The 114,039-nt window shown below is 71.9% G+C and carries 96 protein-coding genes, 2 pseudogenes and 1 riboswitch; of the genes and pseudogenes, 43 read left to right on the forward strand and 55 right to left on the reverse strand.

The annotated features are described in order from the left end of the window. Positions 1-386: 386 nt before the first annotated feature. From SMA5143A_RS15280 to SMA5143A_RS15290, 3 genes are all read left to right on the forward strand, one after another. Entirely contained in the window at positions 387-824 is a 438-nt protein-coding gene (locus tag SMA5143A_RS15280; protein WP_107463474.1) for a gamma-glutamylcyclotransferase, read from the forward strand. A gap of 162 nt (positions 825-986) precedes the next feature. Next, the gene (locus SMA5143A_RS15285) at positions 987-1,811 is read left to right on the forward strand and encodes a purine-nucleoside phosphorylase (protein ID WP_107463475.1); all 825 of its coding nucleotides are present in this window, start codon (positions 987-989) and stop codon (positions 1,809-1,811) included. Positions 1,812-2,082: 271 nt separating this feature from the next. Continuing rightward, a complete protein-coding gene (locus tag SMA5143A_RS15290) occupies positions 2,083-3,714 on the forward strand; it encodes a phospho-sugar mutase (protein WP_107463549.1) in 1,632 nt (543 codons plus the stop codon). Positions 3,715-3,878: 164 nt separating this feature from the next. Here the strand turns inward: SMA5143A_RS15290 and SMA5143A_RS15295 are convergent, their stop codons facing one another. Both SMA5143A_RS15295 and SMA5143A_RS15300 read right to left on the reverse strand, forming a co-directional pair. Beyond that, positions 3,879-5,672, reverse strand: coding sequence for a hypothetical protein (locus SMA5143A_RS15295; protein WP_107463476.1), 1,794 nt, complete (start codon positions 5,670-5,672; stop codon positions 3,879-3,881). A 185-nt stretch (positions 5,673-5,857) separates the two neighbouring features. Then, complete coding sequence (locus tag SMA5143A_RS15300; RefSeq protein ID WP_258193549.1) at positions 5,858-6,412, reverse strand: PH domain-containing protein; 555 nt, start codon at positions 6,410-6,412, stop codon at positions 5,858-5,860. Positions 6,413-6,867: 455 nt separating this feature from the next. Here SMA5143A_RS15300 and deoC point away from each other — a divergent pair, with 455 nt between their 5' ends. The 3 genes from deoC to SMA5143A_RS15315 are packed head-to-tail and all read left to right on the forward strand — an operon-like array spanning position 6,868 to position 10,156. After that, positions 6,868-7,818 (forward strand): deoxyribose-phosphate aldolase, encoded by a 951-nt coding sequence (deoC, locus tag SMA5143A_RS15305; protein WP_107463550.1) that lies wholly within the window; start codon positions 6,868-6,870, stop codon positions 7,816-7,818. Between the two features lie 21 nt (positions 7,819-7,839). Continuing rightward, positions 7,840-9,276, forward strand: coding sequence for an aldehyde dehydrogenase family protein (locus tag SMA5143A_RS15310; RefSeq protein ID WP_107463551.1), 1,437 nt, complete (start codon positions 7,840-7,842; stop codon positions 9,274-9,276). Then, complete coding sequence (locus SMA5143A_RS15315; protein WP_107463478.1) at positions 9,269-10,156, forward strand: aldehyde dehydrogenase family protein; 888 nt, start codon at positions 9,269-9,271, stop codon at positions 10,154-10,156. The genes SMA5143A_RS15310 and SMA5143A_RS15315 overlap by 8 nt, the downstream gene beginning before the upstream one ends. Before the next feature lie 96 nt (positions 10,157-10,252). Here SMA5143A_RS15315 and SMA5143A_RS15320 read toward each other — a convergent pair whose 3' ends face one another. Next, a complete protein-coding gene (locus SMA5143A_RS15320) occupies positions 10,253-10,663 on the reverse strand; it encodes a hypothetical protein (protein WP_107463479.1) in 411 nt (136 codons plus the stop codon). A 127-nt stretch (positions 10,664-10,790) separates the two neighbouring features. Here SMA5143A_RS15320 and SMA5143A_RS15325 point away from each other — a divergent pair, with 127 nt between their 5' ends. Continuing rightward, positions 10,791-11,420 carry a uridine kinase family protein gene (locus tag SMA5143A_RS15325; protein ID WP_107463480.1) on the forward strand — a complete coding sequence of 210 codons (630 nt, stop codon included), beginning with the start codon at positions 10,791-10,793 and terminating at the stop codon, positions 11,418-11,420. A 250-nt stretch (positions 11,421-11,670) separates the two neighbouring features. Here the strand turns inward: SMA5143A_RS15325 and SMA5143A_RS15330 are convergent, their stop codons facing one another. Further along, positions 11,671-12,429 carry a SigE family RNA polymerase sigma factor gene (locus tag SMA5143A_RS15330; protein WP_107463481.1) on the reverse strand — a complete coding sequence of 253 codons (759 nt, stop codon included), beginning with the start codon at positions 12,427-12,429 and terminating at the stop codon, positions 11,671-11,673. Between the two features lie 276 nt (positions 12,430-12,705). On the opposite strand from SMA5143A_RS15330, the gene afsQ1 reads away from it, so the two are divergent. The 5 genes from afsQ1 (at position 12,706) to SMA5143A_RS15355 (ending at position 16,631) form a co-directional block, all read left to right on the forward strand. Beyond that, complete coding sequence (gene afsQ1, locus SMA5143A_RS15335) at positions 12,706-13,383, forward strand: two-component system response regulator AfsQ1 (protein WP_055515961.1); 678 nt, start codon at positions 12,706-12,708, stop codon at positions 13,381-13,383. Continuing rightward, positions 13,281-14,981 (forward strand): ATP-binding protein, encoded by a 1,701-nt coding sequence (locus tag SMA5143A_RS15340; protein ID WP_375136489.1) that lies wholly within the window; start codon positions 13,281-13,283, stop codon positions 14,979-14,981. The genes afsQ1 and SMA5143A_RS15340 overlap by 103 nt, the downstream gene beginning before the upstream one ends. Before the next feature lie 41 nt (positions 14,982-15,022). Further along, a complete protein-coding gene (locus SMA5143A_RS15345) occupies positions 15,023-15,667 on the forward strand; it encodes a hypothetical protein (protein ID WP_258193539.1) in 645 nt (214 codons plus the stop codon). Positions 15,668-15,754: 87 nt separating this feature from the next. Then, positions 15,755-16,306, forward strand: coding sequence for a VanZ family protein (locus SMA5143A_RS15350; protein WP_107463483.1), 552 nt, complete (start codon positions 15,755-15,757; stop codon positions 16,304-16,306). A 124-nt stretch (positions 16,307-16,430) separates the two neighbouring features. Next, positions 16,431-16,631 (forward strand): PspC domain-containing protein, encoded by a 201-nt coding sequence (locus tag SMA5143A_RS15355; RefSeq protein WP_055515954.1) that lies wholly within the window; start codon positions 16,431-16,433, stop codon positions 16,629-16,631. A gap of 76 nt (positions 16,632-16,707) precedes the next feature. On the opposite strand, the gene SMA5143A_RS15360 is transcribed toward SMA5143A_RS15355, so the two are convergent. Beyond that, complete coding sequence (locus SMA5143A_RS15360; protein WP_107463484.1) at positions 16,708-17,079, reverse strand: ATP-binding protein; 372 nt, start codon at positions 17,077-17,079, stop codon at positions 16,708-16,710. Between the two features lie 139 nt (positions 17,080-17,218). Continuing rightward, positions 17,219-18,379, reverse strand: coding sequence for an adenosine deaminase (locus SMA5143A_RS15365; protein ID WP_107463485.1), 1,161 nt, complete (start codon positions 18,377-18,379; stop codon positions 17,219-17,221). Between the two features lie 113 nt (positions 18,380-18,492). Here SMA5143A_RS15365 and SMA5143A_RS15370 point away from each other — a divergent pair, with 113 nt between their 5' ends. Then, positions 18,493-19,263: an alpha/beta hydrolase gene (locus SMA5143A_RS15370; RefSeq protein ID WP_107463486.1), complete on the forward strand. Its 771-nt coding sequence runs from the start codon at positions 18,493-18,495 to the stop codon at positions 19,261-19,263. Positions 19,264-19,289: 26 nt separating this feature from the next. On the opposite strand, the gene SMA5143A_RS15375 is transcribed toward SMA5143A_RS15370, so the two are convergent. Further along, positions 19,290-20,252, reverse strand: a complete 963-nt coding sequence (locus tag SMA5143A_RS15375; protein ID WP_181361866.1) for a LysR family transcriptional regulator — start codon at positions 20,250-20,252, stop codon at positions 19,290-19,292. A gap of 63 nt (positions 20,253-20,315) precedes the next feature. Here SMA5143A_RS15375 and SMA5143A_RS15380 point away from each other — a divergent pair, with 63 nt between their 5' ends. Further along, positions 20,316-21,584 carry an MFS transporter gene (locus tag SMA5143A_RS15380; protein WP_107463488.1) on the forward strand — a complete coding sequence of 423 codons (1,269 nt, stop codon included), beginning with the start codon at positions 20,316-20,318 and terminating at the stop codon, positions 21,582-21,584. A 146-nt stretch (positions 21,585-21,730) separates the two neighbouring features. Then, positions 21,731-22,741 (forward strand): sigma-70 family RNA polymerase sigma factor, encoded by a 1,011-nt coding sequence (locus SMA5143A_RS15385; RefSeq protein WP_107463489.1) that lies wholly within the window; start codon positions 21,731-21,733, stop codon positions 22,739-22,741. Here the strand turns inward: SMA5143A_RS15385 and SMA5143A_RS15390 are convergent. The 14 genes from SMA5143A_RS15390 to SMA5143A_RS15460 all read right to left on the reverse strand — a co-directional run bounded on the left by SMA5143A_RS15390 (position 22,634) and on the right by SMA5143A_RS15460 (position 40,648). Further along, positions 22,634-23,023, reverse strand: a complete 390-nt coding sequence (locus SMA5143A_RS15390; RefSeq protein WP_107463553.1) for an STAS domain-containing protein — start codon at positions 23,021-23,023, stop codon at positions 22,634-22,636. The two genes, SMA5143A_RS15385 and SMA5143A_RS15390, sit on opposite strands and share 108 nt — an antisense overlap. Positions 23,024-23,068: 45 nt before the next feature. Beyond that, entirely contained in the window at positions 23,069-24,352 is a 1,284-nt protein-coding gene (locus SMA5143A_RS15395) for a thymidine phosphorylase (RefSeq protein ID WP_107463554.1), read from the reverse strand. A 101-nt stretch (positions 24,353-24,453) separates the two neighbouring features. Then, positions 24,454-24,846 carry a cytidine deaminase gene (locus SMA5143A_RS15400; RefSeq protein WP_107463490.1) on the reverse strand — a complete coding sequence of 131 codons (393 nt, stop codon included), beginning with the start codon at positions 24,844-24,846 and terminating at the stop codon, positions 24,454-24,456. After that, positions 24,843-26,117 (reverse strand): ABC transporter permease, encoded by a 1,275-nt coding sequence (locus SMA5143A_RS15405; protein WP_107463491.1) that lies wholly within the window; start codon positions 26,115-26,117, stop codon positions 24,843-24,845. Before SMA5143A_RS15405 ends, SMA5143A_RS15400 begins: the two co-directional genes overlap by 4 nt. Next, on the reverse strand, positions 26,114-27,238 hold the full coding sequence (locus tag SMA5143A_RS15410) for an ABC transporter permease (protein WP_099969561.1): 1,125 nt from the start codon (positions 27,236-27,238) through the stop codon (positions 26,114-26,116). The genes SMA5143A_RS15405 and SMA5143A_RS15410 overlap by 4 nt, the downstream gene beginning before the upstream one ends. Further along, on the reverse strand, positions 27,238-28,854 hold the full coding sequence (locus SMA5143A_RS15415) for an ABC transporter ATP-binding protein (protein ID WP_107463492.1): 1,617 nt from the start codon (positions 28,852-28,854) through the stop codon (positions 27,238-27,240). Before SMA5143A_RS15415 ends, SMA5143A_RS15410 begins: the two co-directional genes overlap by 1 nt. Positions 28,855-29,081: 227 nt before the next feature. After that, positions 29,082-30,137 (reverse strand): BMP family lipoprotein, encoded by a 1,056-nt coding sequence (locus SMA5143A_RS15420; protein ID WP_107463493.1) that lies wholly within the window; start codon positions 30,135-30,137, stop codon positions 29,082-29,084. Between the two features lie 649 nt (positions 30,138-30,786). Continuing rightward, on the reverse strand, positions 30,787-31,845 hold the full coding sequence (locus tag SMA5143A_RS15425) for a BMP family lipoprotein (RefSeq protein WP_180303952.1): 1,059 nt from the start codon (positions 31,843-31,845) through the stop codon (positions 30,787-30,789). A 395-nt stretch (positions 31,846-32,240) separates the two neighbouring features. Then, entirely contained in the window at positions 32,241-33,494 is a 1,254-nt protein-coding gene (locus SMA5143A_RS15430; protein ID WP_107463494.1) for an amidohydrolase, read from the reverse strand. 779 nt (positions 33,495-34,273) lie between these two features. Then, entirely contained in the window at positions 34,274-35,470 is a 1,197-nt protein-coding gene (locus SMA5143A_RS15440; RefSeq protein WP_107463495.1) for a low temperature requirement protein A, read from the reverse strand. Positions 35,471-35,657: 187 nt separating this feature from the next. Further along, positions 35,658-36,821 (reverse strand): hypothetical protein, encoded by a 1,164-nt coding sequence (locus SMA5143A_RS15445; protein WP_107463496.1) that lies wholly within the window; start codon positions 36,819-36,821, stop codon positions 35,658-35,660. Positions 36,822-36,865: 44 nt separating this feature from the next. Further along, the gene (locus SMA5143A_RS15450; protein WP_107463497.1) at positions 36,866-37,810 is read right to left on the reverse strand and encodes an N-acetylneuraminate synthase family protein; all 945 of its coding nucleotides are present in this window, start codon (positions 37,808-37,810) and stop codon (positions 36,866-36,868) included. Between the two features lie 13 nt (positions 37,811-37,823). Further along, positions 37,824-39,281, reverse strand: a complete 1,458-nt coding sequence (locus SMA5143A_RS15455; protein WP_107463498.1) for an N-acylneuraminate cytidylyltransferase — start codon at positions 39,279-39,281, stop codon at positions 37,824-37,826. A 35-nt stretch (positions 39,282-39,316) separates the two neighbouring features. Further along, a complete protein-coding gene (locus SMA5143A_RS15460; RefSeq protein ID WP_107463499.1) occupies positions 39,317-40,648 on the reverse strand; it encodes a DUF6716 putative glycosyltransferase in 1,332 nt (443 codons plus the stop codon). Between the two features lie 198 nt (positions 40,649-40,846). On the opposite strand from SMA5143A_RS15460, the gene SMA5143A_RS15465 reads away from it, so the two are divergent. From SMA5143A_RS15465 to SMA5143A_RS15480, 4 genes are all read left to right on the forward strand, one after another. Beyond that, on the forward strand, positions 40,847-41,824 hold the full coding sequence (locus tag SMA5143A_RS15465) for a glycosyltransferase family 2 protein (protein ID WP_107463500.1): 978 nt from the start codon (positions 40,847-40,849) through the stop codon (positions 41,822-41,824). Continuing rightward, positions 41,821-43,155 (forward strand): alpha-2,8-polysialyltransferase family protein, encoded by a 1,335-nt coding sequence (locus SMA5143A_RS15470; RefSeq protein WP_107463501.1) that lies wholly within the window; start codon positions 41,821-41,823, stop codon positions 43,153-43,155. The genes SMA5143A_RS15465 and SMA5143A_RS15470 overlap by 4 nt, the downstream gene beginning before the upstream one ends. A 7-nt stretch (positions 43,156-43,162) precedes the next feature. Then, the gene (locus tag SMA5143A_RS15475; protein WP_181361867.1) at positions 43,163-44,356 is read left to right on the forward strand and encodes an acyltransferase family protein; all 1,194 of its coding nucleotides are present in this window, start codon (positions 43,163-43,165) and stop codon (positions 44,354-44,356) included. A 166-nt stretch (positions 44,357-44,522) separates the two neighbouring features. Continuing rightward, positions 44,523-45,461: a class I SAM-dependent methyltransferase gene (locus SMA5143A_RS15480; RefSeq protein ID WP_107463502.1), complete on the forward strand. Its 939-nt coding sequence runs from the start codon at positions 44,523-44,525 to the stop codon at positions 45,459-45,461. Positions 45,462-45,617: 156 nt separating this feature from the next. On the opposite strand, the gene leuE is transcribed toward SMA5143A_RS15480, so the two are convergent. Continuing rightward, positions 45,618-46,274: a leucine efflux protein LeuE gene (leuE, locus tag SMA5143A_RS15485; protein WP_107463503.1), complete on the reverse strand. Its 657-nt coding sequence runs from the start codon at positions 46,272-46,274 to the stop codon at positions 45,618-45,620. Between the two features lie 68 nt (positions 46,275-46,342). Beyond that, positions 46,343-47,923 carry an acyl-CoA mutase large subunit family protein gene (locus SMA5143A_RS15490; RefSeq protein WP_055540561.1) on the reverse strand — a complete coding sequence of 527 codons (1,581 nt, stop codon included), beginning with the start codon at positions 47,921-47,923 and terminating at the stop codon, positions 46,343-46,345. A gap of 255 nt (positions 47,924-48,178) precedes the next feature. On the opposite strand from SMA5143A_RS15490, the gene SMA5143A_RS15495 reads away from it, so the two are divergent. Beyond that, positions 48,179-49,081 (forward strand): L,D-transpeptidase family protein, encoded by a 903-nt coding sequence (locus SMA5143A_RS15495; protein WP_258193541.1) that lies wholly within the window; start codon positions 48,179-48,181, stop codon positions 49,079-49,081. A 310-nt stretch (positions 49,082-49,391) separates the two neighbouring features. Here the strand turns inward: SMA5143A_RS15495 and SMA5143A_RS15500 are convergent, their stop codons facing one another. The 4 genes from SMA5143A_RS15500 to SMA5143A_RS15515 all read right to left on the reverse strand — a co-directional run bounded on the left by SMA5143A_RS15500 (position 49,392) and on the right by SMA5143A_RS15515 (position 54,029). Beyond that, on the reverse strand, positions 49,392-50,630 hold the full coding sequence (locus SMA5143A_RS15500) for a hypothetical protein (RefSeq protein ID WP_107463505.1): 1,239 nt from the start codon (positions 50,628-50,630) through the stop codon (positions 49,392-49,394). Further along, positions 50,630-51,316, reverse strand: coding sequence for an RNA polymerase sigma factor (locus tag SMA5143A_RS15505; RefSeq protein ID WP_107463506.1), 687 nt, complete (start codon positions 51,314-51,316; stop codon positions 50,630-50,632). The genes SMA5143A_RS15500 and SMA5143A_RS15505 overlap by 1 nt, the downstream gene beginning before the upstream one ends. Positions 51,317-51,690: 374 nt before the next feature. Then, the gene (locus SMA5143A_RS15510; protein WP_107463507.1) at positions 51,691-52,602 is read right to left on the reverse strand and encodes a hypothetical protein; all 912 of its coding nucleotides are present in this window, start codon (positions 52,600-52,602) and stop codon (positions 51,691-51,693) included. Positions 52,603-53,399: 797 nt separating this feature from the next. Further along, positions 53,400-54,029 carry an RNA polymerase sigma factor gene (locus SMA5143A_RS15515; RefSeq protein ID WP_181361868.1) on the reverse strand — a complete coding sequence of 210 codons (630 nt, stop codon included), beginning with the start codon at positions 54,027-54,029 and terminating at the stop codon, positions 53,400-53,402. 317 nt (positions 54,030-54,346) lie between these two features. Between SMA5143A_RS15515 and SMA5143A_RS15520 the strand changes: the two genes are divergently transcribed. After that, on the forward strand, positions 54,347-56,869 hold the full coding sequence (locus tag SMA5143A_RS15520) for an FG-GAP-like repeat-containing protein (protein ID WP_258193542.1): 2,523 nt from the start codon (positions 54,347-54,349) through the stop codon (positions 56,867-56,869). Positions 56,870-57,056: 187 nt separating this feature from the next. Here the strand turns inward: SMA5143A_RS15520 and SMA5143A_RS15525 are convergent, their stop codons facing one another. The 5 genes from SMA5143A_RS15525 to SMA5143A_RS15545 all read right to left on the reverse strand — a co-directional run bounded on the left by SMA5143A_RS15525 (position 57,057) and on the right by SMA5143A_RS15545 (position 61,630). After that, the gene (locus SMA5143A_RS15525; RefSeq protein WP_375136490.1) at positions 57,057-57,494 is read right to left on the reverse strand and encodes a hypothetical protein; all 438 of its coding nucleotides are present in this window, start codon (positions 57,492-57,494) and stop codon (positions 57,057-57,059) included. 187 nt (positions 57,495-57,681) lie between these two features. Continuing rightward, on the reverse strand, positions 57,682-58,254 hold the full coding sequence (locus SMA5143A_RS15530) for a hypothetical protein (RefSeq protein WP_107463510.1): 573 nt from the start codon (positions 58,252-58,254) through the stop codon (positions 57,682-57,684). Between the two features lie 128 nt (positions 58,255-58,382). Further along, positions 58,383-58,949, reverse strand: a complete 567-nt coding sequence (locus tag SMA5143A_RS15535; protein ID WP_107463511.1) for a hypothetical protein — start codon at positions 58,947-58,949, stop codon at positions 58,383-58,385. Positions 58,950-59,033: 84 nt separating this feature from the next. Beyond that, entirely contained in the window at positions 59,034-59,867 is an 834-nt protein-coding gene (locus SMA5143A_RS15540; protein WP_107463512.1) for a DUF4328 domain-containing protein, read from the reverse strand. A 167-nt stretch (positions 59,868-60,034) separates the two neighbouring features. Then, on the reverse strand, positions 60,035-61,630 hold the full coding sequence (locus tag SMA5143A_RS15545; protein WP_107463513.1) for a beta-N-acetylhexosaminidase: 1,596 nt from the start codon (positions 61,628-61,630) through the stop codon (positions 60,035-60,037). 224 nt (positions 61,631-61,854) lie between these two features. Between SMA5143A_RS15545 and SMA5143A_RS15550 the strand changes: the two genes are divergently transcribed. The 5 genes from SMA5143A_RS15550 to SMA5143A_RS15570 all read left to right on the forward strand — a co-directional run bounded on the left by SMA5143A_RS15550 (position 61,855) and on the right by SMA5143A_RS15570 (position 66,148). After that, the gene (locus SMA5143A_RS15550; RefSeq protein ID WP_107463514.1) at positions 61,855-62,469 is read left to right on the forward strand and encodes a 2-oxo-4-hydroxy-4-carboxy-5-ureidoimidazoline decarboxylase; all 615 of its coding nucleotides are present in this window, start codon (positions 61,855-61,857) and stop codon (positions 62,467-62,469) included. A gap of 262 nt (positions 62,470-62,731) precedes the next feature. Next, positions 62,732-63,112, forward strand: a complete 381-nt coding sequence (gene sdhC / locus SMA5143A_RS15555; protein WP_099969586.1) for a succinate dehydrogenase, cytochrome b556 subunit — start codon at positions 62,732-62,734, stop codon at positions 63,110-63,112. A gap of 5 nt (positions 63,113-63,117) precedes the next feature. Continuing rightward, complete coding sequence (locus SMA5143A_RS15560) at positions 63,118-63,609, forward strand: succinate dehydrogenase hydrophobic membrane anchor subunit (protein WP_055713301.1); 492 nt, start codon at positions 63,118-63,120, stop codon at positions 63,607-63,609. A gap of 23 nt (positions 63,610-63,632) precedes the next feature. Continuing rightward, positions 63,633-65,387 carry a succinate dehydrogenase flavoprotein subunit gene (gene sdhA, locus SMA5143A_RS15565; RefSeq protein ID WP_099969587.1) on the forward strand — a complete coding sequence of 585 codons (1,755 nt, stop codon included), beginning with the start codon at positions 63,633-63,635 and terminating at the stop codon, positions 65,385-65,387. After that, complete coding sequence (locus SMA5143A_RS15570) at positions 65,387-66,148, forward strand: succinate dehydrogenase iron-sulfur subunit (protein ID WP_107463515.1); 762 nt, start codon at positions 65,387-65,389, stop codon at positions 66,146-66,148. The genes sdhA and SMA5143A_RS15570 overlap by 1 nt, the downstream gene beginning before the upstream one ends. 112 nt (positions 66,149-66,260) lie before the next feature. On the opposite strand, the gene SMA5143A_RS15575 is transcribed toward SMA5143A_RS15570, so the two are convergent. The 3 genes from SMA5143A_RS15575 to SMA5143A_RS15585 all read right to left on the reverse strand — a co-directional run bounded on the left by SMA5143A_RS15575 (position 66,261) and on the right by SMA5143A_RS15585 (position 67,741). Continuing rightward, positions 66,261-66,524: a TM2 domain-containing protein gene (locus tag SMA5143A_RS15575; protein WP_055517347.1), complete on the reverse strand. Its 264-nt coding sequence runs from the start codon at positions 66,522-66,524 to the stop codon at positions 66,261-66,263. A 334-nt stretch (positions 66,525-66,858) separates the two neighbouring features. After that, positions 66,859-67,257: a DUF2752 domain-containing protein gene (locus SMA5143A_RS15580; RefSeq protein ID WP_107463516.1), complete on the reverse strand. Its 399-nt coding sequence runs from the start codon at positions 67,255-67,257 to the stop codon at positions 66,859-66,861. Further along, on the reverse strand, positions 67,250-67,741 hold the full coding sequence (locus tag SMA5143A_RS15585; protein ID WP_107463517.1) for a TM2 domain-containing protein: 492 nt from the start codon (positions 67,739-67,741) through the stop codon (positions 67,250-67,252). Before SMA5143A_RS15585 ends, SMA5143A_RS15580 begins: the two co-directional genes overlap by 8 nt. Before the next feature lie 434 nt (positions 67,742-68,175). Here SMA5143A_RS15585 and SMA5143A_RS15590 point away from each other — a divergent pair, with 434 nt between their 5' ends. Then, positions 68,176-68,967: a hypothetical protein gene (locus SMA5143A_RS15590; protein ID WP_107463518.1), complete on the forward strand. Its 792-nt coding sequence runs from the start codon at positions 68,176-68,178 to the stop codon at positions 68,965-68,967. A gap of 13 nt (positions 68,968-68,980) precedes the next feature. Here SMA5143A_RS15590 and SMA5143A_RS15595 read toward each other — a convergent pair whose 3' ends face one another. Then, the gene (locus tag SMA5143A_RS15595; RefSeq protein ID WP_107463519.1) at positions 68,981-69,379 is read right to left on the reverse strand and encodes an Imm32 family immunity protein; all 399 of its coding nucleotides are present in this window, start codon (positions 69,377-69,379) and stop codon (positions 68,981-68,983) included. Beyond that, the gene (locus SMA5143A_RS15600) at positions 69,376-76,662 is read right to left on the reverse strand and encodes a polymorphic toxin-type HINT domain-containing protein (RefSeq protein ID WP_258193543.1); all 7,287 of its coding nucleotides are present in this window, start codon (positions 76,660-76,662) and stop codon (positions 69,376-69,378) included. Before SMA5143A_RS15600 ends, SMA5143A_RS15595 begins: the two co-directional genes overlap by 4 nt. Before the next feature lie 519 nt (positions 76,663-77,181). Between SMA5143A_RS15600 and SMA5143A_RS15605 the strand changes: the two genes are divergently transcribed. The 6 genes from SMA5143A_RS15605 (at position 77,182) to SMA5143A_RS15630 (ending at position 83,956) form a co-directional block, all read left to right on the forward strand. After that, complete coding sequence (locus SMA5143A_RS15605) at positions 77,182-80,679, forward strand: DNRLRE domain-containing protein (protein WP_107463521.1); 3,498 nt, start codon at positions 77,182-77,184, stop codon at positions 80,677-80,679. A 173-nt stretch (positions 80,680-80,852) separates the two neighbouring features. Continuing rightward, the gene (locus SMA5143A_RS15610) at positions 80,853-81,263 is read left to right on the forward strand and encodes a VOC family protein (RefSeq protein WP_055538330.1); all 411 of its coding nucleotides are present in this window, start codon (positions 80,853-80,855) and stop codon (positions 81,261-81,263) included. Positions 81,264-81,392: 129 nt separating this feature from the next. Further along, positions 81,393-81,818, forward strand: a complete 426-nt coding sequence (locus tag SMA5143A_RS15615; RefSeq protein ID WP_107463522.1) for a hypothetical protein — start codon at positions 81,393-81,395, stop codon at positions 81,816-81,818. 5 nt (positions 81,819-81,823) lie between these two features. Beyond that, entirely contained in the window at positions 81,824-82,441 is a 618-nt protein-coding gene (locus SMA5143A_RS15620) for a thiol-disulfide oxidoreductase DCC family protein (protein WP_107463523.1), read from the forward strand. A gap of 60 nt (positions 82,442-82,501) precedes the next feature. Further along, on the forward strand, positions 82,502-83,257 hold the full coding sequence (locus SMA5143A_RS15625) for a TetR family transcriptional regulator (RefSeq protein WP_107463524.1): 756 nt from the start codon (positions 82,502-82,504) through the stop codon (positions 83,255-83,257). A gap of 90 nt (positions 83,258-83,347) precedes the next feature. Beyond that, on the forward strand, positions 83,348-83,956 hold the full coding sequence (locus SMA5143A_RS15630) for a Uma2 family endonuclease (RefSeq protein WP_107463525.1): 609 nt from the start codon (positions 83,348-83,350) through the stop codon (positions 83,954-83,956). Here the strand turns inward: SMA5143A_RS15630 and SMA5143A_RS15635 are convergent. After that, positions 83,949-85,039 (reverse strand): annotated as a pseudogene (locus SMA5143A_RS15635) (MMPL family transporter); the annotation flags it as partial. The gene SMA5143A_RS15630 and the pseudogene SMA5143A_RS15635 sit on opposite strands and share 8 nt — an antisense overlap. Between SMA5143A_RS15635 and SMA5143A_RS15640 the strand changes: the two are divergent. Next, positions 84,965-85,615, forward strand: a pseudogene (locus tag SMA5143A_RS15640) (sensor histidine kinase); the annotation flags it as partial. The pseudogenes SMA5143A_RS15635 and SMA5143A_RS15640 sit on opposite strands and share 75 nt — an antisense overlap. Positions 85,616-85,675: 60 nt before the next feature. Here SMA5143A_RS15640 and SMA5143A_RS15645 read toward each other — a convergent pair. The 3 genes from SMA5143A_RS15645 to SMA5143A_RS43865 all read right to left on the reverse strand — a co-directional run bounded on the left by SMA5143A_RS15645 (position 85,676) and on the right by SMA5143A_RS43865 (position 89,017). Next, the gene (locus SMA5143A_RS15645; protein WP_107463526.1) at positions 85,676-87,232 is read right to left on the reverse strand and encodes an ABC transporter substrate-binding protein; all 1,557 of its coding nucleotides are present in this window, start codon (positions 87,230-87,232) and stop codon (positions 85,676-85,678) included. A 179-nt stretch (positions 87,233-87,411) separates the two neighbouring features. Then, on the reverse strand, positions 87,412-88,758 hold the full coding sequence (locus tag SMA5143A_RS15650) for a metallophosphoesterase (protein WP_107463557.1): 1,347 nt from the start codon (positions 88,756-88,758) through the stop codon (positions 87,412-87,414). A gap of 16 nt (positions 88,759-88,774) precedes the next feature. Further along, positions 88,775-89,017 carry an SCO4848 family membrane protein gene (locus tag SMA5143A_RS43865; RefSeq protein ID WP_055518845.1) on the reverse strand — a complete coding sequence of 81 codons (243 nt, stop codon included), beginning with the start codon at positions 89,015-89,017 and terminating at the stop codon, positions 88,775-88,777. A gap of 121 nt (positions 89,018-89,138) precedes the next feature. On the opposite strand from SMA5143A_RS43865, the gene SMA5143A_RS15660 reads away from it, so the two are divergent. Further along, on the forward strand, positions 89,139-90,446 hold the full coding sequence (locus tag SMA5143A_RS15660) for a D-alanyl-D-alanine carboxypeptidase (RefSeq protein ID WP_375136491.1): 1,308 nt from the start codon (positions 89,139-89,141) through the stop codon (positions 90,444-90,446). A gap of 123 nt (positions 90,447-90,569) precedes the next feature. Here SMA5143A_RS15660 and SMA5143A_RS15665 read toward each other — a convergent pair whose 3' ends face one another. After that, a complete protein-coding gene (locus SMA5143A_RS15665; RefSeq protein WP_107463528.1) occupies positions 90,570-91,436 on the reverse strand; it encodes a YihY/virulence factor BrkB family protein in 867 nt (288 codons plus the stop codon). Between the two features lie 448 nt (positions 91,437-91,884). Here SMA5143A_RS15665 and SMA5143A_RS15670 point away from each other — a divergent pair, with 448 nt between their 5' ends. After that, positions 91,885-92,079 carry a hypothetical protein gene (locus SMA5143A_RS15670; RefSeq protein ID WP_107463529.1) on the forward strand — a complete coding sequence of 65 codons (195 nt, stop codon included), beginning with the start codon at positions 91,885-91,887 and terminating at the stop codon, positions 92,077-92,079. 49 nt (positions 92,080-92,128) lie between these two features. Beyond that, positions 92,129-92,884, forward strand: a complete 756-nt coding sequence (locus SMA5143A_RS15675) for a decaprenylphospho-beta-D-erythro-pentofuranosid-2-ulose 2-reductase (protein WP_107463530.1) — start codon at positions 92,129-92,131, stop codon at positions 92,882-92,884. 104 nt (positions 92,885-92,988) lie between these two features. Here the strand turns inward: SMA5143A_RS15675 and SMA5143A_RS15680 are convergent, their stop codons facing one another. Next, positions 92,989-93,570, reverse strand: a complete 582-nt coding sequence (locus tag SMA5143A_RS15680) for a 2'-5' RNA ligase family protein (RefSeq protein ID WP_107463531.1) — start codon at positions 93,568-93,570, stop codon at positions 92,989-92,991. Between the two features lie 163 nt (positions 93,571-93,733). Further along, a complete protein-coding gene (trpS, locus tag SMA5143A_RS15685) occupies positions 93,734-94,747 on the reverse strand; it encodes a tryptophan--tRNA ligase (RefSeq protein ID WP_107463558.1) in 1,014 nt (337 codons plus the stop codon). A gap of 100 nt (positions 94,748-94,847) precedes the next feature. On the opposite strand from trpS, the gene SMA5143A_RS15690 reads away from it, so the two are divergent. The 3 genes from SMA5143A_RS15690 (at position 94,848) to SMA5143A_RS15700 (ending at position 97,305) form a co-directional block, all read left to right on the forward strand. Further along, entirely contained in the window at positions 94,848-95,531 is a 684-nt protein-coding gene (locus tag SMA5143A_RS15690) for an RNA polymerase sigma factor (RefSeq protein WP_107463532.1), read from the forward strand. Next, positions 95,518-96,429, forward strand: coding sequence for a hypothetical protein (locus SMA5143A_RS15695; RefSeq protein WP_258193544.1), 912 nt, complete (start codon positions 95,518-95,520; stop codon positions 96,427-96,429). The genes SMA5143A_RS15690 and SMA5143A_RS15695 overlap by 14 nt, the downstream gene beginning before the upstream one ends. Before the next feature lie 117 nt (positions 96,430-96,546). After that, on the forward strand, positions 96,547-97,305 hold the full coding sequence (locus tag SMA5143A_RS15700; protein WP_107463534.1) for a hypothetical protein: 759 nt from the start codon (positions 96,547-96,549) through the stop codon (positions 97,303-97,305). Positions 97,306-97,707: 402 nt separating this feature from the next. Here the strand turns inward: SMA5143A_RS15700 and SMA5143A_RS15705 are convergent, their stop codons facing one another. The 4 genes from SMA5143A_RS15705 to SMA5143A_RS44995 all read right to left on the reverse strand — a co-directional run bounded on the left by SMA5143A_RS15705 (position 97,708) and on the right by SMA5143A_RS44995 (position 102,306). Then, positions 97,708-99,156, reverse strand: a complete 1,449-nt coding sequence (locus SMA5143A_RS15705; RefSeq protein ID WP_107463535.1) for a glycine hydroxymethyltransferase — start codon at positions 99,154-99,156, stop codon at positions 97,708-97,710. 31 nt (positions 99,157-99,187) lie between these two features. Further along, positions 99,188-99,275: riboswitch (ZMP/ZTP riboswitch) on the reverse strand. Positions 99,276-99,361: 86 nt separating this feature from the next. Next, entirely contained in the window at positions 99,362-100,546 is a 1,185-nt protein-coding gene (locus tag SMA5143A_RS15710; protein ID WP_107463536.1) for a glutathionylspermidine synthase family protein, read from the reverse strand. Positions 100,547-100,567: 21 nt separating this feature from the next. Continuing rightward, on the reverse strand, positions 100,568-100,945 hold the full coding sequence (locus SMA5143A_RS15715; protein ID WP_107463537.1) for a hypothetical protein: 378 nt from the start codon (positions 100,943-100,945) through the stop codon (positions 100,568-100,570). A gap of 107 nt (positions 100,946-101,052) precedes the next feature. Next, positions 101,053-102,306, reverse strand: coding sequence for a helix-turn-helix transcriptional regulator (locus tag SMA5143A_RS44995; protein ID WP_258193550.1), 1,254 nt, complete (start codon positions 102,304-102,306; stop codon positions 101,053-101,055). A 63-nt stretch (positions 102,307-102,369) separates the two neighbouring features. Between SMA5143A_RS44995 and SMA5143A_RS15730 the strand changes: the two genes are divergently transcribed. Next, positions 102,370-103,665 (forward strand): epoxide hydrolase family protein, encoded by a 1,296-nt coding sequence (locus SMA5143A_RS15730; RefSeq protein WP_107463538.1) that lies wholly within the window; start codon positions 102,370-102,372, stop codon positions 103,663-103,665. A gap of 46 nt (positions 103,666-103,711) precedes the next feature. On the opposite strand, the gene SMA5143A_RS15735 is transcribed toward SMA5143A_RS15730, so the two are convergent. Then, positions 103,712-104,500, reverse strand: a complete 789-nt coding sequence (locus tag SMA5143A_RS15735) for a TetR/AcrR family transcriptional regulator C-terminal domain-containing protein (RefSeq protein WP_107463539.1) — start codon at positions 104,498-104,500, stop codon at positions 103,712-103,714. 121 nt (positions 104,501-104,621) lie between these two features. Here SMA5143A_RS15735 and SMA5143A_RS15740 point away from each other — a divergent pair, with 121 nt between their 5' ends. Continuing rightward, positions 104,622-105,776 carry an FAD-dependent oxidoreductase gene (locus tag SMA5143A_RS15740; protein ID WP_107463540.1) on the forward strand — a complete coding sequence of 385 codons (1,155 nt, stop codon included), beginning with the start codon at positions 104,622-104,624 and terminating at the stop codon, positions 105,774-105,776. A gap of 15 nt (positions 105,777-105,791) precedes the next feature. Here SMA5143A_RS15740 and SMA5143A_RS15745 read toward each other — a convergent pair whose 3' ends face one another. The 3 genes from SMA5143A_RS15745 to SMA5143A_RS15760 form a co-directional block, all read right to left on the reverse strand. After that, complete coding sequence (locus SMA5143A_RS15745) at positions 105,792-106,640, reverse strand: hypothetical protein (RefSeq protein WP_107463560.1); 849 nt, start codon at positions 106,638-106,640, stop codon at positions 105,792-105,794. 198 nt (positions 106,641-106,838) lie between these two features. Beyond that, a complete protein-coding gene (locus SMA5143A_RS15750; protein ID WP_107463541.1) occupies positions 106,839-107,828 on the reverse strand; it encodes a malate dehydrogenase in 990 nt (329 codons plus the stop codon). Positions 107,829-108,820: 992 nt separating this feature from the next. Continuing rightward, positions 108,821-110,104, reverse strand: coding sequence for a helix-turn-helix domain-containing protein (locus tag SMA5143A_RS15760; protein ID WP_181361870.1), 1,284 nt, complete (start codon positions 110,102-110,104; stop codon positions 108,821-108,823). A gap of 524 nt (positions 110,105-110,628) precedes the next feature. On the opposite strand from SMA5143A_RS15760, the gene SMA5143A_RS15765 reads away from it, so the two are divergent. Further along, entirely contained in the window at positions 110,629-111,162 is a 534-nt protein-coding gene (locus SMA5143A_RS15765) for a peptidoglycan-binding domain-containing protein (RefSeq protein WP_107463543.1), read from the forward strand. A gap of 176 nt (positions 111,163-111,338) precedes the next feature. Here the strand turns inward: SMA5143A_RS15765 and SMA5143A_RS15770 are convergent, their stop codons facing one another. From SMA5143A_RS15770 to SMA5143A_RS15780, 3 genes are all read right to left on the reverse strand, one after another. Next, on the reverse strand, positions 111,339-111,827 hold the full coding sequence (locus SMA5143A_RS15770) for a helix-turn-helix domain-containing protein (protein ID WP_107463544.1): 489 nt from the start codon (positions 111,825-111,827) through the stop codon (positions 111,339-111,341). A 339-nt stretch (positions 111,828-112,166) separates the two neighbouring features. Continuing rightward, complete coding sequence (locus SMA5143A_RS15775; protein WP_107463562.1) at positions 112,167-112,682, reverse strand: DUF3017 domain-containing protein; 516 nt, start codon at positions 112,680-112,682, stop codon at positions 112,167-112,169. 262 nt (positions 112,683-112,944) lie between these two features. After that, positions 112,945-113,799 carry a bifunctional methylenetetrahydrofolate dehydrogenase/methenyltetrahydrofolate cyclohydrolase gene (locus SMA5143A_RS15780; RefSeq protein WP_055521975.1) on the reverse strand — a complete coding sequence of 285 codons (855 nt, stop codon included), beginning with the start codon at positions 113,797-113,799 and terminating at the stop codon, positions 112,945-112,947. Between the last annotated feature and the right edge of the window lie 240 nt (positions 113,800-114,039).

Raw genomic sequence — 114,039 nt, forward strand, 5'->3', positions numbered from 1 at the left:
CGGCCGGGGCATGGGCCCAAAGAGGAGGGGACAGAAGAGGGCAGGGGGAAGAGGCCGAGGGAGCGCGCGCGAACGAACGGGGGACCGATCGCAGGGGCGCTCGTGCACCAAGGGGTGCGCCCGCGGAGGGCTCGTGAACCGGGCAGAGGGTTCGAGGGGAGGGGTGTGCGGGCAGCGGCGGGACGCCGGAGGCGCGCTCGGCGGCCAGCGGCCGGGCGCCGCGGACACGCGGGCGCGTCCGGGACGCGCCGGATCGGCCCGGAGGGCCGTCCAGGGGCGCGGGGAACTGCGCGACCAGCCACAACGGACCCGCATCCCGACGACGCGCCCCCTCCCCCACCCCCTCCCGCCCCACCCACCCCAGCGGAGCGCTTACGCTCTCCCCCATGTCGCTCTACGCCGCCTACGCCGGCAACCTCGACGCCCGCCTGATGTCCCGCCGCGCCCCCCACTCCCCGCTGCGCGCCACCGGCTGGCTGAACGACTGGCGCCTCACGTTCGGCGGCGAACACATGGGCTGGGAGGGCGCCCTCGCGACGGTGGTCGAGGCCCCCCGCTCCCAGGTCTTCGTGGCGCTGTACGACATCGCCCCGATGGACGAGGAGGCGATGGACCGCTGGGTGGGAGTCGGCCTCGACATATACCGCCGGATGCGCGTCCGGGTGCACACCCTGGAGGGTGAGGAACCGGCCTGGGTCTACGTCCTCAACGGCTACGAGGGCGGCCTCCCCTCCGCCCGCTACCTCGGCGAGATCGCCGACGCCGCGGAGTCCGCGGGAGCACCCCACGACTACGTGATGGAACTGCGCAAACGCCCGTGCTGAGGACCGGGGGCGGGGCCGGGGCGGCACCCCGCCCCACCTCCGTCCCACACCCCCTCCGGCCCCACCTGGAGCCCCCCTTGGCGGGAAACGACAAGACAACGATCCCAATCCCGTGAGGCTTGCCATCTACGCGCGTAGGCCCAGACCGGATACTCTCGTCGCGTGAACGCTTCTCTTCTTCCGGACGACATCCAGGACGACCCCTACGCCGCCGCCGACGCCGCCGCCGCGCGCCTGCGGGAGCTCACGGGCGCCGAGACCCACGACGTCGCCCTCGTGATGGGCTCCGGCTGGGCCCCGGCCGTGGACGCGCTCGGCGCCCCCGAGGCCGAGTTCCAGGTCACCGAGCTGCCCGGCTTCCCGCCCCCGGCGGTGGAGGGCCACGGCGGCAAGATCCGCTCGTACAGGATCGGTGACAAGCGCGCGCTCGTGTTCCTGGGCCGCACCCACTACTACGAGGGCCGCGGTGTCGCCGCCGTCGCGCACGGCGTCCGTACGGCCGTCGCCGCCGGCGTCAAGACGATCGTCCTGACCAACGGCTGCGGTGGTCTCCGCGAGGGCATGCGCCCCGGCCAGCCGGTCCTGATCAGCGACCACCTGAACCTGACGGCGACGTCGCCGATCGTCGGCGCGAACTTCGTCGACCTGACGGACCTGTACTCGCCGCGGCTGCGCGCCCTGTGCAAGGAGATCGACCCCACCCTGGAGGAGGGCGTCTACGCGCAGTTCACGGGCCCGCACTACGAGACCCCGGCGGAGATCCGCATGGCCCGCGTCATCGGCGCGGACCTGGTCGGCATGTCGACGGTCCTGGAGGCCATCGCCGCGCGTGAGGCGGGCGCGGAGGTGCTGGGCATCTCCCTGGTCACGAACCTCGCCGCCGGCATGACGGGGGAGCCCCTCAACCACGAGGAGGTCCTCCAGGCGGGCCGCGACTCGGCGACCCGCATGGGCGAGCTGCTGACGCGGGTGCTGGACCGTCTGTAGCCGCGGTGGAGCGGGGGACTCGGGTACATGGCCGGGTGCGGGTGGTATGTGGTTGCTCGCGCGGTTCCCCGCGCCCCTGAAAAGCGACCGGGGCCGCGCCCGTGCTTCTCAGGATGGAGGGCGGGCCGCAGGCCCGTTCCCTTGAGGGGCGCGGGGAACAGCGCGAACGACCACGACGGACCCGCACCCGCCAAAACCACAGGCACCCCCGAGCCATCAGGCGCCCGGCCCCGAACCCGACGCTGACGAACAAGAGAGGTTGGACCCCGACGTGCAGGACGAACTCATCGCACGGGCCAGGACCTGGCTCGCCGAGGACCCCGACGCGGAGACCCGCGAGGAACTCGCCGGCCTCATCGACGCCGGGGACACCGCGGAGCTCGCCGCACGCTTCAGCGGCACCCTCCAGTTCGGCACCGCCGGCCTCCGCGGGGAACTCGGCGCCGGCCCGATGCGTATGAACCGCTCGGTGGTCATCCGCGCCGCGGCCGGTCTCGCCGCGTACCTGAACAAGCAGGGCTCGGCCGGCGGCCTCGTCGTCATCGGCTACGACGCCCGCCACAAGTCGGCGGACTTCGCCCGCGACACCGCCGCGGTCATGACCGGCGCCGGTCTGCGCGCCGCCGTCCTGCCCCGCCCGCTCCCGACCCCGGTGCTGGCCTTCGCCATACGGCACCTGGGCGCGGTGGCCGGCGTGGAGGTCACGGCCAGCCACAACCCGCCCCGCGACAACGGCTACAAGGTCTACCTCGGCGACGGTTCGCAGATCGTGCCCCCGGCCGACGCGGAGATCGCTGCCGAGATCGACGCCGTACGCTCCCTCGCCGACGTGCCCCGCCCCGACGGCGGCTGGGAGACCCTCGACGACAGCGTCCTCGGCGCCTATCTGGCCCGTACGGACGCCGTCCTCGCCGACGGCTCCGCCCGGACCGCGCGCACCGTCTACACGGCGATGCACGGCGTCGGCAAGGACACCCTGCTCGCGGCGTTCGCCCGGGCCGGGTTCCCGGAGCCGGTGCTGGTCACGGAGCAGGCCGAGCCGGACCCGGAGTTCCCGACCGTGGCCTTCCCCAACCCGGAGGAGCCCGGCGCGATGGACCTGGCCTTCGCCAGGGCCCGCGAGACGGACCCCGATCTGATCGTCGCCAACGACCCGGACGCCGACCGCTGTGCCGTGGCCGTCAAGGACGGGACGGACTGGCGGATGCTGCGCGGCGACGAGGTGGGCGCGCTCCTCGCCACCCATCTGGTCCGGCGCGGCGCCCAGGGCACCTTCGCCGAGTCGATCGTCTCCTCGTCCCTGCTCGGCCGGATCGCCGAGAAGGCGGGCCTGCCCTACGAGGAGACCCTCACCGGCTTCAAGTGGATCGCCCGCGTCGACGGTCTGCGCTACGGCTACGAGGAGGCCCTCGGCTACTGCGTCGACCCGGAGGGCGTCCGCGACAAGGACGGCATCACCGCCGCTCTGCTCATCACGGAACTGGCCTCGCAGCTGAAGGAGGAGGGCCGCACCCTCCTGGACCTCCTCGACGACCTCGCCGTGGAGCACGGGCTGCACGCCACCGACCAGCTCTCCGTCCGCGTCGAGGACCTCTCGGTCATCGCCCGCGCCATGGAGCAGCTCCGTGAGCAGCCGCCGACCACCCTCGCGGGCCTCGCCATCACCAGGGCCGAGGACCTCACCCGGGGCACGGACCGGCTCCCGCCCACGGACGGCCTGCGCTACACGCTCGACGGCGCCCGCGTGATCGTCCGCCCCAGCGGCACGGAGCCCAAGCTCAAGTGCTACCTGGAGGTCGTCGTCCCGGTCGCCGCCCACGCCGACCTCCCCGAGGCTCGCGCGACGGCCACGGACCTCCTCGCGAAGATCAAGCAGGACCTCTCGGCGGCCGCGGGCATCTGAGCCCCGGCACCCCGCCCCGCCCGAGCAGCACGGAAGCCCCGGCCGACGACATCACCCTCGTCATCGGCCGGGGCTTTTGTCGTGTCCGATCCGCCCTCCCGGGCACCCGAGAAACCCCGGCGGGCCCCCCACGTCCGCCGGCCGCGGTCTCCGGGGCCGGCGCCCTACGGCACCAGCACCAACGCCGCCACCCACACCAGCCCCAGCACCACGCCCAGCGGCCACAGGGCCCGGCCCCGGGCGGGTTCGTCGCTCGGGGCCGTGGGCCGCAGTGCCGGGTCCTGCCACATCGCGGTGATCTCCGCGGCCGTCCGCTCGTACGGGTGGACCAGTCCGAACCGCCGCTCCAGCCGGCCCCAGCGGGGCGCGTGCGCCGTCCAGGCGGAGCCGAACCGGGGCCGGCGGCTGTCCAGCTTCAGCTCGCCGCCCTCGCACCGCACCGTCATGAGGTGGTCCCACTCGATGTGGCGGACCCCGCGCAGGCCGTTGAACCACAGTCCGTCACGGTCGGCGGTGATGCGCCACGCCGCCATGCGCGGCAGCAGCATGACGCCGACGAACCCGAGGAGGACGCCCGGGACGTACCGCCATCCGCCGCTCTCGGACAACACCATCAGCGCCGCCCACAGCACGACCACCAGACAGACGGCCCGGTCCAGCCAGCCGGCCCGCCACCGCCGTACCGCCCCGGACGCCAGCCGCTCGGTGAGCCCGTCGGCGGCGGCCGCGCGCCGGTCCGCGTACACCGCGGACCGGCGGGCCCGTGCCTTCTCCGCCGCGGTCCGCAGCCGTACCGCCCGCTCGGACAGGGCTCGCACCGGCGCCATGGACGACTCGACGACGAACTCCTCGTCCCCCGAGCCGCCACCGCCGCTCCCCGGCTCCCGCGCGCCCTCCGAAGCCTCCCGCTCTCCCGCGCCCGGGGCTTCCTCGCCCTGGGCCTCGTCGGCGCCGTTCCGCGCGTCCTCGGGGGCGCTGACGATCACGAGTTCGCCGCCGTCGTACGGCGCTCCGTAGAGGACGGCCTCGCGCAGGGGGCCGGGCTGTGCCGCCTCCTCCGCGCCGGCGTCGAGGGAGTCGAGGAGCGCCTCCATCTCCTTCTCCTTGAGCAGGCGGGCCTCCTCGTCCTCCTCGTCCTCCTCGTCGTCGTACCACTCCTCGGCGGTGACGGTGAACATCGGCCGCAGCGCCGCCACGTCGTCGGCGGTGAAGACCTCCACGTCACCGTTGGCCCCGTCGCGCACGAGGACCCGCAGGACGGGAGCGGGGGCGCCGCGCAGCCCGGCGGCTCGGCGTCGGGCCAGCCGACCGGAGGCCAGCGCGGTGAGCCCCCAGCCGACCGTGAACCACCCGGCCAGCACGGCCTCCCGCCGGTCGGCGGGTGCCTCCCACCCGGACGCGACGAGGACGAACGCCCCGCCGAGGGCCGCGAGCACCAGCCCCAACGCGATGAGGAACCGCCCGCGCCGCAACGGCCCGACCCCCTCCGGCACCACGGCGGTGACACCCTCGGCGGCACTCAGGGCCCACATCCGCTGCGTCCGCCGCGCGCTCATCCGGAACTCGGCGAGCGCCCAGGCGGCGTTCACCAGCAGGAAGCCCACGAGGAGCGGCAGGTCGTGCGTGCCGCCGTACCAGGCGAGGACGAGGGTCAGTACGGGGCCGGAGACCCGCAGCGCCTCGGGGCGCGCCAGGGTCCACACCAGGTGCAGGGGGACCAGCGCGGCGAGGACGGGCGGTACGTCGCGGGAGTTGGCCAGCCAGAACCCGGCCGTCAGCCCGACCATGGCCAGGGCGAGCAGATGCAGGGACCGCATCCGCACCGGCACCCACACCGGGGGCTGCGCCCGCGCCCACAGCCGCGCCTTCTCGCCGCTCCAGGCCGGGCAGCCCTCGGGCACGGCGGACTCGGGCAGCCTGCGCGACGGCCGCCCCGGGGACTCGATGTTCGTGCTCATGGCTACCCAGACACTCGGACCGCAACGGTGCTCATCATTCGTACGACCGTACGGCCCGGCGCTGACGAGCTCTCAGTACGGGTGCCCTTCGCGGGGGACGGCGGCGGCTAGCGTCGGCGGCTCCCGTCCGCCCCGGAGCCCTCGTCAGGCGTTCCGCGCCCCCGCGTTCACCCCAGCGCGATCACTCACCCGAGCGCGATCAGGATCGTCAGCAGTACGGCTCCCGCCGCCGCCGGCGCCATGATTTCCCAGGCCCAGCGGACGGTCGGCTCCCCCTGCGAGCCGGGTGCCTTCGCACGGGCCTCGCACAGCTCGCGCAGGTCGGCCATGATCTGGTCGGTCTCGGCGCGGACGGTCCGCTCCTCCAGCGACGTACGGCCGCTGCTGTCGCCCTTGGCGGCCCTGCCGGACTCCCGGGCCTGCTGCCGGGCGACCTTCTTGCGGGCGCGCAGCGACACGGGGACGGCCCAGAGCTGGTACTTGGTCCCGGCCTCGTCGATCACCTCGTTGGAGTAACCGGAGCGCAGCGAGACGACCGAGGCCCAGGGCAGTTCGATCACCCGGAACGGGTTGCGCACCCGGAGGCGGTCGTCGTTGGCGAAGACGGCGGGCCGTACCGAGAAGGCGACCACCAGCGGCACGGCCAGCAGCAGCGCGGCCAGGGTCAGCCAGGGCGTACGTCCTTCTCCGGTGAACACCGCGTCCGTGCCGAGCCAGACGAAGAGGCCGAGGAGCAGCACACCGCCCGCGAGACCGCCGGGCGACCGGTAGGCACGGTCCTGGTAGACCGGCTTGGCGGGGGTGGCCGAGGGGGCGGGCTTCGCGGGCTCGGCGGGCCGCGGGGCCGCGGGCGTCTGCCGGGGCCGGGCTTGCGCTGTGTCGGGAGCGGGCTCGGTCTTCGGGGTCTCCGAGGACGGCGTGCCCTCCGATGACGTCGAGGCCGCCGAGCGCTTCCGGGTTTCCGGCTGCTCCTGGGACGACGGTCGATCCGGGGTGGTCATACGTCCGATTCTGCACGACACCTCACGTCCACCCCGCACACGGCCCCGGCCCGCGCCTCCCCGGCCTCGGCCGACGCCCCCGCAGGCCCCCGGGCCCCGCCGGAAGCCGCCGCCCTTTTCCTCCCCCCGCCCCCCTCCGAAAGACTTCGGGGGTGTACACCCGCTACGCGCGTAGATATGCTCGTCTGGTGACCATGTCCACTGCCGCACCCCACGCCCTAGCCGACGTCACCGCGTCCGACAGCACACTGCGCCGCTTCCTCCACGGACTGCCCGGTGTGGACGCGGTCGGCCTGGAGGCGCGCGCCGCCTCCCTCGGTACCCGTTCCATCAAGACGACCGCCAAGGCGTACGCCATCGACCTGGCCATCTCCATGGTCGACCTGACGACGCTGGAAGGCGCGGACACCCCGGGCAAGGTCCGGGCGCTCGGCGCCAAGGCGGTCCACCCCGACCCCATCGACCGCACGACCCCGTCCACGGCGGCGGTCTGCGTGTACCCCGACATGGTCGCCACCGCCAAGGCGGCCGTAGCGGGGTCCGGCGTGAAGGTCGCCTCGGTCGCCACCGCCTTCCCGGCGGGCCGCGCCCCCCTGTCGGTCAAGCTGGCCGACGTGCGGGAGGCAGTCGCCGCCGGCGCCGACGAGATCGACATGGTCATCGACCGGGGCGCGTTCCTCGCGGGCCACTATCTGAAGGTCCACGAGGAGATCGTCGCCGTGAAGGAGGCCTGCGGCGCCGCCCGTCTGAAGGTCATCTTCGAGACCGGCGAGCTCTCGACGTACGACAACATCCGCCGCGCCAGCTGGCTCGGCATGCTCGCGGGCGCGGACTTCATCAAGACCTCGACCGGCAAGGTCGCGGTCAACGCCACTCCCGCGAACACCCTGCTCATGCTGGAGGCCGTCCGCGACTTCCGCGCCCAGACCGGTGTCCAGGTCGGCGTGAAGCCGGCCGGCGGCATCCGCACGTCCAAGGACGCGATCAAGTTCCTGGTCCTGGTCAACGAGACGGCGGGCGAGGACTGGCTGGACAACCACTGGTTCCGCTTCGGCGCCTCCTCGCTCCTCAACGACCTGCTGATGCAGCGCCAGAAGCTGGCCACCGGCCGCTACTCCGGCCCCGACTACGTGACGGTGGACTGAGACCCCATGACCATGGAAAAGATGTCACCCGTATTCGAGTACGCCCCGGCCCCCGAGTCCCGCGCGATCGTCGACATCGCGCCCTCGTACGGCCTGTTCATCGACGGCGAGTTCACGGAGGCGGCCGACGGCAAGGTCTTCAAGACCGTCAGCCCCGCCTCCGAGGAGGTCCTCTCCGAGATCGCCCGGGCCGGCGAGGCCGACGTCGACCGTGCCGTGCTGGCGGCCCGCAAGGCGTTCGAGAAGTGGTCGGCGCTGCCCGGCTCGGAGCGCGCGAAGTACCTCTTCCGTATCGCCCGCATCATCCAGGAGCGCAGCCGTGAGCTGGCGGTCCTGGAGACGCTGGACAACGGCAAGCCGATCAAGGAGACCCGCGACGCCGACCTGCCCCTGGTCGCCGCGCACTTCTTCTACTACGCGGGCTGGGCCGACAAGCTCGACCACGCCGGCTTCGGCGCGAACCCCCGGCCGCTGGGCGTCGCGGGCCAGGTCATCCCGTGGAACTTCCCGCTGCTGATGCTGGCGTGGAAGATCGCCCCGGCCCTGGCCACGGGCAACACGGTCGTCCTCAAGCCCGCCGAGACCACCCCCCTGTCGGCGCTGTTCTTCGCGGACATCTGCCGCCAGGCGGGCCTGCCCAAGGGCGTCGTCAACATCCTCCCCGGATACGGCGACACGGGCGCGGCCCTGGTCGCGCACCCCGACGTCAACAAGGTGGCGTTCACCGGCTCCACGGCCGTCGGCAAGGAGATCGCGAAGACGGTCGCCGGCACCCGCAAGAAGCTCACCCTGGAGCTCGGCGGCAAGGGCGCGAACATCGTCTTCGACGACGCCCCGATCGACCAGGCCGTCGAGGGCATCGTGGGCGGCATCTTCTTCAACCAGGGCCAGGTCTGCTGCGCGGGCTCCCGCCTCCTGGTGCAGGAGTCGATCCAGGACGAGCTGCTGGACTCCCTGAAGCGCCGGCTCTCGACGCTCCGCCTCGGCGACCCGCTCGACAAGAACACGGACATCGGGGCGATCAACTCCGAGGAGCAGCTGACCCGGATCACCTCGCTCGTCGAGAAGGGCGAGTCGGAGGGCGCCGAGCGCTGGTCCCCGGCGTGCGAACTGCCGTCGGCGGGCTACTGGTTCGCGCCGACGCTGTTCACGAACGTCACCCAGGCGCACACCATCGCCCGCGACGAGATCTTCGGCCCGGTGCTGTCGGTGCTCACCTTCCGTACCCCGGACGAGGCCGTCGCCAAGGCCAACAACACCCAGTACGGCCTGTCGGCGGGCATCTGGACCGAGAAGGGCTCCCGGATCCTGGCCGTCGCGAACAAGCTCCGCGCGGGCGTCGTCTGGTCCAACACGTTCAACAAGTTCGACCCGACCTCGCCGTTCGGCGGCTACAAGGAGTCGGGCTTCGGCCGCGAGGGCGGCCGCCACGGCCTGGAGGCGTACCTCGATGTCTGACCGCCTGTCTGTTTTCAAGACCTACAAGCTGTACGTCGGCGGGAAGTTCCCGCGTTCCGAGAGCGGCCGGGTGTACGAGGTGAGCGACGCAAAGGGCAAGTGGCTGGCCAACGCACCGCTCTCCTCCCGCAAGGACGCCCGTGACGCGGTGGTCGCCGCTCGCAAGGCGTTCGGCGCCTGGTCCGGCGCCACGGCGTACAACCGGGGCCAGGTCCTGTACCGGGTCGCGGAGATGCTGGAGGGCCGCAAGGGCCAGTTCGTGCACGAGGTCGCCGACGCCGAGGGCCTGTCGAAGTCCAGGGCCGCCGCCCAGGTGGAGGCGACGATCGACCGCTGGGTCTGGTACGCGGGCTGGACCGACAAGATCGCCCAGGTAGTCGGCGGAGGAAACCCGGTGGCGGGCCCGTACTTCAACCTCTCCTCCCCCGAGCCGACCGGTGTGGTCGCCGTCCTCGCCCCGCAGGAGTCGTCCTTCCTGGGCCTGGTCTCGGTGGTCGCCCCCGTGATCGCCACGGGCAACACGGCCGTCGTGGTCGCCTCCGAGACGGCCCCGCTCCCGGCGCTGTCGCTGGCCGAGGTCCTGGCCACGTCCGACGTGCCCGGCGGTGTCGTGAACGTCCTGTCCGGCCGTACGGCGGAGATCGCGACGCCGCTCGCCGCGCACCAGGACGTCAACGCGATCGACCTGGCCGGCGCGGACGACGTCCTCGCCAAGGAGCTGGAGATCGCCGCGGCCGACAACCTGAAGCGGGTGCTGCGTCCACAGCCTGTGGACGACTGGTCGGCGACTCCGGGCATCGACCGCCTGACGGCGTTCCTGGAGACGAAGACGGTCTGGCACCCCACGGGGTCGCTGGGCGCGTCGGGTTCCTCGTACTGACGCACGCCGGGGCAGGCGCGGGCCGGCCCGTGGACGACAGGGGTCGTCCACGGGCCGGCCGCGCGGTTTCCCGCGTCCTCTCGCAGGGGGCTGGGCTCAGCGCAGGCCGCCCAGCGCCTGCCCCGCCACCGGGATGCTCCCGATCGACGGCGCCTGCGCCACCGGGCCGGTCAGGTCCCTCGATTTGACGGCCCGGAAGTCGGCGACCTGGGTGCCCACGCCGTTGTCGAGCGGGTCGACGCCCGTGCCGGCGAGGGGGTTGGGCTTGAGGCCGGCGACCGGGCCGGTGACGTGGCCGACCGTGCCGGTCAGTGTCCGGAGGTCCGCCTGGGGGTCCACGGAGCCGAGCGTCGAGGCGGGCCGGGTGCGCAGCACGTCGACGACGGGGGCGGCGCCGTCCGCCGCGGCGGCCGTACCGGCGCCCGCGCCGAGTGCGACGCCCGCGGTCGTGACGGCGAGCAACGCGCGCCGGGCGAAGGGGGACTGGGGGGCCGAGTGTCGAGCCATCAGCGTGGTCACTTTCTACTGCGGAAAGTAAGCATGGAGGCACACACGGTAGTTGAGGTGTGATGTGCGCTCCAAGAGCGACCCGCCGACTCGGCGAGGGCGGCGCGATGCCTCACACTGGACTCTCGTGAGTCCGCATCCCCCGATACCGACCCGGGTCGTCCTGCTGTCCGGTCCGTCCGGCTCAGGCAAATCCCTCCTCGCCGCCCGCTCCGGCCTGCCCGTGCTGCGGCTCGACGACTTCTACAAGGAGGGCGACGACCCGACGCTGCCGCTGGTGGAGGGCAGCACGGACATCGACTGGGACCATCCACTGTCCTGGGACGCGGACGCCGCCGTCGCGGCGATCGAGGAGCTGTGCCGCACGAGCCGTACGACCGTCCCGGCGTACGACATCTCGCTCAGCGCGCGCACCGGCTGGGAGTCCCTGAGCATCGAGCGGACCCCGCTGTTCATCGCCGAGGGCATCTTCGCCGCGGAGATCGTGGGACGCTGCCGCGAACTCGGCGTCCTCGCGGACGCGCTGTGCCTGACCCGGGGTCCGGTGACGACGTTCCGCCGCCGCTTCCTGCGCGATCTGCGGGAGGGCCGTAAGTCGGTGCCCTTCCTGCTGCGGCGCGGCTGGCGGCTGATGCGTCTGGAGCGTTCGATCGTGGCCCGGCAGACGGAGTTGGGCGCCCACGCCTGCGACAAGGACGAGGCGCTCGGACGGCTGGCGTCGGCCGCGGCGGGCCGCCGCGCCCAGGCGCCGGCATAGACAGCGGGCCCCAGGCCAGCTAAGCGACATACAAAAAAAGCGGGACTGGACGGACCCCCCGGCCCTCCAGTCCCGCTTCCCCCGTTGTCCCCCGTCGTGACCCCGTGTCCCCCGTGGTCCCGTCGGTTTTCCCCGATTCCCCCGATTCCCCCCGGTTGTCGCGGCGGCGCTCCCCCGCGCCACCGCGATCTCCCCTGGATCCCCCGTGATCCCCCTTGCGTCCCCCGCTTTTCCTGCTCCCCCCAGACCTTCAGGCGACAAGCTCCCCGAAGGACTCCTCCTCGTCACGGCCGAAGCTGAGGACCTCGTCCTCACGCAGGCGGCGCAGGGACCGCCAGATGCTGGACTTCACCGTGCCGACACTGATGTCGAGGATCTCCGCGATCTCCGGGTCGGTGCGGCCCTCGTAGTAACGGAGGACCAGCATCGTCCGCTGGAGTTCGGGGAGCCGGGCGAGCGCCTGCCACAGGACGGCGCGCAGTTCGGTGCCGCGCATCGCGTCCGTGTCGCCGGCGGTCTCCGGCAGCTCCTCGGTCGGGTACTCGTTCAGCTTGCGGCGGCGCCACGCGCTGATGTGCAGGTTGGTCATGGTGCGGCGGAGGTAGCCCCCGACCGCGGCCTTGTCACTGATCCGGTCCCACGCCCTGTACGTCGAGAAGAGGGCGCTCTGGAGGAGGTCCTCGGCCTCGAAGCGGTCACCGGTCAAGTGGTAGGCGGTTGCGTACAGGGAGGCACGACGCTCCTGGACGTAGGCGGTGAACTCCGCCTCCGACACAGAACGGCGCTCCCCCGTGCCCTCCCCGTACGCGGCCCCCGTTCCCCCGTGGGCCACCCCCGTGGCGCTTCCCCCCACATGTGCGTCAACCACCGACATGTACGTGGTGTGCTGACGCCCGGTACCGCGAGCGCACCCCCGCCCGCTCACGGCACCGGACTTCTCCGTGTTCCGGATGACGTCGTGGAGACGCGTGACAACTGCGCTAGTGCTGTTGCTGTGCAGCGTGTTCATCTCGCGCCCCCCGTCGTGGAGTTCCGGTCTCTCACCCCGCTTCGGCGCTCGACCGCCGCGGTGCTTCCTGCTCGTGCCGAAAAGATTGCCCGGCCACTTTCATGGCCGTGTCCGCCGACTGTCACAGACCTGTCACAGGGGCCGACCCCAGGGAAGACACAGCGCGCTCACAGAGAAGAGTCGTACGGCTACGCGAACGGCACGATCGTGTGCGGGTGTCGCGTGGGAGCGCTTCAACGGTCGATTCGTGGCCATGCCATGGGCCAGAATGAGCCCGTGCCTTCCCTGTTGCTGATCGAGGACGACGACGCCATCCGCACGGCCCTGGAGCTCTCACTGACGCGCCAGGGGCACCGTGTCGCCACCGCCGCCACCGGCGAGGATGGTCTCAAGCTGCTGCGCGAACAGCGGCCGGATCTGATCGTTTTGGACGTGATGCTGCCCGGCATCGACGGCTTCGAGGTGTGCCGTCGTATCCGGCGCACCGACCAGCTGCCGATCATCCTGTTGACCGCCCGCAGCGACGACATCGACGTCGTGGTGGGTCTGGAGTCCGGTGCGGACGACTATGTGGTCAAGCCCGTGCAGGGGCGGGTGCTGGACGCCCGTATCCGCGCGGTGCTGCGGCGCGGTGAGCGCGAGGCCAATGACGCGGCGACCTTCGGCAGCCTCGTCATCGACCGCGCGGCCATGACCGTGACGAAGAACGGCGAGGACCTCCAGCTGACGCCGACCGAGCTGCGGCTGCTGCTGGAGCTGAGCCGGCGCCCCGGACAGGCCCTGTCCCGGCAGCAGTTGCTGCGCCTGGTGTGGGAGCACGACTACCTGGGCGACTCCCGGCTGGTCGACGCGTGCGTCCAGCGGCTGCGCGCGAAGGTCGAGGACGTGCCGTCCTCGCCGACCCTGATCCGTACGGTCCGTGGTGTGGGCTACCGGCTGGACGTTCCTCAGTGACAAAGGCTCGAGGGGGGATCCGCGGCTGGTCCGCGACGCGTACGAAGGTCCAGTCCCGGATTCGTTTCACCAGCCTGCGGCTGCGACTGGTGGTGGTGTTCGGGCTGGTGGCGCTCACGGCAGCCGTGTCGGCGTCCGGTATCGCGTACTGGCTCAACCGGGAGGCCGTGCAGAGCCGTGCGCAGGACGCGGCGCTGAACGACTTCGAGCGTGAGCTGCAAAGCCATGTGAGCACGCTCCGCCCGAACCCCTCCCAGGACCAACTGCGGATCGCCGCACGGAAGATGGCCGACGGCGGTGAGCGCTTCGGTGTGCTCCTCCTCGACGAGGACGCCTCCGGCAGGACCGTGTCGGGTTCCTCGACCGACAACGCGCTGAACGGTTTCTCCCTCGACGACGTGCCCGCGTCCCTGCGGAAGGCCGTCAACAAGCGGCAGAAGATCACCTCCGGGAACCAGCACCCGTACCACGTGTACTGGCAGCGGGTCATCGACGGCGACACCCCGTATCTGGTGGGGGGCGCGAGGATGATCGGCGGCGGTCCGACCGCCTACATGCGCAAGTCGTTGGAGAAGGAGGCCGAGGACCTCAACTCGCTGGCCTGGTCGCTGGGGATCGCGACGGCTCTGTCGCTGATCGGCTCGGCGCTGCTCGCGCAGGCCGCCGCGACGACCGTGCTGAAGCCGGTGCAGCGGCTCGGGGTGGCCGCGCGGCGGCTCGGCGAGGGCAAGCTCGACACCCGGCTGCGGGTCTCCGGCACGGACGAACTGGCCGATCTCTCACGGACCTTCAACCTCGCGGCCGAGTCCCTGGAGAAGAAGGTCGACGACATGAGCGCCCGCGAGGAGGCGTCCCGCCGCTTCGTCGCCGACATGTCGCACGAACTCCGTACACCGCTGACGGCGATCACCGCCGTCACGGAGGTGCTGGAGGAGGAGCTGGACGCGGAGACCGGCAGCGTCGACCCGATGATCGAGCCCGCCGTACGGCTCGTGGTGAGCGAGACCCGGCGGCTGAACGACCTGGTCGAGAACCTGATGGAGGTGACCCGCTTCGACGCGGGCACGGCCCGGCTGGTCCTCGACGACGTGGACATCGCCGACCAGATCACCGCCTGCATCGACGCCCGCGCCTGGCTGGACGCGGTGGACCTGGACGCCGAGCGCGGCATCATGGCCAACCTCGACCCGCGCCGCCTGGACGTGATCCTCGCCAACCTCATCGGCAACGCCCTCAAGCACGGCGGTTCCCCGGTGCGGGTCTCGGTGCGCGAAGGCGACGAGAACGACGCGGACCTGTTGATCCAGGTGCGGGACCACGGGCCCGGCATCCCCGAGGACGTCCTCCCGCATGTGTTCGACCGCTTCTACAAGGCGAGCGCCTCCCGGCCGCGCTCCGAGGGCAGCGGCCTCGGCCTGTCCATCGCGCTGGAGAACGCCCACATCCACGGCGGCGGGATCACCGCCGCCAACTCCCCCGAGGGAGGCGCGGTCTTCACCCTCCGCCTGCCCAGGGACGCCGCCTCGCTGATCGCGGGGGAACGCGACGGGGACCAGGGCGACTGCGGCACGCAGGACACCGAGGGGGACGGGCAGTGACGATACGAGAGGTGCCGGCGAGAGACACACGGGTACGGCGGATGCGGACGCGAGAGCGACAGGGGCGGGCCGCGCGGGTGCGGGGCATACGGATCCTGGCCGCGGGAGGGGTGCTCACCGGCCTGCTGGCGGGCTGCGGGATCCGGGCCACCCAGGTGCCGACGGACTTCGGCCCCGCGCCCTCGATGGTGCCCTGCGAGTCGTCGATGACGGACCTCGCGACGCAGGCCGGCCCGTCCGGGATGCCCGTCGAGGTGTTCCTGCTCTGCTCCGGGGCGCTCGTCCGGGTCGACCGTTCGGTGCGGGTCGCCGACGGCACGGACGAGGCGAAGCGGCGCGTGGTCGTCGCCCAGGGGCTCCTGAAGGCCCTGGGCGAGACTCCGTCGGGCGTGGAGGACGAGGCCGGCCACCGCACGGCCGTGCCGCCCGGGATCACGGTGACCGGCCCCCGGCCGGGTGACCCCGACGACACCCTGCGGCTGTCCACCGCTCCCGACGCCCTGCCCAAGTACGCCCTCGCGCAGATCGTGTGCACCTTCGCGGACACGGCGGCGACCGGCGACAACGGCTCGGTCGTCCTGGGCAGCACCAGCGCCGACGCGCTGCGCCGGTACGAGTGCACCGCGGACGTCCGGTCGGATCCGGGGGCGGGGATACCGCCCTCGACGGAGGTCTCGGGTTCCTGACGTCTTTCCGCCGCCGCTGCCGGCTCCCCCGGGGCGCCGGAAAAATCGAGCGGAACCGTTCGCGCCGGAGGGCGCGTCTTGGGGGGCGTGCAGCGTCAAGGTACGAGCGGCGGTAGTGCCGCGGTCCGTGTTCGTGCGGCGGGGGGTGTCCTCCTCGCCGCACATCTCGCGGTCGTTGCCTGGATCACGCTGCGTCCGCTGGACGTCACCTGGGTGAGTCCGACCAACATGCGGCCCTTCGCGGGGATCAGAGCCGATCTGGCGCTGGGCTGGCCGGAGGCGGCCCTGCGGATCGGCGAGGGGCTGGCGCTGCTGGCACCGCTCGGTGTGCTGCTGCCGCTGGTGCACGGCCGGCTGTCGGTGTCGCCGGTCGCCTCGCTGGCCCGGTCGGTCGCGGCCGGGGCGCTGCTGTCGCTGGCCGTCGAGCTGTTGCAGACCGGGGTGCCGGGCCAGGTCGTGGACATCGACTCGATCCTGCTGAACGCGGTCGGTGTGGGCCTCGCCCATGTCGCCGTCGTCCCGGCGGCCAGGGCCGCGCTCCGTCGCAGGGCGGACAGCCGGGTGCGGAGGGACCACCGCCGTGAGGAGCATTCTCAGGGTCGGACCCCGACGATTCCCAGGGTCGGGATGGCTCCGTAGAGGGACGCTTCGTCCGCTTCGTCACCGTAGCGTCGATGGTGTGGAAAAGAGAGTGGCGGCCATCAGGAGGCCCCACCCCACCGTCGGCCCGCGGCCGGCGTCCTACGCTGACGAAGGAGCCCTCATGAGCCGCCTTGCCCGCCCCGCGGAAGGCCGGATGATCGGCGGAGTGTGCGCAGCGCTGGCACGGCGCTTCGGCACCTCCGCGACCACGATGCGTGTGCTGTTCCTCGCGTCGTGTCTGCTTCCGGGCCCGCAGTTCCTGCTCTACATAGCCCTGTGGATCCTGTTCCCGTCCGAGGGGAAGGCCCGCACGGCGTGGTGACGCACCTCCGCTGACACGCCGATGGGGCGCACCCTCGCAGGGTGCGCCCCATCGGCGTACGGGTGGAGCGGTCCGCTCAGGCGCCGCCGAGGGGCATGCCGTTCACGCCGAGGCCCTTGGTGGGCAGGGTCTTGCCGACGGGGAGGCCGCCCAGCAGGCCACCGACGGGGCCGGTCGGCCCCTCGGCGAGGACGTTGGCGACGGCGGGCTGCGCCGACTCCAGACCCGCGCCGAGCGCACGCTGCCCCTGGGTGACGGTTCCGCCGGCTCCCGGCAGCGCCTTCGACACGTTCCCTACGGGCAGCGACTGGGTGACGGTGCCCACGGCCTGGGAGGTGTCGGGAGCGGCCGGCACGCTCGGGGCGGCGTTCGCGGCGCCCGCGCCCGCAGCGGCGATGGCGGCACCGAGGGCGGCGACACCGAGGGTCTTGGCAGCAGACTGCTTCATGTTGAATGCGTCCTTGGAATGCGTTCGACGGGTGGTGAGCGGTGCCGAAACGTAAACACCAAAGTCCCGCCGGTGGCAAACATCGACAAGCGGCCGCGTCACCCTCCACGCGGCCGCTCCCGGAATGGATTGCCGGACGCTATTCGTCGACAGATCCGCTGGTGGAGACCGTTTGACGGAACAGCCATTCGGATTTCAACTCGGCATATCCGGGCTTGATCACGTCATTGATCATGGCCAGTCGTTCATCGAAAGGAATGAATGCTGACTTCATAGCATTGACCGAGAACCACTGCATGTCGTCGAGCGTGTAACCGAAAGCCTCGACCAGGTACTCGAATTCACGGCTCATGCTGGTGTGGGACATCAGCCGGTTGTCGGTGTTGACCGTGGCGCGGAAGTGCAACCGCCGCAGCAGCCCGATGGGGTGCTCGGCGTACGAACGGGCGGCGCCCGTCTGGAGGTTGGAGCTGGGGCAGAGCTCCAGCGGGATGCGCTTGTCGCGGACGTAGGAGGCGAGCCGGCCGAGCTTCACCGAGCCGTCCTCGTGGACCTGGATGTCGTCGATGATGCGCACGCCGTGGCCGAGCCGGTCGGCGCCGCACCACTGCAACGCCTGCCAGATGGAGGGAAGCCCGAAGGCCTCACCGGCGTGGATGGTGAAGTGGTTGTTCTCCCGCTTGAGGTACTCGAAGGCGTCGAGGTGCCGGGTGGGCGGGTAGCCGGCTTCCGCGCCTGCGATGTCGAAGCCGACCACGCCCAGGTCGCGGTAGCGGTTGGCGAGTTCGGCGATCTCCAGGGCGCGGGCGGCGTGCCGCATGGCGGTGAGCAGGGCGCCGACGCGGATGCGGCGCCCTGCCTCCCTGGCCCGGCGCTCACCCTCGCGGAAGCCCTCGTTGACGGCCTCGACGACCTCTTCGAGGCTCAGGCCGCCGTCGAGGTGCTGCTCGGGGGCGTAGCGGACCTCGGCGTAGACGACACCGTCCTCGGCGAGGTCCTCCGCGCACTCGGTGGCGACCCGGACGAGCGCGTCACGGGTCTGCATGACACCGACGGTGTGGGAGAAGGTCTCCAGGTACCGCCCCAGGGAACCGGAGTCGGCGGCCTCGCGGAACCAGACGCCGAGCCGGTCGGGGTCGGTCTCCGGCAGCCGGGAGGTGCAGCCGGCGGCGTCGGCGAGTTCGACGACGGTGCCGGGACGGAGCCCGCCGTCGAGGTGGTCGTGCAGCAGAACCTTGGGCGCCCGGCGGATCTGGTCCGAGTCCGGGGTGGTTCCGGTCCGGTCAGTCTGGTTCGTCATTTTCGCACCTTATCGCCTACGCGCGTAGAGCACCTGTCGGGCGGTGCCGTCGAGACCCAACGGTGACCCGCAGGACGGGTGGCGTACACCATCTCTTCTGACACTGTTCTGTCATGGCGCAGCAAGCAATGCCGGTACGGACGCCCCGACTTGGGCGGACGTTCGGCCCGGAGCCCAGCACGGTCGGCGCGGTGGTCCTGCTTCTCCCGGCCGGCGACGAGGCTTCCCTCCGCAGACCCTCCCCCATGGTCGCCACCGCCTCCGTCCGCGCCCTGGGGCGCCGGCTGGTCCGCGCGGGGCGCGACGAGGGCCTGGCGGCCCATGTCGTGCACTACCGCCACCGCGGCTGGAACGGCACGGAGGCACGGCTCGCGCGGGACGCCGAGTGGGCCGCGGACGAGGTGGTCCGGCGGTACGGGGACGTACCGGTGTGCCTGGTGGGGCTGCACATGGGGGCGCGCGCCGCGCTGCACGCCGGGGGGCACGACGCCGTCAACTCCGTACTGGCGATCGCTCCCTGGCTGCCCGAGGAGGGCGCGGCGGCGACGCCCGAACCGGTGAAACAGCTCGCGGGGCGGCGGGTGCTGATCGTGCACGGCACGAACGACGAACGGGTCGACCCCGAGCTGTCCTTCCGGTACGCCGCGCGCGCGAAGAAGACGAACCCCGACATCTGCCGGTTCGAGGTGCACGCGGACCGGCACGGGCTGACGCAGTACCGCGACGAGGTGCACGCGCTCGCCTCGGACTTCGTGATGGGCGTGCTGTTCGGCCGGGCGTTCGCGCGCCCCGTGGAGGACGCGCTCGCCGCGCCGCCGCCGCTGGGCCTGCGCATGCCGCTCGCCTCCGGCTTCGGAGCGGCCCGCTCCCGGTGGGGCGGCTGAGGGGCTGTGGCTCCTCCCGCACGCGATCAGTCGTGCAGGAGGCGGCCCTTCCTCGACAGCAGGAACTTCTTGAAGGCGGCCACCGGGGGTGTGTCCGGGTGGCCGGCCAGCCAGGCCACGCCGATCTCCCGGGCCGCCCGGGGTGCGGTGACGGTCAGTTCCACGACGCCCGGCCTCGGGACGGCCGGCGGGGGCAGCAGCGCGACACCCAGACCGGCGGCGACGAGGCCGCGCAGCGTCTCGGCCTCCTCGCCCTCGAACGCGATACGGGGTTTGAAGCCCGCCTGTTCGCAGAGGTCGTCGGTGATGCGGCGCATGCCGTAGCCGGGTTCGAGGGTGACGAACGTTTCGTCGGCGGCCTCGGCGAGGCGGACCCGTTTACGAGCGGCGAGACGGTGGTCGGCGGGGACGACGAGGCGGAGCTTCTGCTCGTCGAGGCGGCGGGCGACGAGGTCGGGGGCGTCCGGGACGGGCGAGGTGAGGCAGAGGTCGAGTTCGCCCGCGCGCAGGCGTTCGATCATGGCCTCGCCGTAGTTCTGGACGAGGCTGAAGCGGACGCGGGGGTGCTCGGCGCGGAAGGCGTGGAGGAGACCGGGGACGGTCTCGGCGCCCATCGTGTGCAGGAAGCCGAAGGCGACCTTGCCGGTGGCCGGGTCGGCGTCGGCGCGCACCTCGTCGGCGGCCCGCTCGATCTCGGCGAGGGCGCGTTCCACAGAGGCGTGGAAGGTGCGGCCCGCGTGGGTGAGGGACACCGTGCGGCCGCGGCGGGCGAACAGGTCGACGCCCAGGTCCTGTTCGAGCCGGACCATGGCCCGCGACAGGGTCGACTGCGGGACCTGCATCTCCCGCGCGGCCCGCGTGACGTGCTCGGTACGGGCGACACCGGCGAAGTAGGCGAGGCGGGGGGCGAGCCGCAGGACGATGTCCTCGATGTCTTCTGTGTCACCGGACGGTGACAGTCGTGGCTCTGACCTCTGCTGATGCGTCACAGGAACGATTATGGGGGTTCCATGCATTGGACGGATGAATAACGGCGTACGTAGTTTCGAGGCATGCCTTCCGCCAGTACCGAGGCGTCCACCAGGGTGGGCGCCGGATCAGTCAGCATCCCCGTCGATTCCCGTGTGGCGCCGGGAGGTCCCGGCTACCGCCGGATGAGCCTGGCGCTGTTCCTCGCGGGAGTCGCCACCTTCGCCCTCCTCTACTCCACGCAGGCCCTGCTGCCGTTGATCTCGACCGACTTCGGGGGCACGGCGAGCGCGGCGAGCTGGACGGTGTCGGCGGCGACCGGTGCGCTGGCGCTGTTCGTGCTGCCGATGAGCGCGCTGTCGGAGCGGTTCGGGCGGCGCGCGGTGATGACCGCGTCGCTGGCGGTCGCGGTCACGGTCGGGCTGCTGATCCCCTTCGCGCCCTCGCTCGTCGCGCTGGTGGTGCTGCGCGCCGTGCAGGGCGCGGCGCTGGCCGGGGTGCCGGCCTCGGCGACCGCCTATCTCGCCGAGGAGGTCCGCCCGAAGGCCCTCGTCACCGCGATCGGTCTGTTCGTCGCCGGCAACAGCGTCGGCGGTATGAGCGGACGGATCGTGACCGGCTGGGTCGCGCAGGAGTGGGGCTGGCGGGTCGCGCTCGGTGTGCTCGGTCTGATCGCGGTGGGGTGCGCGGTGGCCTTCCGTCTGCTGCTGCCCGCGCCGAGGCACTTCGTGGCGGGCTCGCTGCGGCCGGCGGCGCTGGCCCGTACGGTCCGCTCGCACCTCGGCGACCCGCTGCTGCGGCGGCTGTACGCCATCGGCGCGCTCTTCATGACCGTCTTCGGCGCCGTCTACACGGTCATCGGCTACCGGCTGACCGACGCCCCGTTCTCGCTGCCGCAGGGTGTCATCGGGTCGGTCTTCCTGGTGTACCTGGTCGGCACGGTGTCCGCCTCCACCGCCGGGAAGCTGGTGGCGCGGCTGGGGCGGCGGGGTGCGCTGTACCTGGCGGGCGGTACGACGACCGCCGGTCTGCTGGTCTCGCTGTCCGGTTCGCTGCCGCTGGTGCTGATCGGGCTGGTGCTGATCACCGCCGGGTTCTTCGCCGGGCACGCCGTGGCGTCGTCGGCGGTCAGCCACACGGCGAAGGAGGGGCGGGCGCAGGCGTCCGCGCTGTACCAGTCGGCCTACTACGTGGGGTCCAGCGCGGGCAGCACGCTCGGGGCGATGGCGTTCCACGCGGGCGGCTGGCTCGGCACCGTGTCCATGGGCCTGCTGGCTGTGCTGGGGGTCGTGGCGATCACCGTGGTGGGGTCGCGTGCGGCTCGTGTGCAGCGGAGGCTCGCCACCGTCTGACACTCCCTCCACCCCGTTCCACCCCAGCCCGCTGACCTGGCCCTTCTTCCGCTCCGGGGGCCATTGTCAGTGGGCTGCGGTAGCTTCCGGAGTGTTGGCGCGCACTGGTGCGTGTGACGGAAATGAGCCACAGGGGTGGGTTGGCCATGAGTGACGGTACGGCGACGGTGACGGCGGATCTGGACGTCCGGCTGGAGAAGCACCGGGTCGAGCTGACCGGGTACTGCTACCGGATGCTCGGCTCGTCCTTCGAGGCGGAGGACGCCGTGCAGGACACCATGATCCGGGCCTGGCGGAGCTACGAGAAGTTCGAGGGCCGCTCCTCCCTGCGGTCGTGGCTGTACCGCATCGCGACGAACGTCTGCCTGGACATGCTGACCGCGGGGAACAAGAGGGCCCGTCCCATGGATCTCACCGAGTCGACACCCCTCGCCCAGGCCGCCCTCGCCCCCCGCCCCGACAACACCTGGCTGGAGCCCGTCCCGGACGCCCGGGTGCTGCCGTCGACCGCCGACCCGGCGGAGGCGGCCGTGGCCAAGGAGTCCGTGCGCCTCGCCTTCGTCGCCGCCCTGCAGAAGCTGCCCGCCAAGCAGCGGGCCGTGCTCATCCTGCGCGAGGTGCTGGCGTGGAAGGCGAGCGAGGTCGCCGAGCTGCTGGACACCTCGGTCGCCTCGGTGAACAGCGCGCTCCAGCGGGCCCGCGCCACCCTCGGCGACGGCGACGGCCGGGTCGCCGAGGGCGATGTCTCCGACCCCCTCGACGAGGAGCAGCAGAAGCTGCTGGAGCGCTATGTCGCCGCCTTCGAGGGGTACGACATGACGGCGCTGACGGCCCTGCTGCACGAGGACGCGGTGATGACGATGCCGCCGTTCGACCTGTGGCTGACCGGCACGGGAGACATCACCGGGTTCATGACCACGCTGGGTGCCGCCTGCGCCGGCTCGCACCTGGTGCCCGTCGCGGTGAACGGCCTGCCGGGCTTCGCGCAGTACAAGCCGGACGAGGAGAAGGGCGGCTTCACCGCCTGGGCCGTGCAGGTGCTGGAGATATCAGAGGGCCGGATCGCCGGGTTCCACTGCTTCCTGGACACCGCCCGCTGGTTCCCCCTCTTCGACCTGCCCCTCCACATCGAGGGCAAGCCCGACCAGGCGCAGTAGCGCGCACAGCGCCGGGGCGGGGTCCCGCAGCCGTATGCGACCCCCGGCCCGTTTCGCCGTGAGCTGCAACCGGGCCAGCAGGTCGACGGCCCCCAGCCCGGGCGGCCCGATCCCGGCGACGTCGCACACCACCACCCCTCCCGCCCGGTCCGTCTCCAGTCGCGCGCGCACCTCGGCACAGAGCCGGGGCACCTCGTCCCGGGTGACGGGGCCTGGCAGCACGAGTACGGCGGGTGTCGTCGCATCCACGATCGGTAGACCGGACCGGCCCCCGGAACTCATCGCGGACACGACGACAGCGGCGTCGGCCGTGGCAGGCCAGCCCGCTCAGGCGATGCGGTCCAGCACGATCGGGTTCGGGGTGAACGGCGTGCCCGCCGCGGCGATGTCGTAGGAGCCCTGGACGGCCTCCAGCGCGTAGGAGAAGCGCTCGGGGGTGTCCGTGTGCAGGGTGAGCAGCGGCTGGCCCTCGGTGACGGTGTCACCGGGCTTGGCGTGCATCTCGACGCCCGCGGCGGCCTGCACCGGGTCCTCCTTGCGGGCGCGGCCGGCGCCGAGACGCCAGGCGGCGATGCCGATGTCGTAGGCGTCGAGGCGGGTCAGGACGCCCGAGGAGGGGGCCGTGACGATGTGCTGCTCACGGGAGGTGGGGAGCTCCGCGTCGGGGTCGCCGCCCTGGGCCGCGATCATGCGGCGCCAGGCGTCCATGGCGGAGCCGTCGGCCAGCGCCTTCGCCGGGTCGGCGTCCTTCACGCCGGCCGCGTCGAGCATCTCGCGGGCCAGCGCGATCGTCAGCTCGACGACGTCCGCCGGGCCGCCGCCCGCGAGGACCTCGACCGACTCGCGGACCTCCAGCGCGTTGCCGGCGGTCAGGCCCAGCGGGGTGGACATGTCCGTCAGGAGCGCCACGGTCTTCACCCCGTGGTCCGTGCCCAGGCCGACCATCGTGGAGGCCAGCTCACGGGCGTCCTCGATGGTCTTCATGAAGGCGCCGCTGCCGACCTTCACGTCGAGGACCAGGGAGCCGGTGCCCTCCGCGATCTTCTTCGACATGATCGAGGAGGCGATCAGCGGGATGGCCTCGACGGTGCCGGTGACGTCGCGGAGCGCGTACAGCTTCTTGTCGGCGGGGGCCAGACCGTCACCCGCCGCGCAGATCACCGCGCCCACGCCGTCCAGCACGGACAGCATCTCCTCGTTGGAGAGGAGGGCGCGCCAGCCGGGGATGGACTCCAGCTTGTCGAGGGTGCCGCCGGTGTGGCCGAGGCCGCGGCCGGAGAGCTGGGGGACGGCCGCGCCGCAGGCCGCGACCAGGGGCGCCAGCGGAAGGGTGATCTTGTCGCCGACGCCGCCGGTGGAGTGCTTGTCGGCGGTCGGCAGGGACAGCGACGAGAAGTCCATGCGCTCGCCGGAGGCGATCATCGCGGCCGTCCAGCGGGCGATCTCGCGGCGGTTCATGCCGTTGAGCAGGATCGCCATGTTCAGGGCGGCCATCTGGTAGTCGGCGACCTCCCCGCGGGTGTACGCGTCGATGACCCAGTCGATCTGCTCGTCGCTCAGCTCACCGCGGTCCCGCTTGGTGCGGATCACGGAGATGGCGTCCATCGACAACACAGTCATGGCTTTCCTTTCGAAGGTTCCGAAAGCGACCCGGTACGGATCGGAAAGGGAGCGGCCCCTCCGACCGGTCGTCAGGAGGGGCCGCTTGGGAGTTACTTGGTGAGATGGTCCGGGCCGAAGGCCTGGGGCAGCATCTCCGCGAGGGGGAGGATCCCGCCGGGAGTCTCCAGCAGCAGGTCCGGGCCGCCGAACTCGTACAGCAGCTGCCGGCAGCGGCCGCACGGGACGAGGACCTCGCCCTTGCCGTCCACACAGGTGAAGTGCGTGAGGCGGCCGCCGCCGCTGTTCTGCAGCTCCGAGACGAGACCGCACTCCGCGCACAGGCCGAGCCCGTAGGAGGCGTTCTCGACGTTGCAGCCCGAGACGATCCGGCCGTCGTCGACGAGGGCGGCCACGCCGACCGGGTAGCCGGAGTACGGGGCGTACGCCCGGGACATGGCGTCCCGGGCCACCGTACGCAGCTTCTCCCAGTCGACGGCGGTCACTTGCCCTGTCCCTTCCGGTACGGCAGGCCGTCCGCCTTCGGCATCCGCAGCCGCTGCGCGGAGAGCGCGAGGACGATCAGGGTGATGACGTACGGGGTCGCGGCGACGACCTGGTTCGGGACCTCGTTGGTGGTGGCGTACCAGGTGAACACCAGGGCGCCGATGACGGCGGTGATCAGGGCCGGGACGAACTTCCTGCGGACGGCCAGCCAGATCGCGCCGATGAGCAGCAGCAGCGCGCCGAGCAGCAGCAGGGCGTGGACGTTCTCCGAGCCGCCGCGCAGGTTGAGGCTGTCGGTGTAGCCGAACAGGCCGGCGCCGAGGGCCAGGCCGCCCGGCATCCAGTTGCCGAAGATCATCGCTGCGAGGCCGATGAAGCCGCGGCCGCTGGTCTGGCCCTCCAGGTAGAAGGGGTTGGCGACGATGGAGAGGAAGGCTCCGCCGAGGCCGGCCAGACCGCCGGAGATGATCACGGCGATGTACTTGTACTTGTAGACGTTGACGCCGAGGGACTCGGCGGCGATCGGGTTCTCACCGCAGGAGCGCAGCCGCAGACCGAAGGCGCTGCGCCACAGGATCCACCAGGTGGCGGGGATCAGAGCGACGGCGACGAGGGTCAGCCACGACACGTTGGTGACCAGACCGCCGAGCAGGCCGGCGAGGTCCGAGATGAAGAACCAGCCCTTGGAGTTGAGTTCCGTCAGCGCGTCCGACAGTCCGGGGATGGTGAAGTCGCCGATGGACTCGACCGGCGGGGACTGCTTGGCGGAACCGCCCTGGTGGCCCTCGAAGGCCAGCGGGGCGAGGTAGCGGGTGGCGCCGAGGGCGAGGATGTTGATGGCCACACCGGAGACGATGTGGTTGACGTTGAAGGTGACGGTGACGAAGGCGTGCAGCAGACCGCCGATCGCGCCGCCGGCGATACCGACGAGGACGCCGGTCCACGGGCCGTACTGGAAGCCGGCCCAGGCACCGAACCAGGTGCCGAGGATCATCATGCCCTCGAGGCCGATGTTGACCACGCCCGAGCGCTCGGCCCACAGACCGCCGAGACCGGCGAGGCCGATCGGGACGGCCAGCTCCAGCGCGGTGGACATCTGGCTGACGTTGGTGATGCCGTTCGCGCCGGTGATGATGCGCACGAGCGAGGTGAGTGCCAGGACGCCGGCGATGACCAGCAGCAGCACGGGCAGCGACATCTTCCGCCCGGTGCGGGCGGTGGGCTCCAGCGAGGGCTGGTTGAGGTCGGTCGCGGTGGTGCTCGTGGTCATCGGCCAGCCACCTCCTTCTTGACGTTGTTGTCCGCGCCGAGGACGTTCCCGGCGGCGAGCTCGGCGCCGACGCGGCGCTGCTGGCGGCGCAGGCCCCACTCACGGACGGTCTCGTAGGAGACGACGACCGAGAGCACGATCAGGCCCTGCATGATGACCGCGATCTCCTTGTCGTAGCCGTGGAAGTCCAGCTCCGGCGACGCCTTGTCGAGCCAGGCCCACAGCAGGGACGCGAAGGCGATGCCGACGGGGCTGTTGCGGCCCAGCAGGGCGATGCCGATGCCGAGGAAGCCGATGCCGGTGGGGAAGTTCAGGCTGTAGGTGTGGGTGTCGCCGAGGAGGATCGGCAGACCCGCGAGGCCGGCGACACCGCCGGAGATCAGCATCGCGGTGAGGATCATCCGCTTGGGGTCGACACCGCTGGCCGCGGCGGCCGTCTCCGAGGCGCCGGAGGCGCGCAGGTCGAAGCCGAAGCGGGTGCGGTTGATGACGACCCAGTAGCCCACGCCGAGCGCGACGGCGAGGAGGACCAGGCCGTAGATCTCGCCGGCGGCGCCCATGTCGATGCCGGGGACCCAGCCGGACTCGGCCATCTCGCCGGTGGTGTTGTTGTTGCCGACCTTGACGCCGAAGACGTTCGGCAGCCAGAGGTAGCCGATGATCGAGGTCGCGATCGCGTTGAGCATGATCGACGCGACGACCTCGCTGACCCCGCGGGTGACCTTGAGGACACCGACGATGCCTGCCCAGAAGGCACCGGTGAAGATCGCCGTGAGCATCAGCAGCGGGACCTGGAGGAACGCCGGCAGGTCCATGTGGGCGCCGACGATCGCGGCCATCATGGCGCCGAGCAGGTACTGGCCGTCGACACCGATGTTGAACAGGTTCATACGGAAGCCGATGGCCACCGCGAGGGCCGCGATGTAGTACAGCGACGCCTGGTTGATGATCCGGACCTGGATGTCCGAGAACGACGCCTGCTCGAACATGATCGTGAACGGCTCGACCGGGTTCTTGCCGGACGCGAGCAGCACGATCGCGGTCAGCACGAAGGCTACGGCGAGCGCGAGGACCGGCCCGGCCACCGCGAGGAGCACCCGCTCCTTGTCGAACTTCTTCATCAGCGGGCCTCGCCTTCCGGAGACTCGGGGGCCGAGCCCGGCGTCTCGGGGGTCTCTTCGTGTTCGAGGTGGCCGGTGGCGGCACCGGTCATGGCGGAGCCGAGCTCCTCGGGGGTGATGGTGGCCGGGTCGGCGTCCGCGACCAGCTTGCCGTTGTAGATCACCCGGAGGGTGTCGGACAGGCCGATCAGCTCGTCGAGGTCGGCGGAGATCAGCAGCACGGCCAGACCCTCGCGGCGGGCCTCCCGGATCTGGTCCCAGATCTGGGCCTGCGCGCCGACGTCCACACCGCGGGTGGGGTGGGCGGCGATCAGGAAGCGCGGCTTGTGGCTCATCTCGCGGCCGACGATCAGCTTCTGCTGGTTGCCGCCGGACAGGGAGGCGGCGGTGACGTCGATGCCGGGGGTGCGGACGTCGTACTCGGCGACGATCCGGCGTGTGTCCTCCTGGGCGGCCTTCGGGTCGAGCCAGACGCCCTTGGCGTTGGGCCGCTCGGTCACATGACCGAGGATACGGTTCTCCCAGAGGGGGGCCTCCAGGAGCAGACCGTGCCGGTGGCGGTCCTCGGGGATGTAGCCGACACCCTGCTCACGGCGCTTGCGGGTGGGCCACGTGGTGATCTCGTCGTCGGCCAGCCGGACGGTGCCGGAGTCGGCGGCCTTCAGACCGATCAGCGCGTCGATCAGCTCGGTCTGGCCGTTGCCCTCGACGCCGGCGAGGCCGAGGACCTCGCCCGCGTGGATGGTGAAGCTGATGTCGTCCAGGAGGGCCTTGCCGCCGGGCGCCGTGAGCCGCAGCTTGTCGACGCTGAGGACGGCGCGGTCGGTGACCGTGGACTCGGCGGTCTCCGGGGTGGGCAGCTCGCTGCCGACCATCAGCTCGGCGAGCTGGCGCGGGGTGGTCTCGGCGGGGACGGCCGTACCGACGGTCGTGCCGCGCCGGATGACGGTGATCTCGTCGGCGACCGACAGCACCTCACCCAGCTTGTGGGAGATGAAGATGACCGACAGGCCCTGTGCCTTGAGCTCGCGCAGGTTGGCGAAGAGCGCCTCGACCTCCTGCGGCACCAGCACGGCGGTGGGCTCGTCGAGGATCAGGGTGCGGGCGCCGCGGTAGAGGACCTTGAGGATCTCCACGCGCTGGCGCTCGGCGACGCCGAGTTCCTCCACGAGGACGTCGGGGCGGACCCCGAAGCCGTACCGGTCGGAGATCTCCTTGATCGTGCGGCGGGCCTTGGCGCCGATGCCGTAGAGCTTCTCGCTGCCGAGGACCACGTTCTCCAGAACGGTGAGGTTGTCGGCCAGCATGAAGTGCTGGTGCACCATGCCGATGCCGCGCGCGATGGCGTCGGCGGGGGACGAGAAGCTCACCTGGTGGCCGTCGACCGCGATGGTGCCCTCGTCCGGCTTCTGCATGCCGTAGAGGATCTTCATCAGGGTCGACTTGCCGGCACCGTTCTCACCGACGAGGGCGTGGACGGTGCCCTTGCGGACGGTGAGGTGGATGTCGTGGTTGGCCACCACGCCGGGGAATCGCTTGGTGATCCCGGCGAGTTCGACGGCGGTCGCCTGACCGTTGACCGCCGCGTCGGCCGGAGGGCTGCTGGACGCGTTGATGGCGCACTCTCCTGGGAAAGGGGGTCGTCTACGCGCGTAGCGCCCCTACGGCATCGAAAGGGGCGACGCCCGAGACAACGGGGTACAGGGAGCCAGACTCCCCGTACCCCGTTGAGCGGACGTAACCCCGCGGTTACCAGCGGCTCCGGGGAGGTGCGGGCCGGATGTACGGCTCCCGCCCTGCCGCACTCCCCCGGGGTCGCGTGTCTGCTCGAGGTTCTGCTGGCTCAGCTGGTCTTGACCTTGATCTCGCCGCTGATGATCTTCTCCTTGGCCGTCTCGAGGGCCTCCTGGAGCTTGGTGTCGTCCTTGAACGTGGGGTTCGAGCCGGCGAGGCCGACCTCACCGCTCTTCAGATCGCCCCTGACGATACCGGTCTCGGGCTTGCCGTCCTCGACCGACTGCGCCAGGTTGTACACCGCCTTGGCGACGTCCTTCATCGCCGAGGTCAGGATCGCGTCCTTGTACTTCGCGAGGGCTTCCTGCTTGTACTGGTCGGAGTCGACGCCGATCGCCCACACCTTGTTGGCGGCGGCGGCCTCGATCACGCCCTGACCGGACAGACCGGCCGCCGCGTACACGACGTCGGCCTTCTTCTCGATCTGGCCCTCGGCGGCCGACTTGCCCTTGTCGGGGCTGGAGAAGCCGCCCTCCTCGGCCGTCTGGGTGAGGTACTGGGTGAGCACCTTGGCCTTGGGGTTGGTGTCCTTGACGCCCTGCTCGAAGCCGGCCTGGAACTTGTGGATCAGCGGGATGTCCACGCCGCCCACGAAGCCGACCACGTTCGTCTTGGTGCTCTTGGCGGCCGCGACGCCCGCGAGGTAGGAGGCCTGCTCCTCGGAGAAGACGAGGTCGGCCACGTTCTTCAGCTGGACGGTGGAGTCGTCCACGATGCCGAAGGTGGTGTCCGGGTACTGCTCGGCGGCCTCCTTCACGGCGGTCGCGTACGCGTAGCCGACGCCGATGACCGGGTTGTAGCCCTGCTTGGCCAGGGAGACCAGGCGCTGCTCCTTGTCGGCGTCCGTCTCGCCCTCGGTGGGCTCGATGTCCTGGGTCTGGTACCCGAACTCCTTCTTCGCCTGCTCCAGGCCCGCGAACGCGGCGTCGTTGAAGGACTGGTCGCCCTTGCCGCCGACGTCGTACGCGATCGCGAGGCCCTTGTCGCCGCCCTTCGCGTCGGAGGAGGACGAGGCCTCCGTCGAGGTGCCGCCACAGGCGGAGAGGGTGAGGGCGAGGGAGGCGGTCGCTGCGCCTGCGACCGCGATGCGGGAAACCCGGCGCATGTTCTGGTGCTCCTAGTCGTACAAGCGCCGGAGGGTACTGCTCAGTGGTGCTTCACAGCGTCGGCGCTGGCTTTCGCCGAGGGTAACGCGCGTAGACCCTGGCGGGAAAGCCCCGGTTGCCCTGTTGTTATGGGGCCGTGTCGCGAGGGGAGTGGGGGTCGTCGGCGCGGGCGGTGGGGGTGGATGCGGCGGGGTGACGGGTGCGGGTCCGTTGTGGCTGGTCGCGCGGTTCCCCGCGGCTTGGAAAGGGGCGCCTGCGCGGGCGGTGGGTGGTGGATGCGCGCGCGGTGGGGGGCGGATGCGCGCGCGGTGGCGTGTGCGGGTCTGTTGTGGCTTGTCGCGCGGTTCCCCGCGCCCCTGGCGGGGGTGTTCCGGGGCGGTGAGGGGGAGGGGAGACCTGCCTGGGGCGTCGAGCGGGTGGCAGGGGTGGTGCATTTTTCGCCACTCCGGGGGGCGGGGTTGCCCGAGGGTCTGTCGCGTCTCACCCGGCGAGGCGGCACCACCCGTGCGCATCTCCGTGACGGGACCCGGGAGCACCCCCTGACGGGCGTGGCGTGCTGTCCCCGTCCTACGAAAACGAAGCGGGCGGGCGCCGTTGTGGCGCCCGCCCGGTTCTGGTCACTCCGGCTCTTGGGAGCCGGAGTGGGGACTACTCGGTCTTGACCTTGATCTTGCCGCTGATGATCTCTTCCTTCGCCTTGGCGACGGCGGCGGAGAGACCGGCGATCTTCGCGAACTCCGGGTTCGACTCGGCCAGGCCGACGCCGTTGACCTTCAGGTCGAACGTCTGGACGCCGGTGAGCGGCTTGCCGTCCTCGACGGACTTGGCGAGCGTGTAGACCGCGCCGCCGACGTCCTTGAGGGCCGAGGTGAGGATGGAGCCCTTGTAGGAGGCGAGGGCCTCCTGCTTGTACTGGTCGGAGTCGACACCGATCGCCCAGACCTTCGCCTTGGCGGCGGCCTCGATGACACCCTGGCCGGAGAGACCGGCGGCGGCGTAGAGGACGTCCGCGCCCTTCTCGATCTGGCCCTCGGCGGCGGCCTTGCCCTTGTCCGGGCTGGAGAAGCCACCCTCCTCGGCCGTCTGGGTCAGGTACTGCGAGATGACCTTGACCTTGCCGCCGCTGGTGTCCTGGACACCCTGCTTGTAGCCGGCCTCGAACTTGTGGATGAGCGGGATGTCCACACCGCCCACGAAGCCCACGGTGTTCGACTTGGTGGCCTTGGCCGCCGCGACACCGGCGAGGTAGGAGGCCTGCTCCTCGGCGAAGACGAGGGACGCCACGTTGTCGCCCTCGACGACCGAGTCGACGATGCCGAACGTCGTCTTCGGGAACTTCTTGGACGCGGCCTCCATGGCCGGGCCGTAGGCGAAGCCGACACCGACGACCGGGTTGTAGCCCTGCTTGGCGAGGGACTCCAGACGCTGCTGCTTGTCGGCGTCCGTCTCGCCCTCGGTGGGCTCGATGTCGGCCGTCTTGTAGCCGAACTCCTTCTCGGCCTTCTGCAGGCCCGCGTACGCCGCGTCGTTGAAGGACTGGTCGCCCTTGCCGCCGATGTCGTACGCGATGGCGAGGCCCTTGGTGCCCTTGCTCTCGCCGTCGCCGCCGTTGCCGCTCTCGCTGCTGGTCCCGCCACAGGCCGTGGCGGCGAGCGCCAGCGACGCGACCCCCACCGCGACGCGGGTCAGTTTGGAAATCCGACGCATCTTGAAGTTCCCCATCTTCTCCAAAGCCCCGCAGCCGGGTGCTCAGTTCGGCGCACATTAACGCGCGTAGACACTCCTGGGAACGGGGTTTCGACTGGCCGTTATCCATTCGTGCCGATGGCCGGTTACGTCCTCGTGAACCATGGGATCGAAAGGGACGCTTGGGGCATAGCCCTTCGCGCGTCTCTCGCGTTCCGTGTCTGCGGGGTGACTTCAGCGTGACGGTGCGCGCGCCGTACGGGGGCCGTACGACACGCGCACCAGGCTGCCGCGAGGGCGGGGGCGCCGCAACCGGAGGGGGTGCGGATCGGGTACCGGGTCTGTGGAGGCCGTGCGCCGGGGTGGCGTGCGGGACGACCGTGCGCTGCGGGACGCCCGCACCCGCCTCCCGCCCTCTAGGAGGTCGCGGCGGTGTCGAGGACCTGCATACGGGCGTCCAGGAGGGCGGCGGCGGTGAACAGCTCGACGCCCACGGTGATGGCGTGCTCGTCCGCGTCGAAGTCGCCCTGGTGGAGGTCGCGGACCGTGAGGTCGCCCGCGCGGCGGACACCCAGGCGGGCCATGGCGCCGGGGACGTGCTCCAGGTACCAGGAGAAGTCCTCGCCGCCGAGGCTCTGCTCGGTGTCCTCGACGGCCGTGGCGCCGCGGCGGGCGACCATGGCGTCGTGGATCAGCTCGGTGACGACGGGGTCGTTGACGACCGGCGGGACACCCCGGACGTAGTTGATCTCGGACTTGGCGCGGTGCAGGGTCGCGACCTCGGCGATCGCCTCGTGCACCAGGTCGGGCGCCTGCCGCCAGGCGTTGATGTCGAGGCAGCGCACGGTGCCGGACAGCTCGGCGTGCTGCGGGATCACGTTCGGGGCGTGGCCCGACTCGACGCGGCCCCAGGTCACGGAGAGTCCGCTGCGGGCGTCGACCCGGCGGGCGACCAGCGCCGGCACGTCGGTGACGACGCGGGCGGCGGCCGTGACGAGGTCGGTGGTCAGGTGGGGGCGGGCGGTGTGGCCGCCGGGGCCGTCGAGGGCGATCTCCAGGCGGTCGCAGGCCGACGTGATGGGGCCGTGGCGCAGACCGATACGGCCGGCGTCGACCCTCGGGTCGCAGTGCACGGCGATGATCCGCCCGACGCCGTCGAGGCCACCGCTCCTGATCACATCGCCGGCGCCGCCGGGCAGGACCTCCTCGGCGGGCTGGAAGATCAGCCGGACGGGGCGTGGCAGCTGTCCCTTGCGGTGCAGGTCGGCGAGGACGAGCCCGGCGCCGAGCACGACGGTGGTGTGCACGTCGTGGCCACAGGCGTGGGCGCGGTCCGGGACGGTGGAGCGGTACTCGCAGTCCACCTTGGTGTCCGGGATGGGCAGCGCGTCGATGTCGGCGCGCATCGCGAGGCGGGGCCGGCCGCCGTCCCAGTCGCCGATGTCACAGATGAGTCCGGTTCCGCTGTCGAGCACGCGCGGTCGGAGCCCTGCCTTCTCCAGGCGGGCCTTGATCGCGGCGGTCGTGCGGAACTCCTGGTTTCCGAGCTCGGGGTGCATGTGCAAGTCGCGGCGGAACGCGACGAGTTCGGCACGCAGGGCTTCGGGCAGGGTGCCGGGGAGGGCGGCTTCGGCTTCCCCGGACAGATCGGCCTCGGACTCTCGGGACATCAGTTGGTTCACCCTCTGAAGGGTAGGGCGATCGAGCGACCTTCTAACCCTCGATCAACAAAAAATCAGCCCGTAAGGGGAAGATTTCTGGCCGCACGACGCATACGTATTGGCAGGGATGGGTATACCCGTCCGCCTTTCGTGGCGGGCAGACCTCATGGACGGGACGCGATCGACGCGGCGCCGACGGCGCGACCCACCGGGATGACCGGGGCGTCCCTCCGGGAACGCCGGGGGTTGCCCGCGAATCCCATCGTCCAAACGTCCGGGGGTACCCGAACGATTCCCACGTTCCACGGATACCACGTTCCGGGCGCCGTGATGTGCCGAAGCTGGCGCCGTTGGGTGACGCTTCGGCTACGGCGGGCGAGACTCACCAGGTACGGGGTGGGGCTGTGAGGTGAGGATCGAGGGGTCGATGGTGACCAGGGTCACCACGGGGCGCGGGGGCGGGCGGGTGGTGGTGCGGTGACGCTGCGGGGCGGGTGGACGCCCGACCGTGAGGGTCGGCCACGCCCCTTGCGTCGCGGCTGAGGCCGGCTGGAGTCGCGTGGGAGGCGGAGGGAGGCGGACGGTGGGGCGGGGGCCGGTTTGTCCGATAGTCGCCCCTGGCGGGGCCCTTGGAATGGCGGGGCGGGGCGGCGCAGGGCACGTACGTACGTGCTCACAGGTAGATCCGGAACGCCGCGTGGACGGCGAAGCCGTGGGTGGTCACGGCACCGGCCCTCCGGCCCGCCCGGCGACCTCGACGACCTCGACGACCTCGACGACCTCGACGGCTACGGCGTCTCCCTCTCCCCCGTCGTCCTTCCGTGGAGCAGCAGCAGGCCCGTGAGGGTGGCCGCCAGCACCGCCAGGGCGGCCAGGGCCGGGATCAGGGTCACCGCCGGGCCCACCGCCAGGCAGGCCGTGCCGCCGATGAGGAGGGACGGGGAGCGGCGGCCCGTCGTGCGGAGCAGGATCGCGGCCGAGCCGAGGAGGAAGAGGCCCGCCCCGCCCGCGAGGGCCCAGGCCGGCATGCCGTGCAACGGCTCGCTCAGGCCGTAGTGGTCGGTGTCGGCGACCTGGTGGAGCGTCTTCTTCATGCCGAGGGCGGTGATCACCACGCCCGCCACCAGCGGCAGGTGGAGGAACGTGTAGACATCGCGGGCCAGGACCGTGCGGGCGTCGCCGGTCAGTTCGGCGAGGCGGTGTTCCGGGGGCTCGCTCACCCCGTGGAAGTACAGGTGCCACAGCGCGGCCGCGACCAGCAGGCCGAGGGACGCCGCGACGAGCACGGGGACCGTCACGGGGGAGCCGGTCGCGCCCACGCCGATCGCGACGATCGACTCGCCGAGCGCGATGATGACGATCAGGCCGTGCCGTTCGGAGAAGTGCGCCGGGGAGGCTACCCTCCAGCCCGACTTGCCCGTGACGAAGATGCCCGCGTAGTCGATCGCGACGGCGGACAGCCAGATCAGGATCCGCGGCACGCCCTCGAAGGCCGCGCCCAGCAGCAACAGGGCGAACGGCGGCAGGACCGACAGCAGGGCCGTACGGCGCAGGGTGGCGCGCAGGGCCTTGTCGTCCGGGTCGGAGAGCCAGTACGTCGTCAGGTGCAGGACGCGGACCGCGCCGTAGCAGAGCACGAAGAGCAGGGGGGCGGGGAGGCCGCCCGAGGCGTCGCCGTACACCTCGGGGACCGTCATGGAGACGATCAGGACGACGGCCATCACCGCCACCAGGACCGCGAACAGGCCGCCGGAGTCGGCGCGTACGACGTTGCCGAGCCAGGCGAAGCAGCACCAGCACCACCACAGGAGGGCGAGGACGACCATGCCGCCCAGCAGGCGCAGGGCGGTGGGGTGGTCCGCCATCAGGGCGGTGACCTGGGTGATCGCGTAGACGAAGACCAGGTCGAAGAAGAGTTCGGCGGGAGTGACCTTGTGGCCGTCCGCCGTCGGTGTCAGCCGGGCGCGTTCGCCGTGTGTCGTCACTGCTTCCCCACTCCCCCATGAGGGCGGCACTTCGCCCGCGCCCCGTCCACGCGGCACGATAACCGGGGAAGCCCACGCTCCGGATGCGCCGGGACCGCGCGGGACGGCGACTGCTCGCACCAAGCCCCGCTCACCGGCGGCCATTGGTGCCCGTAGCCCGAAGTCCGCATGATCCAAACGACAGACCCTAGATCGGCGCCACCGACGACAGGCGGTGCACGTCCCTCGCCGTGCCCGTGACTCCGGAGAGGAAGCCCTGGGCTCGGGGGGAGGCGGTCTCGGTCAGCCAGCTGGGGTCGATGTCGCAGACGGCGACGCGTACGTCCGTGCCCGCCAGGGCCAGCGGCAGGGTGTGGACCACGGTCGACGGGAAGCTGAGGATGGTGCGGCCGATGGGGCCGCGGCGGGCGATCAGTTCGAGGGGGAGGTCGGGGCGGACGATCTCCAGGCCCGTCTCGGCCGCGAGGGTGTGGAGCTTGTCGGCGCTCTCGCGGCGGTGGGCGAAGTAGCGGGTCGCGCCGTGGGCCCTGGCGAGGGCGCGGACGGCTTCGAGGTAGCGGTCGCCGTCCACCACGCCGGTCTCCACGAGGGACGTGCCGACGAGGTCCGCGCCCTTGGTGATGCGGGGCGGGCCGAAGCGGTCCCGGGTCCAGGCGAAGTCGTTGGCGGTGACGGTGACACCGTCGGGGGCCTCGTCGATCGGCATGGAGGAGAAGACCTCCACGCGTCGGCCGGCCGTCGGGGTCAGCCGTCTGCGGGCGTTCGCGGAGACCGGGGCGAAGACCAGGTCGCGGGGGCCGGGGCGGCCGCCCTTGCGGTGCCAGCGGACCAGGCGTTCGCCACGGGCCAGCTGGGAGACGAACTCCATGGTGGCGGTGCCGTCGTCGACCACGACGACGTCCGGTGCCCTGGTGATCGTCAGGAGGAGCTGGACGTAGCGGGAGAAGGGGTCGCCCAGGACGACGCGGCGCGCGGCGCGCAGCAGCGGGGCGAGCCCGCCGACGGTGCGGAACGGGGCCGCCGTGCCGCCGCGGGCCTCCTCCCAGCGCACCTCGTGGCCCTCGTCGCGCGCCAGCTCCGCCATACGGCGCAACTGGCCCCGGGTCATGGGGTCGTTGGGCGACAGGACGACCAGGGTGAGTCCCGTGCCGGACGCCCCGGGCGACGGTCGCACGCCGTAGGAGGCGGCGAGGCCGGAGGGCTCCCCCGGCTCGGAGGCCGGCCCCGCGCCGGGGGCCTGTCGCGTGCCGAGGGCGTGGGCGTGCGCCCACTCCAGCACGTTCAGGAGCTGTACCGGGCTCTCGACGAAGGCGAGAGTGTGGGGGCCGGCGGTTCCGGCGCGGGGGCTCATCGACGTACGACCGTCGCTTCCCTTGGTGGGTGGGGGATGAGGTGTCAGACGCCGACCGGCTCGCCCGCCGCCGCCGCGATCTCCGCCTCGGCGACGACGCCGGAGACACGGCGCAGCTTCTTCATGGGGCCGAGCTCGGAGTCGTAGACCTTCTTGACGCCGTCGCCGAGGGAGGCCTCGATGGTGCGGATGTCGCGGACCAGGCGGGTGAGGCCCTGGGGCTCGACGGAGGCGGCCTGGTCGGAGCCCCACATCGCGCGGTCGAGGGTGATGTGGCGCTCGACGAAGGTGGCGCCGAGGGCGACCGCGGCGAGCGTGGTCTGCAGGCCCGTCTCGTGGCCGGAGTAGCCGATCGGGACGTTCGGGTACTCGGCCTGGAGGGTGTTGATGACGCGGAGGTTCAGCTCCTCGGCCTTCGCCGGGTACGTCGAGGTGGCGTGGCAGAGCAGGATGTTGTCCGAGCCGAGGACCTCGACCGCGTGGCGGATCTGCTTCGGGGTGGACATACCGGTGGAGAGGATGACCGTGCGGCCGGTGCCGCGGAGCGCGCGCAGCAGCTCGTCGTCGGTGAGGGAGGCGGAGGCCACCTTGTGGGCGGGGACGTCGAACTTCTCCAGGAAGGCGACGGCCTCGGTGTCCCACGGGGAGGCGAACCAGGCGATGCCCTTCTCCTTGCAGTACGCGTCGATCTGGCGGTACTCGTCCTCACCGAACTCCACACGGTGGCGGTAGTCGATGTAGGTCATGCGGCCCCAGGGGGTGTCGCGCTCGATGTCCCACTGGTCGCGGGGGGTGCAGATCTCGGGGGTGCGCTTCTGGAACTTGACGGCGTCGCAGCCGGCCTCGGCGGCGACGTCGATCAGCTTGAAGGCGTTCTCCAGCTCGCCGTTGTGGTTGATGCCGATCTCGCCGCAGATGTAGACGGGCTGGCCGGGGCCGGCGATGCGCTCGGTACCGAAGGTGCGGAGGCGGGAGTTGGTCGCAGACATGGTGGAACGTTCCTTACTTGTCGAGGGGGTCGAGAGAGTCGAGAGAGGGACCGAGGATCCAGCCGGCGATCTCTCGGATCGCGCCTTCACCACCGGGGACGGTGGTGACCGCGCGTGCGGCGCCGCGCACCACGTCGTGGGCGCTGCCGACCGCCACGGGCCAGCCCACGAGGGCGAAGCACGGGAGGTCGTTGACGTCGTTGCCGACGTAGAGCACGCGCTCGGGCGCGATGCCCTGTTCCTCGCACCACTGCTTCAGGGCGAGGTCCTTCCGGTCGATGCCGTGGAGCACCGGGATCTTGAGCTTCCGGGCCCGGGCGGCCACGACCGGGTTCTGTTCCGTGGACAGGACCAGCATCTTCAGGCCGCTCCTGCGGAGGGCCGCGATGCCGAGTCCGTCGCCGCGGTGCACGGAGACGAACTCCCGTCCGTCGGAGTCGATCAGCACCCGGTCATCGGTCTGGGTGCCGTCGAAGTCGAGGACTACGGCGTCGATGTCGTCGTAGGTGGGGAGGGCGCCGGGCCGGTTCGCGTCGAAGAGCGGCGCGAGGGCCTGGGCGCGGGCGAGGTCGTGCGGGTCGTCGATCTCCAGGACCCGGGCGGGGTCGGTGCGGACGAGTTCCGTACGGCCGAAGAAGCGGTGCTGGTGCTTGCGCAGTCCGGCGGCGTCCATGGCGTACGCGGCACCGGTCTCCAGCAGGTCCTGGGGGCGGTCCTGGCGGCGGGGGCGGAACGACTTGTCGTGGTTGACGCCGTAGCCGCCGGCGGTCGGGCCGGGGTCGGCGGGGCCGTCGCCCGCCGGTGCCACGCCGAGCCCGGTGGCGGCGTGGGCGGCGTCGGCTCCGTTGCGCGTGCCGTCGGCGAGCGTCGTGGGCGCGCCGTGCACCATCGCGCCGCGCGCCATCGCGCCGCGCGCCATCGCGCCGCGCGCCACCGTGCCGCCGACCGCCGCGGCGCCCACGCGGTTCGCGTCGTCGCCGTCGGCGAACTCGTCCGCCGTGTCCCGCCAGATGAAGCCGTGGAAGGGGGCGACCGTCAGGGCCGTGTCGGCGCCGTGTTCCACCACGGCGCGGGCCACGCCGTCGATGTCCTCGCGGAGGATGAACGGGCTGGTGCACTGGACGAGGAGGACCACGTCGACGGCGGCGCCGTGGAGCGCCTCGTGGGCGTCGAGGGCGTGCAGGACGGCGGCCTCGGAGGTGGCGGTGTCGCCGGCGATGGCGGCGGGCCGCAGGACGACCTCGGCGCCGGACTCGCGGGCGGCGGCGGCGATGGCGTGGTCGTCGGTGGAGACCACGACCTCGGTCACCAGCCGGGCGGCCCTGCACTCACGCACCGCGCGGGCCACCAGCGGCACCCCGCCGACGGGGGCGAGGTTCTTCGCGGGGACGCCCTTGGAGCCGCCGCGGGCGGGGATGACGGCGAGGACGCGGCGGACGGAGGCCGCTCGGTCCGCTTCCGGGTGGGACATCAGTGGAGCTCCTTGCGAGGGCGACGGGTGGCGGCTCACAGCTCCCCCATCCGCCGGATGACGGGTGCCACGCGCTGCACCCCGTGCCGGTAGGCGCCGCGCGCCGCCCGGCGCACGATCTGCCGTACGGGCCCTGCCTGCCGGTCGGCGGCGGGCGCCCCCGGCAGCGGGCTGCCGTCGGGGCCGAGGTGGTGGCGGGCGAGGATGCCGGGCAGATAGCCGGGCGCGGTGACGGGGGTGTAGTACGGCGTGAGGGGCGGGAGTTCGGCGGCGATCAGCTTGGTGATGCGGTCGCGGGCGGCGTCGAAGGCGGCGGCGTACGAACCGTCCGCCCCCACGCCCTGCCGGGCCACCCACGCGGGGTCGGGCGCCGGCTCATGCCCGGAGTCCAGCTGGTCCCAGGAGGCCAGGCATCCGGAGCCCACGAAGTGGTGGTTGCCGAGCGCCTCCCGGATCCCGAGGTCGGTGAGGACCGCGGTGGGGATCCGGCGGTGCAGCGACTCCAGGGCGGCCGTGGAGCTGACGGTGACGAGCAGGTCGGTGGTGTCGAGGACCTCGCCCATGTGCCCGTAGACCAGGCGGAAGTTGGACGGCAGATCGGTCTTCTGCGCCAGCTTCTGGTAGGGCAGTTCCTCGATGTGCGTGGTGTGCTCGCCCGGCTTGGAACGCAGTTTCAGCAGGACCTCGCGGTCCGGGTGCAGCCGGGCGTGCTGGATGAGCCGGTTCAGCAGGTACGTACGGTCCTTGCGGTTGTCCGGGACGGACGGCTGGACGGCGAAGACGACCGTGTAGGGCCGGCCCCCCTGCTCGGCGGCGCCCTCGTACGGCGTGCCGCCGAGGAAGGGCAGCGCGACCTCGGTGACCGAGCCGACGTCGGCGCCGACCCCTTCGTACACGGCGCGGAAACGCTCCGCGTCCTGGCGGGAGTTGGCGAGGACGAGGTCCGCGCCGTGCCGCAGCAGCAGACCGTCGGCGAGCTTCTCGTAGACGACACCGACATAGCCGGTGACGACCACGGGCCGCCTGCTCCGGGCGCCCCAGGCGTGCCGCAGTCCGTGCAGCATCGCCTGGACGCCGCCGCCCACGAGGGCGAGCACGAGGACGTCGTACGACTCGGCCGCCTCCGGCGTACCCAGGGCGCGCAGGAACTCGACGCCCGTCACCTCGCGCAGGGAGTCGGGGCGGACCCCGACCTCCTGGAGCTGGCGGGCGGTGGGGGTGGCACGGCCGCGCAGGAGGAAGCCGTCCAGGCGGATGTCCGCGCCCTCGGGGGCGAGGCGGCTCGCGGTGAGCGCACCCCATTTCCACCGGGTGTCGGAATCGGCGAGAACGGCGACTCGCAGGCTGTTCGTAGCACTTGCTGGCACGTCGAAGACGCTAGGAAGGGATTCCGTTGATCGGCCCAACCCGAATGCAACAAAGGGTTAACAGCGCGTCGACGAATGGCGAATCGGGCCGTGGAACACCGGGAAATGCGCCTGGTTCACGGTACCGCCACGCGTCGTTCACCTGACATCAAGCGGGTGGTCAAGACGAATGCCGGAGGGCCGCCTAACGTCACAGGGGTGGTCAAGCTCTCCGTCATCGTGCCGTTCTACAACGTGCAGCAATACGCGCCCGACACCCTGAAGAGCCTCAGAGCCAACGCGCGTGAGGACTTCGAATTCATTCTCGTCGACGACTGCTCGCGCGACGAGACACCGGACATCCTCGCGCGCGCGGAGCGCGAGCTGCCGGGCGCCGTGTATGTCAGACACGAGCAGAACGGAGGACTGGCGACCGCGCGCAACACGGGCATCGACAAGGCCCGTGGCGAGTACCTGACGTTCCTCGACGGGGACGACTGGCTCGCCCCCGGTTACTACCCCCAACTCGTCTCCGCGATCGAGGAGTTGGGGTGCGACTTCGTCCGCACGGACCATGTCCAGTGCACCGCGCGGGCCCGTTCGGTCCACCGGGTGCCCAACGGGCGGCGGGGCGTGGTGATGGACCCGCGTGACGCGATCCTGCCGGCGGACCGCTCCACCTCCGTCGACTACGCGTACGCGTGGGCCGGCGTCTACCACCGTCGGCTGGTCGAGCGGGGGCTGCTGCACTTCACCCACGGGCTGCGCACGGCGGAGGACCGGCCCTGGATCTGGAAGCTGCACCGGGAGGCGGAATCCTTCGCGACGGTGGGGCTGCTGGGCGTGTTCTACCGGCGCGGGGTCGCCTCTTCGCTGACCCAGATCGGTGACGTACGCCAGCTCGATTTCATTCGCGCATTCGACCAGGTCATCGCGGAAACAGCGCAGGACCGGGACGCGGACAAACTCCTCCCCAAAGCCGTGCGCACATATTGCGCGATTATCTCCCACCATTTGGGATCCATCGAAAGGTTCGAGCCGGCGGTGGCACGGAAACTCAAGTCGATGAGCGCGGTCGCGTTGCGCCGAATGCCGCAGGACGTGCTGGACGAGGCGCTCGACTCCATGGACATCCAGCGCGCCTCGCGGCTGCGCCGGCTGCGCCGCCGTCCCGCCGCGACGGGGGCCGCCGCGTGACCACGCAGATCTTCATGGCGTCCACGCTGTACGGCACGGCCACCCTGGCCGCCGCGCTGGACACCGAGTGCTTCCGCCCCGCGGACCGGCGCATCCTGCTGATCTCCAACAACGCGGCGACGCCGGAGACGGCCCCCGCCCTGGACGAGATGCCCGGCTTCGAGCGGCTCCGGACCCGCTTCGACGACGTCATCTCCTGGAACGAGACCATCTCCCCGTTCCACCCCGGCGGCTGGTCCCCCCGCATGGACGACGTGCCCCTGTGGGAACGGCACCTGCGGCTGCTGTGGGGACTCGGCGACGACGACGTCGAGCTGGCGGTGGAGTCCATCCAGGTCCACCCGGCGCTCGGCTTCACCCAGATCTTCACCGGCGCGCCCGTCACCGTGTACGCCGACGGCCTGATGAGCTACGGCCCCACCCGCAACAAGATCGACCCGCTGGTCGGCACCCGGATCGACCGGCTCCTCCACCTGGACCTGGTGCCGGGTCTGGAACCGCTGCTGCTCACCGAGTTCGGGGTCCCGGCGGAGATCGTGCCGACGGACGCCTTCGTGAAGGTCCTCGCCGAGCTGGTCGACACCGGTGACGCGCTGCCCGCCGTCGAGGAACCGGCGCTGCTGCTCGGCCAGTACCTCTCCGCGCTCGGCATCCTCACTTCCGAAGAGGAGGAGGACCTCCACGTCCGGATGCTGAAGGGCGCGGTGGCGCTCGGGCACACCCGGGTGGTGTTCAAGCCGCACCCCAGCGCCCCGGCGCGCTGGTCGCGCGGGCTGGAGAAGGAGGCCGAGCGGCTCGGCGCCGACCTCACGGTGCTCGACACGCCCGTCCTCGCCGAGGTGCTCTACCAGCGGATGCGTCCGGCGCTGGTGGTCGGCTGCTTCTCCACGGCCCTGCTCACCGCCTCCGCGCTGTACGAGCTGCCCGTGGCCCGGGTGGGCACCGGGACCCTGCTGGAGCGGCTCGCGCCGTACGAGAACAGCAACCGGGTGCCGGTCACCGTCGTGGACGCGCTGCTGCCGGACCTGGGCGACCGGGCGGCGGTGGAGGCGCGGAAGCCGGGGATGAGCGTGGCCGACCTCAACCGGCTGGTGCGCGCGGTGGGGTACGCCATGCAGTCCAAGATCTACCCGTCGCTACGCACGGAGGCCGAGTCGTATCTGGCGAGGCATCTGAGCACGCACACCCTGCGGTACTTCAAGCGCCGCCGGCTCACCTCGCTGGGACTGCCCGGCGGTATCCCGGTCCAGCTCGCGTTCATCCCGCGCAACGCGACCGTACGAAGAGTCGCGCGCCGGGCCAGGTCCCTCAAGCGAGCGACCCTGGGGTGAGCGCGGCGTGACCGCGAAGAGCACGACGCTTCCGACGCTCTCACCGGAGGCGGGCACCACCCCGAGCACCACCCCGGACACCACCTCTCGCCCCACCCCCGCCGCGGCCCCGGGGGCCTTGGCCGCACGCGGCGGGGCCCGCGCCGCGCCCCGGCTGTACGCCCTCGACGGGCTGCGGCTCCTCGCCGCCCTCTCGGTCGCGGCCTACCACTACGGAGGCCGCGACGGGGAGATCGGGAAGGCGTGGGGGACCTCGCCCGCCGTGCAGTTCCCGACCGCGCACGGCTGGTTCGCGTACGGCTGGGCGGGCGTCCAGGCCTTCTTCGTGATCAGCGGGTTCGTCATCTGCGCGAGCGGCTGGGGGCGTTCGGTCCAGTCGTTCCTCGCGTCCCGCGCGGCCCGGCTGCTGCCGGCGTACTGGGCGGCGGTCGTCCTCGTCGCGGCGGTCCTGGCCCTGCCGGGGATCGCGTTCGCACGGGTGTCGGCCAGCGAGTTCCTGGTCAATCTGACCATGCTCCAGATGCCGCTGGGCGCGGACCGCGTCCTCGGGGTGTGCTGGACGCTGTGGGCGGAGGTCCGCTTCTACGTCCTGTTCGCGCTGTGCGTCGTCCTGCCCGGGGTGACCCGGAGACGGGTCATCTGGTTCTGCGGCGGCTGGACGCTGGCCGCGACCCTGGCCGAGGCATCAAGGGAACCGTTCCTGCAACTGGTGCTGATGCCGGAGTACGCGTCGCTGTTCATCGGCGGCATCGGCCTCTACCTGGTGCACCGGGACCGCCGGGACACCGCCGCCTGGCTGATCGTGGGGTTCAGTCTGCTGCTGAGCCAGTACCACACGGTCCGGGACATGTGGCACGCCCCGAACGACGCGTTCTTCTCCTACCGCCCCCAGCCGGCCATCGCCCTCGCCGTCGTCGTCGGTTTCGTGGCCGTCGGAGCGGTCGCGCTGGGCTTCCTCGACCGGGTGAACTGGCGCTGGCTGACCACGGCCGGCGCGCTGACGTATCCCTTCTACCTGGTCCACGAGCACGTCGGCTGGCCGGTGGTGCAGGCGCTGCACCAGGGCCTCGGGCTGCCGTCCTCCCTGACGCTCGCGCTCACCGTGGCGCTGATGCTGCTGCTCGCGTGGGTACTGCACCACGGGGTCGAACGGCCGCTGCAACCGCGGCTGCGCGCGTCACTTCGGGGACGCCGTCGTTGAACTGGGAATTGTCCCAGTGTTCACCCAGGTCAGGGGTTCGAAACGGGCTCCGCGGAGAGGCTCCGCAGCATCCTTGACCGGGTCGGGGGCTTCTCGTAGGTTCCTGGCCCGTTCGCCTGTTCGCCTCGTCGACGCAAGAGAGTCTTCCGTCCTCATGACCTCTGACATGACCTCTGAACAAGGCACGATCCGGCTACCCCGTGAACTCGACGACGTACCCGGCTGGTTCCCGGTGCTCGACCAGCTCCTCTTCAACTGGTTCCTCGACCGACAGGAGGCCGCCGGTGAGCGGGGCGACCTCCTGGAGGTCGGCGTCTACATGGGCAAGAGCGCCATCTTCCTCGGCCGACACCTCCAGGAGGGCGAGTCCTACACGGTCTGCGACCTCTTCGAGAGCGACGCCCCCGACGACGCCAACGCGGCGGAAGCCACCAAGTCGTACCGCAGCACCCTGACCCGGCGGGCCTTCGAGGCGAACTACCTCGCCTTCCACGACGACCCGCCCCGGGTCCTGCAGGGCCCCAGCTCGATCGTCCCCGGTGAGGTGAAGCCGCGCTCGTGCCGTTTCGTGCACATCGACGCGTCCCACCTCTACGAGCACGTCCAGGGCGACATCACCGCCGCCCGCGACATCCTGCTCCCCGGCGGCGTCGTCGTCCTCGACGACTTCCGCTCCGAGCACACGCCCGGTGTGTCGATCGCCGCGTGGGAGGCCGTGCTCAACCGGGGCCTCAACCCCGTCTGTCTGAGCACCCAGAAGCTCTACGGCACCTGGGGCGACCCCGAGCCGCTCCAGGAGGCGCTGCTGGAGATGGTCGCCGGTCGCGACGACTGCCACCTCAGTAATCAGCGGGCCGCCGGGCACCGGGTGATCCGGCTCAAGTCCAAGGGCATGAAGGCGCCGGACTTTCCCAAGTCCCGTCACTGGGTGGAGCCGGGGCCGCCGCCGACCGGTTCGACCGGGTCGCCGGTCGCCGCCGTGCGGTCGCGGCCTCGGTCCCGGCCGCCGCTGAGCGGGGCCCGTCGGCTGGCCGTTGACCTGCTGCCGCCGGTGGTGACCAGGGCGATCCGGAAGGCGCGGGCAGGGAGGAGGCCGGGGAGGTAGGGGGCGGTGCTCTTTTGACGAGCGACCTGCGCCGCTACGCGACCCGCGTGGGCCTCGCCCAGGGCACGCCGTGACCTGCCGGACCCCGGACACCGTGACCTGCTGGGCGCTGCTCGCCGCTCCGACCTGCCGGGCGCCGCTCGCCGTTCTGACCCGCTAGGCGCCGCTCGCCAGTGACAGCTTGACGGCGAAGCCGAGGAACAGCGCGCCCGCCGCCGAGGTCGCCCCGGCCGACAGCCGCTTGCGGCGGCGGAACGCGGCGGCCAGCTTGGTCCCGCCGAATATCAGCGCGGTCAGATACAGCACGCTCGCGAGCTGGGCGAAGGCGCCGAGCACCACGAAGGAGAGAGCGGGGTAGGCGTACGCCGGGTCCACGAACTGCACGAAGAAGGCGACGAAGAACAGGATCGCTTTGGGATTGAGCAGGCTGATGACCAGCGCCCGCCGGAACGGCCGCTCTCCTTCCACGACCTCCCCGCCCGCCGCCGCCTCGGCCACCGTCTGCCGGCGGCTGCGCCACATGCCCCACGCGGCCCGCAGCATGCCGACCGCGAGCCAGGTCAGATAGCCGGCGCCCGCGTACTTCACGATCCCGAACAGCACGGCGTTGGCCTGCAACAGCGAGGCCACCCCCGCCGCCGACAGGGTCATGAGCACGGCGTCCCCGCACCACACGCCCGCAGCGGCCCGGTACCCCGTCCGTATCCCCCGCCGGGCGGCGACGGACAGCACGTACAGGGAGTTGGGGCCGGGCAGCAGGACGATCAGGACGAGGCCCGCCAGATAGGTGGGAAGGTCGACGACTCCGAACATGGGCCGCATTCTGGCACGGGGGTACGACAATCCGCCCCCGAGTTCGGACGGCTCCGGACGGCGAACCGTCAGAAGGCGTCCGACGGCACGTACGTGCCCCACACGTCGCGGAGCGCGTTGCAGACCTCGCCCACCGTGGCGCGGGCCTTGAGCGCCTCCCGCATCGGGTAGAGGACGTTGTCGGTGCCCTCGGCGGCCTTCTTCAGGTCGGCGAGGGCGCTGTCGACGGCCGTCTGGTCCCGCTCGGCGCGCAGCTTCGCGAGGCGCTGCGCCTGCTGGGCCTCGATGGCGGGGTCGACGCGCAGCGGCTCGTAGGGCTCCTCCTCGTCGAGCTGGAAGCGGTTGACGCCGACGACGACGCGCTCACCGGAGTCGGTCTCCTGGGCGATCCGGTAGGCGCTGCGCTCGATCTCGTTCTTCTGGAAGCCGTGCTCGATCGCGGAGACCGCGCCGCCGAGGTCCTCGACCTTCCGCATCAGCTCGACCGCGGCGGCCTCGACGTCGTCGGTCATCTTCTCGATGACGTAGGAGCCCGCGAAGGGGTCGACGGTGGCGGTCACGTCCGTCTCGTAGGCGAGGACCTGCTGGGTGCGCAGGGCCAGGCGGGCCGACTTGTCGGTGGGCAGCGCGATGGCCTCGTCGAAGGAGTTGGTGTGCAGCGACTGCGTGCCGCCCAGCACCGCGGCCAGGCCCTGGACCGCCACCCGGACGAGGTTCACCTCGGGCTGCTGGGCGGTCAGCTGGACGCCCGCGGTCTGCGTGTGGAAGCGCAGCATCAGCGACTTGGGGTTCTTCGCCCCGAACTCGTCCTTCATCACCCGCGCCCAGATCCGGCGCGCGGCACGGAACTTGGCGACCTCCTCCAGGATCGTCGTCCGGGCGACGAAGAAGAACGACAGCCGGGGTGCGAAGTCGTCGACGTCCATGCCGGCCGCGACCGCCGTGCGCACGTACTCGATGCCGTCGGCGAGGGTGAACGCGATCTCCTGCGCGGGCGAGGCACCGGCCTCGGCCATGTGGTAGCCGGAGATCGAGATGGTGTTCCACTTCGGGATCTCGGCCTTGCAGTACTTGAAGATGTCCGCGATCAGCCGCAGCGAGGGCTTGGGCGGGAAGATGTACGTGCCGCGGGCGATGTACTCCTTCAGCACGTCGTTCTGGATCGTGCCGGTCAGCTGGTCGGCGCTGACGCCCTGCTCCTCGGCGACGAGTTGGTACAGCAGGAGCAGCAGCGAGGCGGGGGCGTTGATCGTCATCGACGTGGAGACCTTGTCCAGCGGGATCCCGCCGAACAGGACCCGCATGTCGTCGATCGAGTCGATCGCCACACCCACCTTGCCGACCTCGCCGTGCGCGATCGGCGCGTCGGAGTCGTGGCCCATCTGGGTCGGCAGGTCGAACGCGACGGACAGACCCATCGTGCCGTTGGCGATGAGCTGCTTGTAGCGGGCGTTGGACTCCACCGCCGTGCCGAAACCGGCGTACTGCCGCATCGTCCACGGCCGCCCCGTGTACATGGACGGGTACACACCACGGGTGAAGGGGTACTTCCCGGGGGCACCCAGCTTGTCCGCCGGATCCCAGCCGTCGAGGGCGTCCGGTCCGTACACCGGCTCGATGGGCAGTCCGGACTCCGACTCGCGCGCCATGGTGTGTGCCTCCGCGTTGCTTGTTACTCGGTGGTTACTCGCTAGTACAGACGACCCTCGCGACGGACTGTAGCGGCGGCCGTGCTCCCGGTGGAGGGGCACTTGCTGGGACCTTGCTCACAACCATGCCCCGTTGTTCGCGACGGGTCACGCCCGGGCAACCTTTCGGCAGACCCGGCCGGGAGGACGGCCGGGCCCGCGCGCCCACGAGACCGCGGCCATGAGACGTCGGGGAGCCGGATGCGTACCAGGGACATGCGGAGATCTGCGGCCGCGCTCGCGGTGATCGTGGTGGTCGGCGGCTGTACGGGCCCGGTGGTGCGGGTGGAAGGCGACCAGCGGCAGCCGGTCCGCGTCGACGGGACGGCCACGCCGGGCGACGGCCCCCTGAAGGACGACGGCGACACGGCGGGCGGCGACGGCGACGGCGACGAGAAGGGCGGCGGGCCAGGCGGGCAGGGGTCCGGCGGCGGGGCCGCCCCGACGACCGGGCCACCCCACGACGACCCCGCCCCCGCGGCCCCGGCGAAGGTCCTGTGGTCCCGTGGCGACGAGGGGTTCGAGGTGCGCGAACTCCAGGCGCGCCTCCGGCAGGTCGCGTGGCTGCACGTCGGGCCGACGGGCACGTACGACGAGCTGACCGTCCAGGCCGTGAAGGGCTTCCAGGGCAAGCGGGGGCTGCCGCGGACGGGGCGGACGGACACCGTCACATGGGCACGGCTGGTGAGGATGACACGGGAGCCGGGCAAGTGGGAGCTGTACGCGTTCGGGGGCCAGCCGGCGGCGGAGCCGGACCCACGCTGCCTCACCGGCCGGGTGCTGTGCATCAGCAAGACGAGCCGCACCCTGCGCTGGATGGTGAACGGCACCACGCTGACGACGGTCGAGGTGCGGTTCGGCTCGCAGTACACGCCCACCCGCGAAGGCGTCTTCAGCGTCTACTTCAAGTCCCGCGACCACTGGTCGACCCTGTACGACACGGCGATGCCGTACGCGATGTTCTTCAGCGGCGGCCAGGCCGTCCACTACTCGTCCGACTTCGCGGCCCGCGGCTACGACGGCGCCTCGCACGGCTGCGTCAACGTCCGCGACGAGGCGGCGATCGCACGGCTGTTCGCGCAGGTCAGGAATGGCGACAAGGTGGTCGTCTCTTGGTGAGGGGCCGGGTGTCGACGGGCCGGACACCGGGGAGGCCGCCCGTTACGAAGTGATGTGCGTCACAGGACGCATAGCGGCAGGGCGCCGGGAGCGTCGCTGGGAGTACGGGGTGACCACGGGGGATTGGGGCGCGGGCGGGACCGGGGGAACGTGTCCCGCCCGCGCCTGGGTGCACGAGCCGTAGGTACGGGGGGAACCCCGGCTCTGTGCGACGGCCGATGACCAGTCGGCTCACTCATTACTGCGGCGGGGCGGCCGAAAGTGTTACCCGTTACGGGAAGGAATTTCTGAACGGGCGGGAAACCGCAGGTCAGACGCGGCGAGAGGGTGCGTCGGCCGGGCTCGTGCGCAGGTCGACGGCGATCATCGCCGCCGCGCCGCCCTGGCCCCGGTGCTGGTTGCCGCCCTGACCGGAGCCATGGCCGCCGCCCTTGCCACCCTTGCCGTGACCGCCGCCCTTGCCGCCGTGGTTCTTGCCGCCGTGGTTGTTGCCGTTGCCCCGGCCGTAGCCCTTGCCCTTGCCGCCGCCCCGGCCGTGGCTCTTGCCGTTGCCGTTGCCGTGCCCGTTGCCCCGGCCGCGGTCGGAGTCGTCGTCCTCGTCGGGGTCGAGCCCGGAGCGGTCCTTGGACCCGGTGCCGGAGGAACCGGCGGAACCCGTCGCACCCCCGGCGCCCCGGCCCTTGCCGTCGCCGAGGTTCCTGCCGCCGCCCGTGAGGAGGCCGTCGCAGTACTTCTTCTGCCGGCCGCCGCCCTTGCCGCCGGACGCGTCCTCCAGGCTGCGCCGGCGGTCGTCGTCCAGGTCCTTGCCGTTGCGGACGTCGCGGCACGCGGAGAGGACGCTGTTCCACCACTCCGGGGTGAGGCCGCCCTGGTTCCGCCCGCGGTCGTCCGAGGTGTCGTCGCCGGTCCCGCCACCGGAATCCCCGCTGCCGGGGGTGTTGCCGCCCGAGCCGTCACCGCGCGGTGTGGGTTCGCCCCGCGTCCCGCCGCCGGTGTCGCCCTGGGGCAGGGCCTCGCGCGGCGGCGGCGACATCACCGACTGGTCCGGCGACTCGGCGGGAGGGGAGACGGAGACGGGACGTTCCGGTTTCTCGCCCCCGATGGAGCCCACCAGGACACCGCTGCCCGCCGCCAGGACGGCCCCGCCGAACATCCCGCCGGCCAGCGACGCGACCAGCCCGAACCGCACGGGCCGGCCCCAGCGGGCCCGCCGGCCGTCCGGGGCGGGCCGCCCGAGACGGACGAGCCCGGCGTCGGCGACCGGCGCCGACGTATGGGTACGGCTGCCCCCGGCGGGCGCGGCGGCCTCGTCCCGCTGCCCGGCGCGGGCGGTCCTGGCGGTGCGGAAGGCGGCCAACGCGGCTTCCTCACCCGGGAGTTCGGAGCCCGGCGCGGGCTGGGGGGCGGCTTCGGCGGCCAGTGCGCCGAGCGTCTCGGCGAGCCGGTCGGCCCGGGGGCGGGTGTCGGGGTCGACGGCGTCGAGCGGCTCGCCACGCAGCAGCCGCTCCGCCACATCGCGGTTCAGCCACTTGTACTGCTCGTCGGCCATCACATGTCCTTCTGCGTCCGCGAACGCATATGCGTCACACCGGCGGACGTAGCCGCGCGGGTACGCGGTTCTCTTGGTGGGGGCACCGCGTCCAGCGAGTCGCCGGATTCCGGATCGGCCTCCGCGGGCCTCTCCGGATTCTCCCCGATCAGCTCCGCGAGCCGTTTCAGGCCCCGGTGCGCGGCCGTCCGGACGGCGCCCGCGCGCTTGCCGAGCGTGTCGGCGGCCGTCTTGGCGTCGAGGCCGACCACCACCCGCAGCACCACGGCCTCGGCCTGGTCCTGGGGCAACTGGGCTATGAGGGACAGGGTGTGGCCGGTGGCGAGTGCCTCCATCGCCTCGCCCGCCGTGTCGGACTCGGCCGCCCGGCCGGTCAACTCGGTCTCGTCGCCGCCTATCGCGGGGCGGCGGCCACGCATGCGTATGTGGTCCAGGGCACGGTTGCGGGCGATCCGGGCGGCCCAGCCGCGGAACCGGTCGGCGTCACCGGTGAACCGCTCCAGATCGCGGGCTATCTGGAGCCACGCCTCGGAGGTGACGTCCTCCGCGTCCGGATCACCGACGAGCGTCCGTACGTACCCGAGCAGCCGTGGATGCACGGCGCGGTACACAGTCCGGAACGCGGTCTCGTCCCCGTCCTGTGCCGCAAGTACCGCGGCGGTCAGCTCCGCGTCGTCCCCCAGCACCGCGCCCCTCTTGCGCCTGAGCCGGCGCCGCTCTCGCGGCCCGGGTTCTCTCCGTCGTGGTTCCGATCAATGGTTGCGGTCTCAACCTCACCGGCGGTCAGAGCTGTGGTCGTCCTCCGCGATCCGGCGCGAATGGCACGTTACGGCCTGAAACCGCTGCCCGTCCATGTCCGTAGAACATGCAACTAACTCGTGATCCGGTGGGGTGTGACACAAATCGGGGGCGCGGCGCTGTAGGTAGTACGGGTCGCCGCGCGGCCCGTGCCGCGCGACGGTCGGGGCCTCTCCTGTGGGGGGTGGCGGCCCCGGCCGTTGCCATCGGCGGAGTCGGCCGGGTGTCTTGCGAGTACGGGGGTCTCGCGAGCACGCCGGCCTTACTTCGTTCCCGGGGCCTTGTCCGCCGCGTCGCCCCGGCCGGGCGCGTCCGCGTCCTTCGGCTCGCCTTCCCGGCCACCCTGGTCCGCCTGACTCCCCAGGTCCTTCCGCTCCCCCTGGCCCGCCCGGCCCTGCCGGCCCGCCTCGTCCGGTTTCCCGGTGGCGGCGCCGGCCGGTACGCCCGCGTCGTCGGACTTCCGCCCGGCGTCGGCCCCCGTGGACCGCCCGGTCCCGTTCCGCTTCCCGGCGGCGTCCGCGGCCCGCTGCTTCCGGTCCCCGGCGTCGTCGGCGTCGCCGAGCCTGGCGGCGCAGTACGCGGCGACCTTCTCCGTACCGCCGGCCGCGTCGGTCAGCCGACGCCAGGCGGTGGCGTCCAGGGCCCTGCCCCGCCCCTCGGCCTTCTCCTCGTACGCCCGGCAGTGGGCCTCGGTGTCCCGCGCGCTCGCGGGCCGGTCGCCCGTCGGGGAACCGGCGCCCGGCGTTCCGGAGGGGCCGGGTGCGGCGGGGGCGCTGCGCGCGGTCCCCGTACGACCGTCCTCCCCGCGCCCCGGCCCGGCGGCGTCGTCGCGGGTGGCCGAGCCGATCGCCGCGAAGGCGACACCGCCGAGGGTGAGGCTGGACAGCAGCACGGCCAGGGTGGTGCGGACGGACAGCTGCACCCGGCGCCGCGGGTTCGGGCGCCAGTCGTCCCGCCGCCGGGTCCGCGCGGTCCGCGGCCCCTGCTCCCGCGCCGCCCGGAACGCCGCCAGGGCCCGCGCCTCCCCCGCGCTGTCCACCTGGGGCCGCCCCCGCACGGCGACGGCGAGCAGGAGATCGACGGAGGAGGCGTCGGCCAGGGGCAGGTTGAGGTCGGAAAGGCCGGCAGCGGGGCGGCCGAGATCGTTGATGCGGCCGACGTCGGAGCAGCCCACGTCGGCGCCACCGGAACAGGCACCGGAATCGGTGAGCTCGGAGGAGAGGTCGACGCCGGGGCGACCGGCAGTGTCGGCGCGGTCGACAGCGGGACGACCGGCAGTGTCCGCACGGCCGACAGCGGGGCCACCAGCAGTGTCCGCACGGCCGACGCCGGGGCGACCGGCAGAGTCCGCACGGCCGACAGCGGGACGACCGGCAGTGTCCGCACGGCCGACAGCGGGGCCACCAGCAGTGTCCGCACGGTCGACGCCGGGGCGACCGGCAGTGTCGGCACGTTCGCCGCCGGGGCGACCGGCAGTGTCGGCACGTTCGCCGCCGGGGCGACCGGCAGTGTCCGCAGGGCCGACAGCGGGACGACCGGCAGTGTCCGCACGGCCGACAGCGGGGCCACCAACAGTGTCCGCACGGTCGACGCCGGGGCGACCGGCAGTGTCGGCACGTTCGCCGCCGGGGCGACCGGCAGTGTCCGCACGGCCGACAGCGGGGCCACCAGCAGTGTCCGCACGGTCGACAGCGGGGCCACCGGCAGTGTTCGCACGGTCGACGCCGGGGCCACCGGCAGTGTCCGCGCGGTCGGCAGCGGGGCGGCCGGCGCTGTCGGAGGGTGAGTCGGTCGGCCTCTCCGGGGCGGGAGCCGGGGCGTCGTCTCGGGCGGGGCGGCCGTCGTGGCCTGCCTCGCCGTGTCGTCGTTCGCCCATGTCCGACTCCGCCCTGCCCGACGGCATCGCGCGCCCTTCGCTGTCGCCGTGCCGCCCGTCGCTGCCGTGGCCGCGGCGGCGGCCGCCGCTGCCGTTCATCCCGACTCCCCCAGCGTCCTGGCGCCGTCTTCCGTCACACCCTCCACCACACCCTCCGCGCGGAGCAGCTGGGCCAGCCGCTTCAGCCCCCGGTGCGTGGCGGTGCGCACCGCGCCGGGGCGTTTGCCGAGGACACGAGCCGCGGCGGGGCCGTCGAGGCCGACGACCACCCGCAGCAGCACCGCCTCCGCCTGGTCACGGGGCAGCCGCGCGACGAGCGCGAGGGCCTGGACGGTGGAGAGCGACTCCAGTGCCTGGTCATGGGTGTCGAGGACGCCGGGCAGCTCCAGCAGGTCGTTCTCCAGGGCGGTCCCCCGGGGCCTGACCTTCTGGCGCCGCAGATGGTCGAGGGCGCGGTGCCGGGCGATGGTGGCGGTCCAGCCGCGGAACCCGGCCCCGTCCCCCTTGAACCGCCCGAGGTCCCGCGCGATCTCCAGCCAGGCGTCCGAGGCGACGTCCTCCGCGTCGTCCCCGACGATGCCGCGCAGATACCCGAGGAGCCCCGGCTGCACCAGCCGGTACGCCACCGCGAACGCGGCCTCGTCGCCCTCCTGTGCCCGCGCGACGGCCACGCCCAGTTCCCCGTCGAACGCCTGCACGCGGCGAGGTTCGCCTCCCTGGCCCAAGAGCTGTCCTAGTCCGTACGACGTCGCGGTCCGGGACCCGCCCCCGACCCCCTCGGGATCGTCACCGGGCCCCACGGTCATCTGCGTCACGCCCCGCGGAAGTGTCACAGAGCGCCGGACGGATCCGCCGGGGATCACCCGTCAGGGGGACCTTCGGTCGTTCGCATGACTTGGGTCACACGCGTGCCGCCCGATGGTGATGTTCGCGGCGGCTTGTGCTCTGAATAGAAGGCCACCTGTGTGCCGGGTGGTGTCTTCGCGTTGTTCGTGTAGGGGTGGGGCATTTGATTCGCCGTAGGAACCATGCGTACCGGCCGATGAGTGCGAAGCGAAGGGCGTGGCTGACGCTCGGCGCCGCCGTCGCGGGTGGCGCGAGCGTGGTGTCGTACGCCGTGGCCGGCCCCCTGGACGGGACGGCCGGCACGGCCCCGTCCGCCGCCGGGGCCCAACGCCCCGTCGCGGTGCACGACATGGCGCTCACGTCCGCCGCCGGCGGGCGCCCCGCTCTGGCCCGCACCCGCACCGCTCCCTTCTCGCTTCTCGGTGTCTCCTGGACCGATGCCGCCGCCCGGCTGGACGGCACGGCCCAGGTGCGCACCCGGGACGCCGCGACCGGCCGGTGGAGCGCCTGGCGCGCCCTGCGCCCGTCCACCGCCCCGCCCGGCGGCACCCGCGGTGTCTCCGAGCCGCTGTGGGTCGGCCCGAGCGACGGCGTCGAGGCGCGCGTCGTCACGGCCGGCGGATCACGGGCGGGGCTCCCGAGGGGGCTGCGGGTCGACCTCGTCGACCCGGGGACGACGGACGGCGCGGCCGGGCACACCGCCGCGACGGCCGGTGCGCGGGGCACGACGGGCGTCGGCGGCATGCGCAACGCGGCGTTCGTCACCGACGATCCGCCGGTCGCCGTCACCTCCACCGTCACCCGGCCCCCGATCGTCGGCCGGGCCCGGTGGGGCGCGAACGAGGCGACGGTGACCGGGTCGCCGCGGTACGACGACAAGGTCAGCGCGGTGTTCGTGCACCACACGGGCGGCAGCGACGCCTACAGCTGCGCCGAGTCCCCGGCGCTGATCCGCGCGCTCATGGCGTACGACACCGGGACGGCCGGTCTCGGCGACCTCCGGTACAACTTCGTCGTCGACAAGTGCGGCCGGATCCACGAGGGCCGCGCGGGCGGCGCCGACCTGCCGGTGCGCGGCGCGCACACCCCGGGCTTCGACCGCGCCTCGACGGGCGTCGCGGTCCTCGGCGACTACGACGGCGCCACGCCGACCCGGGCCGCCGTGGAGTCCGTGGCCCGGCTCGCGGCCTGGAAGCTCGGCCAGTACGGCGGCGACCCGAACGGCACGGTCACGCTGACCGCGTCCGAGGACAACGGCACCTACGGGCCGGACGAGCCGGCCGAACTGCCGGTGATCTCCGGAGGCAAGGACGCGCTGTCGACCGCCTCGCCCGGCGCGAACCTGTACGCCGAACTCCCCGAGATCCGCCGCTACGCCGCCTCCCCCGCCCGTAACTCCGCGATCCCGACCGCCGACTACACCGGGGACGGCGTCAGCGACCTGGTCGCCGCGACGCCGGGGACCGGCAGCGGTGTGATCACCCTCGTGCCGGGCGGGACCGGCGGCCCGGTGTCCTCCGCCAGGCTCCGCCTGGACCAGGCGAGCGCGGGTGTCCCGGGCGCGGCCGAGTCCGGCGACCAGTGGGGCTCGGCCACCGCCTGGGGCGACATCAACGGCGACGGGTACGCGGACCTCGCGGTCGGCGCCCCCGGCGAGGACGACACCACCGGGCACGCGGACCGCGGCGCGGTGACGATCCTCTACGGGCCCTCCTTCACCGCCGACGCCGACACGATGGCCCTCGGCGACGACTACGAGCCGAAGGGCGCGCGGTTCGGGGCGACCGTCGCGGTCGGCGACTTCAACGCCGACGGCAGGGCGGACGTGTTCACCGCCGCCACCGGCACGGGCGGCAACTGGGCGGCCCGGTTCGGCGACGGCCACGAGGTCGCCGGTGATCTCACCACGGCGACGGGCCCGTTGGCGTACGCGGACGCCGCGAGCGGCGACTTCAACCGCGACGGGTACGCCGACGTGGTCCTCAACTACCGGGACGCGTCCGGGATCGGCAAGGTGACCTGGTTCAAGGGCTCCCGGTCGCTGGGGCTCACCAAGGTGGCGACGCTGACGGTGAAGGGCGGCCGTGCCGTCGCCGCGGGCGACGTCGACGGCAACGGCTACGACGACATCGTGGTGGGCCAGCCGTACACGGGTGAGTCGGGCGGCGACGCGGGCGGCCAGATCACCATGGTCCCCGGCTCGGCCACGGGCCCCACCACGACCGGCGTGCGGACGGTCCACCAGGGCACGGCGAACGTGGAGGGCGCGTCGGAGGCGTCCGACGGGTTCGGGGCGTCGGTGTCCGTCGGGGACGTGGACGCGGACGGCCACGCGGACGTCCTCACGGGCGCGCCCAACGAGGACATCACCCGTGCCGGGACGAACCGCGCGAACGCGGGCTCGGTGTGGCTGCTGAAGGGCACGGCCTCCGGGCCGACCGGCACCGGTTCACTCGCCCTCTCCCAGGACGCGCCCGACGTCCCCGGTTCCACGGAGAAGGACGACAAGCTGGGCTCCGCCGTCTCCCTGACGGACGTCACGGGCGACGGACACGCGGACCTGCTCATCGGCGCGGAGGGCGAGGACGCGGGGACCGGCACGATCCTGTACGTGCCGTCGCCCGGGGGCACGCCGACGACGACGAAGTCGACGTACTACGGCGTGACGCAACTGGGTACGGCGGCGGGGGCCCGCCTTGGGCAGCGCGTGACTCCGTGACGGGTGGCCGGGGCGCCTGACAGTCCGGGGGCGCGGGTTCGTTGGCGGGTGCGGGTGGCGCGCCATCCCCCTGAAGGCCGGGCCGCAGGCCCAAGCCTTCAGGGGCGCGGGGAACTGCGCGAGGAACCACGAACCACCCGCAACCGCCAACGAACCCGCGCCCCCGAGCCATTAGGCGCCCGGGCCCTCACGCGGAGCGCATCGCATCGCGGCACAGCAACCGCAGTGACCCCTCCCCCGTGTAGCAGCGTCGGGCCTCCTCGAAGGGGTCCCAGTACCTGCCGTCCCAGGTGCGGACCCAGTGGTCACCCCCGTCCTCGACCCACTCGCCGCCGGCCCACCGCACGACGACCTCGCCGCCGTACGCGCCGAACCCCCGCAGGACGCCCTGCACGGCGGCGTAGGGCGCGCCCTCCTGCCGTATCTCCTCGATCATCCGGTCCACCCGCCACAGGCTCTGCGGCGAGTAGTCGAGGCGCACCCGCGCCCCTTCCCGCATGACCGCCACCGCGTCGGCCGCCCATCGCAGGGGCTTGGCCGCGCCCGGCGGCCGTCGCGCGGGGCCGCCGCTCTCACCGAACGAACCGACCGACCTGACCGAACCGAATGTCTGCTGTGCGCTCACACCCGTACAAGCGCTCGTCCCACGCCTCGCGTCACACGATCCGGGCCCCTTCGGCGACACCGGCGCAGGACCCCCACACCCGCCCCCAGGACACCCACAGAACCCGCTCGGAAAGCCCGGTTTACGGGCGGTACGGCAGCACTCCCGGCCTTCACCCCCGCCCCGGCCCCTCTGCGATTCCTCGCCCTCAGCCGCGTACCCCGCGTGCCCGGCGCGACACGACCGCGCGCAGGACGCGTCGTCCCTCCGTGGAGACGTCGAGCGCCTGCCGGACAGCCCCCGCGCCGTGCCCGGCGATCAGCTCCAGGACGACGACCTGGCGCCGGAGTTCGGCGGCGACGAGATGGGACGCGCCGTCGGTGCGCCCCTCCCGGCACGCGTCGACGGCCTCCGTCCCCCCGCGGTCCAACGGGTCGAGCAGCTGATGGATGCGCAGCGCGGCGACGGAGCACACCTCCGCCCACGCGCGCAGCTCCGCGCCGGACCGTTCGTCGGGCACCGCGTCGAGCATCCGACGGGCGAGCCCGACGACGTCCTCCCCCTCGTCGGCGCCGTCGCGTGCCGTGCCGGCCTCCAGTTCGCCGCGTATCTTCGCGACCCGTTCGCCCCAGCCGTCCCCGTCGTCCACCAGTCCCGCCCACAGCGGGCGCAGGACCTCGTCGTCCCCGCCGAGAAGCGGTACGCAACGGTCCAAACAAGCCAGTCCGCTTGCCGCCAGACCGCGTTCGTCGGCCTGGGCGATCAGCTCCACCAGGCTCATCACGCCTCCCTCGATCCTGCTCGTCCTCGCTCGACAGGGCTCCGCATCCCAGAACTTCCCGGCGTTCCCCCCAACGCCTGTTAACGGAACCCGCACTTCCCCTTACTGCGTGCAACGGCCCGGGAGTGTCACAGCGGGACGACCCCGAGCCGGTCGAGCAATCGGAAGAGGATATTTTCAGCCAGAGGGTCCACCGGTCCAGGCTCCGAAGCCAGTACGTCGATCAGAGCCTCCTCCGCGGCGACCCGTCCCGCCTCCGCCGCCCAGGCCACGGCCCGCTCGGCGGCGTCACGCGGTTCGAGGAAGTAGTCGTCGACGGTGAGCCCTTGGCCGCCGTCCCCGAGGTAGTCGGCCATGGCGGTCCGCGCCAGACAGGTCGTCCACGCCCCACTCTCCGGCGCGGCGGCCTCCACCACGACGCAGTCGCTGTCCAGGACGTAGCCGAACAGCGCGGGCGAACCCGTCTCCCGCGCCAGCGTGTTCATGTTGCCGACGTCACCGTCACCACCGCTGCCACCGTCACCACCGCCGTCGCCCGCCGCACCGTCGCCGTCGGCGCCTCTCGGGCAGGCCCAGACCTGCCACCCGTCGGCCGCCGCCGTGCGCAGTGTCATCCCCCGCGCCCGGGCCAGCGCGTCCAGCTCCGCGAGCGGCCGCTCGCTGCGGGCCACGACGTAGTAACCCCAGTACCCCATGTCGGGAATACACCACAGCCGCACGGCGGTCCGCCCCCGGAATCGGGCAATCCGCACGAGGGCGCGGAGCCGCCCTCACGTCGGTCAGGCCGTCGCCGGCTCCGGCTCCGGTGCGAGCGGTCCGCTCCGGGCCTTGTCGTCCTGCATCCGGGTGAGCGTGAGGACGAAGAGGATGGCGAGCCCGGCGGTCAGGATTTCGAAGGCGTCGGCGAACAGCACCATCTGCGTGGCCGAGTGGAGCTCGTCCGCCGTCTCGGCCCTCGCGTAGGCCCGGGTGCCGGCCTGGCTGACGCCGTTGCCGATCAGCCAGAACGTCCACCAGGCGTTGACGAGCGCCGTCGGACGGCGCTTCGCCCACGGGCTGCTGGCCTCCCACGCGTCGATCGCGATCCGGCGCGGGAACCACAGGTTCACGATCGGCACGAACCAGCCGCCGATCGCCCAGCCGCGCTTCTTCTTGTGCCCGAAGGGGTCGAACACCTCGGCGTTGACGCGCACCCGGTGGAACCAGACGAGGAACACGACGACGGTGGCGAGGAACGTCACGGACTGGGCCGTACCGGTCATGGCGTACAGCTGGTCGGCCCGGTCCGCGTCGGCCTCGATCGTCGACCCGTACGCGCCGTCCGCCATCCGGCCCAGGACGTCGAGCATCGTGACGTCCGCCCACACGGCGACCAGGTCCGTGAGGGCGACCACGCCGAGCAGGATCGCCACGGCCCGCCCGAGGCCCACCGGCGACCGCAGCCAGACCGCCGGGGCCCCCGGACCGAACCGCGGCGCCCCGGCGGCGTGCGGGAGCGGCGGGGCCTGCGGCAGGCTCGGGCCCACGTCGGGGTGCAGGTCCTGTGCCTCACAGGCCCGGCAGAGTTCCCCTCCCGGTGCCGCGTCGAACTGCCGACAGCGTGTACAGGTCATGCCAAAGCCCCCCGTGCGACCGCGTCCCCGGGACGCGGAAGAAAGCGAATGCGGTGAAGGAGCCGAGCGCGGTCCTCCCCAGACCCTCACGCTCGGCGATCAGAACACGCGGAACATACGGTTGACAGGCCCCGCCCGTCCACCCCTTTCCCGCTCGGCCGGCGCGCTCAGCCCACCTTTGCCGCCAGTGCCCGGAACTGCGCCCACGACAACGTCGGCTTCGCCGGGTCCCACAGCTTCTGCGACAGCGCCCGCAGCGGCATGCGTACCCCGGCCGCCACCTGCGCCTCGGTCTGCCGGTTCGCGAGGTCGCACCAGACCGCGAAGACACCACCGAGGATCTGCTTGTCGTACTGCGCGGGCACGGCGGTCGTGCCGCGCAGCACCCGCGGGGTCCACGACTCGTAGATGCGCTGCCCGGTCGGATAGAAGAACTGGTTGGGCTCACCGAGCACGTAGTAGAGGTACTCGTCGTTGTAGTTGACGACCTGCCGCCCGGCGCTGAGGTACTCGACCGGCTGCCGTGCCCCGATCTCCTTGCCCGTCCAGTAGGCGACCTGAATCCGCTTGTCCGCCTGGACCCGGCCGCCCCGGAAGAACCCGTCGTTCCACGCCCGCACCGTCCGGTCGTGGCCGCGCATCACCGCGGCCCGGTCGTTGAGCCAGCCGGTCGCCAGGTCGGCGACGGTGGCTCCCGCGCCGTACTTGGCCCGCGCGGCGGCCGCCAGCTGCGGGTAGGACGCCTCCGGGTTCGACGCCATCAGCGCCCGGTACTCGTCGCCGCCGAGGTGCCAGCGCGCGGCGGGGAAGAGGCCCGCGTACTCGTTCAGGAGTTCGTCGACGATCTTCGCGGCGGCCGGCTTGGAGATGTCGACGGCCCCGCGCGCGGCGACACCCTGCGCGTTGACCAGTTGCAGCTGAGGGTTCCCGGCGATCACGGCCCCCAGATGACCGGGCGAGTCGATCTCGGGGACGACCTCGATGTGGCGGCTCCGGGCGAGCGCCACGATCTTCCTCACCTGCGCCTTGGTGAGGTGCTGGGCCGACACCACCTCGGGATGGGAGGAGGACTCGATGCGGAAGCCCTGGTCGTCGGAGAAGTGCAGGCCGAGCTGGTTGTACTCGAGGTCGCCCAGTTCCCGGACGCGGTCCTCGATCCAGCCGGCCGTGAAGTGCTTGCGCGCGATGTCGAGCATGAACCCGCGCTGCGGCTTGGCGGGCTCGTCGTTGATCACGCCCTCCGGCGCCGTACCGCCGCCGCGCACCGTCTGCTTCAGGGTGCGGGTGCCGTAGAAGACCCCGGCCTCGGCCGGCGCGGCGATCCGCACCCGCCGGTCCTTCACCGTCAGCGTGTACGCCTCCGAGGCGGACTTCCCCGACCCGGTCAGCGCCAGTTCCACGTCGCCCTCGCGGGGCGTGGCTTCCCCGGCGTAGGTCAGACCCAGCTCCCCGGCGGTCAGCCGCCCCTCGTCGGCGAGGGCCCCGTTCCGTACGACGACCCGGCCGCCGTCGGAGGGGCGCCAGCCCGGCCCGCGGGCGGCCTGGTGCTGGCGTACCGCCGGAATGGTGCGCGGCTTCTGCGACAGGGCGTACGAGCGCGAGGGCGAGGGGGACGGCGTGGGGGTTCCCTTCGCGGCACTCACGGACGACGGCTCGCGCGAGGGCCCCGAGCCGCCCGCCGTCCGGGTGTCACCGCCCGGCCACACGGTCACCGCCACGGCGACGGCGCCACCCGCCAGGACGACCCCGGAGCCCAGGAGCAACCCTTTCGTCGTGATCGCCGTCCTCCTGCGGGGAGCCCGGCGTCGGCCACCGCTCACGACGCGCTCCCGGCCCCGGTCCTCATCCGCCACATCTCGCACACCTCTCTGCCGTCCTCTCCCCGTACCTCCCCCTCGAACCTACGACGTCCGCCCACCCCACCAGTCCACCACAGAGTCCGAAACTTGCCCGACCGGGTGAATTTCGGGCATCGAACGGACAGCCCATGACCCACCTCGATAACGTGGTGGCACATCTCGCTCAGCCTGCTCTGCCGGCCCCTACGCACCGCCGAGGAACCACGCTGCCTCCGCACCGTCTCCCCCACCTCCCCGGCCGGGTCACCCTTCCGGAGCAGGCGCACACCCCGAGTCCCACGGCCGTGGAGTGGTTCAACCACGCCCCCGAGGACACCCTGCGCCAGTCCCTCCTCGGCTGTCTGCGCAGCCTCCGCTGGGCCCACCGGCTCACCGACCACCGCCCCTACCCGGACCTGGACGCCCTGCTGGCCGCCTCCGACGAGGCCGCGTACGACCTCACGGCGACCGACCTGGCCGAGGCGCTGGCCGGCGAGACCCTCCCCTCCCTGCCCTCGGACACGTACGACGTGGCGCACACGGCCCTGAGCGCCGCCCACGCCGCCTACGAGGCCCGCTTCGGCCATGTGTTCGTCATCTGCCTGGACGGCACCCCTGCGGTGGAGCGCCTGGACCGCACGCTGGAGGGCATCCGCTCACGTCTGGCCCACGATCCCGAGGAGGAGCGGGTCGTCGTGGCGGAGGAGCTCCGGCGCCTCGCCGCGGAACGGCTGATCGGCTTCCTCCGGGACGCGCCTGTGTGACCTCGTACGGCCCGGCCGCAAGGGCGGAACCGGCCACGCCGGGCCCCCACCGGGCGGCGGGCCGGCGACCCGCACCCCGGATGCCGCCCGATACTCACCCTTACGTGCAGCCTTCGATGCCAGTTTGATCACACCGCCATACCCGGCTTAAGCGCCGCACGCACACGTCGCTACGATGGCCAGGGCCGGTGGACCGTACCCGGCCGGGTCAGACCGACAGACAAGCCGGCCGGCCCCAATCCCGCTCCCGGAGGGTTCTTCCGTGCCGGCTGGAACGCTGTACCGCGGCCGGGAAGGAATGTGGTCCTGGGTGGCTCATCGAGTCACCGGCGTCCTCATCTTCTTCTTCCTGTTCGTACACGTGCTGGACACCGCTCTCGTCCGTGTCTCCCCCGAGGCCTACGACAAGGTCGTGGCCACGTACAAGACGCCGATCGTCGCGCTGCTGGAGTACGGCCTCGTCGCCGCCATCCTCTTCCACGCGCTCAACGGCCTTCGGGTGATCGCCGTCGACTTCTGGTCGAACGGCCCGCGTCACCAGAAGAAGATGCTGTGGATCGTCCTCGGCGTCTGGGTCGTGCTGATGATCGGGGCCCTGTACCCCGTCCTCGGTCACGCCGTCCGTGAACTGTGGGGGAGCTGACAGCCATGTCCACCACTGAGACCACCGCCTCCGGCATCGGCCCCGTCGAGGGCTCGGGCACCCTGTCGGGCTACGGCCCGGAGAACCCGGCGCCGCTCATCGAGCCGCCCCGCAAGCGCACCAAGAAGACCCCGAAGTCGACCCGCGGCAACTTCGAGATGGCCGCGTGGCTGTTCATGCGGCTGTCCGGCATCGTCCTGGTCGTCCTGGTCATCGGCCACCTGCTGATCCAGCTCGTCCTCGACGGCGGCGTCTCCAAGATCGGCTTCGCGTTCGTCGCGGGCCGCTGGGCGTCCCCGTTCTGGCAGGTCTGGGACCTGCTCATGCTGTGGCTGGCGATGCTGCACGGCGCCAACGGTCTGCGCACGGTCATCAACGACTACGCCGAGCGTGCGAACACGCGGCTGTGGCTGAAGGGCCTGCTGTACACCGCCACGGTGTTCACCATCCTGCTGGGCACGCTGGTGATCTTCACCTTCGACCCGAACATCCGCTAGGCACGGGGCTGAGGCAACCGATCATGAAGATCCACAAGTACGACACCGTCATCGTCGGCGCCGGCGGCGCCGGTATGCGCGCCGCGATCGAGTCGACGAAGCGCAGCCGCACCGCCGTGCTGACCAAGCTGTACCCGACCCGGTCCCACACGGGCGCCGCGCAGGGCGGCATGGCCGCCGCGCTCGCCAACGTGGAGGAGGACAACTGGGAGTGGCACACCTTCGACACGGTCAAGGGCGGTGACTACCTGGTCGACCAGGACGCCGCCGAGATCCTGGCGAAGGAGGCCATCGACTCCGTCCTCGACCTGGAGAAGATGGGCCTGCCGTTCAACCGGACCCCGAACGGCACGATCGACCAGCGCCGCTTCGGCGGTCACAGCCGCAACCACGGCGAGGCCCCGGTCCGCCGCTCCTGCTACGCGGCCGACCGCACCGGTCACATGATCCTCCAGACGCTGTACCAGAACTGCGTGAAGCACGGCGTGGAGTTCTTCAACGAGTTCTACGTCCTGGACCAGCTGATCACCGAGGTCGACGGCGTCAAGAAGTCCGCCGGTGTCGTGGCCTACGAGCTGGCGACCGGCGAGATCCACGTCTTCCAGGCGAAGTCCGTGATCTACGCGTCCGGCGGCTGCGGCAAGTTCTTCAAGGTGACGTCCAACGCGCACACCCTCACCGGTGACGGCCAGGCGGCCGTCTACCGCCGGGGTCTGCCGCTGGAGGACATGGAGTTCTTCCAGTTCCACCCGACCGGCATCTGGCGCATGGGCATCCTGCTGACGGAGGGCGCCCGCGGTGAGGGCGGCATCCTCCGCAACAAGGACGGCGAGCGCTTCATGGAGAAGTACGCGCCGGTCATGAAGGACCTCGCGTCCCGTGACGTCGTCTCCCGCTCCATCTACACGGAGATCCGCGAGGGCCGCGGCTGCGGTCCCGAGGGCGACCACGTCTACCTGGACCTGACGCACCTCCCGCCGGAGCAGCTGGACGCCAAGCTCCCGGACATCACCGAGTTCGCGCGGACCTACCTCGGCATCGAGCCCTACACGGACCCGATCCCGATCCAGCCGACCGCGCACTACGCCATGGGCGGCATCCCCACCAACGTCGAGGGTGAGGTCCTGGCGGACAACACCACCGTCGTGCCGGGTCTGTACGCCGCCGGTGAGGTCGCCTGTGTCTCCGTGCACGGCGCCAACCGCCTCGGCACGAACTCGCTGCTCGACATCAACGTGTTCGGGCGCCGGGCGGGCATCGCGGCCGCCGAGTACGCGCAGAAGGCCGACTTCGTCGAGCTGCCGGAGGACCCGCAGTCCCTGGTCGTCGAGCAGATCGAGCGGCTGCGCTCCTCCACGGGCAACGAGCGCGTGGCGGAACTCCGCCGTGAGCTCCAGGAGACCATGGACGCGAACGTCATGGTGTTCCGCACCGAGCAGACGATCAAGACGGCCGTCGAGAAGATCGCCGAGCTGCGCGAGCGCTACCGGAACGTGGCGATCCAGGACAAGGGCAAGCGGTTCAACACCGACCTGCTGGAGGCCATCGAGCTGGGCAACCTGCTCGACCTGGCCGAGGTCATGGCCGTCTCCGCGCTCGCCCGCAAGGAGTCCCGCGGCGGTCACTACCGCGAGGACTACCCGAACCGCGACGACGTCAACTTCATGCGTCACACCATGGCGTACCGCGAGGTCGGCGACGACGGCTCCGAGACCGTCCGCCTCGACTACAAGCCGGTCGTCCAGACCCGCTACCAGCCGATGGAGCGTAAGTACTGATGGCTACCCCTGTTCTGGACAAGGTCGAGGCGGAGTCCGCGGCCTCCCCGTACATCACGGTCACCTTCCGGATCCGCCGGTTCAACCCGGAGGTCGCGGCCGAGGCGGTGTGGGAAGACTTCCAGCTGGAGATCGACCCCAAGGAGCGTGTCCTCGACGGTCTGCACAAGATCAAGTGGGACCTGGACGGAACGCTGACCTTCCGCCGCTCCTGCGCACACGGCATCTGCGGTTCGGACGCCATGCGGATCAACGGCAAGAACCGTCTGGCGTGCAAGACGCTGATCAAGGACATCAACCCCGAGAAGCCGATCACGGTCGAGCCCATCAAGGGCCTCACGGTCCTGAAGGACCTGGTCGTGGACATGGAGCCGTTCTTCCAGGCGTACCGGGACGTGATGCCCTTCCTGATCACGAAGGACACCAACGAGCCCACGCGTGAGCGGCTTCAGACGGCGGAGGACCGCGAGCGGTTCGACGACACGACGAAGTGCATCCTGTGCGCCGCCTGCACGTCCTCGTGCCCGGTGTTCTGGAACGACGGCCAGTACTTCGGTCCGGCCGCGATCGTCAACGCCCACCGCTTCATCTTCGACTCGCGTGACGAGGCCGGCGAGCAGCGGCTGGAGATCCTCAACGACAAGGACGGCGTGTGGCGTTGCCGCACGACGTTCAACTGCACGGACGCCTGCCCGCGCGGTATCGAGGTCACCAAGGCGATCCAGGAGGTGAAGCGGGCGCTGATCACGCGCCGCTTCTAGGACTCCCCGGCCGTCGTCGGCCGTACGACGCTGAGGGCCCCGCTCCGGGATCGGAGCGGGGCCCTCAGCGTTGTGCCGTACCGCACCGGGCCCGAGGGGCCCGGACGGGGTGTCAGCCGCGCAGGACGCGGCCCTGCGCGTCGGTGCGGTCGTTGCTGGTGAGGAACAGGATGCCGTCGATCAGGGACCAGAAGCCCAGACCACCGCAGGTGAGCAGCTGGGCGACACCCACGCCCACGGAACCGACGTAGAAGCGGCCGATGCCGAGCGTGCCGAGGAACAGCTGCAGGATGCCGGCGACGATCTTCGACTTGTCGGAGTAGGGACGGCCCTGCGGGTCGTAGCCGAAGGGAGCGTCAGGGGTGGGGACGGTCATGGAAGTAACTCCTGGATGTACTGACTGAAAAGACCGAAGCGGATTGCCTCGGGGGGAGTCCAGGAGGGAGGGCGCGGCAAAAACCGGCAGCAATCGGGCACGGTGAACACCGGCCGACGATCGAGCACGACGTAATCCCCCGTCATCCCCCCTGTCGCCGTTGCAGCGTAGTGAGGCGCATGCGACGGATGGGAGGGGAACCAGCCGATCGTTCCGATTCCGTGATCCGGTTCCGGCCAAGTTGCGACAACTGCGCGACGTAAAGCGGGCGTAAGGGATTTACGGCGGCCGGGGAAGGGAAGAAGCAACGATTCGGCGCGGATGTGCCGACCGTTCAGTGGAGATTGCGGACGACCGTCCAGGTCACCGCGATGCCCAGGATCAAGGCCTGGGTGCGGGGCTTCAGTTCCGGGCGCCAGCGGCGTCCGCGCAGCCCCTCGACGAACCAGCGGCCGAGCAGGACGAGCGCGAAGGGCCCGGCGAGCAGCAGCACCCGGTTGTCGTGCCAGGCGGCGGTGAACTGGCCGTGCATCAGGTCGTACACCATGCGGGTGCCGCCGCAGGCGGGGCAGAGCAGCCCCGTGACATAGCGGAACGGGCACTGGGGCAGCAGGTGGCCGGGCTCGTGCGGGTTGGTGCCGTACACATGGGCGGCGCCCGCCAGCCCGGCGGCGGCCACCACGAGGGGGGCCGCCGCCGGGTGTCGCAGGACGGCGGGGCCGCGCTCAGCCACGCAGGACCCGCCCGTTGGAGTCCGTGGTGTTGCTGCTCGTCAGCAGGATGATGCCGTCGACCAGCGCCCAGATGCCGAAGCCGCCGCAGGTGAACAGCTGGCCGAGGCCGAGGCCGACGTGGCCGATGTAGAAGCGGCCGACGCCGAACGAACCGAGGAACAGCGACAGGATGCCGGCGACGATCTTCGACTTGTCGGAGTACGGGCGGCCGTACGGGTCGTACCCGTACGGGGCGTTGGGGTCGCCCGTGTACATGCCGCCGGTCGGGGGCGCCTGGTAGCCGTAGCCCGGCTGGGCGCCCTGCTGGGGGTAGCCGTAGCCCGGAGCGGCGCCCGGCTGCTGGTACGCGTCCTGCGGGTAGCCGCCCTGCGGAGCGCCGTAGGGGTTGGCGCCCGGCGCCTGGCCAGGAGCCTGGTTCGGGTACCCGTAGCCGGGCTGGGGCGGCTGCGGGGGCTGAGCGGGCTGCTGGGGCTGCTCGGTCACGGTACTGACTCCTGCGTGTTGATTGCTTGAGCGGCTGAATATGGGCTGTCCGTCATATTGCAGGAGAGAGGGGCCCGGAGAGAAGTTGTCACCTCCCGGTCACAGCTGGCTGAGGATCGTCGGGTCCGTGATCTCCGCGTTCTGGGCGAGCGGCATCGGCCTGCCGAGCATGACGGCGAGCATGCGGTCCACCTCCTGGAGAAGACAGTCGCTCGACGGGGGTCGGTTCCCGTCCGCGCCGGGGAGGCCGATTTCCGCGCGATCGACAGGCACTGGTCGTGGGGCGGCGCGAGCGTGGGACCGGCCCCCGGACGAACGGGTTCGAGGCGCGCGGCTTCTGAGAGGGAGCGGGGCCTGCTCGTGGAGGGGTGGCCTCTGGCTGGATCCCGTCCAACTACTGTGACGGACGGGGCGGTTGATCAGAGACTGCCCCCATGAACTCCCTGAGGAAAGCCGCCGCCGCGCTGTCGGCCGCGGCCGCGTTGCTGATCGCGACACCCCCCACTGCCTCGGCGACCCCCACCCCGCACGCCATGTACGGCGGGACCTTCGTGAAGGAGAACTTCAACCGGCTCCCCCTCGGCCCCGTCACCGGCGGCCGTGGCTGGACCACCGACACCGCGAACGGGTCGCTGACCGTCGAGCGGGCCGCCGACGGGCGCGGCCGGGAGCTCCGGATCCGCACCGAGGGCAACGGCCGGGCCTTCATGGTCTTCCCCGAGCTCGCCCCGCCCGGCAACAGCCTCTGGGCGCGGATACGGCTGCGTGTCGACCGCTTCCCGACGGCGCCCCAGTGGGCCCACTGGACCCTCGCGGAGGCGTCCGGCTCCGACTCCCCCACCCTGGTGCGCCCGCTCGGCGGCCAGTACGCCCCCACCGACAACGGCAACTTCTACGGTGTCGGCTCCGACCTCGGCCCCACCGGCGACTGGACCAACTGGCGCACGTCCGCGCCGACCGCCGACGGGGCGTGGACCTGCGCGGAGTTCCACCTCGACGCGACGGACAACCGGGTCACCGTGTACCTCAACGGTGTCGAGCAGCCCGACCTGACGGTCTCGACGAAGCAGCACGGCGGCACGGCGGACGACTTCGTCTTCCCGACGTTCGACAAGCTGAAGCTGGGCTGGCAGCTGTACCAGGCCGACCCCAGCCCGTCGTCGTACGACGTCCGGATGGACGACATCGCGCTGAGCTCGCGGCGGGTGGGGGGTTGCGCGTCCTGAGCCGGGGCCCGCGTCAGTCGACGCGGGCCACGACCAGGGCGATCCGGGACTCCGCCAGGTAGAAGTGGTCGGGGAAGTACTCGATGTGCAGGTGCTCCCCCGGCACGCCCTCCTGGCACAGGCCCCGGACGTTCTGGCCCAGGACCTCCATGGACTCCCGGGAGCCCGTGAAGATGAGGGCCTGCGCCTCCTCGTCGAAGGAGATCTCCACCAACCCGTGGGGCGTCGTCCGCACCCGTACGCCCGCGAGACTGCGCGCGTACGGGGCGGGGTCGGCCCCCCGGCCGGTGGTGATCTCCGCGTCGTCCCGGATCAGGACGTCCGCCCACGTGAGGAGGGCGTCGACGGTCCCGGAGATCTCCACCTCACCGGCGTCCTCGGTGGCACGGACGATCAGGTCGGACTGGATCACGGAACGTCTCCTGGTCTCGCGGTGCTGATGTCGATCGGTGTGTGCGGGTCCGCCAGCGGACCCGACCGCACCGTCTGACCGTTGATCTGGGTCTCCAGGTTCAGGTGGGGGCCGTACTGCTGCACGTGCGGGGACTTGAGGTTGATGTCGAACCGGGCGATCTGGGTGATCTTCCGGCCGGCGGCGTCCCGGAACGTCCTGATGAACTGCCAGCCGCCACTGCCCGAGACCACGACCCGGCCCTCACCGCCGACGAAGGCGGCCGCCCGCGACACCGCCTCGTCCATCGAGATGGGGCAGCTGGAGTTGTGCACCAGGACCGGCGTGTGCCCGGCCAGCACATAGTACGTGTGCAGGTCGGCGACGGTGAGGTTGTAGGTGCGGGCATGCCTGGCGAAGGCACGGTTGCCGGTGACGATGACGGTGTCGCCGGTGTCGGTGAGCAGGGTCATCCCCGAGGCGAGGTCGCCCGCCTCGATCCAGTCGCCCTCGGACGGCGACCAGAACGGGTGCTCGTGGGTGGCCGTGAGCTTCTCGACGCCGTCCTCGGTGGCGATCGACAGCTCGTTGAAGTACTTGTCGGACTCCGTGACGATCAGCCGTGTGACCTTCCGCGGCCCGGACTCGCCGGTCTCCGGGTCGAGGGCCTGGACCTCGTCGCCGAGTTCGACGTCCTCGATGTCCTTGGTGGTGCCGTCGGCCATCAGGACGTCCGTGCCGGCCAGGAAGCACTTGCAGCCGACGGGCAGCCCCCGTCTCCCCGATCCGCCCTTGGCGGCCCGGCCCTCGGCCGCGACGGCGGCGCCGCCCCGGCCCCCGGTGACCAGGGCGCCGATGAATCCCTCGATCAGCTTGCCGCGCTCGAACGCCTTGGCGTCCGCGACGCACTTGTTGAAGTTCTCGACGCAGTAGTTGGCGGCGATGCGCTTGGCCTCGCCCACGTCGTCGTGGTGCAGCAGGTACTTGTACGCCTGGCGGCAGGCCTCCCGGCCGAAGCACGCGTTGCCGGGTCCGGAGTTCTCGTAGACGGGGGTGACCCAGTAGTCCGTCTCGGGCGAGTCGCCGTTCGGGCTGTTCATCAGGAAGTGCTTCAGCAGTTCCTGGAGGTCGTTCGTCTTCGGTGTCTGGCTCTTGGTCCACACCTTGCCGGCGGCCTGGGTCTCCTCCCAGCCCCCGGTGGTCGTGGAGTAGAGGAACTTCCCGTCGTTGTCGTAGCAGGCCGAGGTGGTGCAGCCGGGCCCGTGGTGCGGGTCCGCCCAGACGGAGTCGGGGTTGTTCACGCTACAGCCGTCGCAGAACAGGCCCGACGGGTCGGAGTTGGTGACGGGGCTGTTGTTGCTGTAGGCGTACCCGTTCATCTGCAACGGGTCGGTGACGTCGATGACGGGGTCGGCGGAGAGGAAGCGACCGGAGTTCTGGTCGTACTCGCGGGCGCCGACATGGGTCAGGCCGGTGGCGGTGTCGTCGATGCCGACGCCCAGGTAGCCGCGCTTGTTGGGCCAGGCCGACGGCTTCGTCCCACGGACCTCGCCGTAGGGCTTGAAGGCACGGCGGGTGACCGCCTGGCCGCTGGTGAGCGCCACCGAGGTGTCGGAGGTGCCGAGGTGGTCGGCGAGCTGGACGGCGAGCTGGTGGCCCGTCGTGGCGCCGTTGCTCGCGGTCCGGGTCACCGTCGGCGCGCCGGGCTGGACGTAGGAGCGGGAGGCGCGGCTGATGGTGCCGGACGAGCCGGTCGTCACCTCGGTGTCGCCCAGGTAGAGCGTCGAGCCGGAGGGGGAGTTCTCCAGGATGCGGTTGCCGGCGGCGTCGTAGACGTAGCTCGTCTTCTTGCCGTCGTCGGTGATGGTCTCCAGCTGGTTCTCGTACGTCCAGGTCAGGTTCTGGGTGGTGGCGGCCAGGTCGCGGACCTCGGTGTTGCCCGCGGCGTCGTACCTGTAGGAGCTGCCCTTGCCGGACGGGGTGGAGCTGATCCAGCGCACGGTGTGGGGCTGTGCGGACTCGTAGCCGTAGGTGTAGCCGACGTTCTTGGCGGGGTCCGCGGGGTCGTGTTCCGTCATCGAGGCCCGGTTGCCCAGCCAGTCGAAGGTGAACGACTGGCGGTAGGCGGTCCCGCCGGTGGCGACGGTCGCGGCGTCGGGGGCGGCGGCGGCCAGCGTCGCCGTCAGGGTCGCGTCCGGGGCGGTGGTGTCGCTCGCCTCGTCGGGTGCCTCGGCCACGGGGCCCGAGGAGGCCGCGTAGTCGGTGCGGTGGCCCCACGCGGTGCCGTTGGAGGCCTTGCAGCCGTTGCCGGCCCCGGTGGGCGTGACCTTGGAGGTCCAGGCGTGGACCAGCTCACCCAGCACGTCGTAGGTGAAGCACTGGGTGTCCCAGACCGAGGTGCTCGGGTCGCCGAGCCGTCGGGCGAGGGAGGTGATGGAGCCGGACTGGTCGTAGGAGTAGTAGCCGTCCGAGACGCGGTGCGGGCCGGAGGTCTCCCGGTCGGCGACCGTGCGCTGGAGACGGCCGGTGTGCGGGTCGACGAAGTTGGTCGTCCAGACCCGGTTGGGCTGCGCGCCCGACACGGTGCGCAGGACGTCGCCGAGCGGCGAGTAGGTGACGTCGGAGGTGTACCAGCTCAGACCCGAGGTCGACTCGGCGAAGCCGTCGCCGTTGTAGCGGGTGACGACCTTCTCCTTCGCGAGCCCGCCGACGGCCGGAAGGGTGACCGACTGCTGCTTGCCGGTCGGGGTGTACGTGTACGCGTAGGCGTAGGTGCCGGCGAGGCCCGTCGTCATCGGGTTGGAGGGGATGACGGTCTCGGTGCCGGTGGGCCGGTAGTCGGTGTCGTAGCCGGTGACACGGCTGATGTAGTCGCCGCCCGCGGTGTGCCGGGTCGAGGCGACCGGCTGGCCGAGCGCGCCGGACAGGGTGTCGTAGGTGAACGACAGGACGGGCGTCGAGGACGAACCCTCGCGGACGGCCTTGACCCGGCCCAGTTCGTCGTACTCGGTGTGCGTGGTGCGCGACTTGGCGTCCGTGACCTTGTTCGGGCGGTCGGCGCTGTCGTACCAGGTCTCCGTGCGGCCCATGTCGGGGTCGGTGACGGAGGTCATCCGGCCGCGGGCGTCATAGGTGTACGACCAGGTGCTGCCCGCCGGGTCGGTGACCTTGCTGCGGTTGCCGCGGGCGTCGTACTCGTAGGAGGTCGTGCGTCCGGCGGTGCTGCTGTCGTCCTTGACGTAGTGGCGGACGGCGGTGACCCGGCCCAGGGCGTCGGTGTACGTCCGTGTCTTGGGGGCGGTCGCGCCGGGCGGGTTCACGAAGGTCGTGGTGTCGGTGTACGTCGTGTACGTCGCGAACCGGAAGCCGCCGTCGTGGTACGTCGACAGGCGGACCTGCCGCTCCATGCCGTCGTACCGCTTCTTGAGGTAACTGGGGATCGCCGTCTTCGACCGGGGCTCGAAGAGCGCGGCGGCGGGCTCGCCCTTGGCGAGATAGGCGCCGGTCTGCTCGTCGACGAGGCCGTGGTCGTTGTAGCTGACGTCGGTGATGATCCGGCCGGGCCCATGGGCCTCGGACTGGGTCTGGACCTGGCGCATCAGACCGTCGTAGAGGGTCACCTGGCGGCTGTAGGAGCCGTTGTCCTTCAGGGTCCGGGTGGTGACGGCGGCCGGGCGGGTCTCCGACGAGGTGGCGATCGCCGGCTGGTAGGCGATCTCGACGTCCGGTGTCTTCCCGCCCGACGAGCGGGACGGCGACCAGCCCTTCACGAAGCGCCCGAGGGCGTCGTACTCGTTCTTCGTGACCCGGCCGTTGGCGTCGGTGACCGTCAGCGCGAGGCTGCGCCCCGGGTCGAAGGCCGTGGTGACGGCGTGGCCCTTGGCGTTGATCGTCCGCACCGAGGTGACCGGCCCGCCCTCGTCGGCGGGGGTGTACTGGGTCTCGGCGGTGCCCACGCCGGGCTTGGTGACCGTGCGGATCCGGCCCAGCGGGTCGTACGTGGTCCTCGTGACGAGGGAGTAGGAGGTCCCCGCCCCGTCGACACCCGCCGCGGAGGTGACGAGACCCTTCGTCGGGGTCTCACCGTAGGCGAGGTTGTCGTAGCTGTTGCGGACGGCCCGGATCAGCTTGGTCGCCGGGTCGGCCGAGTCGTACGCCGCGCAGGACGTGCCGGTGCTGCGCTGCTCCTTGGTCAGCCCGATGAGCCAGGCGGAGGTGTTGTGGACGTACGACGTCCTGGTGCACGTCTGCTGGGAGAAGGACTCGCCGGAGCCGCTCGGTTTGACGACGGCGGTCTCGACCTGGGTCGGCAGGCCGTAGGTGTCGTCCACCTCGGTGAGCGTGCGGACGGCCTGCCAGCTGCTGTCGACGGTCTGGATCTCGTCGGTGCGCCTGACCCCGCCGCGGTGCGCGAGCAGCGGGTCCATGTCGGCGCCGTTCTCGGCCTCCCGGGGCCGGGACGCGGTCTGCTGGGACCAGGGGAAGGTGAGGGTGCGCCGTTGGACGCGCTTGTCGGAGTTGAGGTAGGCGATGGTCTCGGCGATCTGGCCCGCGTACTGCGGCTCGTCCTCGCCGACGAGGGTGTGTGTGCCCGTCGAGTCCTTCACCGAGCCGCCGACGCCCTGGAAGTAGCGGGTCTCCGAGTACGACTGGGACTGGGGGTCGCCCTGCTGGGAGGTGGACTTGCTGCCCTTGGTCACCGCGACCTGGCGGTAGCCGCGCCACTGGCTGTACGTGCGCAGGGCGGGGCGGGTGAACTCGTCGTCGTTCTTGGCCCAGGCGGGGCCCGTGTACGTGTACTTGGTGACGATGGGTTTGCCGTGCGAGGTGACCTTGTCGGTCTCGGTCACGGAGTGCACGACGTACTTGTTGAACCAGGATTTCGCCGGGGTCTTCTCGTCGCCGTCGGGCGACCAGCGCAGCGGGTAGCAGGTGCCGTTGCCGCGGCCCTTGTCCTCGGCCGGTTCGGTGGCGCAGCCGCCCTTGTACTCGACCTCGATGTCACCGCCGTACTCGGTGGCGACGGTGCCGATGCGGGGCCGGGTGAAGGCGGGGCGCTGGTCGTTCGGGCCGGTGAGGACGAGGTTCGGCAGCTGGCGGTCCTGGAGCCGGGTGCGCAGCGGCGAGGTGGAGCCGACGGAGTACTCGGCGAAGCTGACGCCGTCCTTGTGCTGGAGGGTGCCGGTGGTGTCTCCGGGGGCGAAGCCGCGCCGGGTGATCGAGTTCAGCCACAGGCCCGGGGAGGTGTCGTACCAGTCCTCGGGGAACGACTGGTGCAGCTCGTAGGTGTCGACCTTGCCGAGGCCGGTCTGGCCGGCGCGGGCGCCCTTCGTCGTGACGGTGTCCAGGCGCATCTGCGTCCAGAACGACGGGAAGGCGGGGCACAGCTTCGACGTGGACTTGCAGTTGAGGTTGCCGGGCGTGTCCCACCAGGGGCGGTACGCGCCCGGGTCGTCGGTCTTGGCGAAGTTGGCGGCGTCGCAGGCGGTGGTGGACTTCAGACAGCGCTGCTTCACCCCGAACTCGACGGTCGCCGACGGCTTCGTCAGGTCGGAACGCATGCCGTACTCGATGACCGTGGGGTACGCGTGACGGTCGTACTGCTCGGGCGACTTGAACTTCTTCTTGACGGCGTAGTGGTTGGTCTCCTGCTTCCAGCTGACGACCATCGTGTTGCCGTGCACGTCGACGACCTTGTCCAGGCCCCAGCGCCAGGCCTGCTTCTTGCCCGCTCCGCAACGGGAGTCGGCGAAGGCCGTGGCGTGGCAGGGCTCGCCCGGGTGGTTGCCGAAGACGGGCACCGTGGAGACGGAGTCGGTGTCGGCGTGACCGCCACCGACCTTGTTCAAGCCGAAGTGGTACTTCGTGCCGTCCCGTGTCGTGACGATCCAGTACTCGCCGTTGTTGTCGCCGTTGCTGCCGCCCGTTTTCCGTTCGACGCGGGTGCCGTCGTCGTTCTGCGGGCGGTAGACCTCGGTGTCGGTCTCGGGGTCGCTGCCGGAGGGCGCGTCCCGCACGAGTTCGACGGTCCTGCCGCCCAGCGACATCACCGCGTTGTACGACACCCAGCACAGGTCGTTGGTCTTGTCCTTCTTGGCCGTGTTGTTGGCCGAGCCGGACTTCATCGCCTTGCGGTCGTCCTGGCAGGAGCGGTAGCGGCGCTCGATGTGGCCGGGGTCGTAGTCCCAGCCCTCGCCGATCCAGGAGGACTGCGGCGAGGAGACCGCGACACGGCCGTCCACCGTCTGGGAGTTGTAGTCGAAGGTGACCTGCGGCGCGGGCCCCGCCGGAGCCGCAGGGATCGACAGCGGGTACGACCAGGTGAAGGCGCCGGAGGAACCGCCGGCCGCCCACTTGCCGTTGGAGACGAGCGGGGTCGCCTTGAAGGTGCCGCCCGCTCCGCCGCCCGAGTCGACCGCGCCGACGACGGCGGCGTCACCGGTCGCGGCGACGGGCGTGGCGGAGGCCCCCGCCTTGCGGTAGGCGGCCTGCGCGACGGTGGGCCCGCCGGACTGGGCGACCTTCGCGGCGGCCGCCGGGGTGACCGTGCCGTCGGCGGCGGTGTCGACCGTGGCGGTGATCGACTGGGCCTTGGTGTCGTTGACGGTCTCCAGTTCCTCGTACTCCTGGCACGCCTCGACGTCCGGCGTGGTCAGGTAGCACTCGGGGAACTGGACGAAGCGCAGCCGGGAGGCCCAGTCGGCGCCGTACAGGTTCTTGAACTTCGTGTAGTCGAGCTTGACGGAGACCGGGACGGACCCGGTGGCGGGCGCCTGGACCTTGACCACGGCGCCGTCGACGCCCTGGGCGACGGTGGAGGCGCGGTCGTAGACCTGGACGCCCCAGGTGCCGGTGGGCGCCGCCTGGTCGGGGGCCTGGCCGAGGCTGACGGGGAGGTCCTCGACGGGCTTGAGGTCGACCTGCTGCGCCGTCGAGGCCGTGCGGGCCGAAGCCGTGGGGGCCTTGGCCGTGCGGGCCTTGGCCGTGCGATCCGAGGTGCGGGCCGTCGCGGGGGTGGTGGTCGCGGTGCCGCCGAAGCTGACCGTGCCGGTGTCGGCGAGCGGTGCGGTGGCGGTGCCGGCGGGGGCCTGCTCCAGGTCCTCGGGGACCTCGACCTTCAGGGTCTCCAGATCCCGTTCGAACGTCTCGCCCGCCAGGGGCTTGTCCTGGTCGAGCGCCTCCAGGTCGAGGGTCTCGCGGCCCTTCTCCGCGACGGCCGGATCGGGCGGCACGGCCAAGGACTGGGCGGGCAGGAGGCCCACCAGCAGGGCCGCGCCGATCGCGGGCACGACGGCTCTGCGCACACGGGCACGACGGACATTCGAGTAGCGACCGAACACGGCGAGGTCCCCCCGGACCACTCGAGGCGGGCCAGGAACGGACCACGCGTGATGGCGTATCAGATGCCGGAGATTCTGTGGGGCCCGTGTGAAGTTTCGCTAGATCGACTGTGCGTATGTGATGACCGTCACGGTGCGTAAGCACGGATAGCGGCCAGTGGGGCCCAGATACGGGATTTGCCGAGGTAAGGGAAAGCCCCACCCCTCCGCGATCAATGGCGTAATTCACCAGTTCCTCTGGCAAATAACCATCGAATCGGGGGAGTTCAGCAACGGTTCGCGGCTTTTCGCCGCAACCCCTGTGGCTGGTATACGTCTTGCCCCCCGCCGGGCCCCACCACACTTACGGACCGCGGCCTTGATCCACTCAATCCCCCGCGACGGCTGCGAAGCGTGACGACGGCCCGCTCATAGGTCATCATCGGCTCGCCCGGCCGAGCCCTGCCCGTGCCGGTTCCAAGGGGGGAAGGGGGAACTCGCCCGATGACGCGCAAGGAGCGCAACTGGCGTCGTGTGCCCGGCAGACGCACCACGGCCGCCGTACTCACCGCGGCGCTGGCCGCGACCGGTATCACCTTCATCGGCCTCGGCCTGGACGAGCCCGGCTCGCGCGACGGCTCGGACGGCGCAGGCCGCAAGAAGCCGGTCGGGGAGGCCGCCGCGCTCGCGCGGGCGGCCGAGACCGGCAGGCCCGTCGAGGTCACGACGGCGCGTACGGCGAGGTCCACGACGTGGGCGCGTCCCGACGGCCAGATGGCGAAGAGGCTGTACTCGTCGCCGATCCGGGCCAAGGTGGGCGGCGAGTGGAAGCCGATCGACTACGACCTGAGCCGCACCGCCAAGGGCTGGGAGCCCAAGGCCACCAACGCGAGGATGGTGTTCTCGGCCGGGTCGAAGGCCGCGCGCGGCGAGGACGGGCAAGGCGACGAGCGCGCCTCCCGCGCCGGCTCCGGCGTGCGGCGGATCTCCCTGGTCAAGGGCGTGCGCACGGCCGCCGCCGCGGACGCGAGCCCCCTGGTCACCCTCACCGTCGACGGCTACACCATCCAGCTGACCTGGCCGGGCCCGGTCCCCGCCCCGATCATCGACGGCTCCCGCGCGCTGTACCCGGAGATCCTCCCGGGCGCCGACCTGGTGCTGACCGCCGACGACGACGGCTTCGCCCAGCTGCTCGTGCTCAAGAACCGCACGGCAGCCGCCGACCCTCGGGCCCAGCAGCTGTCGTACGGCATCACCGCCGCCGATCTGACGTTCCGGCTCGACCCGGTGACCAGTGTGCTGAGCGCGGAGAACGCGTACGGCAACGAGGTGGCCGTCTCGCCGACCCCGTTGATGTGGGACAGCTCCGGTTCCCCCGCGGTGACCGACGGCCAGGTCGGGGCCACCGCGCAGCCGACCACGGAGGAGAGCCCGGAGCCCACCGCGCCGGAGTCCGACGAGCCGGGCGACAGCCCGAGCCCCACCGAGGGGCTGATCGAGACCGACGAGCAGGGCGACACCAACCCCGAGACGCTGCCGCCGGCCACCGACGGTCCCGCGCCGACGGTGCCGGAGTCCCCGCTGCCGTCCGCGCCGGCCGAGCCGACGCCCGCGCCCACCCAGGGCGGCTCGGCGGCCACGCTCAGCCTGCCCGGCCTGGACGGCCCCTCGCCCGACTCGCGCGGCGAGCTGGTCGAGGCCGATCTGTCGGGGGCGAACTGGGTGCTCACCCCGGACACGGAGTTCCTGACCGACCCGGCCACCACGTACCCGGTGTTCGTCGACCCGTCGGTGAAGAAGCACACCCAGAACTGGACGACCGCGTACAGCCGCCACCCCAACGCCACGTTCTACAACGGCAAGGGCTTCAACAAGGGCGGCACGCACGAGGCCCGTGTCGGCTTCGAGTCGGACACCTGGGGCACCTCGCGCTCCTACTTCAACATCGCCTTCGACAAGGACCTCAAGGGCACGAAGATCACGAGTGCGAAGCTGCGCATGCTGGAGACGTACTCCTGGTCGTGCAGCTCCCGTTCGATGAGCGTGCACCTCACGGGCCCGGTCAACGGCAAGACCAACTGGAAGAACGCGCCCAAGCTGAGCGACGGGAACAAGTTCGCGACCAAGAGCTTCGCGCACGGCTACAAGTCCGGCTGCCGGGACGCGTACGAGACCTTCGACGTGCGCCGGGCCGCGCAGAAGCGGGCCGACGAGGGCAAGGACACCATCACCTTCGGCCTGCGGGCGCGGGACGAGCACTCCCAGTACTCGTGGAAGAAGTTCCAGGCCAACGGCGACAACGCCCCCGTCCTCGAACTCGTCTACAACCGCAAACCGACCATCGACGCCAAGTCGCTCGACCTCGGCCCGGACGCCAAGTGCACCACCACCGAGCCGTACGTCCGCATGGGCTCGGGCAACCTGACGTTCACCGCGCGGGGAGCCGACAAGGACAAGAACCTCGACTTCCTCGACTTCGACCTGTGGCCGACCGGCAAGTGGGACTCGACCCATGATCTGCTGGGCTCCACCGGCAAGGTGTCGGTGGGCGGCGACAAGGACGTCGCACTGCGCACCACCAGCGGCTTCTCCACCGGCAAACTCACCAACGGCACCCTGTACTCGTGGCGGGTGCGGGCCGTGGACGACGCGAACTCCAGCTCCGGGTACGCCCCGGCCAGCACCCCGTGCCGCTTCGTCCTCGACACCACCGCGCCCAGGCCGCCGAAGGTCAGCTCGACCGACTTCCCGAACGCGGACGGCGCCGAGAACGGTTTCGGCAACGACGCCGAGGACGCCAACTGGTCCACGAAGAAGTTCGGCACCCCCGGCTCCTTCACCGTGCGCGCGCTCAACACGGACGTCGTCCGCTACGAGTACGGCTTCAACGCGGCGAGCTACCCGTTCAGCGTGAACCGCACCAGCGGCACGGCCACCACGGTCAGCGCGACCCTCGCGAACGCGAAACCGCCGACGGCGGGACCCAACGTGCTGTACGTGCGCACGGTGGACGCCGCGGGCAATCCCTCGCAGCCGACGAAGTACTTCTTCTACGTCACCCCGCGCGACCAGGCCGACTCCCCCGGCGACTTCACCGGGGACAAGCTGCCCGACCTGATGGTGGTCTCCGACGCCGGCAACCTGGTGATGTACCCCTCCCAGGCCACCAACGACCTGGTCAAGGGCACCGGCGACCTCGACTACTCGATGTCGGGCGCCTACCGGGCGAACCCCGACAAGGACCCGAACGGCGACGACCTGCCGTCGTTCGTCGCCGCGCCCGCCGGCCACTTCAAGGGCGCGCTCATCACCCACAACGGCGACATCTACGGCGGTGACGGCCTCCAGGACCTGGTGGTCCGGCTCGGCGACAAGCTGTGGGTCTACCCGGGCGACGGCTACGGCGCGGTCAACATCGACCGCCGGGTGGAGATCCTGCTCCCGTCCAACGCGCCGAACCCGTCCACCCTGACCCAGATCGTCTCGGCGGGCGACGCCACCGGGGACGGCCGCACCGACTTCTTCGCCACCATGGGCGACGAACTGTGGGCGTTCACCGGCTACCACGGCGCCACGATCGACCAGGCGATCCGGCTGTCCTCCGCGGCCTGGACCGAGCGGGACATCGTCAGTGTGGCGGACTTCAGCGGCGACGGCGTGACGGACCTGATCTACCGCAGCGACGTCTCCGGCCGCCTGCTGTCCCGCAAGGGCGTCAAGGCGGGCAGCGGTACGGGCACCGACCTGAACTCCCTGGCCGCCGCCGCCAACTCGGCCGACGGCGAGGACGGGATCTACGGTGCCTCCGGCTGGGGCAGCGGCAACATCTATCTGCTGGCCGGCACGCCGGACGCCAACGGCGACGGGATCCCGGACATCTGGACCGTCCACACCAACGGCACCGTCCGCTTCTACACCGGCAGCCGCACGGCGCTGTCCGGTTCGGGCACGGAGATCATCGGCTCGGCGAGCTACTGGAAGAACCGGATCGCCATCGGCTGACCGCAGCACGAGGACGAGGGGCCGACCGCGAACGTCCGCGGTCGGCCCCTCGTCCTTCTCGCCCGCTCCGCCCCCCCATCACCCGTCCCCCCGTGTCCCCCGTTCCGTCGACCCTCCCGCGCCGCCCGCCGTCGTTCCCGGGGTTCCGGCGGCCCGCGCTCTAACCTGACGGCATGTCAGATGATGAGTCGTACGAACTGCTCGGTTTCGACAACATCCTCCTGCCCGTCGGCGACCTCGACGAGGCCGTCGCCTTCTACGGGCGGGCGGGATTCGACGTCGCCTTCCACCTCGACGAGGCGGGGATCGCCCTGCTGAAGGTGGGCAAGGAGACCCCCGGACTGCTGCTCCGGCTGGAGGACGAGCTGCGGCACCGGCCGCCGGGGTGGGCCGCCGCCCGGGTGTGGCTGGAGGTGCGGGACGCCCGGTCCGCCGCCCGCGCCCTCACGGCGGCCGGGGTCCAGCCGATCGACCCGCCGTTCTCCGTCGCCACCGGCTGGACCGTCGAGTTCGCCGACCCGTGGGGGAACGTCATCGGTCTCACGGACTACACCAAGCGGCCCGAACTGGCCCGCACCTCCTGACCCCTCCCCGACTCCGCCCCCTCTCCCCGCCCCCTCCGGATCTCCGCTTGAACATGTTCAAAAACAGGGCTACTGTCTCACCGACAGCACGTTTTGAACGTGTTCAAGTAAGTCGGAAGGGGTGGGGGCATGGACCTCACGGTCGTCGCGTACGTCATCTATCTGCTGGTCAGCGTGGGTCTGACGGTCTGGGTGGCGAGGACGCTGAGCAGGAACGGGCGGATCTTCCTCGAAGACGTGCTCCACGGGAACGAGAAGCTCGCGGACGCGGTGAACCACCTGCTGGTCGTCGGCTTCTACCTCGTGAACCTGGGCTTCGTGGCCCTCTACCTGAACGCGGACGGCGCCATCGAGAGCCCCCGCGAGGTGTTCGAGGAAGTGTCGGCGAAGCTCGGCGTGGTGCTGCTGGTGCTGGGGGCGCTGCACCTGGGCAATGTCTTCGTGCTCAACAAGTTCCGGCGGCGGGGCGCCATGGAGCGGGAGCAGGTGCCGCCGGTCGCGCCGCAGGGCTGGACCACACACGCGGCGCCCTCGGTCCCGCCGGCCGGGGCGTGACCCCGATGACGGCGATCGAGGCCACCGTGGACCGGGGCGCCGCGCGCGTCCCGGTCCACGGGCTCACCGTGCTCTACGACGCCCGGTGCACCCTCTGCGTCTTCGTCAGGGAGTGGCTGGGCAGGCAGCGGCAGCTGGTGCCGCTCGACTTCGTCGCGGCCGGGTCCGACGAGGCCCGGCGGCGCTTCCCCGCACTCGACCACCGGGCGACCCTCGCGGAGATCACCGTCGTCGGGGACGCCGGGCAGGTGTACCGGGGCTCCGCCGCCTGGGTCGTCTGCCTGTGGGCGCTGCGCGAGCACCGGCCGCTGGCCCACCGGCTGAGCACCCCCGCCGGGGCACGGCTCGCCCGCCGCGCGGTGCTCGCCGCCGCGAAGTGGCGGGGCGTCGAGCAGGGAAGCGGTACACGCGAGGCGGGCGCCCGGCCGCAGTGGGGCGGCGGCATCTACTCCGGCGCGGACGGCTGGACGTACGACCCCCGGCACGGCTGGACGTACACCGCGCCCCGGCCCGACGCCCCTTCCGGCGCCCCCAGCCCGGCCGCCGCTCCGGGCGGCCCGCCCGGCACCCCCACCCCCGCCCTCCCCGGCGGCTGCGACAGCGGTACCTGCCCGACTGGTTAGGCTCTGCCCGTGCCCGCAGTGAACGACGAACCCAGCGCAGAGCCCGGCCCCGAGCCCCCCGTGGCGGAGCCACCGGCCGACGACGACGGGGCACCCGGCGGCCCCCGGGGCGGCTCCGCCAAGTCCGAGCAGACCCGCGCGCTCATCCTGGAGACCGCGCTGCGGCTCTTCCAGGAGCGCGGGTACGACAAGACGACGATGCGGGCGATCGCCAAGGAGGCCGGGGTCTCCGTCGGCAACGCGTACTACTACTTCGCCGGCAAGGAGCACCTGATCCAGGGGTTCTACGACCGGATCGGCGCGGAGCACCGGGCGGCGGTGCGGCCGGTGCTGGAGCGGGAGACGGACCTGCAGGCGCGGATCGCCGGGGTCCTGACGACCTGGCTGGACGTGGCGGAGCCGTACCACGAGTTCGCGGCGCAGTTCTTCAAGAACGCGGCCGACCCGGACAGCCCCCTCAGCCCGTTCTCCCCGGAGTCGGCGGGCGCGCGCGAGGAGTCCATCGCGGTCCACCGCGAGGTCCTCGCCGGTGCGAAGGCGAAGGTCCCGGAGGAACTGCGCGAGGTCCTGCCCGAGTTGATGTGGCTCTCGCAGATGGGGCTCGTCCTCTACTGGGTCTTCGACCGCACGGAGGGCCGCGAACGCAGCTACCGCCTCGCGGAGCGCGGGGCCCGCCTGACGACCAGAGGGGTCTCCCTGGCCCGCTTCCGGGTCCTGCGCCCCCTCGTCCACGAGGTCCACGAACTGTTCACGGACTTCCTCCCGGGCATGACGAAGGTCCTGCCGGACCCGGGGGGCCACAGGAAACTCGGGTGATCACTTTCGGGTGAATGGGGTCGAACGGGACCTCTGGACTCGCTCCTGCCTACGATGATGGCCTCGACCCCAGCCCACAGGAGGCACGCGATGTCCGCAGCATCCGTCGAGCGGCCCCACGGCAACCGTCCGCTGATCGCGGAGGCGAACCGGATCGTGGACCGGCTCCCGGGGTACCGCGTCGAGATCATCGGAGGCACGATCGTTGTGACGCCGCCCCCCAACGTCGGCCACGCCCGTGCGTTGTCCAGGTTGCGGACCCCCTTCATCGCCGCGGGCCTGGCCGGTGGTGAAACCGAGGTACTCGAGGGTGTGGGGGTCTGGCTGCCGAACGGCGCCGAAGACTATGCGATCCCGGATCTCGCGGTCGTGGACGCCGACATCGACGACCACCTCATCGAGAACAACTGCTACGACCCGATCGCCTTCCGTCTCGTTCTGGAGGTCACCTCCAGCAACTACGAGAACGACCTTCGTGGCAAGGTCGGCGCCTACGCCCAAGCGAAGATCCCGGTGTACGTCATCATCAACCGCCAGCACCAGCGCGTGCACGTGCTCACCGAGCCGACCGGGGGCGAGTACCAGACCCACCGTATCCACGCCCCCGGCGAAACCGTCACACTGCCCAAGTCGATCGGTGCCGAAGTCACCCTGGACGCCGACCTGATCCTCAAGGCCGGGCAGACGAAGGTCAGCTGACCGCGTCCACCTCCCCCTCCGCCACCCCCGCCAGCTCCACGTCGTACACCAGCGGGCCCTCCCCGACATCCACCTGTCGAGCGCGAGACGTGTGCGCCGGGGATGTCGCCGCCAGGAAATACGTGCCCGGGGCCGGGACCGCGACGATGTACGAGCCGTCCGCCAGGGACGTCACCCGGTCCAGTCGCCGGCCGCCGCGGGTCAGCAGGGTCACGTCGGCGTCGCCCACCGGCTCACCGTCCGCCGTGCGGATGAAGCCGTGCATCACCGAGGCCGGTCCGCCGCCCTCCAGCCCGGTCGCCGGTTCGACGGCCGTCGGCTCCACCTTCGGCTCCACCGCCGGATGCGGCAACCGCTTCTCCACCCCGCCGGCAGCCACCAGTTCGCCTTCCCCAGCAGATGCATCGCGGCCGGCACCAGCGCCGTCCGCAGGATGAACGCCTCCAGGGCGACGGCCGCGCAGTTGATGACCCGGCTGGTCTCGGCGAGGCCGACCCGCACGGCGCGGGCGTTGTCCTTGGTGTGGACCCACTCCTCGTGCATCCGGCTCACCAGGAACACCTGGTAGTCCATGGAGAGCCCGAAGAGGAGGGAGAGCATGATGACCGGCAGGAACGCGGCGATCGGGCCCTCCTTGCCGACGCCGAGCAGTTCCGTGCCCCAGCCCCACTGGAAGATCGCGACCAGGACACCGAAGGAGGCGGCCGCCGCGACGAGGTTCATCAGCGCGGCCGTCAGCGGCACCACCAGGGAGCGGAAGGCGACCATCAGCAGCAGGAAGCCCAGCGCGATGATCGTCGCGACGAAGTAGGGCAGCCGGTCGCCGGTGACCGACGCGAAGTCCTTCGACACCGCCGTCACCCCGCCCACATGGGCCTGCGTCCCGGACGCCGGGATCACGTCGTCCCGCAGCCGGTCGATGAGCCGGTCGGTCCGCTCGTCCTGGGGCGAGGTCGTCGGGACCACCTGGATCGCGGTGACACCGTTCGCGGGCGGTGCGGCGGCACCCAGCTGCGCCGCTTCGTCGGTGACGCCTCCCACGAGCTGCGCACCCCGCTGTCCGCGATCCGCGGCTACCTCCAGCTCCACGAGAAGGGCATGCTCACCGATCCCGCAGAACGCCGTCGCGCCTGGGACCGTATGAACGGCGAGGTCGACCGCATGGGCCACCTCGTGGACGAACTCCTCACCCTCGCCCGCCTCGACCAGCACCCCGAACTCCGGCTGCGGAACGTGGACCTGGCCTGCCTGGTCCGTGACGCCGCCGCCGATCTCCGCGCCCAGCAACCCGAACGCCCGGTCACGGTCGCCGCGGAGGGCGCCCTCCTCGTGCACGCCGACGAGTCGGGCCTGCGGCAGATCCTGGGCAACCTGGTGAGCAACGTACGCACCCACACCCCCGCGGACGTGCCGGTCCGCCTGTGTGTGGCACGGGAGGACGGCACCGTGCGGCTGTCCGTCGCGGACGAGGGGCCGGGGCTGCCGGAGGAGGACGCGGCCAGGATCTTCGACCGCTTCTTCCGGGCGGGCGGGGGCGCCGGCAGCGGCCTGGGCATGGCCATCGTGCAGGGCGTGGCGGAGGCCCACGGCGGCGAGGTCACGGTGACCACGTCCCCGGGCGACGGCCTGGAGGCGACGGTGACCCTGCCGCCGCGCTGAGACGTCCACGGCTCCCGCTCGACGTCGGACCGGTCCGGCCGTCACAGCCGGGACACCCCGTCAGATCCAGTCCAGCCGCCACAGCCGGAACATCCCGGTCGCGTCGGACAGGTACTGGGCCCCGCCGACGTCCTCCGTGCTGAGCACGTACTCCTTGCGCTGCCACAGCGGGATCAGCGGGACGTCGTGCGCGACGACGTCCTGGAGGCTCTTGAAGTCCTCCACCGCCCGGCTGCGGTCCTCGTAGCGCCGGCCGTCCCGGACGAGCCGGTCGACCTCCTCGCTGCTGTACCCGTTCTTCAGGGAGCCGTCGGTGCCCACCAGGGGCCCGCTGAAGGTGTCCGGGTCGGGGAAGTCGGCCACCCAGCCGACGCCGTACGCGTCGAGCTTGCCGTCGGCGTAACGCTGCTGGAAGTCGGCCCAGGGGTAGGCCTTCGTCGTCACGTAGAACAGCCCGGTCGCCTCCAGCTGCCGCTTCAGCTCGGCGGCCTCGGCGACGGCCGACTCCCGGCCCTCGGCGTACCCGTAGGTGAAGCGCACCGGCATGCTCACGCCGGCCGCGTCGAGCAGCTTGCGGGCCCGCTGCGGATCGGGCTTGGGGTACGTGTCGAAGAACGAGGTGGTGTGGCCCGTGACGCCGGCCGGGATCAGGGAGTACAGCGGGTCGGTGGTGCCCTGGTAGACCTGGGAGACCAGTCTCTCCCGGTTGATCAGGGCGGCCAGTGCCTGCCGCACCCGGCGGTCGTGGAGGGGCGAGTTCTCCCTGACGTTGAGGACCAGGTCGCGGGTCTCGGTGCTGTCGGACTCCGTGACCCGCTGGTCGGGGTCGCTGGGCGACAGTCCCGCGAGCACGGCGGGCGGCAGGGTGCGCGCGGCGACGTCGACGCGGCGTTCCTGCCACGCCTTCTCCAGCGCCGCCGAGTCCTTGTAGTAGCGCATGAGGACGGGGCTGCCGGTGTGCTGGACGGCGCCCCGGTAGCTCTCGTTGGGGCTGAGGCGGGCCTGCCGGTCCTTCGTGTACGACGTCAGGACGTACGGTCCGGTGCCGTCGGCGCCGCCGTCGGTCCGCAGCCGGTTCGCCGGGTACTCGGTGCGGTCGACGATCGACCCGGCGCCGGTCGCGATCTTGTACGGGAAGGTGGCGTCCGGCGCGGTGAGGCGGAAGCTGACGGTCTGCCCGTCCACGCTCACCGACTGGAGGGTGTCGAGGAGCGAGGCGGGGCCCACGTCGGAGTTGATCCGCTTGACCCGGTCGAAGGAGTACTTCACGTCGGCCCCGGTCACCTCGCGTCCGCCGGGGAACCTCAGCCCCTGGCGCAGGGTGCAGCGGTAGACGGTGAGCGCGTTGCCGGCGAACGCGCAGTCGCGCGCCGCGTCGGGGACGGGGCTCGCGCCGCCGGGCTCGAAGGTCAGCAGCGACTGGAAGACGTTGTTGAACAGGGCCCAGGATCCGGCGTCGTACGCGCCGGCCGGGTCGAGGGACGTGACCGAGTCGGTCGTCCCGACGGTGATCGTCCGGTCCGTGTCGTGCCGGGCGGGCAGCAGCTGCCAGCCGCCGATCGCCGCGATCGCCAGCACCAGCAGCGACGCGAGAACCCGCGTGCGAACCGACCGCATCGGCGCCCCTCCCCATGACTCCACCCGGCCCACGACGCTCAGTGGCCGCGCGGTGGCGCCGATCACCTAACCACACGCGTTCATGCGCGCGGAAGAGGGGTTTTGTTGAGTTGAGGAAGAACTTGGTAAGCGTGGGGAGCGCGTGAACTACGCGCTCCCCACGAGATGCTGACGAACCGTCACGCCTGCTTCGACGCCAGCTCCACCACGGTGATGTCCGACGGCGCCCCCACCCGCACCGGAGGCCCCCACGCGCCCGCGCCACGGCTGACGTACAGCTGGGTGTCGCCGTAGCGCTCCAGGCCCGCGAGGGTGGGGTTGGCGGCCTCGGCGACGTAGTTCATGGGCCACAGCTGGCCGCCGTGGGTGTGACCGGAGAGCTGGAGGTCGACGCCGTGGTCGACGGCGTCATGGATCTGGACGGGCTGGTGGGCGAGGAGCACCACGGCCCGCGAGGTGTCCCGGTCGCCGAGCGCCCTGGCGAAGTCGGGGCCCTGCCCGTCGTCCTCCCCGGCGATGTCGTTCACCCCGGCGAGGTCGAGGTACGGCAGCTCCCGGCGGTCGTTCTCCAGCGGGGTCATCCCCAGGCGCCGCACCTCCTCCACCCACTGCTCGGCGCCGGAGAAGTACTCGTGGTTGCCGGTGACGAAGTACGTGCCCTGCCGCGCCTCCAGACCCGCGAGCGGTGCCGCCGCCGGGCCCAGGTCCTTCACAGCGCCGTCGACCAGGTCGCCGACCACCGCGATCAGGTCGGGCTGGGTCGCGTTGATGGTGTCGACGACCTTCTGCGCGAAGCCCCGGCCCAGCATCGGCCCGAGGTGGATGTCGCTGACCACGGCGATCCGGAAACCGTGCGCCGCGCGCGGCAGCTTGGCCAGCGGCACGGTGACCCGCTTGACCCGGGGACCGCGTACGACGCCGTACGTGCCGTAGCCGACCGTCCCGACGGCGGTCGCGGCGACGGCCCCACCGACCACACGGGAGACGAAGAGACGCCGGGACACCCCCGAGGGGGACGCCCCGGCGGGCCGGCCGGGGGAGCCGGCGTCGGGTGCGGTGCCGTCGGCGGAGGCCGGGTCGGCGGACTCGGCGGGCTCGGCGGAGGCCGGGTCGGCGGACTCGGCGGCCGCCGTGGGCTTCGCGCCCGCCGGTACCGGCTCCGGTTCGCGCACCGCCGGTTCGGGCCGCTCGGCCGGGGCCGGGGCGCGCCGCGCGAGCAGACGGTTCAGCAGGGGGCGTACGACCTCCCCCGCCAGGAGAGCCAGCAGCAGGTACAGCGAGAGGGCGAGCCACAGGAAGCCCGGCCAGCCCAGCGTCTGCTGCAACCAGAAGGGGGCGCCGCCGCGCTCGGCGCCGAAGGCCGCGAACAGCAGCACCGGCCCGGCGATGAACACAGCGGTGCCCACGCGTCTGGCCCGGCCCGGCCCCCGGGTCGTGTCGCGCACCAGCCGGCGCCAGGCGTACCAGTGCAGGGCGCCGAAGGCGGCCAGCACCAGCAGGGCCACGAGAACGAAGACGATCACCATCACGTCGTACTCCCCGTCACGTCGTCCGACGAAGTGCGCGCAGACCACGCAACCCGATGACACCGATGGCCGTCCCAAGGACAAAGGAGACGACGGCGAGCGTCAGATGCACCCAGAAGTACGCGGTCGGATCGCCCGCGTCGTCGAACGCGAGGCCGCTGCCGTCCTTCCAGAGATTCCGGATGAAAGTGACCCAGATGACCCAGCTCCACACCCCGAAGGCGAGCAGGAACCAGGAGAGGGGGCGGCTGAGCTTCATGGGTTCAGTATCACCGCCAACCGCCGGGGCTTCGCGCCGGGGTGCGAGCGGGGGCGCGGGCGGCGCGGTGGCCGAGAACCGCGGTGGGATCCACCGGGCGGAGCCATGTACTTTCTCGATCGTGCCCGCCTCCAAGAAGACCGCCAGGCGCTCCCTGCCGGTCACCTCCGCCCTCGCCGTGTCCCTCTCGTTGACGTCGCTGTTCTCCCCGGCGCTCGCCCCGGCCGCCCATGCCGCCGACCCCACCCCGAGCGGCAGCGCCTCCCCGTCGGCGACTCCCCCGGCGACGATGTCGACCGTCGGAGGCGAACAGCTGGGCAGGCCGGGGACACAGGCCAACCTGGGCGGTGACGCGCCGGTGGTGCCCAAGGACATCAGCGCCCGCTCGTGGATCGTGGCGGACGCGGAGTCCGGCGACGTGCTGGCCGCGCACAACGCGCACTGGCGGCTGGCGCCGGCGAGCACGCTGAAGATGCTGTTCGCGGACACGGTGCTGCCGAAGTTCAACAAGGACGACAAGCACAAGGTCGCCCTCACCGACCTCGCCGGGATCGGCGCGGGCTCCAGCATGGTCGGCATAAAGGAGAACGAGACGTACACCGTCCACGATCTGTGGCTCGGTGTCTTCCTTCGCTCCGGCAACGACGCGGTGCACGTCCTGTCCGCGATGAACGGCGGCGTCAAGCAGACCGTCGCCGACATGAACGCCCACGCCGAGGAGCTCCAGGCCCTCGACACACACGCGGTCAGCCCGGACGGCTACGACGCCAAGGGGCAGGTGTCGTCGGCCTACGACCTGACGCTGATCGCCAGGTCGGGGCTACAGAAGAAGGACTTCCGGGAGTACTGCTCCACCGTGCGGGCCAAGTTCCCCGGGGAGACGAAGAAGGGGAAGAAGGGCAAGAAGAGCCGGTCGTCCTTCGAGATCCAGAACACCAACCGGCTCCTGACGGGCGACAGTGGCCTGGACGCCTACCAGGGCATCGCGGGTGTGAAGAACGGCAACACGACGAACGCGGGTGCGACGTTCACGGGGGTCGCCGAGCGGGACGGCCGGGTGCTCCTCGTCACCGTCATGCACCCCGAGAAGGCGGAGCACAACCAGGTCTACAAGGAGACCGCGAAGCTCTTCGACTGGGGGTTCGCGGCGGCGGGCAAGGTGCGGCCGGTGGGTGAACTGGTGCCGCCGAAGAACGCGGAGACCTCCGGTGGCGGCGCCGACCCCAGCACGCAGCCGGGGGGTACGGCATCGGCCACGTCCCCCGCGCCGGCCACGGGCGGAGCGGGCGGCAAGGCGGTGGCCTCCGCGGCGTCCGACGGAACGAGCGGCATCGGGGTCGCGCTGGGGATCACGGGCGGAGTGCTCGCCCTGGTGGCCGGCGGGGTGTTCCTGGTCAACCGCAAGTGGCCTCTGCGGCGGGGGAAGTAGGGCGCCGCTGCGCGTCCCGCGCCCCTGGAGGGCGGGCCGCAGGCCCGACCCCTTCAGGGGCGCGGGAACCGCGCGGGAAACCACAACCGACCCGCACCCGCCGTGACCACACTCACCCCCGAGCTACTGGACGCCCTCCGCCTCCTCCTTCCCCTCCGCCGTCCAAGCCGCGCAGTACAGCAGCAACTTCGCCGTGAAGTTGATCCACAGCAGCAACGCGATCGGCACCCCGAACGCCCCGTACATGCTCTTCGACGCGACCCCCTGCATGTACCCGCTGAGCAGCAGCTTCAGCAGTTCGAAGCCGATCGCCCCCATGAGCGCGGCCACGACGAGCCGCCGCCGAGGCGGGTGCACGCCCGGCAGCAGCGTGAGCACGTACAGCAGGAGCAGGAAGTCGGCCAGCACCGCCACGCCGAACGCGGCGATCTGGAGCACCACCCCACCCCACCCGTCCCGGTCGACGCCGAGCCGGTCCGCGCTCCAGCCGACCGTCGCCGACGCCACCGTGGACGCCGCGAGGGAGACGAGCACCGCACCGCCGAGCCCGACGAGGATGCCCGCGTCCTTGGCCTTGGCGAGGACGGGGTTCTCCTCGGGCTCCGGCTTCTCCCACACCACCCGCAGACAGCCCCGCATCTCCCCGACCCAGCCGATGCCGGTGAACAGCAGCAGCGCGCCGGCGATGATCCCGACGGTGCCGGCGTTGTGGACGAGCCCGGCGATGTCGAGCTGGTCGGAGATGCCGGGCACCTGTTCGGCGATCCGGTCCTCCAGCTCGCGCCGCCGGTTCTCGTCGAGCGTCGCCGCGGCGATGGCCGCGCCCATGGTCAGCAGCGGGAACAGCGCGAGGAAGCTGAGGAACGTCATGGCCGCGGCCAGCCGCGTCCATGTGACCCGCTCCAGCCGTTCGTACGAGCGCCACGCGTGCGTGGTCATCAGGCGCTCGGCCAACGGGCCGATCCCGGGGAGCTTTTTCAGCCAGTCCATGATCCGACTCTGCCCTCGTCGTGGTCACCCAATGCGCTTCCGAGTACCGCTTCGCGGCGACCATGAACAGCGTGCCCGCCTCCGGAACCCGACGGTGACGACCCCGAGATCGGCGACGAGGACGTGTCGAGGCTGACGCGGTAGGCGAGTTGGAGCCCGAGGCTCGCACTCAGCAGGGCTGCGGTGTACGGGGGCAGAGCCAGGCGGCGGCGACCGGCGCGGGGACCTGGCCCGAGGCGACCGGGCGGTGGCGCCGCAGACGGCGCCCGTGAGTCCGGCCCGGAGTCAGCGCGCGCCGTGCTCCTGTGATGCCACGCTTCCGGGCGGCCACCCGAGAACTCCGGCGATCTTGAACGACACCCCCTTGATCACCCATTTCGGTGAGGCGCCCGGGAAGGCGGCCGGACACACCGGAGTCCTTGGCTTTCACGGCGATACGGTCGCGCGCATGCCAGCCAACGCCGCCCCCTCCCCCGGCCGCACCACCCCGCGCCCCCGGCCGGCTGTCGTTCCCGGTGCCCGGCTGCGCCCCGAACTGCCGGCCGTGATGTACCCCCGTCCGCTCGAGTTCCGGGCGCTGCGCCGCGAGTTGGACCTCGACGGCGTGGGCGTGTCGGACCTGGCCCGCCGCCTGGGCCCGTAACGCCCGTACCGCGACCCGCCCCCCGTTTCCCAGTCGCTCAGGAGCTGTCATGAAGGACGCGTTCGGCACCCCCCAGTCGCTGCTGATCCTCGGCGGTACGTCGGAGATCGCGCTCGCCACCGCCCGCCGGCTGATCGCCCGCCGCACCCGCACCGTCTGGCTCGCCGGACGCCCCTCGCCCGACCTGGAGAGGGCCGCCGCCCATCTGCGGGGCCTCGGCGCCGAGACGCACACCATCGCCTTCGACGCCCTCGCCCCCGACTCGCACGAGACGATCCTCGGCAAGGTCTTCGCCGAGGGCGACATCGACATGGTGCTCCTCGCCTTCGGCGTGCTCGGCGACCAGGCGCACGACGAACGCGACCCGGTGGCCGCCGTCCGCGTCGCCCAGACCAACTACACGGGTGCCGTGTCGGCCGGCCTGGTCTGCGCGCGGGCCCTCCAGGCGCAGGGCCACGGCTCGCTCGTCGTCCTGTCCTCGGTGGCCGCCGAGCGCGCCCGCCGCTCGAACTTCATCTACGGCTCCGCCAAGGCCGGCCTCGACGCCTTCACCCAGGGCCTCGGCGACGCTCTCCACGGCACCGGCGTCCATGTGATGGTCGTCCGGCCCGGCTTCGTGCGCACGAGCATGACCGCGGGCCGTCCCGAGACGCCTCTCGCCACCACTCCGGAGGCGGTGGCGACGGCGATCGAGCTGGGGCTGCGGCGCCGCTCGGAGACCGTGTGGGTGCCCGGGGCACTGCGGCTGGTGATGACGGCGCTCCGTCATGTGCCGAGGCCGCTGTTCCGCCGGCTGCCGCTGTAGGGCGCCGGCTGCCCCTGCACGGGGCCGGCTGCCGCGGGAGAACCTGGGGGCGCCCGGCCTCAGTGGGCTCTCAGGGGGTTCTCAGGGGGTTCTTCGGTGCGTTCTCAGTGGGTGGGGAGTGTGGTGTCGCCGATCGGGGCGCCCGCCTGCGGGGGGACGACCGAGCCGCCGAAGGCGAACTCGCGGAGCTTGCGCCACACCCCGTCGGCGCCCTGCTCGTAGAGCGCGAAGCCGGTGCAGGGCCATTCGGCCTCGTACCCGGCGAGCTCCTCGAACGCCCGGTCCATCGCCTCCTCGGCGATGCCGTGGGCCACGGTGACGTGCGGGTGGTACGGGAAGTTCAGCTCGCGCGCCACCGGCCCCGAGGCGTCCCTGACCTGCTTCTGCAGCCAGGTGCACGCCTCGGCGCCCTCGACGACCTTGACGAACACCACGGGCGACAGCGGCCGGAAGGTGCCCGTGCCGGCCAGCCGCATCGGGAACGCCCGGCCGGCGGCCGCGACCCCGATGAGATGCGCCTCGATCGCCGGCAGCTCGGTCTCCTCGACCTCCGTCGGCGGCAGCAGCGTGACATGCGTGGGGATGCCGTGAGCAGCGGCGTCGCCGAAGCCCGCGCGCCGCTCCTGGAGCTGGCTGCCGTGGGGCTCCGGGACCGCGATCGACACACCGATCGTTACGGTCCCCACGTCGTCTCCTGTCGTCGTGTCATGCGTCCGTGTCTTCGTCTGTCGTGACGCGCCACCGGCTATCGACTGTACGGCCACGGCGGTGTTCCGGGCAGGCGCGGCCGGAGTGATGTACAGCGCTACCGGTGGCGCGATCGGCGCGCGGCCGACCGGGTGGTGCGACTCAGTGCTTGGCGGGCAGGAATCCCACCCTGTCGTACGCCTGGGAGAGCGTCTCCGCGGCGACGGCGCGTGCCTTCTCCGCGCCCTTGGCCAGGATCGAGTCGAGCGTCTCCGGGTCGTCCAGGTACTGCTGGGTGCGCTCCCGGAAGGGCGTCACGAAGTCGACCATGACCTCGGCGAGGTCCGTCTTGAGCGCACCGTAGCCCTTACCGACGTACTTCTGCTCCAGTTCCGCGACACTCGTCCCGGTGAGGGTCGAGTAGATGGTCAGCAGGTTGCTGACACCGGGCTTCTCGGCGGCGTCGTAGCGGATCACGGTGTCGGTGTCGGTGACCGCGCTCTTGACCTTCTTGGCGGTGGCCTTCGGATCGTCGAGCAGGTTGATCAACCCCTTGGGGGTCGACGCCGACTTGCTCATCTTGATCGCGGGGTCCTGGAGGTCGTAGATCTTCGCCGTCTCCTTGAGGATGTACGGCTTCGGGATCGTGAAGGTCTCGCCGAAGCGGCCGTTGAAGCGCTCGGCGAGGTCACGGGTGAGCTCGATGTGCTGGCGCTGGTCCTCGCCGACCGGCACCTCGTTCGCCTGGTACATCAGGATGTCCGCGACCTGGAGGATCGGGTACGTGAAGAGGCCCACGCTCGCACGGTCGGCGCCCTGCTTGGCGGACTTGTCCTTGAACTGGGTCATGCGGGAGGCCTCGCCGAAGCCGGTGAGGCAGTTCATGACCCAGGCGAGCTGGGCGTGCTCGGGGACATGGCTCTGGACGAAGAGGGTGCACCGCTCGGGGTCGAGACCGGCGGCGAGCAGCTGCGCGGCGGCGAGCCGGGTGTTCGCCCGCAGGTCCGCGGGGTCCTGCGGAACGGTGATCGCGTGCAGGTCGACGACCATGTAGAACGCGTCGTGGGACTCCTGCAGAGCCACCCATTGGCGCACGGCGCCCAGGTAGTTGCCGAGGTGGAACGAGCCTGCGGTGGGCTGGATTCCGGAGAGCACACGGGGTCGGTCAGAGGCCATGCTCACCATTCTCTCAGGTATCGGGACCCGTTCCGGAACGTACCGGAAACAGACGGCACCCGAGTGGGAACCGATCGGGCCCGGGCGGTGTACCCCTGTTGTGAGAACGCGGGAGGGGGGCCGCATCGTCGATGAGGCCGCGGTGATCGCACGCGTACGCGCCGGAGAGCCGGAGGCGTACGCGGACCTGGTGCGCGCCCACACGGGCATCGCGCTGAGGGCGGCCCGGGCGCTCGGCGCCGGTCCGGACGCGGAGGACGTGGTGCAGCAGGCCTTCTTCAAGGCGTACTGCTCGCTCGGCCGCTTCCGGGACGGGGCCGCGTTCCGGCCGTGGCTGCTGTCGATCGTGGCCAATGAGACGAGGAACACAGTGCGGACAGCCGGACGTCAGCGGTCCCTGGCCGACCGTGAGGCGGCCCTCGTGGAGGCCGAGCCGCTGATACCACCGGCGGCCGATCCGGCGGTCGCCGCGCTGGCGATAGAGCGCCGGGTCGCCCTGCTGGGCGCGCTGGAGCAGCTCAGCGAGGAGCACCGGCTGGTCGTCACGTACCGCTATCTGCTGGAGATGGACGAACCGGAGACGGCAGCCGCCCTCGGCTGGCCCCGGGGCACGGTCAAGTCCCGCCTGAGCCGCGCCCTGCGCAAGCTGGGGCGTCTGCTGCCCGAGTTCGACCCGGGGGCGTCCCTCGACCGGCGGGAGCTGAGGGAGCAGGGGGAGCAGGGGGAGCAGAAGGGCCGGAGAGGACTGAGAGGTTGGAGGAGAGGGGGTGATGAGGGTGAGTGAGCGGGCCGGGGAGGGTGACGGGGAGTCTCGGGTGGGGGGCGAAACCTCCGGCGGGGGCGGCACTCGGCGTGATCGTCGGGTGGCGGGGCCGGGGCTGCCCGCGGAACTGCGGGCGCTCGGGCGGTCGCTGGACCGGCCGACCGGCGACCGGGACGGCGGGGACGGCGGGGACGAGACCATGGTCGAGCGGGTCCTGCGGCAGATACTCGCCGAGCAGGTGCCGACACCGGTGGCCGAGCCGCCGGTGGTCCGTGGGCGGCTGTGGGCGGTGCGCCGGTGGCTGCGGCTCCGGTGGCGCGCGCTGACCGCCGCGCTGTGCGGGCTGCTCACCGCCCTGGTCCTCACTCCCCCGGTGCGGGCGGCCGTGGCCGACTGGTTCCGGTTCGGTGGGGTCGAGGTGCGGTACGACCCGTCGGCGACGCCTTCGCCGGGCGCGAGGGTGCCGGGCTGCCCGGACCCGGTGCCGCTCTCCGAGGCCGGGCGGCGCGCCGGGTTCACTCCACTCGTGCCCGAGGCGCTGGGCGCGCCGGACGCGGTGTCCGTGACCGGGGCTCCGCATGGCCGCTCCGTGATCACCCTGTGCTGGCGGGAGCGGGGGCGGGTGATCCGGCTCGACGAGTACGCGGCCCGGCTGGCGCCCGAGTACGCCAAGACCGTCGCCGGGGAGCAGGACGTCGAGTGGGTCGAGCTGGGCCCCGGCTGGTATGAGGTGCTGTGGTTCCCCAGGGCGCATCAGCTGAGCTTCTGGATGCGCTCCGAGGACGGCTCCCGCTTCACCCGCTCCGAGCGCACGGCGGGGCCGACGCTGCTGTGGGTGCACAAGGGCGACTTCACCCTCCGTCTGGAGGGCGTGGACTCCAAGGTCCGGGCCCAGAAGATCGCCCGGTCAGTGAGGTGATCGGCTCGGAGAACGGATCGGTCCGGTGGAAGTGGGAACCCCGGCGGCGCGAGCGGTGTACCAGGAATGACACTGCGCGTGCGGGCGGACCGCACCGCTTCCGATCGGGGGTGTCGGATGCGTGGATCACGACGACTGGTGGCGACCGTCGGCGCGTTGCTGACGGCTTTACTGACGGCCTTGGCCCTGGTGCTGCTGGGGGCGCCGCCCTCGGCGGCGGGCGGACCGACCAGCGTGCTGCTGGCCTCGCCGACCAGCAGGCGGACGGCTTCGCTGTACAGCACGGACAAGGCATACATACGCCTTCAGGAGCTCATGGGCCCGGCCGCCTTTGGGCTCGACGGCGGCCGGGGCAAGCCTCCGATGCCGGAGGAGGAGCTGGCGGAGGCGTCGGACGACATGATCAATGTCACCTGGATGATCCATGACGTGAGCCCATGGCGTATGGACCGGGTGTACCCGAGCCTGCCCAGCACGAAGGACGTCTGGATCCACACGACGACGAGCGCCGGCGACCCGGGGACGGACGCCGCAGCGGAGAGCCACGGCGTCTGGCACAAGGCGAAGGACTCCGAGGAGCTGCGGCAGGTGCTGACCTGGCTCGGAGTCCTGGGCGAGGAGTCGGCCGGTACGGCGCGGGGCGAGCTGCCGTCGCCCCCGGCACCGGGCACGGCCGGTGCGGGGAGCGACGCGACCAACGAGGGCGACGCCGGGAGCGCGAGCGAAGCGGGCCTGGCGGACCAGGCCCGCTGGGCGATACCCGCCCTGGCGCTGGGCGCGGCCCTGGGCTCCACCGTCACGGTGCTGCTGCACCGCGCGGCGGCCCGACGGGCCACCGGACCGCGAGGGCCCCGCCAGGAACTACTCGACACCTGACCGCCGAAGGGGCAGCCGCCCGTCGCGACCACGACGAGCGACGTCCTGCGTACGCCTCCGGCGAATGGCGTCCGGCTCCCCGCTTCCGGGGTCCTCGGGGTCCGGGGTCCTCGGGGTCCGGCTCCCCGCTCCAGGGTCCGGCCTCCGGCTCCCCGGCTTGCGCCGACCGGGGCCAGGCTCCTAGCTTCCGGCTTCCCCAGGGTCCGACTCCCCGCGTCCGAGGTCCCCGGCGTCCGGCGTCCCCGCAGTTCGGGCTCCGCCAGCCGGGGCTCAGGTCCCGGGTTCGGCGGCCAGCGGCCGACATCCGGGACCCGGCCTTCCGGCTTCCCCCAGGGTCCGGGGTGCGACTCCCCGCATCCGGGGTCCCGGGGCCCGGCGGCCGACGGCCGACTTCCGGCAGGGTCAGCCGAGGTCGATCTCCGGGTACAGCGGGAAGCCGGACACGAGGTCGGTGGCGCGGCGGGAGATCTCGTCCGAGACCTTCGCGTCGAGGACGTGCTGGGCCTTGGACGGGGCGCCCGACTTGGTGGTGCCGGGCGTCGCGGTGGTGAGGACGCGGTCGATGAGGCCGGCGACCTCGTCCATCTCGGCGGTGCCCAGACCACGGGTGGTCAGGGCGGGCGTGCCGATGCGGATGCCGGAGGTGTACCAGGCGCCGTTCGGGTCGGCCGGGATGGCGTTGCGGTTGGTGACGATGCCGGAGTCGAGCAGCGCGGCCTCGGCCTGGCGGCCGGTGAGCCCGTAGGAGGTGGCGACGTCGATCAGGTTGAGGTGGTTGTCGGTGCCGCCGGTGACCAGGGTGGCGCCGCGCCGCATCAGGCCCTCGGCGAGGGCGCGGGAGTTGTCGACGATGCGCTGCGCGTAGTCCTGGAAGGCGGGCCGGCGGGCCTCGGCGAGGGCGACGGCCTTGGCGGCCATGACGTGCGGGAGCGGGCCGCCGAGGACCATCGGGCAGCCGCGGTCGACCTGGTCCTTGAGGGAGTCGTCGCACAGGACCATGCCGCCGCGCGGGCCGCGCAGCGACTTGTGGGTGGTCGTGGTGACGATCTGGGCGTGCGGCACCGGGTCGAAGTCGCCGGTGAGGACCTTGCCGGCGACGAGGCCCGCGAAGTGCGCCATGTCCACCATGAGCGTGGCGCCGACCTCGTCGGCGATCTCGCGCATGATCCGGAAGTTCACGAGACGGGGGTAGGCGGAGTAGCCGGCGACGATGATCATCGGCTTGAACTCACGGGCGGAGGCCCGCAGGGCCTCGTAGTCGATGAGACCGGTGGCGGGGTCGGTGCCGTAGGAACGCTGGTCGAACATCTTGCCGGAGATGTTCGGGCGGAAGCCGTGGGTGAGGTGGCCGCCGGCGTCCAGGGACATGCCGAGCATGCGCTGGTTGCCGAAGGCCTGGCGCAGCTCGGCCCAGTCGGCCTCGGAGAGGTCGTTGACCTGCCGGGCGCCGGCCTTCTCCAGGAAGGGGGCCTCGACGCGGTCGGCGAGGACGGCCCAGAAGGCCACGAGGTTGGCGTCGATGCCGGAGTGCGGCTGGACGTAGGCGTGGCGGGCCCCGAACAGCTCCCGGGCGTGCTCGGCGGCGAGGGACTCGACGGTGTCGACGTTGCGGCAGCCGGCGTAGAAGCGGCGGCCGACGGTGCCCTCGGCGTACTTGTCGCTGAACCAGTTGCCCATGGCCAGGAGGGTGGCCGGGGAGGCGTAGTTCTCGGAGGCGATCAGCTTGAGCATCTCGCGCTGGTCGGCGACCTCCTGGCCGATGGCGTCGGCCACGCGCGGCTCGACGGCGCGGATCACGTCGAGGGCGGAGCGGAAGGCGGTGGACTCGGTGGAGAAGGGCTCGGCTGACATGGGGACCTCCGGACGTTGCGTTCAGCGTTCACGGTACGGCCCAGGCGCACGGCACTCATCTTCCCGGGCCGCTCCCCGATGGTCCGTCCCATCCCAGCGCGCCAGTCACGGCCCGTCGATCACCTTATCGGGCGGCGTCGAGCGGCAGACCCGGACGTCCACCATTCGAACGACTCGGAGACCGACGGCCGGGGCTCCACGGGCGTCACAGGATGACGTGCGGCAGGAAGCGGGCGTACTCGTCGGTCACCAGGCCGGAGGACTCCCGGATGCCGAGGCCGGCGGACTCGTTCCCGACGACCCAGGCGCCGAGGACGACACGATTGCCGTCGAAGGCCGGCAGGGGCGCCAACCCCTGGTAGCAGGAGGGTTCCTCGCGCAGGACCGGGGCGCTGCCGGGCTCGTGGACGGTGACACCGGCGCCCTCGCGGCCGAGGAGGGGCTTGGAGACGTAGCCGTCGGTGGCGGCCAGTTCGCGGGGGCCGTCGAGATAGGCGGGGAGGAGGTTGGGGTGGCCGGGGTAGAGCTCCCAGAGGACGGCGAGCAGCGCCTTGTTGCTGAGGAGCATCTTCCAGGCGGGCTCGATCCAGAGGGTGGTGCCGGTGCCGCCGCCGTTGTCGAGGGTGGCGAGGACGTGCGGGGCGAAGCGGTCCGTGGTGAGCCACTCCCAGGGGTACAGCTTGAAGATGCTGCGGATGAAGCGGAGCTTCTTGTCGACGAAGCGCTCGGAGAGGCGGTCCCAGCCGATGTCCTCCATGGAGATCCAGTCGGTGTCGAGCCCGGCCTGCTCGGCGGTCTCCTTCAGATAGGCGACGGTCATCAGGTCCTCGCCGAGTTCGTCGCCGGCGGTGTGCGCGAAGTACAGGGGGCTGCCCGGCGGGAGGAGGTGGGCCTGCTTCTTCCAGGCGTCGACGAGTCGTTCGTGGAGGGAGTTCCACTGGTCGGCGCCCGGGAAGCGTTCCTCCATCCAGAACCACTGGGGGCTGGCCGCCTCGACGAGCGAGGTCGGGGTGTCGGCGTTGTACTCCAGCAGCTTGGCGGGGCCGGTGCCGTCGTAGCGCAGGTCGAAGCGGCCGTAGACGGACGGCAGTTCGGCGCGCCGGCGCCACGCCTCGGCGACGAGTCGGGCGAGGCGCGGGTCGGTGATGCCGAGGTCGGCGAAGCGGTCGTGCTCGACGATGTGCGCGGCGGCGGCCAGGCACATGGTGTGCAGTTCCTCGACGACCTCCTCCAGCGCCTCCACCTCGGGCAGCGTGAAGACGTAGTAGGCGCTCTCGTCCCAGTAGGGGCGCAGGGAGTCGTCCGGATAGCGGGTCAGGGGGTAGATGAGCCCCTGCTCCTCCACCGTCTGCTGCCATCCGGGCCGGGGTTCGATGGTGCGGCGTTCCATGGCTCTGTCTCCCGGGCGGGGTCAGCCGCCGCCGGAGCCGGAGCCGGAGCAGCCGAAGCCGTCCCGGTCGACGGCCTCGCTGCGGCTGAAGGTGCCGTAGTCGGCCCGGTTGCCGGTGACGTCGGCGTCGTAGTACCAGGCGGCGTCGACCGTGCCGGGCTGGCTGCGGTTGCCGCTGCTGTTGGTCTTGCGGTTCTTGCCGTACGACGCGGAGGAGCCGGAGTCGGAGTTGCAGTTCTTGTCGGCGATGATCTTGTAGCCGTTGGCGACGTCGTAGCTGTCGCGGTCCACGCACCGGCGGTCCGGGTCGGATCCGCAGGAGGTGAGGGCCGCGGCGACGACACCCATCCCACCGAGTACGACCGTGCTGGACCGCAGTCGCCTGCGCTGCTCTCCCATGTGCTCCCCCGTCGGGCTGGTGTCCTCGGCCGAGCGGGGCCGGTACGCAGGGGACCCCCCGCAGCGCCCGGCGCTCGGCACCCGGCTTATCCGGGCTTTATCAGCGCTCAGACTAGTGATCGGTTCAGGCCACGGCCAAACGGCGCGGGGTGGGTGCGGGGAGGGGAGGCCGCCCGCGGGGCACGGGACGCGGACAGGCAACGGATCGCCTGGGTGCGGAGCGCCTCGGTGAGTTCCGGGGGCGCGTCCGCGGAGAGGCTGAAGTCCGCGTCCACCGAGGTGATCATCCAGGCGAGGTCCCGTGGGGTGTCGGCGCCCAGGTGCAGCAGGCAGCTGCGGTCGTCGAGGGGTTCGAGGACCCCCATGCCGGGCCACACCCTGTCCGCGACGGCGGACACGGGTTCGTGGAGGGTGACGGTGGCACGGACGGGCCAGGTCCGCGAGGAGAGGCGGTGCGCCAGATAGGTCGCCGCGTCCCCTTCGGGGATCGGCCGGGGCGCGAACCGGGGCCCGGTCGGGGTGCGCGGGACGAGCCGGTCGACCCGGAAGGTCCGCCAGTCGGCCCGGTCGAGGTCCCAGGCGACCAGATACCAGCGCCGGTCGAAACTGACCAGGTTGTACGGCTCGACGCGGCGGACGGCGGGTGCGTCACCGGACCCGGCTCGGTCCGCCCCACGAACCCCGGCCCGATCGCCCCCACAAACCCCGGCCCGGTCCTCACCACCAGCCCCGGCCCGGTCCTCACCACCAGCCCCGGCCCGGTCCGCCCGAAGCACCCCTGGGTCGGACCCGTCGTCCCCCGAGCCGTCCCCCACCCCCGCGGTGGTCGACGGCACCGGCGGCTCGGCGGCGTCGGGGCTGGGCACGTGCGGGGTCGTGTAGGTGAAGCGGAGGTGTTCGCGGCGGCGACAGGCTTCGGCGATGGTCATGAGGGTGTCCGGCGAGACCTTCGGGGCCGGTGCGGCCCCCGCCCGCACCGTGGCGGTGTGGAGGGTGGTGACCCGGTGCCGCAGCCGAGAGGGCAGCACCTGCTCCAGCTTGCTGAGGGCGCGCAGCGAGGCCTCCTCGATGCCCGCGACCGTACCGTCGGCAGCCGTGCGCAGCCCGACGACCACGGCGACGGCCTCCTCGTCGTCCAGCAGCAGTGGCGGCAGACTCGCCCCGGCGCCGAGCCGGTAGCCCGCGGCGCCCCGGGTGGCGTGCACGGGGTAGCCGAGGTCGCGCAGCCGTTCGATGTCGCGGCGCAGCGTGCGGCGGCTGACACCCAGGTGCTCGGCGAGTTCCGCGCCGGAACGGTCGCGTTCGCGGTGGGTCTGTAGCAGGGCGAGCAGTCTCAGCAGCCGCCCGGAGGTCTCCAGCATGGTCACGAGACTGCCGCGTCCTTAGGCCCGTAGGTGACCTAACCGGTCCCTAGCGTCGCTGCCATGACGAAGCCCATTCCCGGCGCACACGCCGTTCAGGACGCCCCCGCCACGCCCGCGCACCCCACGGATCAAGCCCTGCGGCCCTTCCGCGTGGACATCCCCCAACCCCAGCTGGACGATCTCCGCGCGCGGCTCGCGGGCACGCGGTGGCCCGACGAGTTGCCCGGTGTCGGCTGGAGCCGTGGCGTGCCGGTGGGCTATGCGCGGGAACTCTCGGAGTACTGGCGTACCGGGTTCGACTGGCGGGCCCAGGAGGCGCTGCTCAACTCGTACGAGCAGTGGACGACGACGGTGGACGGACAGAACGTGCACTTCCTCCATGTGCGTTCGCCGGAGCCGGACGCCACGCCGCTGCTGTTGCTGCACGGCTGGCCCGGCTCCGTCGTGGACTTCCTGGACGTCATCGGGCCGCTGTCCGACCCACGGGCGCACGGTGGCGACCCGGCGGACGCGTTCCACCTGGTCGTCCCGTCGCTGCCAGGGTTCGGTTTCTCCACGCCGCTGGCGGGCCCCGGTATGAACGCGGCGCGGATGGCCGGTGTTCTCGCCGGGCTGATGTCCCGTCTCGGCTACGGCCGTTACGGCGTGCAGGGCTACGACACCGGCTCCTGGGTGGCCCCCGAGATCGGCAAGCAGGCCCCGGAGCGGGTGATCGGCGTCCATGTGAACGCCATGATCGCCTTCCCGGTGAGCGCGGAGGTCGAGACGGACGGCCTCAGCGAGGTGGAGCAGCGGCGCTGGCAGGCCATGCAGGACTTCAACGACGGCTATCTGCGGTGCAACTCCAAGCGCCCGCAGACCGTGGCGTACGGCCTGACCGACTCGCCCGTGGGCCAGTTGACCTGGATCGTCGAGAAGTTCAAGGAACTCACCGACCCGGAGGACGGACTGCCCGAGGACAGTGTCGACCGGGACCGGTTGCTGACGAACGTCTCGCTGTACTGGTTCACCGGCACCGCCGCCTCCGCCGCCCAGGTCTACTACGAGGAGATCTCCGCGAACGCCTGGGCAGCGGACGGCGCTTGGGACGGGGCGGCGTGGGAAGCGGACGGGGCGAGCGAGTGGGCGGAGGCGGCCGGTGGTCATCGCGTGCCCACCGGCGTGCTCGTCTCCGCGCATGATGTGACGGTCCGGCGCTGGGCCGAGCGTGACCACCACGTCGTGCGGTGGACGGAGCTGGACCGAGGTGGTCATTTCCTCGCCCTGGAGGCGCCGGAGGCCCTGATCGCCGACGTACGGGCGTTCTTCCGGACGGTGCGGCGCGGCGGGACGGAGGTGCCGTCGGTCGCCCGCTGAGGCGACGAGGCGATGAGGCGATGAGGCGATGAGGCGATGAAGGCGGCTATCCGGCGGGCGGGTGGACCACGGTGATGCCGGCGAGGATGAGGGTGATCCCGGCGAGGAACTGCTCACGGTCGTCGTGCCCGCGCAGCTGGGGGGCGAGGGACCGGGTGAACGGGTACTCGTCGGGGTCGAGTTCCTCCCACGCCGTCGACACGGTGTCGAGGAACTGGTCGCGGTCCACGTCGGGCGGCAGTGCGCGGGAGCTCGCGCTGTTCGCGGCGTTCTGGCCGGCGGCGCCGAGGATGTAGTGCATCAGGGCCGAGGTCGCCGTGAACCAGCTGTCCTGGGGTACGCCCAGCGCGCGGACCTGCCGGCCGATGCTCTCGAAGAGGCGTGGCGCCACCGTCCCCCAGGGGCTGCGGGAGAGCTGCGTCGCCAGCTGCGTCGCGAGCCACGGGTGCTCCTCGATCGCGTCGAACAACCCGAGCGCGACAGCCCGGATCCCGTCGCGAGCCGCCCCCGGAAGCCCACCGGCCCCGAGCGCCCCAACCGCCCCAGTCGCCTCCGAGGCCTCTCCGCCCGCCTCGCCCGCCCCGGCCGCCCCCGAAACCGCCCCGCCCGCCACGGCGTCGGCGACGACCGCGTCCGTCACGGCGTCGAGCAGTTCCCCCTTGTTCTCCACATGCCAGTAGATCGCCCCCGGTCCGGTGGCGAGGCGCTCGCTCAGCGCCCGGAACGTCAGTCCGCCCTCGCCCGCCGCGTCGAGCAGTTCGATCGCCGCCTCGACGATGCGTTCACGGGAGAGCGCCTCTGTGCGCCGCTGCGACCGGCGCGTCCGCGTTGCCATGCCGTCATCTTGACATGCCTGGAGCGCTGTTCCAATGTTGGAACGCCGCTCCATGATGGAACGGCGTACCAGAACCGATCGCCACCTCGCGGTCGGCCGACTCGCGTGCGGAGGAACCACCATGACGACCACCACGCCCACCCCCGTCACGATCATCGGCGCCGGATTAGGCGGCCTCACCCTGGCCCGCGTCCTGCACCTCCACGGCATCCCGGCCACCGTTCACGAGGCCGAGCCCTCCCCCTCGGCCCGCGCGCAGGGCGGGCTGCTCGACATCCACGAGCACGACGGGCAGCGCGCCCTCGACCTGGCCGGCCTGACGGACGAGTTCCGCGCGATCGTCCTGGAGGGCCGCCAGGCGATGCGGCTCCTCGACACGGACGGGACCGTCCTGCTGGACAGGCCCGACGACGGCACCGGGGGCCGTCCGGAGGTCCAGCGCGGCGAACTGAGGCGGATCCTGCTCGACTCGCTGCCGGTCGGCACCGTCCGGTGGGGTCGCAAGGTGAGCGGCACCCGCGCCCTCGGCGAGGGGCGTTTCGAGGTGGCGTTCGCCGACGGCGACACCGTCACCACCGGTCTGCTGGTCGGGGCGGACGGCGCGTGGTCACGGGTCCGGCCCCTGCTCTCCCCCGCCGAACCGGAGTACGTGGGCACGTCGTTCGTCGAGACCTACCTGTTCGAGGCCGACACCCGGCATCCGGCCGCCGCGAAAGCGGTGGGCGGCGGGTTCATGATGGCGCCCGCGCCGGGCCTGGAGATCTTCGCCCACCGGGAGGGCGGCGACACCCTTCACGCTTATGTTGCGCTGAGCAGGCCTCAGGACTGGTTCGACGCCGTCGACTTCACCGAGGGCGACGCGGCCCTCGCGCGGATCGCACGGGAGTTCGCGGGCTGGGCGCCCGAACTCACCGCGCTGATCACCGAGAGCGACACCGCGCCGGTCCTGCGCTCCCACCACGCCCTGCCGACCGGCCACCGCTGGGAGCGGGTGCCGGGCGTGACCCTGCTCGGCGACGCCGCCCACCTCACGGCCCCCAACGGCGAGGGCGCCAACCTGGCGATGCTCGACGGCGCCGAACTCGGCAAGGCCCTGGCCGCGCACCCCGACGACATCGAGGCCGCGCTCACCGCCTACGAGCAGGCCATGTTCACGCGCAGCGCCGAGGTGCCCACCTTCGAGGGGGCCGATCTGCACAAGATCGACTCCGAGAACAACACGGCTCCCCGGCTGCTGCGGGCCTTCCTGGAGCACGAGAAGGACGGGCGGGGCTGAGCGGCCCGGTGCCGTTCAGCCCCGTACGCAGGTCGCGCCCGTCGGGCACAGCGAGGTCACCGCGTTGGTGACCGGCTCGCGGAGGTCGGTGAGGGAGGTCGACTCGGGGGCGCTGAAGCGGACGCCGTAGGGCTGGCCGTCGGGGGCCAGGAAACGGTGGTCGACGACCCGGCGGGGGCCGGCGCCGCTCTCGCCGTCGAAGCGGTAGACGACCTCGGAGTAGACGTCCTCCTCGGAGCGGTCGAGGACGCGGTAGCCGGGGAGTCGGGCGAAGCCGTAGTTCGCGTTCTCGGCATCGTCCATGGAGGCGGCGGGGCTCTCCTCCATGACCTCGAACAGCTGGAGGACCCGGGTACCGTCCGGGGACTCGTACGTCACGACCGCCGGCTTGCCCTCGGGCTGCTTCGCCGTGCGGGTCCAGCCGGCGGGGACGTCGACGGTGAAGCCCGCGGGGTCCTCGGAGCGCACATAGCCGGGCGCGGCGTCGGCCGAGGTCCCGCCGGACGCCCCGGACGTGCCCCCGCCACCGTCCCCGTCACCCCTCCCGTCACCGCTTCCGCCCGCGCCCCCGCTCGTGAATCCGCCCGTCCCCCCATCCACGCCGCCGGACGAGTCCTGGCCGGTGTCGCTGCCGCCCTTCGCGCCCGCCTCCGGGGCGGAGGGTGACGGGGTCGGCGAGGACGGGTGCGCGGCGGTCGTACGGTTCTTGGTGTCGCCGTCCGGTCCCACCAGGGTCCATACGCCGAGGCCGGCGCCGCCGCCCAGCAGGGCCGCGAGGGCGATCACCAGGGCCATACGCCACACGTTCACGGGTGCGGGCGGGTCCTCCACCCAGCGTCCGGTTGTCGGATCCCAGCGCGCCATCAAGTCCCCCTTGCCGTCGCGGGCGTTCACGACTGCGTCGACGCGCGTGCGCGTGAACGCGTTTGACGACGATAGCGGCGTAAACGCCGACAGGCCCCGTCCCGGGCGAAACCGGGACAGAGCCTGTGCGAGCCCGCTATGGGACCGTGACACCCCGCCTAAGGGGCGACGGCGGGGGCAACGGCGTGTTGGAACGGCTCAGATGAGGCCGAGCGCGCGGACCGCCTCGCGCTCCTCATCGAGCTCCTTGACGGAGGCGTCGATACGGGCGCGGGAGAACTCGTTGATCTCCAGGCCCTGGACGATCTCGTACTTGCCGTCCTTCACGGTGACCGGGAAGGAGGAGATGAGGCCCTCGGGCACACCGTACGAACCGTCGGACGGGATGCCCATGGAGGCCCAGTCGCCCTCGGCGGTGCCGTTGACCCAGGTGTAGATGTGGTCGATGGCGGCGTTGGCGGCGGAGGCGGCCGAGGAGGCGCCGCGGGCCTCGATGATGGCGGCGCCGCGCTTGGCGACGGTCGGGATGAAGTCCTCGGCGAGCCACTTCTCGTCGTTCACGACCTCGGCGGCGTTCTTGCCGGCGACCGTGGCGTGGAAGATGTCCGGGTACTGGGTGGCGGAGTGGTTGCCCCAGATCGTGAGCTTCTTGATCTCGGAGACCGGGACGCCCGTCTTCTTCGACAGCTGGGTCAGCGCGCGGTTGTGGTCCAGACGGGTCATCGCGGTGAAGCGCTCGGCCGGTACGTCCGGCGCGGCGGCCTGGGCGATGAGGGCGTTGGTGTTGGCCGGGTTTCCGACGACCAGGACGCGGATGTCGTCCGCGGCGTGGTCGTTGATGGCCTTGCCCTGCGGCTTGAAGATGCCGCCGTTGGCCTCCAGCAGGTCACCGCGCTCCATGCCCTTGGTGCGGGGGCGGGCGCCGACGAGCAGGCCCACGTTGGCGCCGTCGAAGGCGACGTTCGGGTCGTCCGTGATGTCGATGCCGGCGAGGAGCGGGAAGGCGCAGTCGTCGAGCTCCATGGCGGTGCCCTCGGCCGCCTTCAGCGCCGGGGTGATCTCCAGCAGGCGGAGCTTGACCGGCACGTCCGCGCCGAGCAGCTGGCCGGAGGCGATGCGGAAGAGCAGGGCGTAACCGATCTGGCCGGCCGCGCCGGTGACGGTGACGTTCACGGGAGTGCGGGTCATGGCGTTCTCCGTATGACAGCTGGCGGTGGGGCGTCCCTGCCCCGGACGTTTGATCGATCTCTTGGCGTCAAGAGAGATCGGTGGTCAGGCTATCGCGCATCCAGGATCCCCGACGGCCGGGTTCGTGTGGCCCACCACACACGGCCCGCCCCTGGCGCGCCGACCCAACAAGAAAAGGCGGCCGCCGGGTCCGAGGGGGGGGTGGACCACGGCGGCCGCCGGTGGGGGTGCCGGGCCGGGAGAAACCAATCTCCCGGGCGGGCCGGACTCCCGTGGGGGTACCTTCCGCCTGCCCAGACAACCGGAAGGCATGCCCCCCGGTTTCCGACTACTTTGAGGACGCCCGTGATCACTCCCGGTCACGGAATCGGAGGGGGTTGCCCGTCCGGGGGCGTGGCCCGTGGGGGTTGCCGTTCGGGCGCGAGGCCGGCCCGTCGACCGTCCCGCCTCCCGGCCGCCGACCGCGCGCGTGCGGCACGCCCGAGGGCGGCCCGTCCCGGCCCTCCGGAACCGCCTTCAACAGCCGTCCAGGACGGCCTCTCTGAGGCTCGTGGGCAAGAGCGGCAGCCGCCCCGCCCGTCGGCCGGGCACGCCAATCGCCCGACACCTGGGCCGGGCAGCGCCCTGCGCCGCCCGGGCACCCTGTCCGCCAGCCGCTCTGGTCCCTCAGCCCATCCGGCCCCTGGCCCCGTCGGTCCCCTCAGCCCCGTCCGGCCCCGTCGGCCGCTCAGCCCCGTCCGACCCGGTCGGCGGCTCAGCCCCGTGCGCCCCGTCGGCCCCTCAGCCCATCCGACCCCGTCGGCGGCTCAGCCCCGTCCGACCCGGTCGGCCGCTCAGCCCCGTCCGGCCCCGTCGGCCGCTCAGCCCCGTCCGGCCCCGTCGGCCGCTCAGCCCCGTCCGGCCCGGTCGGCGGCTCAGCCCCGTGCGCCCCGTCGGCCCCTCAGCCCATCCGGCCCCGTCGGCCGCTCAGCCCCCTGCACCCCGTCGGCCGCTCAGTTCGTGCAGCCCTCCTCGCCCGTTGCCAGGGTCACGCATGCCGTGGCGTCGCCCGCGTCCTTGACCGCGACCATCGACGTGTACGCGATGTTCTCGCCGGGCTCCGCGACCGCCGCTGTCTGCTTGACCTTGCCGGCCGTCACGCGCACCTTGTCGCCCTGGGCCGCCAGCGTGATGCGGGCCCAGGCCGCGCGGCAGTTCTCGCTGTAGCGGACCTCTACCCGGGCCGTGCCGACGGTGGCCTCGTCCGCGGTCTTCACGACACCCGTCGTGCACCCCATGGTCTCGGGGTCCTTGCCGGTGCAGTCGGCCCCCGCGCACTTGACGCCGGCCGGGAGGTCGGGGTCCGCGCCGGCCCCGGTCGAGGTGTTCGCCGGCGGCTTGTCATCGGCCTCGCTCCCGCCGTCCCCCTGGGTGAGGAAGAACGCCGCCGCGATCACGACGAGCGCCCCCACGGCTCCCGCGAGGAACATCGTCACGCGCCGCCCGGCCCCCGAGTCGCCGCTGTCGGGACGGCCCGTGCCGCCCGGCGGCGGACCGAAGACACCGGACGGAGCCGCCGCGCCACCACCCGCGCGGGCCGCCGACGCCGAGGACGCCGAGGACGCCGAAGAGACCGACGGGGTCGGCGGAGTGGACGGCGTTCCGGCCGAACCCGAGGCGGACGAGGGCGAGGCGGCACCCCAGTTGACGCGGGGGGCACTCGCGGCCGCCCCCGGCCCGCCGCCGTACCGCGACGACGAGGAAGAGGAAGAGGAAGAGGAAGAGGACGACGAGGCCGAACTTCCGTGCGACGGACGGGACGTGCGCTCCTCCGCCGGTCCCCGCGGCTGCGGCGGAACCGTCGGCGAGACGCCCGCCGGACCCGCGATACCCGGTGTCGCCGTCACGCTCCGGCCCGCCCTGGCGTTCTGGCCGCCCTTGACGATCGCCTGGCCCCCGGTCTCGCCCAGCGCGGCGCGCGCCTGGGAGATACGGATGGCCTCCATGGTCATGTCGTGGCGCATCTCCGAGCGGCTCCAGGCTCGCTCGGCCAGCTCCCACATGGTCGTCAGATGGACGGGGTTGGTGCCGGTCACCTCGGCCAACGCGACGATCGCGCCCTTCGGCGCGAGCAGTCTTCCGTTGAGATACCTCTCCCATGACGTCTTGCTGTAGCCCGTACGGTCGGCCACCGCGGCGATGCTCAGCCCACCGCGGTCGACGAGTCTGCGCAGCTGACTCGCGAACTCCTTGACCTGTGGATCGAGTTCATCCGGCAAGGCCCTCCAACGAGGCATTGATTCCCCCCTCTTCCCCCCGAGCGTCTCTGTCCATGCCCCCCGTGCCGACTATCCGTGTGCCGCGCATGATGCCCTCGCTGATCCTGGTCCGTGACCGAGCCCGAGCCCGAGCCCGAGCCCGAGGCCCTCTTTCGCACCCCGTTCTGGCCTACCCATGGGGATGCGCCCGGCCGGGATGCCAGTTCCCGAAAAAAGGGGCGTGCGGGAGCATTTCGGGCTGGGCGCACCCCCTCGCGCGCCCCCCGCCGGTCCGTGGTCCAGTGTCCCACCGCCATCCCGGCCTTCCGGACGGAATGACAGATCCCCGCGCGGGCCGTCCCGGACCGTCCCAAAAGCTCACGTTAGCCCTGGCGCCGAACCGATCGTCGGTAAATCCTCGAACTCGTCAGCACATCGACCCGATCACCACACAGACACGGCCACTCGCGTCGAACACGGTTACGGGAGTGGCACCGGCGTCCTGTGCGTCGGTGACGGTCGGACGGTCATTCGCAAGGTCGTAGCGGGACCAGGGGGATCACATGCAACTCAAAGCCAGGCTGCTGCTCGCGGCCGCCGCCGTGACGGCCTCGGCCGGGCTCGCGCTCGGTGCCGCCGCTCCGCTCGCCACGGCCTCCGGGCCGCGTGTCGTCGACGGTTCGGGCGCCGCGTACAACGACTGGGGCGACGAGGGCACGCTGTCCGTGAACAGCCACTCCAGGAGCAACGCGACCCGGCTGTGGCAGAGCGTGCTCTACGCCGACGGCGCCAAGTGGAAGGACTCCGGCGGCACTCTGCACACCTTCACCCCGTGGGACATCGACGGGGTCTTCGGCTGGAAGACGCGCTCGGCGACGAAGTACTGGCAGGCGCGGGAGGAGTTGGAGGACATCGACGGCATCGTCGGCCAGGAGACCTTCGGGCAGGCCGACGGCTTCCTCGACGGGCCGTACGCCGATGGCCTCGTCACGTACACGGGCACCGTGAACCAGGTGACCTTCAAGCGGCTCGACGGGAAGTACTACGTCCGGGTCGGCTCGAAGTGGAAGCTCGCCGCGTACGACTGGCGCAGTTGAGGTCGGGGCGGCCCGGCGGAACCGCACCATGCCGCCCGGCTGCCACCGGATGGCCGCCCGGCTGCCACCGGATGGCCGCCCGGCTGCCACCGGATGGCCGCCCGGCTGCCACCGGATGGCCGCCGGGCTGCCGCCGGGTTGCCGCGGAGCTGCCGTCCGCCCTCGTCGAGGGGCCGTCACGACAGTGTGGCGGCCCCCAGCAGCGCGGCAACGACGAGGACCAGGGCGGCGAGGACGGCGAGCGCGGCGTAGAGCGCGACACGGCCCGGCCGGCGTGGCGCCGGATCCTCGGCCGGGGCGTCCCACCAGGGCAGCGTGGGGTCGTCCTCGTACGCCTCCCCCTCCGCCGCCCCCGCGCCGGCCGACGACGGGTCCGGGAGCACCGCCGGTGCCGGCGGGCGCGGCCAGACCCGTACGGCCAGCTCCCAGCGCACCCCGAAGCGTTCGGCGTCCTCCCCGGCGACCTTGCACAGGGCGACGACGGCCTGGCGGGGCGGGGGCTGGGTCGCGTTGAGGTAGCGCTGCCAGGAGGACTTGCTGTACGCGGTGCGCGCGCCGAGGGCGACCAGGCTGAGCCCCGTGCGGTCCTTCAGCAGCCGCATCTGCTCGACGAAGTGCTGCACCTCCGGGGGGAGTCCGTCCGGCAGCGGCTGCCAGGCGCTCATCGACTGCCTCCTGGGCTCGGTCGGGGGTCTGAGCAAGTGACGACGACCGTGTGCGGACCGGTTCCCGTCGGCACGGTCACCGGCTCGGGCGCGTGGGGCGACGGCAGGGCGTGCCGGAGCGCGAAGGGCGCGCGGCGGGCTTCGGGGGTGGCACGCACGCGAAGATGACCTGCGGGTGCCGGCGTCGTCGCCGGGTGGGGACACCTCGGCGGAATTGTCACTTCCGTGCCACAGCGGGTCGGCTGCTGTTGAACGGGGCGTTCGCCGTGCACGAGGGTGGATCGCGACGGCGGTCCGTCCTGACTCGGGGGAGGGGACGGGCCGCCGTCGCGCGTCCGGTCAGCCGGTCTCGTCGCCGACGGTGAAGTGCAGGGTGTCCTTGAGGAAGGGGATCTCCAGCAGCGGCTTCGGCTGCGCCATCAGCGCGAGGAGCACGATGGCGGAGCCCAGCGCGATGTACGTGACCATGTCGGTGAAGCGGGAGCGGACGGCGAGCATGCCGACGTCCGGGACCAGCCAGCGCAACAGCGCCCCCGCCAGCAGCGCGGAGCCGATCAGGATCGTGCCGAGCCGGAACGCGTCGAACGCGGTGAGCAGCAGGCCGAGGCCCACGGTGCAGAGCACGGCGAGGATCGGCCACTGCCGGGCGGGCGCGGGCGCGTCCCGGGGGGCGGCCCGGCCGCCGCCCTCGGGCCGGGCGGTGTCCCGGGTGAACATCGGGAAGCGCCGGGTGACCCGGACGGGCTTGCCGTCGGCGTCGGGCGCGCTGATGGGATCCCGCACCTCGATCTCGTCCGGCGCGCCACCCGTCACCGCCGTCCCACGCTGCTCCGTCTCCCTCACACGCCCCGACATCTCCACCCTCTCCGCCCCACCCGACGCCACGGCGGCCCCGTCCGACGCACTCGACCTGGCCGGCGCACTCGACCTGGCCGGCGCCTGCGGCTCGCCCGGTGTCGCCGATCCGGTCGGCTTCTCCGACGTACCCGGTGCGTCCGGCGTGCCCGGCGCGCTCGACGCACCCGCTGTCCCCGACCCGGTCGGTGTCCGTGGCGTGCTCGGCTCCGCCGATGCCCAGGGTGTTCCCCGGACCTCGGCCTTCCCCGGCGCCTTGTCGTCAGCCGGCACTGCGCTCCGCCGCCTCGACCACGTTGACGAGCAGCTGGGCCCGGGTCATGGGGCCCACGCCGCCGGGGTTGGGGGAGATCCAGCCCGCGACCTCGGCGACGCCGGGGTGCACATCGCCGACGATCTTGCCCTCGGCGGAGCGGGAGACACCCACGTCGAGCACGGCGGCGCCCGGCTTCACGTCCTCGGGGCGGACCAGATGCGCGGAGCCGGCGGCGGCGACGATGATGTCGGCGCGCTTGAGGTGGGCGGCCAGATCACGCGTGCCGGTGTGGCACTGCGTGACCGTCGCGTTCTCGCTGCGCCGGGTCAGCAGCAGCGGCATCGGGCGACCGATGGTCACGCCGCGGCCGACGACCACGACCTCGGCGCCCTTGATCTCCACGCCGTAGTGGCGCAGCAGGGTGAGGATGCCGTTCGGGGTGCAGGGCAGCGGGGCGGGCTCGTTCAGGACGAGGCGCCCGAGGTTCATCGGGTGAAGGCCGTCGGCGTCCTTGTCGGGGTCCATCAGTTCGAGGATGCGGTTCTCGTCGATGCCCCGGGGAAGGGGAAGCTGGACGATGTAGCCGGTGCAGGCGGGGTCCTCGTTGAGTTCCCGTACCACCGCCTCGATCTCTTCCTGGGTGGCGGTCGCGGGCAGTTCGCGCTGGATGGAGGCGATGCCGACCTGCGCGCAGTCGCGGTGCTTGCCGGCGACGTACTTCTGGCTGCCGGGGTCTTCCCCGACGAGGATCGTGCCGAGGCCGGGCGTGACGCCCTTCTCCTTCAGCGCCGCCACGCGGGCGGTCAGATCGGACTTGATCGCGGCTGCGGTGGCCTTGCCATCGAGAATCTGGGCGGTCATGGGCCCAATCTTCGCGGATGACGGCCCCCCGGTTCCAATCCGGCCGCCCATCGGACACCCGCGGCCGGTCCGCCGCCTCGTCAGCCGCCGATCCGCCGCCTGGTCAGCCGCCGGTCTGTAGCCGGGTCATCCGCCCGGTCTGTAGCCAGGTCAGCCGCCCGGTCGACTGATCGATCCGCTGGGCGGTCCGCTGGGCGGTCCGGCGGTCGTCGGTCGTCGGTCGTCAGCCGACGAAGCGCC

The sequence above is a fragment of the Streptomyces sp. MA5143a genome (assembly GCF_900290235.1).
In the GTDB taxonomy this organism is placed as follows: Bacteria; Actinomycetota; Actinomycetes; order Streptomycetales; family Streptomycetaceae; genus Streptomyces.

Excerpts from the sequence above, each read along its gene's own strand:
- SMA5143A_RS15570 (WP_107463515.1), top strand. The coding sequence starts at position 65,387 with ATGGCTACCCCTGTTCTGGACAAGGTCGAGGCGGAGTCCGCGGCCTCC.
- SMA5143A_RS15715 (WP_107463537.1), bottom strand. The coding sequence starts at position 100,945 with ATGGGAGAGCAGCGCAGGCGACTGCGGTCCAGCACGGTCGTACTCGGT.
- SMA5143A_RS15355 (WP_055515954.1), top strand. The coding sequence starts at position 16,431 with ATGAGCCGCCTTGCCCGCCCCGCGGAAGGCCGGATGATCGGCGGAGTG.
- SMA5143A_RS15455 (WP_107463498.1), bottom strand. The coding sequence starts at position 39,281 with ATGTCCCACCCGGAAGCGGACCGAGCGGCCTCCGTCCGCCGCGTCCTC.
- SMA5143A_RS15540 (WP_107463512.1), bottom strand. The coding sequence starts at position 59,867 with ATGACCTGTACACGCTGTCGGCAGTTCGACGCGGCACCGGGAGGGGAA.
- SMA5143A_RS15345 (WP_258193539.1), top strand. The coding sequence starts at position 15,023 with ATGCGGACGCGAGAGCGACAGGGGCGGGCCGCGCGGGTGCGGGGCATA.
- SMA5143A_RS15385 (WP_107463489.1), top strand. The coding sequence starts at position 21,731 with ATGAGTGACGGTACGGCGACGGTGACGGCGGATCTGGACGTCCGGCTG.
- trpS (WP_107463558.1), bottom strand. The coding sequence starts at position 94,747 with ATGGCCTCTGACCGACCCCGTGTGCTCTCCGGAATCCAGCCCACCGCA.
- SMA5143A_RS15520 (WP_258193542.1), top strand. The coding sequence starts at position 54,347 with ATGAGTGCGAAGCGAAGGGCGTGGCTGACGCTCGGCGCCGCCGTCGCG.
- SMA5143A_RS15535 (WP_107463511.1), bottom strand. The coding sequence starts at position 58,949 with ATGGGGTACTGGGGTTACTACGTCGTGGCCCGCAGCGAGCGGCCGCTC.
- SMA5143A_RS15770 (WP_107463544.1), bottom strand. The coding sequence starts at position 111,827 with ATGAGCGCCTGGCAGCCGCTGCCGGACGGACTCCCCCCGGAGGTGCAG.
- SMA5143A_RS15280 (WP_107463474.1), top strand. The coding sequence starts at position 387 with ATGTCGCTCTACGCCGCCTACGCCGGCAACCTCGACGCCCGCCTGATG.
- leuE (WP_107463503.1), bottom strand. The coding sequence starts at position 46,274 with ATGTTCGGAGTCGTCGACCTTCCCACCTATCTGGCGGGCCTCGTCCTG.
- SMA5143A_RS15775 (WP_107463562.1), bottom strand. The coding sequence starts at position 112,682 with ATGTCGGGGCGTGTGAGGGAGACGGAGCAGCGTGGGACGGCGGTGACG.
- SMA5143A_RS15500 (WP_107463505.1), bottom strand. The coding sequence starts at position 50,630 with ATGGCCGACGAGCAGTACAAGTGGCTGAACCGCGATGTGGCGGAGCGG.
- SMA5143A_RS15390 (WP_107463553.1), bottom strand. The coding sequence starts at position 23,023 with ATGAGTTCCGGGGGCCGGTCCGGTCTACCGATCGTGGATGCGACGACA.
- SMA5143A_RS15425 (WP_180303952.1), bottom strand. The coding sequence starts at position 31,845 with ATGCGTCGGATTTCCAAACTGACCCGCGTCGCGGTGGGGGTCGCGTCG.
- SMA5143A_RS15745 (WP_107463560.1), bottom strand. The coding sequence starts at position 106,640 with ATGGCGCGCTGGGATCCGACAACCGGACGCTGGGTGGAGGACCCGCCC.
- SMA5143A_RS15605 (WP_107463521.1), top strand. The coding sequence starts at position 77,182 with ATGACGCGCAAGGAGCGCAACTGGCGTCGTGTGCCCGGCAGACGCACC.
- SMA5143A_RS15620 (WP_107463523.1), top strand. The coding sequence starts at position 81,824 with ATGACGGCGATCGAGGCCACCGTGGACCGGGGCGCCGCGCGCGTCCCG.
- SMA5143A_RS15740 (WP_107463540.1), top strand. The coding sequence starts at position 104,622 with ATGACGACCACCACGCCCACCCCCGTCACGATCATCGGCGCCGGATTA.
- SMA5143A_RS15450 (WP_107463497.1), bottom strand. The coding sequence starts at position 37,810 with ATGTCTGCGACCAACTCCCGCCTCCGCACCTTCGGTACCGAGCGCATC.
- SMA5143A_RS15495 (WP_258193541.1), top strand. The coding sequence starts at position 48,179 with ATGCGGAGATCTGCGGCCGCGCTCGCGGTGATCGTGGTGGTCGGCGGC.
- SMA5143A_RS15315 (WP_107463478.1), top strand. The coding sequence starts at position 9,269 with ATGTCTGACCGCCTGTCTGTTTTCAAGACCTACAAGCTGTACGTCGGC.
- SMA5143A_RS15735 (WP_107463539.1), bottom strand. The coding sequence starts at position 104,500 with ATGGCAACGCGGACGCGCCGGTCGCAGCGGCGCACAGAGGCGCTCTCC.
- SMA5143A_RS15575 (WP_055517347.1), bottom strand. The coding sequence starts at position 66,524 with ATGACCGTCCCCACCCCTGACGCTCCCTTCGGCTACGACCCGCAGGGC.
- sdhA (WP_099969587.1), top strand. The coding sequence starts at position 63,633 with ATGAAGATCCACAAGTACGACACCGTCATCGTCGGCGCCGGCGGCGCC.
- SMA5143A_RS15615 (WP_107463522.1), top strand. The coding sequence starts at position 81,393 with ATGGACCTCACGGTCGTCGCGTACGTCATCTATCTGCTGGTCAGCGTG.
- SMA5143A_RS15310 (WP_107463551.1), top strand. The coding sequence starts at position 7,840 with ATGTCACCCGTATTCGAGTACGCCCCGGCCCCCGAGTCCCGCGCGATC.
- SMA5143A_RS15705 (WP_107463535.1), bottom strand. The coding sequence starts at position 99,156 with ATGTCAGCCGAGCCCTTCTCCACCGAGTCCACCGCCTTCCGCTCCGCC.
- deoC (WP_107463550.1), top strand. The coding sequence starts at position 6,868 with ATGTCCACTGCCGCACCCCACGCCCTAGCCGACGTCACCGCGTCCGAC.
- SMA5143A_RS15360 (WP_107463484.1), bottom strand. The coding sequence starts at position 17,079 with ATGAAGCAGTCTGCTGCCAAGACCCTCGGTGTCGCCGCCCTCGGTGCC.
- SMA5143A_RS15730 (WP_107463538.1), top strand. The coding sequence starts at position 102,370 with ATGACGAAGCCCATTCCCGGCGCACACGCCGTTCAGGACGCCCCCGCC.
- SMA5143A_RS15590 (WP_107463518.1), top strand. The coding sequence starts at position 68,176 with ATGAACTCCCTGAGGAAAGCCGCCGCCGCGCTGTCGGCCGCGGCCGCG.
- SMA5143A_RS15760 (WP_181361870.1), bottom strand. The coding sequence starts at position 110,104 with ATGCCTCGTTGGAGGGCCTTGCCGGATGAACTCGATCCACAGGTCAAG.
- SMA5143A_RS15645 (WP_107463526.1), bottom strand. The coding sequence starts at position 87,232 with ATGCGGTCGGTTCGCACGCGGGTTCTCGCGTCGCTGCTGGTGCTGGCG.
- SMA5143A_RS15530 (WP_107463510.1), bottom strand. The coding sequence starts at position 58,254 with ATGAGCCTGGTGGAGCTGATCGCCCAGGCCGACGAACGCGGTCTGGCG.
- SMA5143A_RS15480 (WP_107463502.1), top strand. The coding sequence starts at position 44,523 with ATGACCTCTGAACAAGGCACGATCCGGCTACCCCGTGAACTCGACGAC.
- SMA5143A_RS15430 (WP_107463494.1), bottom strand. The coding sequence starts at position 33,494 with ATGTCCCGAGAGTCCGAGGCCGATCTGTCCGGGGAAGCCGAAGCCGCC.
- SMA5143A_RS15420 (WP_107463493.1), bottom strand. The coding sequence starts at position 30,137 with ATGCGCCGGGTTTCCCGCATCGCGGTCGCAGGCGCAGCGACCGCCTCC.
- SMA5143A_RS15695 (WP_258193544.1), top strand. The coding sequence starts at position 95,518 with ATGAGGGTGAGTGAGCGGGCCGGGGAGGGTGACGGGGAGTCTCGGGTG.
- SMA5143A_RS15780 (WP_055521975.1), bottom strand. The coding sequence starts at position 113,799 with ATGACCGCCCAGATTCTCGATGGCAAGGCCACCGCAGCCGCGATCAAG.
- SMA5143A_RS15410 (WP_099969561.1), bottom strand. The coding sequence starts at position 27,238 with ATGAAGAAGTTCGACAAGGAGCGGGTGCTCCTCGCGGTGGCCGGGCCG.
- SMA5143A_RS15765 (WP_107463543.1), top strand. The coding sequence starts at position 110,629 with ATGCAACTCAAAGCCAGGCTGCTGCTCGCGGCCGCCGCCGTGACGGCC.
- SMA5143A_RS15650 (WP_107463557.1), bottom strand. The coding sequence starts at position 88,758 with ATGGTGATCGTCTTCGTTCTCGTGGCCCTGCTGGTGCTGGCCGCCTTC.
- SMA5143A_RS15675 (WP_107463530.1), top strand. The coding sequence starts at position 92,129 with ATGAAGGACGCGTTCGGCACCCCCCAGTCGCTGCTGATCCTCGGCGGT.
- SMA5143A_RS15610 (WP_055538330.1), top strand. The coding sequence starts at position 80,853 with ATGTCAGATGATGAGTCGTACGAACTGCTCGGTTTCGACAACATCCTC.
- SMA5143A_RS15670 (WP_107463529.1), top strand. The coding sequence starts at position 91,885 with ATGCCAGCCAACGCCGCCCCCTCCCCCGGCCGCACCACCCCGCGCCCC.
- SMA5143A_RS15370 (WP_107463486.1), top strand. The coding sequence starts at position 18,493 with ATGGCGCAGCAAGCAATGCCGGTACGGACGCCCCGACTTGGGCGGACG.
- SMA5143A_RS15490 (WP_055540561.1), bottom strand. The coding sequence starts at position 47,923 with ATGGCGCGCGAGTCGGAGTCCGGACTGCCCATCGAGCCGGTGTACGGA.
- SMA5143A_RS15445 (WP_107463496.1), bottom strand. The coding sequence starts at position 36,821 with ATGAGCCCCCGCGCCGGAACCGCCGGCCCCCACACTCTCGCCTTCGTC.
- SMA5143A_RS15665 (WP_107463528.1), bottom strand. The coding sequence starts at position 91,436 with ATGGACTGGCTGAAAAAGCTCCCCGGGATCGGCCCGTTGGCCGAGCGC.
- SMA5143A_RS15365 (WP_107463485.1), bottom strand. The coding sequence starts at position 18,379 with ATGACGAACCAGACTGACCGGACCGGAACCACCCCGGACTCGGACCAG.
- SMA5143A_RS15550 (WP_107463514.1), top strand. The coding sequence starts at position 61,855 with ATGACCCACCTCGATAACGTGGTGGCACATCTCGCTCAGCCTGCTCTG.
- SMA5143A_RS15320 (WP_107463479.1), bottom strand. The coding sequence starts at position 10,663 with ATGGCTCGACACTCGGCCCCCCAGTCCCCCTTCGCCCGGCGCGCGTTG.
- SMA5143A_RS15560 (WP_055713301.1), top strand. The coding sequence starts at position 63,118 with ATGTCCACCACTGAGACCACCGCCTCCGGCATCGGCCCCGTCGAGGGC.
- SMA5143A_RS15630 (WP_107463525.1), top strand. The coding sequence starts at position 83,348 with ATGTCCGCAGCATCCGTCGAGCGGCCCCACGGCAACCGTCCGCTGATC.
- SMA5143A_RS15330 (WP_107463481.1), bottom strand. The coding sequence starts at position 12,429 with ATGAACACGCTGCACAGCAACAGCACTAGCGCAGTTGTCACGCGTCTC.
- SMA5143A_RS15710 (WP_107463536.1), bottom strand. The coding sequence starts at position 100,546 with ATGGAACGCCGCACCATCGAACCCCGGCCCGGATGGCAGCAGACGGTG.
- SMA5143A_RS15405 (WP_107463491.1), bottom strand. The coding sequence starts at position 26,117 with ATGACCACGAGCACCACCGCGACCGACCTCAACCAGCCCTCGCTGGAG.
- SMA5143A_RS15750 (WP_107463541.1), bottom strand. The coding sequence starts at position 107,828 with ATGACCCGCACTCCCGTGAACGTCACCGTCACCGGCGCGGCCGGCCAG.
- SMA5143A_RS15295 (WP_107463476.1), bottom strand. The coding sequence starts at position 5,672 with ATGAGCACGAACATCGAGTCCCCGGGGCGGCCGTCGCGCAGGCTGCCC.
- SMA5143A_RS43865 (WP_055518845.1), bottom strand. The coding sequence starts at position 89,017 with ATGAAGCTCAGCCGCCCCCTCTCCTGGTTCCTGCTCGCCTTCGGGGTG.
- SMA5143A_RS15380 (WP_107463488.1), top strand. The coding sequence starts at position 20,316 with ATGCCTTCCGCCAGTACCGAGGCGTCCACCAGGGTGGGCGCCGGATCA.
- SMA5143A_RS44995 (WP_258193550.1), bottom strand. The coding sequence starts at position 102,306 with ATGCTGGAGACCTCCGGGCGGCTGCTGAGACTGCTCGCCCTGCTACAG.
- SMA5143A_RS15700 (WP_107463534.1), top strand. The coding sequence starts at position 96,547 with ATGCGTGGATCACGACGACTGGTGGCGACCGTCGGCGCGTTGCTGACG.